The following is a 108,699-nucleotide window of genomic DNA, read 5'->3' as shown; positions in this document are numbered from 1 at the left end:
AGGCGGGTCTGCAGCTCCTCGTTGGCCTTGGCGAGCTCGACGCGGGCCTCCTGGAGCCGGCGGGGCACGTGGACCGCCCAGCTGGTGTCCCGGAAGAAGCGCTTGATCTCACCGACGATGTAGGGGACGGCGAAGGAGGTGAACTCGACCTCGCGCGTGAGCTCGAACCGGTCGATGGCCTTGATCAGGCCGATCGTGCCGACCTGGACGATGTCCTCCATGGAGTCGCCGCGGCTGCGGAAGCGCGACGCCGCGTAGCGGACCAGGGAGAGGTTCATCTCGATCAGCGTGTTGCGGACGTACTGGTAGTCGCGGGTGCCCTCTTCGAGGACGGCGAGCCGGTCGAAGAACTGGCGCGAGAGGTCACGGGCGTCCTTCGGCTTGACCTGCGAGGGGTCCTCGATGAAGGGAAGGTCCGCCTCGACCGCCTCGCCCGCCGTGCCCATTGCCTGCACCGCCGTCACGGCTGCCATGCCGTCCACCCCAATCGTCGAAGTACTGATGACAGGGCTCGCTTGCCCAGGTTCAGGAGAATCAATCCACCCGATTTGACGGAACATGCATATCAGAGGGACCGGTGCGTTCACCCCCCCGGCCCGTCTGCCGGTCCTGGCACGCCCTGACGGCCCGTACGGGCCCGGCGCCGGGCAGGGGGTCGTCCGGCCGTCAAAGCGGCCGAGTACGCTGGCCTCTCCAGGTGAGGCGGTGGACATGGCGTTCGGTGGTGACGGCTCGGGTACGGCACCCGACTCGCGGCAGCTCGGCGCGGCGATCCTCCATTCGTACGCACTCGTGGAGCGCCCGGGCATACGGATGGTCGGCGAGATCAGTCCGCCCACCCGTCCCGTCTGGCGGAAAGCGCTGGGGCAGCTCGCGAGTCAGTCCGACCACGTCTGCTTCCTGGAGCTGTCGGCGATCACGTTCGTCGACGTCGCCGGTGCCGCCGAGCTGGCGCGCACCGCACAAAGCCTGCAGGGGAAGCGGCGTCTGGTGCTGGAACAACCACCGCCCGAGCTCGAGCGGATATTGCAGATGTTCTGGCCAGACCTTCTGAAGATTGAGGTGGCGGCGTGATGAGTACGGCCACCCGACCCGAGCCCTTCGTCCACCCGGCGCTCTTCTACCGCGGCGACCAGGAGTACGTGGAGGGGACAGTACCGTTCCTGCTGGACGGCCTGAAGGCCGAGGAGCCCGTCGCGGTGGCGGCCCCGGCCCGGCAGCTGGACCTGATCCGGACCGGGCTCGGACCGAGCGCCGCCGACGTGCACTTCGTCGACATGACGAAGGCCGGACGCAATCCCGGCCGCATCATCCCGTCCGTCCTGCGCGCGTTCGCCGACGCCCGCAGCGGCGGTCACGTCCGCATCATCGGAGAGCCGATCTGGGCCGGCCGGACCGCGGTGGAGTACCCGGCCTGCGTCCAGCACGAGGCGCTGATCAACATGGCGTTCCGCGGCCGGGACGTGACGATCCTGTGTCCCTACGACGCCGACGCACTGCCCGCGGACGTGATCGACGACGCCCGCGCCACGCACCCCGTGGTCATCGACAAGGGCGAGGAGCAGATCAGCAGCGACTACGCGGTCGAGAGCGTGCTCGCCCGCTTCAACGAAGCACTCGACCACCCGCCGGGAGCGGCGACGGCCCGCTTCGACGCGGAGGCCCTGCCGGTCACCCGTGACTTCGCGCTCGCCGCGGCGCGGGAGCGCGGGATGAGCGAGCTGCGGCTCCAGGATCTGGCGCTCGTGGTGGCCGAGCTGACGACCAACAGTGTCGTGCACGGAGGCGGTGCGGGCACTGTGCGGGTCTGGGCCGAGGGCGAGCAGATCGTGTGCGAGGTGCAGGACGAGGGGCAGCTCACCGACCTGCTGGCCGGCCGGCGCCCGGCCCCTCCGCAGCAGCTCGGCGGCCGCGGCCTGCTGCTCGTCCACTACCTGTCCGACCTAGTCCGGGTGCACACCGGCTCGGTCGGGACGACGGTACGCAGCTACCTCTCCCGCGGCTGACCCCGGCACCGCCCGGCTCGGCGGCCCCGCTCGCGTCGGCTGACGACCCGAGCGGACGGCGCCGGGACCCACGACCACGAAAAAGGCCCGGACCCATGCGGGTCCGGGCCTTCCAGCTGGCGTGGCTGCTAACGCGAGCCGCTCTGCTGCTCGGCGTCGTGCGCCGCCTGGCGCTCCGTCTTCGAGTCGGCTGTCGAAAGCGTTCCGCCGGAGCTCTCGAGGTGGGCTCGCACGAACCACTGGAACTGTTCCAGTGCGCGCAGGTGCTCGATGAGAAGGTCCTCCGTGACCGGATCGGTCTTGGCGACCTCGGCCAGCGTGGAGCGGTGGCCCTCGATGATGCCGGTGTAGACGAGGTCGAGGGCGCCGAGGTGGGCGATGGCGTCGGCGCGGCCGACGTCGTAGTCGTCCCAGGTGCGCTCGGCGACCAGGGCGCCCGGGGTCCCGTGCGGCACTCCGCCGAGGGCGGAGATGCGCTCAGCCGTGTCGTCGGCCATTTCACGTACGCGGTCCACCTGCGGGTCGAGCATTTCGTGGACGGCGATGAAATGCGGGCCGACGACATTCCAGTGGACGTGCTTCAACGTGAGGGAAAGGTCGTTCAGGGCGTGCAGCCGCATACGCAGCTGGTCGATGACCTTTCCGCCGTCCTGTGTGCTGAGTCCGGGGACCGTGTACTTCGGGGTCGAGGACGTCGACATCATTTCTCTCCCTTCGTGGACAGGTTGACGGTGCGGTGCGCCGTGTCTTCTACCAGCGGTACCAGCGGTACCAGCGTCCGCGCCGACCGCCGGACGTCCCGAAAAGGATCAGGGCGAGCAGCGGAACCAGAAGAAGCGGAACCATTGTTATCAACCTTCAGACCTCACGTGCCCCGGTTCTTGCGGGCTACACGTAGATGAGGCAGGGGCGGAAGTGAAAGGCGCCTCGCATTCACATTCCCGGCGGTGCCTGCGCGAACGCGGATGAGCGCGGGCTCAGGGGCGCGCGTATTCCTTGCGGACGGCCGCCGCCAGTTCCGTCATCGCTTCCTCGACGCCCGCGCGGTCGGCCCTGTCGAGGAGGGCGAGCGCGGCGGCCGCCGTCTTTCTGACCGACTCCGGGACCTCGTCCACCGCGGCCATCCGGTACGCGAGCGTGCGGCGCGCGGCACGCTCCTCAGGGGTGACGCCCCACGGACCCGAACGCGGGAACACCGCGGCTTCGTAGGCGGCGACCTGGACGAGGACGCCGTGCGCGAGGCCCTCGGCGTAACCGCGGGCACCGGCCTGCCGTTGCGCCGCGCGGAAGCTCGCCATGACCCGCCGTCGGACGAGGAAGGAACCGGCCGCGCCGGCCGCGGCCGAGCCGAGTCCCGCGGCGAGGCCGGCACCCGGACCGCCGAGAAGGGCGCCGATGAGACCGCCCGCGGCCGTCAGGAGGCAGGTCAGCCCGCCGGTGAGAAGGACGAGCGCGCGGGCGGGCGTGAGCGGTGCCATGGCGAGCAGTGTGCCAGGGACCTGCGAGGGCCCGGCCGCCGGGTGGCGGCCGGGCCCTCGGCCAGGCGAGTGGGGGGCAAGGTGCTCGGGGGAGGGCGGGACCGGCGCAACGGCGTGACCAGCGGCGAGGGCGGGTCGCGCCGGTGGCCGTACGCGCGAGCGGGTGGCCGAGGTGCTCGGCGCACCGGCGTGATCAGCGCAGGGCCGGGCTGGGCCGGGTGTCGACGCGTGTGCCCCTCACGTGCGTGCGGGTGGCCGAGGCGCTCGGGGGAGGGCCGCACCGGCGCACCGGCGCGATCCGCGGGAGGGCATGGCCGGGATCGGCGCACCCGCGCCATCGGCGGCGGGCCGGCCCCCGCGTCGACGCCGGTGGTTTCGCCGATGGCCGGTCGGCGCGGGCGGACGAGGCTGCGTTCTCGACCCGTCCGACACCGTCCGTTGGAGGCAACGCATGCACAGTCCCGACCGGTTACACCGACGGTGGGCCACCGTCACGACCCTGGGAGCGGTGCTCGTCGCCACGCTCCTCGGCCCGTCGCCCGCCCAGGCGGCATCCACGGCCGCACCCGCGCGCGCCGAGGCCGCGAACCCCGTCCTCACCGTCCCGCCCGCCGGCAGCCACGGCTTCCCGTTCCTCGCCGCGGCGGAGGACCTCGGCTCGTACGGCTACACCGAGAGCGAGTACTTCACCTCGGGCACCGCCACGTCGTACACCAAGTCCGGGACATGGGGCTCGGACGGCCGGTGGAGCGTACGCGAGGCCGGCCGTGCCGCGTACAAGAGCCGGCTCCTCGTGCGCCGTCCCGTCGACGCGGCGAAGTTCAACGGCACCGTGGTCGTGGAATGGCTCAACGTCAGCGGTCAGATCGAGCTCTCACCGGACTACTGGTTCGCGCGGGAGGAACTGCTGCGCAAGGGCTACGCCTGGGTGGGCGTCTCGGCCCAGGCGGTCGGCGTCAACGGCGGTTCCGGCGCGATCCACGGACTCAAGGGCTGGGACCCCGACCGCTACGGCACTCTGGTCCACCCCGGCGACGCGTTCGCCTACGACATCTTCTCCCAGGCGGGGCAGGCGCTGCGCACCCCGGACGGCCCCGATCCGCTCGGCGGGCTCAAGATCAGGACGCTGCTCGCGGACGGCGAGTCGCAGTCGGCCGGCTTCATGACGACGTACGCCAACGCGGTCCAGCCGGTCGCCGGTGTCTACGACGGGCTCATGGTGCACAGCAACAGCGCCATCGCCGCGCCGATCAGCGGCGACCGGGGCGACATATTGCAGATGCCGTACCCGTCCCGCATCCGGACCGACCTGGCGGTCCCGACGTTCGTCGTGCTCACGGAGACCGATGTGCCGGGTGCCTCGGCGGCACGGCAGCCGGACACGGACCGAGTCGTGCACTGGGAGGTGGCCGGCACCGCCCACGGTGACCAGTGGGCCTACGACGTCGGGCAGCCGACGGTGATCAGGTCGGCGGGTTCCGCCGCGCCGTCGCCCGGCTGCGCCGCCGGGTCGGCCCCGTTCAACGACGGCCCCGGCCACTACGCGATGAACGCGGCGCTGCGGGGGCTGGCCGACTGGGCGCGGGGCGGTCCCCGGCCGGCGAGTGGAGCGCAGCTGAACACCGACCTGCGGGACCCGGCGACCGGACTCGCCGTCGGCGGCGTCAGGCTGCCCGACGTGACGGTGCCGACCCGCACGCTCACCGGCATGCGGGACACCAGCGGGAGCGGTCTCTTCTGCGGTCTGTACGGTGCGCGGGACCCGTGGAACGGTGACGCCGACCCGTGGGACCGGCACGACGGGGGCGACCCGTCCGACCCGTCCTTCCCGCCCCGCGCGGAACCGGTGCTCAGCCGGCTCTATCCGACGCACGAGGGGTACGTGAGCAGGGTGCGGGCGGTCGCGCAGACGTCCGTACGGGCCGGGCACCTGCTGCCGGAGGACGCGACCGCGATCGTCTCCGCCGCGCAGGACTCTCCCGTCGGGCGCTGACCCCACCCGGGCAGGCGACCCGAGGACGGTCCGGAGCGGGCCGTTCTCGGGTCGGCCGACGTAGCCACCCCGCCGCCGGCTCGTGGCCGGGTTCGTGGCACTCGCCCGGTCCGGACCGCAGTCGCCGTCATCCGCGTGTACGCGGTCGGGCGGCCCCCCGCGTGACCGGGCCGGGGCGCCGGGCGGACAATGCAGGCATGAGCCGACCTGTGAGCGATGTCAGTGGTCCCGCCCGGCTGGCCGGACCGGAGGAGGGCATCAGCCACGAGGAACTGGCCCTCGCCGCCCGGAACCACGGGCTGCCGCTGGAGGCGCTGCGCTACGACGTCACTCCGCCCGGCCTGCACTACGTGCTGACCCACTACGACATCCCGTACGCGGAGGAGGGCACGTGGGAGCTGGCGGTCGGCGGCCTGGTCCGCCGCCCGCTCCGGCTCACGACGGCGGACCTGCGGTCGTTTCCCGCGGTCACCCAGCGGGTCACCATGGAGTGCGCGGGCAACGGCCGGGCCCTGCTGACCCCGCGGCCCGTGAGCCAGCCGTGGCTGGTCGAGGCGGCGGGCACCGCGGAGTGGACCGGCGTGCCGCTGCGGCTCCTGCTCGCCGAGGCGGGTGTCGACCCGGCCGGGGTGGACGTGGTCTTCACCGGCGCCGACCACGGGATCGAGCGCGGAGTCGAGCAGGACTACCAGCGTGGTCTGCCCCTGGACGTGGCGACCGGACGCGACCCGGAGGTCCTCGTCGCGTACGAGATGAACGGCGCCGCGCTGCCGCCCCAGCACGGGTATCCGGTGCGGCTGGTGGTGCCGGGCTGGTACGGCATGGCGCATGTGAAATGGCTGCGGGACATCACGGTCGCCGACACCCCCTTCACGGGGTTCCAGCAGTCGGTGGCCTACCGGCTCAGGCAGGAGGCGCACGACGAGGGGGAGCCGGTCACCCGTATCGCCCCCCGCGCCCTGCTCGTGCCGCCCGGGTTCCCGGACTTCATGTCGCGGTCGCGGGTGGTCCGGCCCGGAGTCGTGGTGCTGGAGGGACGCGCCTGGTCCGGTCGCGCTCCGGTGACCTCCGTGGAGGTGAGCCCCGACGAGGGCCGCTCCTGGTACGCGGCCGACCTGGACCCGGACACCGGTCACCGCTGGGCCTGGCGCCGTTGGCGCTTCGAGTGGACCGCCGTTCCGGGCAGCCATGTGCTCAGCGCCCGCGCCACGGACGCCGAGGGCCGCACGCAGCCCCTGCGGCAGCCGTGGAACCGCGGCGGGTTCGCGAACAACATCGTCCAGCGGGTGCCCGTCCTCTGCGTCGCGGGCACCGGCTGACGACGATCGACACGCTCTGCTGATGGGACGTCAGGCAGCGCGCATGTCCGGGGCCGAACCGGTGGGCTGCTCGGCGGTAACGGCCTGACCGTCTGGGCCGGTTCGGCCTGATCGCGGCTGTTTCCGGTTCACCGGGGTGGACCTTCCCCCTCGCCCTCACCTGGCACTCCGCCGGGGTTGACTCTGCTGGCTATGGGCATTAGCTTCTAGCTAGTCGCATTAGCTTGGAGCTGTGCGCTCAACGAGCAGGGGATGTCATGGCTGAGTTCGTCACCGTCCGGGGCGGCACCATTGCCTACGAGGCAGCCGGGGAAGGCCCGCTGGTCGTCCTGGCCCACGGCATGGGGGACAGCCGCGCTGCGTACCGGTTCGTCGTGCCGCGTCTGGTGGCGGCGGGGTATCGAGTGGCCGCGGTCGACCTGCGGGGCTGTGGCGAGTCGAGCGCGCAATGGCCTTCCTACTCGCGCACCGACATCGCGGGCGATCTGCTCGCGGTGATCCGCCACATCGACGGCGGCCCGGCCGTCCTCGTCGGCCACTCGATCTCCGGCGGCGCCGCCACCATCGCGGCCGCCCAGGATTCCGGCCTGGTCAGGGGAATCATCGAACTGGGCCCCTTCACGCGCGCGCAGTCGATCAAACTCGGCGACTTCCGCTCGAAGAGCTACCGCAAGGGTGCCTTCCGGCTGCTCGGCTCCAGTCTGTTCGGCAGCGTGGGACTGTGGTCCCGCTATCTCGACCACGCCTACCCGGGCAACAAGCCGGCCGACTGGACCGACCGGCTGGCCCGCATCGAGGCGATGCTGAGAGAGCCCGGCCGGATGCGGGCGATGCAGAAGATGGGGCAGTCGGCGCCGACCGACGCCGGCGCCCAGTTGGGCAACGTACGGTGCCCTGCCCTGATCGTGCAGGGCTCCCTCGACCCCGACTGGGTGGATCCGCGCGCCGAGGGCGAGGCGATCGTGGCCGCGATGCCGGCCGGTGTCGGAGAGCTCGCGGTGATCGAGGGAGCCGGCCACTACCCGCACGACCAGTACCCGGAGGAGACGGTGTCCCTGATGCTGGCCTTCCTGGGTGCACACGCCCGTGCCTAGGGCGGGCCTCGATACGAGCGCCGTCGTCGCGGCGGGAGCGGCGCTGGCCGACGAGGTCGGTCTGGCGGGCCTGACCATGGGTCTGCTGGCCGACAGGCTCGGCGTACGGCCACCGTCCCTGTACAAGCACGTCGGCTCCCTGCACGAACTGCGGCACGGCATCTCCGTCCAGGCCAAGCGTGAATTCGCCCATCAGCTGGCCCGGGAGTCCGTCGGCCGTTCCGGCCCGGACGCGGTCCGGGCGTTCGCCGACAGTTACCGCCGCTGGGCCCTGGAGCACCCCGGCCGTTACGCCGCCACCGTCCCCGCTCCGGCGGCCGATGACGAGGAGGACCGTCGCGTCAGCGAAGCGGCGTTGCGGGTTCTGCTCGACGTCCTCGCCGGTTTCGGCCTGCCCGACGCGCGCGTGGTCGACTCCGCCCGGGCCATGCGCTCAGCACTTCACGGGTTCGTCACCCTTGAGGGCACCGGCGGCTTCGAGATGCCCCGAGACGTCACGCGGAGTTTCCACTTCCTCATCGACACCCTGATCGCCGGCTTCCAGGCGGACTCTTCCCATCGCGCCTCCGAAGGATGACATGGCCGCCACCGATCCCTCCCTGTCCACCCCGCAGCCACCTGTGAACGGGAGGACTCCGGCCGAGCCGCTGTCCGAGGCGCCCTGTGCCGATCGAAGTCCGGAGGCCGCTGTAAGCACCGTGAGGACCAGGACGCAGCGGCCGGGGCACGACTACGCCCGAGGAGGCATGCGCTTCGCCGGCGAGGTGACCGCCTGGGTGTGCACCCCCTGGGCCCTGTGGCCGCACTCCGTCCCGCTGGCGATCGGCGCCGTCCTGCTGCTGATCGGGCCGCCTGCCGTGTTCAGCACCCCGGGCGACCGGCCCGGCGGAGACGCGCCCGTTGCGGTACCGGGCATCGTCACCGTCTTGCTGGTCGTGCTCCACCTGGTGGCGGCGGCAACGTCCGCGTGGGTGCTGTGGGGGACGTGGATCGCCGCGACGGTGACTGTCCTGTGCCTCGTGGTGCCGTTCACCGAACTACCGCGCTGGCGAGCCCTGTTGAGTGCTACCCGCGATCAGGCCGACCGCCCGCCGGTGACTGCGGAGACCTCAGCTGTCCATCTCGGCCGTACGCGGCCCTAGGAACCTTCGGGTCCTCCCGCTACCCTCCGCCGCATGATTCCCACGGTGGTATGGGGCACCGGCAATGTCGGCCGGGCGGCCATCCGCGCCGTCGAGGCGCACCCGGCGCTGGAACTCGCGGCAGTCCTCGTGCACGACCCGGCCAAGGCCGGGCGCGACGCGGGCGAGCTGGCCGGCCTTGGCCGGCGTCTGGGGGTGGCGGCCACCGACGACATCGCCGCCGTGCTGGCCGCCGGCCCGCGGGCGGTGGTGTACGCGGCCTCCGGTGACCTCCGGCCGGACGGCGCCCTCGCCGACGTCAGCCGGGCGATCAGGGCCGGGGCAGTGGTCGTCACCCCCTCGCTGTATCCGCTCTACGACAAGCGCGGTGCGCCGCCCGAGTTCCGGGACCCGGTGCTGGCCGCCGTCGCCGACGGCGGCGGATCACTGTTCGCCTCGGGCGTCGATCCCGGGTGGGGCAACGACGTCCTGCCCCTGCTGGTCAGCGGACTCGGTACGGTCGTCGACGCCGTCCGCTGCCAGGAGATCTTCGACTACTCCACGTACGAGCAGGAGGAGTCCGTCCGGTATCTCGTGGGGATGGGCCAGCCGATGGACTACGAACCGCTGATGCTCGCTCCCTCCGTACCCACCATGGTGTGGGGCGGCCAGATCCGGCTGATGGCCAGAGCGCTCGGCGCCGAACTGGACGACATCCAGGAGACGTTGGACCGCCGCGCCCTCGACAGCACGGTCGTCACCCGCACGATGGGCGCCTTCGAGGCCGGCACGCAGGGCGCGGTGCGGTTCGAGGTGCGGGGCATCGTCGGCGGCGAGCCGCGCCTCGTCATCGAGCACGTCACCCGTATCCACGCGTCGTGCGCTCCCGACTGGCCGTCGCCGCCCGACGGTGGAGACGGCGCACACCGCGTGATCATCGAGGGCCGCCCCCGGATCGAGGTCACCGTCGAGGCCACCGACGAGGACGAGAACCGCTCCGCGGGCGGGAACGCCACCGCGGTGGGTCGTCTCGTCGGCGCCGTCGACTGGCTCGCGCACGCGGATCCAGGGCTCTACGACGCGCTCGACGTCCCGCTGCGTCCCGCGGTCGGCCGACTCGGAAGGACATGACCATGCGGATCGACATCCCCGGCGGCCAGGAACCGATCGGATACGTGTGGGGCGAGATGGTCCCCGGGATCGGCACGGCCGCCGCGAACTTCTCCCTGTCGGTGTACGAGCACACGACGCTGGGACTGAGGGAGTTCGAGGCGGCGCGACTGCGCGTCGCGCAGATCAACGGATGCCTGTTCTGCCAGGACTGGCGCACGGAACGCGAGGGCCGGAAGGTCGAGGAGGGGTTCGCCGACGCGGTCACCCGGTGGCGTACCACCGACGCCTTCGACGACCGCACCCGGCTGGCCGCGGAGTACGCCGAACGGTACGCCCTGGATCACCACGGTCTCGACGACGAGTTCTGGACCCGGATGACCGCGCACTACAGCCAGCGCGAGATCGTGGAGCTGAGCATGAGCATCGGCTCCTGGCTGGCGTTCGGCCGGCTCAACCATGTGCTGGGCCTCGACTCCGTGTGCGTGCTGCCCGCCCCCTGAGCCGGACCGGGCGAGGTCCCGCCGCTGCACGCCGCTACAGATCGGTGGCGATGATCTTCTCGATGTTCCGTTCGGCGAGAGCCGTGATGGTGACGAACGGATTGACGCTGGTGTTGCCGGGGATCAGCGCGCCGTCGATGACGTAGAGGCCCGGATGCCCGTGCAGGCGGCCGTAGTTGTCGGTGGCCCGGTTGAGCACCGCGCCGCCGAGCGGGTGGTACGTGAGGTGGTCGCCCCAGATCTTGTAGGTGCCGAAGAGGTCGGTCCGGTAGATCGTGCCCTCCTTGGCGTTGATCTTGTCGAAGATGGTCCTGGCCATGTCGATGGACGGCTGCTTCCAGGCGGTCTGCCAGTTCAGCTCGACCCGGCCCGATGCGGCGTTCCACGAGAATTGGGCCCGGTTGGGGTTCCTGGTGATCGACAGATAGAACGAGGCGTAGGTCTCGATCCCGGTGGGCAGCGGCGCGACCTCGGCGAACGCCCCGCCTGCGGCCCAGTTGTCGATGCCGGCGCAGGGGATGCTCGACTGGAGGCTGCCGGTGGGGTCCCACATGTGGTTGGCGCGGCCGCACATGACGTTGCCGTTGTCGCCCCACCCCTTGCCGATCTCGTCGTCGAGGCGGGGCAGCGCGCCGGTGGCCTTCAGCCTGACCAGCAGCTTGCTGGTGCCCACGCTGCCGGCCGCGAAGAACACCCGGTCCGCGGTCACCGTCTTGGTGGCCGTGGTGCCGCCGCCGGTGTCGAGCTGGTCGATGACGACCGTGTAGCCGCCGCCGGCCGCGGGGGAGACCGAAGTGACCTTGTGCAGAGCAGAGATGTGGACTTTTCCGGTCGCGCTGGCTCGCGCGAGGTACGTCTTCTGCAGTGACTTCTTGCCGTAGTTGTTGCCGTAGAGGATCTCGCCGGCCAGCGCCGACCTGGGGACGGTGCCGGCCGCTTCCTGCTGCATGTACGCCCAGTCGTACACGTCCGGCACGAAGACGAACGGGAAGCCGGAACGCTGGGCGTGCTTGCGGCCGACCCGTGCGTACCGGTAGCACTCGGCGGTCTCGAACCAGGCCGGGTCCACGGTCGCGACCCCGAGGCCCGCGTTCGCGCGGGGGTAGTAGGTGCCGTACATCTCGTCGGCGTCGACCGACGGGAGGACGGCGCCGAAGTTCTCACGCCGGGGTGTCACCGCCATGCCTCCGTTTACCAGCGAGCCGCCGCCCACGCCGCGGCCCTGGTAGACGGTGATGCCGCCCAACTCCTCGGCATCCAGGATCCCGGTGTAACGGGGGACTTCCCTGTCGATCGGGAAGCCCAGGAAGTTGCTGAGGGGCTGCTTGGTCCTGGTGCGCAGCCAGTAGGAGCGGTGGTCGGGACTGGTGGTGTTGGCGAAGATCCTGCCGTCCGGGCCGGGGGTGTCCCAGGCCATGCCCATCTCGATCATGTGGACGTCGACGCCTGCCTGGGCGAGTCGCAGGGCGGCGACGGAGCCGCCGTACCCGGTGCCGATCACCAGCGCGGGGACATGGGCTCCCGGTGTGATGGGACCGGCCGCGACGGCGGCGGGTGCCGGGATCGCAGCGGCGGGGCCCGTCAGCGCCACGGCACCAAAAACAGAACCTGTTCCAGCGATGAATCTACGACGCGAGACACCCCTCATGTCGTTGCCCTGCAAGGAATTCTGGTTCATTTGAGGTTCCTCACTCTCTGATGAGTGAGAACAGGTTCTACTGTTAGTTGCGTATTAAGTCACTAGATACCTTCAGGTAACTTGCGCCCGGTGCCGATGGCGGCCACGCGTGGCCGGGATGCGGCGTGCCGTCCGGACTTCGATGCTGGAAGGGCGGGGACCCCGATCGGCGGAGGACGGCCATGGCGAAGGACAAGAAGCTTTCCGAGGGCGACGAGGTCTCGTGGCGCAGCCACGGGCAGACCGTGCCCGGAAAGGTCACGAAGAAGATCACCCGGCGTACCGGGGCGGCCGGACGCACCGTCGACGCCTCACCGGAGGACCCTCAGTACGAGGTGGAGAGCGACAAGTCCGGGCGGTCGGCCGTGCACAAGCCCGAGTCCCTGCGCAAGAAGGGCAAGCGCGGATGAGTGGACAGGGGGACGGCGACCGCGAGGAGACACTTGACGCGTTCGGCGAGGTCGTGAACATGACGCCCGGCGAGCTGGAGGAGTGGCTGGAGACCGACGAGTCCCGGAGCGTCGGGCAGAAGGACGGCGGCGAGAGCGTCGGGCATGCCTCGGGGCGCCGCATCGTCCGGCTGCTGCGGGCGCGGAAGGCCGATCTGACCGCGGACGACCTCGCTCACATGCGCAAGGTGGTCGGCTATGTCCACCGGCACCGCGCGCAGCGGCCGCAGGGGGACGTCACGGACACGCCGTGGCGGCACTCCCTCATGAACTGGGGCCACGATCCCGAGAAGTGAGCGAGGGCCGGTCCGACACGGGCCAGAGGTACGGCAGGTCGTCGGGGACTCCGGGGAAACGGGCGGCGTAGAACTCCGGGGCCTTGCGCACCAGGGCCGACTGGTGACTGCGGTGGAACGCGGGATCGCCCAGCCAGGGCGGCAGTTCCCCGTCGCCGGCGAGTTCGTCCTGCGAGCGCACGGGGAGGCCGGGACGGTGCGCGGACAGGTCGCCGACCAGTGAGGCGGCGCACGTGTCGCCACGGCCGAGGGACGTCCACACCCCGCAGACCTCCAGGCCGTAGCGCACCAGTGCCTCCTCGTAGCCGTGCCACATGCGCACCGCGGGATGGTGGCGCCAGCCGTAGCCGGGCACGGTCAGGCCGCGCAGCACCTGGAGCGCCTCGACGCGCTGCTTGCCCAGACGGCGCAGGTCCAAGGCCGCGGCGGACTCGGTGAAGTCGGGGTAGGGGAGAAAGGTCTGCACGTTTCATCCGTACCGTGCGCGTGCCGTGTCCAGACGGCCGATTCGGGTGGACGCGGGCCGCCGGCGGCAGACGATACCGCCTGCCGTCAGGTCGTCACCTGGGTGCGGGCGGCCGCCAGGATCTCGTCGGAGAGCGGGTCGCCCTTGACGGCGCGCGCGAGCATCAGCGCGCCGACCAGGGTGCTGAGTCTCGCCAGGCCGTCGTCCTCCGCGGTCGCGAGCCACGCGGCGAAGCGGCGCACCCCTTCCGTGTAGGTCTCGTGCGCGGTGCCCTCGTGCGGGCTGCGGGACATGTCCGCGGCGAGCGCGACCGTCGGGCAGCCGCCGGCCGGATCGTCGCGGTGCTCGGGGGAGAGGTAGTAGTCGATCAGGTCGCCGCGGGCGGCCGCGGGGTCGCCGCCGTGGGCTCCCAGGGCGTCGCCCAGCCGCTCCTCCAGGGTGGTGAAGGCGTGCGCGGTGGCCTCGTCGACCAGGGCCTCCTTGGAGGCGAACTGCTTGTAGAAGCCTCCGTGCGTCAGGCCGGCCGCCTTCATCAGGTCGGCGACGCTGACTCCGTCGGTGCCCTGCTCGCGGAAGAGGCGCGAGGCGCTGGCGACGACGCGCTGCCGGTTCTCGCGTGCCTGGTCCTTCGATACGCGGCCCATGAGCCACCTCCCACGAATGGATGCCGAGTGACATCTATCCTACGGCCTCCCCTTCCCTTTTTAGATTATGGAGGTAATCTAAATGCGAGGTGCGGCCGACCCGGTCGTGCCGGTACCCCTGAAGGGACTGCACCATGGACCTGACCAACGCCGTCGCGGTCGTCACCGGAGCCAACCGAGGCCTCGGTCGCCATCTCGCCGAACAACTGCTCGCGCGCGGCGCCAAGGTCTACGCCGCCGCCCGCCGACCCGAGACCGTCGATCTGCCCGGCGCGATCCCGCTGCGCCTCGACATCACCGACGCCGAGTCGGTCCGGGAGGCCGCCCGCACGGCGTCCGACGCGACCCTCCTGGTGAACAATGCCGGCATCTCCACCGAGACACCGCTCGTCTCCGGCGACTGGGAGTCCGTACGGCTCGAGATGGAGACCCACTACTTCGGGACCCTGCGGGTCACCCGCGCCTTCGCCCCCGTCGTCGAGGCCAACGGCGGCGGCGCGATCCTCAACGTCCTCTCGGTCCTGTCCTGGCTGCACCCCGCCGGTCTCGGCGCCTACAGCGCGGGCAAGGCGGCGGCCTGGTCCCTGACGGACTCGGTACGCGAGGAGCTCGCCCCGCGCGGCATCCAGGTCACCGCGCTGCACGTCGGCTACATGGACACGGACATGGCCGCCCACGTCGACCCGGCGCAGAAGTCCGACCCCGCGACCGTCGCCGCCCAGGCCCTGGACGGCATGGAGAAGGGCGCCCCGGAGGTGCTGGCGGACGAGCTGAGCCGCCAGGTCAAGCAGGGGCTGGGGGTGCTGACCGGCTGACCTCGCGATCCGGGGGCTCAGCCGGCGGGCATCCGCCGGGCGAGTTCGGCGGCCCGTGCGGTGGCGTGGGTGGTGACGTCCTGATCGAGGCCGATCACGCGGAAGGTCCTGCCGACGCGATCGGGCACCACCGTCAGGGTCATGCCGAAGACGCCGGCCAGCTCGATGAGGGGCCGACGGGTTTGTTCCGCGTCTGGACCCTCAGTCGGCTCACTGCTGCTCTTCACGGGGCTGTCGGGGCACGTTGATCGCCAGCACGGCGGTGTCGTCGTCCACGCCCGGGCCGAACGTGCCGAGCAGGTCGCGAATCGCTGCGACGGCGTTCGTGGCCGTGGTCGGGGCCAGTGCGTGCGCGAACTCCAGGAGGGCCTCGTCGCCGTAGCGGTCGCCCGCGGCGGCGGTGTGCGCCTCGGTGAGACCGTCGGTGTACAGCAACAGGGTGTCTCCCGGGTCCAGCCGCAGCGAGGTGGTGCTGATGTGCGCGTCGGGCAGCACACCGATCAGCTGCCCCCCGGGTGTGGGCAGGTAGTCCGTACTGCCGTCGGCGCGCATCAGCAGGGCCGGCGGATGCCCGCCGCTCGCCAGAGTGATGCGGAAGCCGCCCACGTCGCCGTCCGGGGTCAGCAACCCGAGGATGACCGTGCAGAAGCGCGGGTCGGGTCCCTGGTACTCGTGGTTGAGGACGGTGTTCAGGTTGCCGAGCACCGCGACCGGATCAGGGTCGTAGACCGCCGCGGCACGCAGCGTGTAGCGGGCCAGCGAGGTCACGGCCGCGGCGGCGGCGCCCTTTCCGCAGACGTCGCCGAGGAACAGCCCCCAGGTGCCGGAGCCGAGCGGGAACAGGTCGTAGAAGTCGCCGCCGACCTCGTCCGTGGACGCGATGTGGTAGTACGCGGCCACGTCGAGGCCGGGCACGTCCGCCAGAGTGGGCGGCAGCAGCGTCCGCTGCAGGGTGTCGTTCAGGCGTTTGAGGCGTTCCCGCTCCCGCTCGGACTCCTGACGGGCACGCAGCAGTTCGGTCTCGTAGGCGCGGCGGTCACGGGCGTCGAAGAGGGTGGTGCGGATCAGCACCGGATGCCCGTCGCCGCCCGTCTTCACCGTCGACGTCACCAGCACCGGCAGCCGGCTGCCGTCCGCTGCCTTCAGCTCCAGTGCGATGCCGCTGACCTCGCCCTGCATCCGCAGCAGGGGGGCGTAGTGGGTCTCGTGGTACAGACGGCCGCCCATGGTGAGCAGGTCGGAGAACCGCTTGCGTCCCACCAGCTCGTCCCGGTCGTACCCCAGCCAGTTCAGCAGGGTGCCGTTGACCTTGGCGATCTGGCCGTCCAGCAAGGTGGAGACGTAGCCGCACGGCGCGTTCTCGTACAGGTCCTCGGCGCTGTCCTCGAGAAGCGCGGAGAACAGCGCCGCCTCGTCCGGTGGGCCGCCCCGGTCCGCGTCCCGGCGGTCCTCCCCACACATCATCGAAGCGCGCCGACGGGGGCACCGGTGACGGTCCCGTGCGGGGTGCCTGTGCGGGGGCGGCGGGGCGTCACGGCGGGCCCGGGCGGGCGGAGCGCGGGGGCCGGACCTCCCCGGTGGACGGACGGACCGGGGACGAGCCTGAGGGCCGCGGCGGCCGGGCGCTCGCTGATCGCCCGCCCCGGTTCTCCGCTGCGTACGTCCATGCGCCCCATCCTCGCAGACGCCCGACCGGTTCACCTGCCTCGTGCTCCCTCCGAGGGCACCCCGCACCACGGCACCGAGCACCTGAGGCCGGGGTTGCCCCTCCGCCGGCCGACGCCCCGCCCGAAACAGTGCCGCTGACCGGGCGATCCACCCGACGTCGCCCCCCGGCTCCCGCTCGACCGCCCTTCCCGGCGACATCTCTGCACTGAAGCCCCTGATGGGGGTAGACGCACGAGACGGGGTCTTGAGCACATGCGAAAGGATGACCATGAGCGGATCGTCGATGAAGGCTGTGGGCTGGGCTCGTTCCATGCCCCTCTCCCGCGGTGTCAACGAGGCGCGGCAGTGGGCCCGCGAGCACTTGGACGCGCTCGGATGGACCAAGACCGCGCCCGAGACCACGGACGCGGTCCTGCTGACGGTCTCGGAGCTGGTGACCAACGCGCATGTGCACGCGCACAGCAGCGCGCAGTTGCTGCTCACCTGGGACACCGACTGCCTGCACGTGAGCGTGCACGACTCCTCGCCCAAGCTGCCCGAACCCCGCCCGGCGGACACGGAGGCCCTCGGCGGGCGGGGCATGTTCCTGGTCGACGCGCTGGCCGACACCTGGCAGGCCCGGCGCTGCCCCAACGGAAAGACGGTGACGGCCTGTTTCCGCCTCCCCGAGGAAACCGAGACCGTCGAGAAGACATGACGCCGGTACGGGTCCACCCCGTCGGCCGACCTGCCGCCCCCTCCGGTAGGCGTACCGCGAGGGGGCGGACCGGGGCGGGGGGCCGGTGCGCCGGAGGGTTCGCCCGGCACGGACGGCACACCAGTCGGTCCCTGCCCCGACCGGCCCCCCGCCGGGTCAGTGCGACAGGGCGAAGGAGACGAGGAAGCCCCCGACCGTGATCAGGCCGATGGCGAGGTGAGCTTCGTCGAACGCCTCGGGAATCATCGTGTCGGCGATCATCGCGAGGATGGCTCCGGCGGCCACGGCCGTCACCCCCGCGACGACGGAGGTGGAGAGCTGGCCGACGACGCTGTACCCGAGGACCGCCGCGATCGTGCTCGCGGCGGCGATCGCCGACCACACCCCGAAGACGTAGGCCTTTCCGCGCCCCGCCTTCTTCATCCCGGCGGAACTGGAGAGCCCCTCGGGCACGTTGCTGATGAACACAGCGGCAACCGTGACCATGCTCACCGCGCCGCCGTCCAGCAGACTGACACCGATCACCGCGGACTCCGGCACACCGTCCAGCAGGGCGCCCAGCGCCAGCGCCGTTCCGGATCCGGCCTGGTCCGCCTCGGTGGGCTGCGCCTTCTGCGCGGCGTTGCCCGAGCGCTTGCGGTGCCGGGCGCCGCGCCGGGCGAGCCACATGTTCCCGCCCGTGTAGGCGAGCGCGCCGCCCAGAGCCCCGATCGCGGCAGGCGCGAGGCCCGCCTGGTCGTAGGCCTCGCCCATCAGCTCGTAGGCCACCGCCGAGAGCAGAACTCCGGAGCCGAAGGCCATCACCGAGGCGATCACCTTCGGCGGTACCCGCAGCCCGTATCCCAGCGCGGCGCCCAGAAGGAGCGCCGACCCGGCCACCAGACCCCACAAACCCGCCTGCATCACATCTGTCACGCCGCACCGCCTACCCTGGCCGAACCCCGTTCATTGCTGGGACGTACCCGGCCGTTCGAGGATGGCGTACCGCAGCGGAATCCGGTCCTCGACGAGGCCGTTCCGGGGGCTCTGGTATTCCGGCGCACCGCGGGAGCGTTCATTTGGTGGCCGACGGCCGGACCGACGCCTGTGCGGCCGGCCCCCGCGGTCCGGGTGGGGGCCGGCTGCCGGGGAGCTCAGGCCGTGTGGAGCGTGAGGCCGTAGCGGTTCAGGATCTCGTTGACCGGCTGGTACCAGGTCTCGCCGCCACTGCCGCAGTTGCCCCAGCCGCCCGAGGTGACGCCCTGCGCCTGGTCGCCGCTGATGAAGGACCCGCCCGAGTCCCCGGGTTCGGCGCAGACGCTCGTCTTCGTCATCTGGCGCACGGCACCCTGGCTGTAGTTGACCGTCTCGTTCTTGGCGAGGACGGTGCCGCAGTGCCAGTGCGACGTCGATCCCGACCGGCAGATGGAGGCGCCGACGGGAGCCTCGCCCGACCCGCGGACGAGCTGGTCGGAGACGGTTCCCCAGCCCAGCACGACGGGCACGGTCCACCAGCCGCTGCCGACGTTCACCCAGGCGTAGTCGTTCTCGGGGAAGGAGGAGCCCTGGAAGTTTCCGATGTAGCTGCGGTCCCAGCCGCTGACTCCGGCGCCGGCCTGGCCGCAGTGTCCGGCCGTGACGAAGCCCCCGTGCACGGAGAAGCCTATGGAGCAGCGGACGTTGCCCGTGTAGTACGGATCGCCGCCCACCGTCCCCGCCGCGAAGGTGCGAGGCGCCTGCCGCGTTTCGCGAACGGTCACGGGACCCGCCTTGCGGGCCTTGTTCAGGAATGACCGGACATCGTTGTCATTCTTCTCTGCCGTGACCACACCGACGACGACGGAGTTGCTGCGGGGGTCGACGTGCCAGCTGCTGACCCCGGCCGGGGCGTGGAGCGCGTCGAGGCGGGTCAGGGTGGCGTCCAGCTGCCGCAGGCTGTGCTCGACGAGGGTCACCCCGGCGCCGGTGGCCCGTACGGCGTCCCGGCGCGCGTCGTCCGTGACGGCGACCGTGAGTCTGCCGGTCTTCGCCTCGAACCAGGAGCCCCCGTACGAGGTGCCTGCGGCGCGGCGGGCGGCGCGGTCCACGCTCCGCGCCGTCGTCTCGGCCTCGAGCCGCTCGGTGGCCTCGGTCCTGGACAGGCCGAGGTCCCGCTGCATGGCGGTGATCAGGGATGCCGAGGCCGGGGCCTCGGTGCCGGAGGCGGCGGGCGTGCCGGCCGCCGACGCCTGGGTGGTGAGCCCGGCCGCCAGGGTGCTCAGCAGCAGGGCCGCGGACAGGCAGGAGCGCAGAACTGTCGTGCGTCTCAAGGGAGTTGCCTTTCGTCGTTCCGGACGTGGGGGAGTGGAGCGAAGGCGGTGAGAGCGCTCTCAGATCGTGCGCCCACGAGCGTAGCGGTGGATCATGGACAGGTCCATGCCAATACGGGGACTTCATTCACTGCCGTGCCCAAGTCGGGCTGAGCTCGTTTCGCGCAGGCGCGGACAGGCGCGGACAGGCGCGGACAGGCGCGGACAGGCGCGGACAGGCGCGCACGGGTGGCAGCGGCTGGCGGCGGGTGGCGGGGAGGTGGCCGCGCACGCGCAAACGCGGCGGCCGAGCGGGGATGTCCCGCTCGGCCGCTCGGTTGTTGCAGGGGGCTACGGCAGCAGTTTGTCCATGGCGGCCGGACCGTCCTCCGCCAGCCTGCGCTCGGCCCAGGCCAGGTTCTTCGGATTGACATCACGGCCGGCGGCGAGCACCAGGTCCTCGGCGGACACCTCGCCGCCGGCACCGGTGTGCAGGAGGGCGTCCGGGGTGGTCGCGTCGTCGGACGGGGAAGGCGAACCGGGCTGCGTCTTTGACATGGTGTTCTCCCTGGTCGACCTGATCTGTCCCACGGGTACCCCTGGCCTGCGGGAGTGCACTCCTGGCCTCCGGGGTCACCTGGTGCCGGCTTCCGGAGACGTGAAGCCGTGGACGTTTCTCGTATTGTTCACTTTCCCGGCATTCCCTGCACTCCGGACTCCCGGGGGCGGCAGCGGACACGCCCCCCGGGGGTGATGCCGGAGCCGGTCCAGGGCTCGCCGGGACCCCGTTCGGCCGTACAGCAATGTCGGTTGCCGGTTCCCGAGGTGATGGTGAAGAGACCGCAACCGTACGACTGATGGGAGCTTGTAATGCGTATCCGCCTGATGACCGCGGCCGCCCTCGCCACCGTGTCCGTCCTGGCCACCGCCGGGGCAGCCGCCGCGGACTCCGATGCCACCGGGGTCGCGGTCGGCAGCCCGGGTGTCCTGTCGGGCAACGTCATCCAGGTGCCGGTGCACGTCCCGGTCAACCTGTGCGGCAACTCGATCAACGTGGGCGGCCTGCTGAACCCGGCGTTCGGCAACACCTGCAAGAACGGCTGACCTCGGGTGACGCGGGCTCAGCGGTGATCATCGCGCGGCCCGTCGATCCAGCGGTTCCGAAGGCCCGGAGCGTCGCGTCGCTCCGGGCCTCCCGCTGCTCCCGGGTCAGGCCCGATGTGCGCTCAGCGCGGCGAGAGCCCGGTCGGCGTGCACGCTCATCCGCAGTTCGCTGCGGACCACTTCGAGGACCGTGCGGTCCTTCGCGATCACGAAGGTGATCCGCTTGGTGGGGGCCATGGAGAAACCGCGCTTGACGCCGAACCGCTCCCGGACGGTGCCGTCGACGTCGGACAGCAGCGGGAACCCGAGGGTGTGGCGCCCGGCGAATTCCCGCTGGCGGTCGACGGGGTCGCCGCTTATGCCCACCGGTCGCGCTCCGGCCGCGGCGAACTCGGCGGACAGATCACGGAAGTGGCACGCCTCGGAGGTGCAGCCGGGGGTGAGGGCGGCCGGGTAGAAGAACAGCACCACCGGGCCGTCGGCGAGCAGTTCGGACAGGTGCCGGGGCGTGCCGGTCTCGTCAGGCAGGGCGAAGTCCTCGACCTGGTCCCCCACGTCCACGCGACTCGTCATGACAGACCTTTCTGGTTCCTGGCGACACCGCGTGCCCACAGCACGAGCGGCACCTGGAGCGGAAGCCGGGCGTAGGCGGCGGTCCTGAGGGGGGCGGGGCGGTGCCGCCAGTCGAGCGCCATCCGGACGTTGGCGGGGAAGACGCCGACGAAGAACGCGGCGGTGGCCAGTGCGGCGGCACGGCGCGTACGGGGCAGGGCCACGCCCGCCGCCAGGGCCAGCTCGACGGCACCGCTCGCGTACGTCCAGGTCCGGGGCGTGCCCGGAAGCGAGCGTGGGATGGTGTCGTCGAACTTGCTCGGGGCGGCGAAGTGGATGACGCCCGCCGAGGCCAGCAGACCGGCGAGCAGCAGGGGTGAGCGTTCCGACCTGGGCACGGTTTCTCCTCTGAGGGGCCTGCCGCGCGATATTACTGGACGGTAGGGAGTCGTGGGCGGGTCGGGGCGCACCCTTTCGTGGGAGCGGTATGCGGGACCCCCGGCGGCGAACCGGTCGAGTGAGGCCGTGACGGGAGGAGCCCTGAGGGTCGACCCGAAGACTTTTTGATCCGAGCGGACGCCCACCCGGGCGGGGGCTACTCGAACCGTGAGGGGTCGCCGGCTCCGCGCCGTACGATCTCGGCCTCGCCACCGGAGAAGTCGATGACGGTCGTCGGCTCGGTCCCGCAGTCCCCGGAGTCGACCACCGCGTCCACGACGTGGTCGAGACGCTCCTTGATCTCCCAGCCCTGGGTCAGCGGTTCGTCCTCGTCGGGCAGCAGCAGCGTGCTGGACAGCAGCGGCTCACCGAGTTCGGCGAGCAGGGCCTGCGCGACGGCATGATCGGGGATGCGGACGCCCACGGTGTGCTTCTTCGGGTGGAGCAGCTTGCGCGGCACCTCCTTCGTCGCGGGGAGGATGAAGGTGTAGCGGCCGGGCGTGGACGCCTTGATGGCGCGGAAGACGTCATTGTCGACGCGTACGAACTGGCCGAGCTGCGCGAAGTTCTCGCACACGAGCGTGAAGTGGTGACGGTCGTCGAGGCGACGGATCGTACGGATCCGGTCGATGCCGTCCCGGCTGCCCAGTTGGCAGCCCAGCGCGAAACAGGAGTCGGTCGGATAGACCACGAGCGCGCCCGAGCGGATGCTGTCCGCCACCTGGTTGATGGTGCGCTGCTGAGGGTTGTCGGGGTGCACATCGAAGTACTTCGCCATCCGTCGAGCTTATGCTCTCGGCTGCCGGGACCGACGCAGGCCCGGGCCGATTCTCCCGCCGACGGCCCGTCCCGTCGTCCCGGCCGGGACCTGTTCCACCCGTCGGCACCGTCCAGTGTCCCGAGCGGCCACAGCCGTGCCGTCCGCGTCCCTCAGTCCCTGAGCCGGTCGATCTGTCTGATCTTGTTGGTCGCATCAAGGGCGGCCACCTTGTAGGACTCGGCGAGGGTCGGGTAGTTGAAGACGGCGTCGACCAGATAGTCGACCGTGCCGCCGCACCCCATGACGGACTGGCCGATGTGGATCAGCTCGGTGGCGCCGGTGCCGAAACAGTGCACGCCGAGCAGTGTGCGGTCGTCGGGGGAGACCAGCAGTTTCAGCATGCCGTGCGAGTCACCGATGATCTGGCCGCGGGCGAGTTCGCGGTAGCGCGAGACGCCGACCTCGAACGGCACGCAATCCCGGGTGAGTTGGTCTTCGGTCCCGCCGATGAAGCTGATCTCGGGGATGGTGTAGATGCCGATCGGCTGAAGGTCGTGCATCCGGTTCACCGGCTCACCGCAGGCGTGGTATGCGGCGGTACGGCCCTGCTCCATGGAGGTCGCGGCCAGCGCCGGGAAACCGATGACGTCGCCGACGGCGTAGATGTGCGGCACCTCGGTGCGGTAGTGCTCGTCGACCGTGATCCTGCCGCGCCGGTCGGCGGACAACCCGGCCTTGTCCAGGTCGAGTTCGTCGGTGAGGCCCTGGCGCCCGGCGGAGTACATGACGGCGTCCGCGGGGATCTTCTTTCCGCTCTCCAGGACGGTGAGAGTGCCTCGGGGATGTCGCTCGACCGCGGCGACGGTCTCCCCGAAGCGGAAGGTGACGGCCAGGTCGCGCAGGTGGTACTTGAGTGATTCGACGACCTCGACATCGCAGAAGTCGAGCATTCCGGGCCGCTTCTCGACCACCGTGACCTTGCTGCCGAGCGCGGCGAACATGGAGGCGTACTCCATGCCGATCACGCCGGCGCCGACGATGACCATGGAGCGCGGCACACGTTCCAGGTGGAGGACGTTGTCCGAATCCATGATCGTCCGCTCGTCGAACTCGACGCTGGCGGGTCGGGCGGGGCGCGTGCCGGTCGCGATGACGATGTGCTCGGCGCTCAACAGCCTCTCGTGACCGTTCACTTCGCGCAGGGCGACGGTGTGGTCGTCCACGAAGCGGCCGGTGCCGCCGAACAGGGAGACGTGGTTGCGGGACAGCTGGCTGCGGATGACGTCGACCTCGCGGCCGACCACGTGCTGGGTGCGTGCGGTCAGGTCGGAGACGGTGATGTCCTCCTTGAGCCGGTAGCTCTGGCCGTAGAGATCACGTTGGGTGAGGCCGGTGAGGTAGAGCACCGCTTCACGCAGTGTCTTCGAGGGGATCGTCCCGGTGTGGATGGAGACCCCGCCGACCATGTCGGGGCGGTCGATGACGGCGACTCGGCGGCCGAGTTTGGCTGCGGCGATGGCAGCTTTCTGGCCGCCGGGGCCGGATCCGATGACAAGCATGTCGAAGTCGGGCACCCTCCGGAGTCTGACAGGCCGACGGCCCGTCCCGGAAGAGCGGAGCCCCGACCGTCGTCGCCACGTGGGGTCTTCCCCGCGGCCGGAGAGCCGTCCGTACCGGCGGCACCCCTGGCGCGCGGGATGCCCTCGGCGGGCCCGGCCTGGAAAGGGGGTCCGTCCCGTCCCGGACGGGAGGGGGCCGCTCCGCCCGGACCGGCGCGCGGGATGCCCTCGGCCGGCCCGGCCTGGAAGGGGGGTCCGTCCCGTCCGGACCGGATGCGTCTGGCCCGGACGGGAGGGGCCTGGCCTGGACGGGAGGGGGCTGGCTCGAAAGGCGGCGGTTCGGCCCGGCCCGGTCCCGCCTGGGTGGGCCTGGCTCGGACCGGACCGGGGGGTCCGCCCCGAACTGGACCGGGTGGGTCTGGCCGGACCGAGGGGTCCGGCTCGGGCTGGATGGGCCTGGCTCGGACCGGATTGGCCTGGTCCGGACCGGGTGAGCCTGGCCCCGGACCGGACCGAGGGGTCCGCCCCGAACTGGACCGGGTGGGTCTGGCCGGACCGAGGGGTCCGGCCCGGACCGGATGGGCCTGGCCCCGCCCGGCCCCGGCCGGGTCCGTCCCGGCTCGGACCGGGAGCGTCCGCCTTGGCCTGGACCGGAAGGGTCCGTCTCGCCCTGGACCGCAAGGGCCCATCCCGCCCCGCACCGGAGGGCCCGGCCGTCCGCAGTCCGGATGGGACTGGCACGTCCGGCCGGCGAGCGGCGTCGCCTCGGCGGAGTGGTCTTCTCGCCCCGGCTGCCTGCCGGCGGAAGCGCTGCCCTCCCGCGGTGGGATCCGCACGCCGTACTCCCCGGCGCCCCGCCGCGTCCACACCCGCGGGTGCCGTCTCGGGCGGCGCCGCAGGCGGGAGCCGGAACGGCCGGAGGAACGCTTCCTCCGGCCGCGGAGCTCTCCGCGGGGAGGTCGGCGGCGGCTTGATCGGCCTGTGACAGGTGGTGTAGCCCACATCTCTGACGTGGGACTCTCCCGGCTGCCCGTGATCGATCACGTTGGCGTAGGGTCCTCCCGTGGTCGGCCCCGGCTCGGCGGTCGTCCTCGTCATGCAGCCGATCCTCAGGAGTCCAGTCCCGTGCCCGCTCTTCCCACCGCACCGGCGCCGATCTACGACCGCCTCGTCGACGAGCAGGGCGACGTCCTCGCGAGCGTCCGACAGGCTGCGCACGAAACCGAACGCACCGCCGAGAACGTGCTGGACTTCGGCGTCGTCGAGTCGACCGGGCAGCTGCCCGGGGCCTGAACTCGCGGCGACGGCGCCCGTGCGTGATCCCGTACGCAGGCGGCCGCCACCCGGACCGCTGCACGACCTGACCGCACCCCCGCACCCCCGCGCGCATTGTCAGCTGAGCGCCGCGCTGCTCACCGCCCCCTGAGGCTTATTGTTGGCGGCTTCGCCGACCCCCTCCGGGACGTCCTCCCCGAGGTCCTGCCCGGCGACCGGCTTCCCCTCGCCCGCAGCACGGCCCAGCTGAACACCCACACCGGCGTGATACACCAGCCGGACGTACCCCCCGCGGGCGGCGGCCGTGTATCACGGAGGGCGCCCGCCGATCGGCATCCGTGTGTACGGGGGCACGATCAGATGAAACCCGCGACCCCCGCACGGCGTCGCCACCCCTGACGCCACCCGACCCCACCCCACGCCACACCACGTGCCGGCCGCCGTGCTAAGTCCCCCATGGCGATCCGAACCGCCTCGGCGGGTGTGGACACCTCCGTCAACAGCGCCGTCCCGGACGAGGAGGCTGCCTCCGCCGGGGGACCCCAGCCGGCGAGCACGGCAACGGGTTTGCCCGCGCGGAGAGCGAGCGCGACCTCGCTGAGGGTGCCCCAACTGCCCCCTACCGCGATGAGGGCGTCGCAGGCGTTGACGAGGACGCCGTTGCGGAGTTCGCCGAGGCCGGTGGCCACGGCGACACTCAGGTGCCGGTTCCCGGCGCTGCGGTCGAAACCGGGAAGCAGGCCGACGACCGTCCCGCCCGCGGCCCCGGCGCCCTCGGCGCAGGCCTCCATGACGCCGCCCAGCCCTCCGCAGAGCACCACCGCACCCCGCCGTCCCAGCAGCGAGCCGACTTCCCGCGCCAGCTCCGTCTCCCGTACGCCGGCCTCGCCCGGTCCGGCGACAGCGACGTAGGGGGGCGGGTGTTTGGTCTCGATCTCCGGCACGAGGACCTCCGGGCGGAAGGGATGGCAGGCCGGTACGGGCTCCAAAGGTCGGCGCGAGGCGCGCTGCGCCTGGACGAGGGGGACATACCCGGTCCGAACCCGTCGAAATATTCCTTGACAAGAATATGCGTTGCGGAGAATGCTCGGGCCATGGAAGCAATCCTCACCGCACTGGCCGATCCCGCGCGCTGGCGGCTCGTGTGCCTGCTCGCCGAGCGGCCCCGGTCGGTCGGTGTCCTGGCGCAGCTGGCCGAGGCGCGCCAGCCGCAGACGACCAAACATCTGCAGACTCTGGAGCGCGCAGGCATCGTCACCTCCCAGCGCACCGGACAGCGCCGCATCTACGCGCTCAGGGCCGCACCCCTGCGTGACCTGGCGGCGGTGCTCGGCCGGCTTGCCGACACCGTTGAGGTGGACGGTGGCCCGCGCGCGACCTACGACAGATACGGGATCGGACTCCGTACGGAGCGGCTCGCCGCGGACGCGCCGGGGTGGGCCGACGGCCGCTCGTTCGGATTTCAACGGTCACTGGCCGGGGGCCCCGAGCAGGTCTGGCGCCATCTGACGGAGGCCTCCCTGCTCGCCCGGTGGTGGACGCCCGACGGCCTCCGCGTCTCCGAGCTCCTCTTCGAGGCACGAGAGGGCGGCCGGATCGTCCACGAGTACCGCGACGCCGAGGACGCGGACGGATCCGACGCGGTCGCAGGGCGTGCGGCGGGAGTCGTCGAAGAGGTGCGCCCCGGAGAGCGCCTTGCCTACCGGCTCTCCCCGCTGCTGCCCGACGGCGGTCCGGCCTTCACCGCCCTCGTCGACTTCGGCCTGCGGCCCACCGGGGCCGGCACGGATCTCGACGTGCAGTGGCGGATCACCGACAGCACCGTCGACTCGGCCGACTTCATCGCCGGGATCGAGATCGGCTTCGGCCAGAGCCTCGACAAGCTCGCGGCGGCCCTCGCCGCGGACGCGCCTGACACCGACGACACTCCCGTTGATGCAAGGAGCACGACATGACGGAGCAGACCGGCGGCCGCCGGGTCGTCACCAACATGAGCCTCTCCCTCGACGGCCACTACGCCCGGCGCGATCCGCGGGACATGGGCTGGATGATGCCGTACGCGCACACCGACGTCGCCCGTGACCACCTGGCAGCCCTCCACGCGTCGGCGACGACGGCCCTGCTCGGACGGGTCAACGCCGAAGGGTTCCTCGGTTTCTGGCCCACTGTCATCGGTACGGAAGGTGTCGACCCTCGGGACGAGGCCTTCGCGAAGTGGCTCGTCGGCACCGACAAGGTGGTCCTCTCCTCCACTCTCGACGGTGTGCCCTGGGAGCGGACGGCGATCGTCGACAAGCCGGCCTCCGACGCGGTCGCGGACCTCCGGTCGACCGAGGGCGGCGACATACTCGTGCTCTCCAGCGCGAGTGTCGTCAAGGCGCTCCTGGCGGCCGACGAGGTCGACAGGCTGGCGCTCACGGTCCTTCCGGTCTTTCTCGGCGACGGACCGCGCCTCTTCGACGACGGTCTGCCCGCCGCGCAGTGGGACCTGGTCAGCCAGACAGCGGGGGAGCACGGCACGTTGGCCCTCGTCTACGACCGGGTGCGCTGAGGCGTACGACCGGGTGCGCTGAGGTGGCCCGGTCGACGTGACCTGGGTGGCGAGCCGTCGCGGGGGAGGGACCCCGACCCGCGTCGGAGTCCCTCCCGCATGCCGGGACGAACCGGTGTGGCTGATTCCGCCCATGGTGGTGCGGTACGGCGGGAGGGGTCGTGGGAGCCGGGAGCCGGGAGCCGGGAGCCGGGAGCAGGGGCAGGAGCAGGCGCTGTAGCAGTCGCAGTTGCAGTCGCAGTTGCAGTCGCAGTTGCAGTCGCAGGGCCGGTGTGCGCCCCGGTTGCCGGGCGAATCCTGGGATGGGCGCGTTCTGCGGTGTTCTGCTGCCAAGGAGGGGACTGACGGGTCCGTGTGGGGTGACGGTCGCGGACAACTGCTTTCTCGAATCGGTGACGCGTGCGCATCACCGAGAGCGCAGGTGTGCAGACCGTCAAGGAGGACGGCGGGGGTTGCCGGCACACTCGCTGGTCCGTGCGAAGGGAGTCTGTGCGGAGGGGCAGCCGAGCGGAGGGGGGACCCGGAGTCGGTGCACTGGTCACCGGCCGGTCGCTCGCCCGTTGGGAATTGGTCCGGTCACGTCCGGCACTGTGGGTGTGCCGGTGCCGGTGCCGGTGTCGGACGAAGAAGAAGCCGGGCCCGGCTACGGCGTGGTGAGCGTGATGACGTCGGTGGTGAAGACGGCGCGGTCGTTCTGCCGGCCGGTGACGCGCACGGCCGGCGCCTCCACGGGGCCGGGCTGAAGCGTGGTCTCGATCAGGAGCGGAGCGCGGAGTTCGGCGTAGTTGTGGAACTCCGTGACGAGAGTCGTGGTGAGGGGGTTGGCGGGGACGTGGTGGGCGTGGGTGGCCTGGCGTGCGGCCTCTACCAGGACCATGCCCGGGTAGTGGTCGCCCCCGTGGTCGAACAGGACCGGGTGGCAGGGGTCGGGGTTGAGGAGCCAGCGGTGGGCGTCGCCGGTGGGGGAGAGGACGACGTCGAAGGGGTGGAGCTTGCCCACCACGCCGGGCAGGGCGAGCACGTCGGGGTGGGGCCGTCCGAAGGGGTCTGCCGCGGGCGGGAGCGGGTCGCCGCTGATGCCGGCGGCGCGGAGCCGGCGGTAAGTGGCGGGAGTGAGGCAGGTGAACCTCCCGCCGCCCGCGGCGTAGGGACGGCCGTCGTCGCCCGTGATCGTGATCTGCATGCGGAACTCCGCCAGACGTATCCCCTTGCGGACCACGTCGGTGCAGGTCGCGTGCAGGGTGAGATCGGTCGGAAGCGAACCGATGGACATCTGTTCCGGGTGCGTGGTGACGGTGAGGTCATGTAGGAGGAAATGGTGCCCGAGGGGGACGCCGAGTTCGGCGTGGGCGAGGTAGAGACCGGTCTGACGAATGGTTTCTGCCGCTTGCAGGGCGTCGTGGTGGGCGCCGTCGGGAGTCGTGAAGAACGTATGGGCCCGGGGCCACTGCCCGGTGAGGGCGTAGTTCGCGTCGTCGCGTCTGCGGCAGCCGGTGAGGAAGACCTCGGCGTGGCTCGCCCGGTGGACGTACTCGCGGGGGACGGTGGTGGTGAGGCCACCGGCTGCGACGAGCCCCGCCGACGTGGCGTGCGGCGTGAGAGGCCCGGTCGACATGGCCGGTATCAGCGGTACTTCCGGTGTGGAACGCCCGTTGGGCGCGGTGGAGTCGTGTGCCGGGTGAAGGGTCAGAAGGGTCATCGCGTGCCGCCTCTTTCCGCGTCTGCGCAGGAGTGGATGGGACGGTGCAAGAAGTTCAGAATCGATAAGATACGGACCCACCGGTTTTGTTTTCAAGGCATTTTGATGATCGGTTCTGGCGGGAACCGGACGGTGCTCCGCCGGTTAAAGCGGCGCAACCCCTTCCGCTACGCGCGGGTGTGGCCGCACCGGGCGACCGGCCGACGAGGGTGAGCAGTCGCGAGGTCTAGGCCTTGCAAAAACCACCCGTGCGGTTTTATTCTGAGGGTGAGGGCGGCATGATCTTCGGCTCGCGACCGCTCGACCGCCGACCAGGTGAGCCAGGAGACGCCGTCCTTCGGTGTGCAGGTGCCATGGGAGACCGGGGGCGGGGAATCCGGTCGGGCATGGAGCCAACGACCATGCACACGTGGCGTGTTACCGCCCTGTTCGCACTCGCTCCCCTCGTCGTCGCGTGCGGCGGGGGAGACGAGGGGCACGGTGCCTCACCGGTGAGTGACGCGCGCCCCGCCCTGACCCGCGGTGCGCATCTGGTGATCACCACGGAGAACGGCGTACGCCTGCGGCCCGCCGACGGCGACACGGTCGGCGTCGACCGCCGCGTCCGCGGCCACTGGTCCCACCGGGACGACACCTGGGTGCTGGACCTGTCGTGCCCGGCCGACGACGACCGCCACCGGGAGTGCCCCCGCATGCCGGAGATCGACGTCCCGGCGCACACCCCGGTCAACGTCACCGCCCGCAACGCCGGCATCGACGTGGCCGGCATCTCCGCGGGCCTCGATCTGACGACGGTCAACGGCGATGTGAGCGTGAGCCGTTCCGGCGCACGGGGCGCCGAGGTACGGCTGGCGACCCGCAACGGCTCGGTGCGTGCGCAGACCCTGCGCGCCGGACGGCTGCACGCCGACACGGTGAACGGTGACGTGGTGATCGACTGCGGCACGTCCCCGTCGAGCGCCACCGCCGTCACCACGAACGGCTCGGTCCGTGTCACGCTGCCGCACGACGCCCCCGCCTACCGGGTCTCGGCGACCACGGACAACGGCCGTCCCTCGGTCAAGGTCCCGACCGACGGTGCCGCGCACGGCCGCAGCCTCAAGCTCTCCACGGTCAACGGCGACGTCACGGCCGCCCGCGCGTAGGGAGACCGTCGAGGCATCTCCGCCGCGCCCCGTCGAGGCGGGCCCCCTGCGCAGGCCCGCCCCGGCGGCCGGCCTACGCAGGCCCGCCCCGGCGGGCCGGGGTTCTCCCGGGTCCGCGGATGCCCCGAGTGCCGTTCAGCTGACCGCGCCGTTGTCGACGGCCATGGCCCAGGGCTCGGGCCCCGTACCGTCGCTCCACGCCTGGAGTGCCTCTCCGTCGAGGCACAGGATCCCGCACTGCGCGGCGTACTCGACCGCGGGCGCCGTGAAGTCGCTGGTGGCCACCACCGCGGCCACATCGGCGCCGTGCACGGTGTAGCAGGTGCCGCCGAAGCGTTGCATGTCCTGGGAGCCGACCCTGTTGGTGTCGCAGTAACGCTTGCACTGGATGATGACGCGTCGCCCGTCCGGCGCGGTGGCCACCACGTCTGCGCCCAAGTCGCCCGCGCCGCCCACGACTTCGACGTCCGAGCAGCCGTCGCGCTCGCACAGGGCGGCGACCGCCTGCTCGAACTCGTCGGCGTCCAGGGCGTCGTAGTCGACACCTTCTTGTCCGGTGCCGGGAAGAAGCCCGGTCACGGCGGTGACCTCGGTGCCGAGGGGGAGAGCCGGTTCGGGAACGGGCAGGTCGTCGACCGGTGCCGGGGCTCCGGCCGGCATCGGCGGGCCCAGCGGCGCGGTCTCCAGGGTGTGCAGGGCGGCCGCGGTGCCTTCGTCCAGTGCGACGGCGGCCCGGCGCGCGGCCCGCCTCGCGGAGAAACGGCGACGGCCGCTGCGGAAGGCCACCGCGACCGGCAGGCCGACCAGGCAGAGCACGACGGCCAGCACCGGGCGCCGCTCGAGGACACCGACGGCCACCTTGGCGGTGAACCCCAGGACGGCGATGGCGACGGCCAGCAGGCCGAAGGACAACGCCGTGGACCGCAGATCAAACTTGCGGCGACCGCTCATCGGCGGTATTCGGCGCACGGGTGTGGCCATGGGCGCGTTCCCCTCTCCCGGACAGTACGAAGATCACTTCTGTCGTCTGCCCAAGATCAACGAGTTCAGCGCGACAGGTCACATCGCTTCTGTCGAGGCCTGCTTGACGAGAGGTCAGATGCAGACGCGGCCTGTTGGGGTGAAGGGCGAAAGGGGGGCGAGTGAGGCCGGTGCCGCTCGCTGACGGCCGAGAAGGAGAGGCGGGTCCGCCTGGCTCGCCGCCGCTTCGAAGTCCCCGGACGCGGCCTGACCCTCGCTCGGCGGCCCCGGACCGGGGCCGCCGAGCGAGGGTCAGCCGCTCAGCCCGCCGTCTCGGGGTGCTGACCGGGGCCGTCGCTGTGCGGGGACAGCGGAGTGGGGGACAGGTCGGTGGGTTCCTCGCCGCGCTCCAGAAGCGTGTCGGCGGCACCGATGATCAGAGGGTCGGCCGTCCCTATCGCCTCCGCGTCCTTCGCCGCGTAGTCGCAGCGCAGCAGGAGATGGCGGATCGCCTCCAGCCTGCCCCGGCGCTTGTCGTTGGTCTTCACCACCGTCCACGGCGCATACGGTGTGTCCGTCGCCCGGAACATGGCGACCTTGGCCTCGGTGTAGGCGTCCCACAGGTCCAGCGAGGCCAGATCGGTGGGGGACAGTTTCCACTGCCGTACCGGGTCGACCTGCCGGATGGCGAAACGCGTGCGCTGCTCGCCGCGGGAGACCGAGAACCAGAACTTGATCAGCACGATTCCGTCGTCGGTGAGCAGCTTCTCGAAGACCGGGGCCTGGGCGTAGAAGTGCCGGTACTCGGCAGGGGTGCAGAAGCCCATGACCCGCTCGACGCCCGCCCGGTTGTACCAGGACCGGTCGAAGAAGACGATCTCTCCGGGACCCGGCAGGTGCGGGACGTACCGCTGGAAGTACCACTGCCCGGCTTCCCTCTCGGTGGGCTTGTCCAGCGCCACCACACGGGCCCCGCGGGGGTTGAGCCGCTCCGTGAACCGCTTGATGGTGCCGCCCTTGCCCGCCGCGTCCCGCCCCTCGCACACCACCACCACGCGCTGTCCGGTCTCCCGGACCCACTTCTGCAGCTTGAGCAGCTCGATCTGCAGAATGCGCTTCTGCCGTTCGTAGGACCTGCGTCCCAGCTTCGAGTCGTACGGGTAGTTCTCACGCCAGGTGTCGAGGGGCTTGCCGTCACCGTCGAGCAGTACGGGCTGCTCGGGGCGCTCCTCGTCCACACGGAGACCGGCGAGAAGTTCCGCTCCGGCGGGCGTGTCCGCCCGCTTCGCGGCTTCCGAATGCGGCCTCACCGGATCAACCACGGACTGGGTACCTTCCTGCTCGCGACATCGGCTGCTGCACCCGCCGAAGCCCGGTGCGAGGACCGGACCGCGGCGGAACAAGGACCTCTACCAGTTCAGAATGGCATGCGGCTGCGCGCCCGGCGTCCCGTGGACCCGCTGTGGCCGACCGCCTTGGAGCTGCTCCGGAACGGCTTGCTCAGCCAGCGGCCGAGTCGGCCCGGAGCCTTGCCCGCGGCCTGGGAACCGGCTCCGAGGGTGCGCTGCGTGCCGCGCTCGGGATGCCGTGAGAGCCGAGGCACCAGAAAGGCGAGAACGAGCAGAACGACGCACACGGCGACGATGGCGAGGACGACCATGACACACCTCGGGTCTTGAATCGGACGGGGTGACCGCCTGCCCCGCACTCCTCCGGCGCGTCGCCGGGGACGGCGGAGTGAGCGCACGACGGCTGCCCCTCTGGGGTCTTCCGCGTGCCCGCTGCCAGGCCCCTCATGCGTGGTCCGGCGGAGTCGGCGTCCGGCCCGGTGGCCCGGTGGCCCGGTGACTCAGTGGGTCACGTGAACCACGTGGTGCCCGGGTGCCGCCCGGCCGGGACCGGCGGATGCCCTGGCCTAAGCTGACCGTGGACCCGTCGGGCAGCCGCCGGTGGGACGGGCGGGCGCGACGTGACGATCCGGCCGACTCCCGGGGTGGTGCCCGATTCCGCGGGTACCCGGCCGCCTGCCGGACCCTTTTCACCAGCCGAAGGGACATGATGAGCCAGAACCGCAACCTCGACGGCGTGCCGGAGGGCAGGGCGATGACGCCGGCGGAGTTCAAGGTCGTGCGCGAGTTCCTCGGCCTCACCGAGGAATGGCTGGCCGAGCACGTGGGGGTCTCGCCCGCCACGGTCGAGGAGTGGGAGCAGGGCTTGGAGCACGTGCCCGGTGCTGTCCGGGCAGCCCTCGGGGACCTTGACCGCCTGACCGGGGAGTTCGTCGGCAAGGCGGTGGCGGGCCTCGCCGACCTCCCCGAACCCGGCATCGTCACGTACCGGAACGATCTCGAATACCGGGCCGCGCACCCGGAGTCCGAGTATCCGGCGAGCTGGCACCGGGCGGTCGTCGCGCGGGTCGCCCAGAAGGTCCCGGGACTGTCCATCGCGTACGCGACCGACGTGGTGTCGGACGACGTGAAGGTCTCCGCCCAGTAGCGGCGTCCCCTCGTACCGGCGGACGCGAGCCGCCCGCCCGCACTGCGGGCGGGCGGCTTCGTGGTGTCCGGCGAGCAGACGGGGCAGGGCGCACCGGCGGAGGCCCGCTCGGGCCACGTACCGGAGCGGGCCGACCTGGCGGAACCGGACGCCGCACCGCACCGAGGCGGGAGAGAATGGGGACCGGACCCCGCACCGCACCGTGGCGGGAGAGAATCACGGCATGAAGACGACCGCACGGGCGCTCAACCGTGCCACGCTCGCCCGGCAACTGCTCCTGCGGCGCGAACCGTTGGACGTCCTGGACGCGGTGCGACGTGTGGTGGCTCTGCAGGCCCAGCAGCCCGCCTCTCCGTACGTGGCGCTCTGGAACCGGCTGAGCGACTTCGACCCGGCCGCCCTCGACACGGCCCTGGCCGGTCTGCGCACGGTCAAGTCGACGCTGATGCGGCTCACCCTGCACGTGGTCCACGTCGACGACTACGTGGCCTTCCGCGAAGCCATGGAGCCGACGCTGCGCGGATCCAGACTCGGGGACGCCCGCTTCACCGGCGCCGGGCTCACCGCCGACGACGCCGGCCCACTCGTCGAGGACCTGCTGAAGTACGCCGACCGGCCGCGTACGGCAGCCGAGTTGGGGAGCCGGCTCACGGAGCGACGGGGGGCACCGGTGGAGCCGGGGGCGCAGCGGATGCTGCGGCAGTACGCGCCGCTGTGGCACGCGCCCACCGGCGGGCCCTGGTCGTTCGGCACCAGACCGTCGTACGTCGCGGCGGGCAGCCGCCCGGTGCCGGCGGACCCCGCCGCTGCGGCCGAGGGCCTGTGCGTCCTGATCCGCCGCTACCTGGAGGGCTTCGGACCGGCGTCCGTGGCCGACATGGCGCAGTTCGCGCTGGTCCAGCGCTCCCGGGTCAGGGCGGCGGTGGAGTCCCTCGCCGACGAACTCGAGGTACTGCAGGGCCCGGACGGCACGGCCGTGTTCGACCTCCCCGGCGCGCCCCGGCCCGCCGAGGACACCGCCGCCCCGCCCCGGCTGATGGCGATGTGGGACAGCGTTCTGCTGGCCTACGCCGACCGCAGCCGCGTGGTCCCGCCCGCCTACCGCAAGCACGTGACGCGTGTGAACGGCGACGTCCTGCCCACGCTGCTGGTCGACGGTCACGTCGCCGGTGTCTGGCGCACCGTCGACGGCGGCATCGAGGCCACCGCCTTCCACCGCCTCCCGGGAGACGTCTGGGAAGCTCTGGCCGCGGAAGCCGAGGCGCTCACCGCCTTCCTCGCCTCCCGGGAGCCCGCGGTCTACAGACGCTACGACCACTGGTGGGTCAAGGGGCTGCCCGCCGCGGAGACGAGGATCCTCCCAACTGCCGTGTGAGTGCGATGAGATGCTGTGCCAGACTACGGTGATCGAAAACACTGGATCCTTCGCGCGCCGGAGCCCGCCATGACGACCGACACACCTCACCCCCCGCGGATAGACACCAGCAGGGCGCATCCCGCGCGGGTCTACGACTGGCTCCTCGGCGGCAAGGACAACTACCCCGTCGACGAGGCCGTCGGCGAGAAGCTTCCGCCCCAGGCGCGGGACGCGGCGCGGCAGAACCGTCAGTTCATGCACCGGGCCGCGGCCTGGCTCGCCGGGGAGGGCATCGACCAGTTCCTCGACATCGGCACGGGCATCCCCACCGAGCCCAACCTGCACCAGATCGTGCAGCGGATGGTGCCGGCCGCGAAGGTCGTCTACACCGACAACGACCCGATCGTGCTGCGGCACGCGGAGGCGCTGCTGATCAGCCACCGTGAGGGCGCCACGGACTACATCCAGGCAGACGTGCGGGAACCCGCGGCGATCCTCCAACGGGCGCGGGCCGTCCTGGACTTCGACCGTCCCGTCGCCCTGTCCCTCATCGCCCTGATGCACTTCGTCCCCGACGAACAGGACGCCCACGGCATCGTCCGCAATCTGGTCACCACCCTGCCGTCCGGCAGCTACCTCGTGCTGTCGCACGCCGCCTCCGACCGCCATCCCGAGCTGGCGGCACAGGTCACCGCCGAGTACGCGAGGGCCGGCATCCAGCTCGGCTTCCGCACCCGCCCGGAGGTGGCCCGCTTCTTCGACGGCACGGAGCTCGTCGAACCGGGCCTGGTCACGGCCCCGGAGTGGTTCCGCACGACTCCGGCGCCCGAGCCCGAGGGCAGCGGCATCTACGCGGGAGTGGCCCGCATCCCCTGACGGACCCGTCCCGCGACCGACGCACTCTCCCCGCAAGGCCGCCGCCATGACCCAACGCCCCTGTCACGTAAGCCACTTGCCGGGCTTGCGGCACCAGGCGCGGGGTACACGGGAAGCCTCGATGCGATGGAGGGGAGCAGGAACATGACGTCACGGGGGACGGACCAGACGTCCGGGCTCGGCGACCTCGAACCCGGTACCCGGCAGAGGGCGCAACTCCGCACACGTATCACCGACATCGCCTGGACGGCCCTGTGCGTCGTCCTGCTGCTCTGGGCGACCTGGAGCGCCGTCGACGCGGCGCGGGGCGTCACCGCCTGGGTCCACTGCGCGGTGGCATGGGTCCTGCTGGCCGTGGCGCTGGGGCTGCGCCTCGCCGCGGCCCGCCGCAAAACGTGGCTCTGAGGCCTGTCCGGAGGGGACGCATCGTGGAGAAGTCCAACACCTTTCTGGCAGAGCACCTCTGGCTGCAGGTCGTCCTGTCGATCCTCGCCGCCGGTGGACTGATCATGCTGGTCAGTCCCGGCGAGTCACCGGTCGCGGTACTGGGGCGCCTCGCCGTCACCTCGGTCGGCGCGGTGATCGTGCTGAGCGTCGTACGGCGCAGGGAGAAGCGTGCCGCGGGCGGTTCGGCGACCGGGCTCGTGTCCCTGGACCAGAAGCTGCGCCGCGGCGAGGTACCGGCGGACCCGGCGGAGCGACAGGCCATGCGGGAGCTCGTCACGCAGCGACTGCACCGCACCCGTCACCGTGTCGCCGCCACCGTCTTCCTGGTTCTGATGTCCGCCTTCCTCCTGGTCGCGACGGCCATGACGGCGGGTCCGCGACAGACGATCGGTTTCTCCCTGGTCGCCGTGGGGAGCCTGAGCTGGATGATCTACGCGGGGAACCGGCAGAACCGGCGGCTGCGGCACATGCGTGACGTCCTGGACGCCTCGCCCGCCGCGGCGGACGCGGGAGCCGGGTCACCGGACCGCCGCTGAGCGGGCGAAAGGCCGTGGCTCGGAGCCGGCCGTGCGGTGGTGAAGTCCGGGGGCCAGCGCGGAAATTCCCGGCGCGGCACCCGACGGGAAGGGGACCATGTGTCCATGCCCTATTCCGGACCTCCCTCGCCGAGCGTGCGGGTGCCCGCGCCGATCACCGCCCTGTCCCGGGGCCGCCCGATCCTGCCGGTGTGGCAGAACGAGCTGGGCGGCCTGACCTTCCGGATCGGCGACGGGCCGGACGGCCTGTTCGCCAAATGGGCCCCGTCGCACTCCGGGCTCGACCTGGCGGCGGAGGCCGTACGGCTGCGCTGGGCCGGTGACTTCACGCCGGTGCCGCGGGTGCGGGAGCAGGGGGCCGACGCCGAGGGGTCCTGGCTCGTCACCCACGGGCTGCCCGGTGACAGTGCCGTGAGTGAACGGTGGAGGGCGGATCCCGGCAGGGCGGTCCGGGCCATGGGCGCGGGCCTGCGGGCCCTGCACGAGCGGCTGCCGGTCGCGGAGTGCCCCTTCAGCTGGTCCGTCGACCGGCGTCTGGCACGTGCTCGGGCGGTGGGCGTCCGGGTGCCCGCGGACCTGCCCGGACCTCCGCCGGTCGACCGCCTCGTGGTCTGCCACGGCGACCCCTGCGCACCGAACACGCTGCTGCACGACGACGGTTCCTGGGCCGCGCACGTCGACATGGGCGCGCTCGGCGTCGCGGACCGGTGGGCGGACCTGGCCGTGGCGACGTGGAACACCCGGCACAACTACGGCCCGGGCTGGGAGGACGACCTCCTCGACGCCTACGGCATCGCCCCGGACCCGCAGCGCACCGCCTTCTACCGACGGTTGTGGAGCGTGACCTGAGGGCCGGCGGCGTACCGGGCCGCCGCCCGTCGTGCGCGTCGAGCCGGCGCCGGGACTGTCAGGCCGGGACGTGCCGACTCCCGTGACGCCTGCTGATGTTCCGTTCGAGAAGCTCCGTGGACGCCTTGACGCTCGCACCGCCGGGCGGGGGCTCCGGGAGCCGTCCGTCCGCGTCCCTGAGACGCGTGAGGGCGTCGTCGATGGCGTCGTGCGCGGCGAACAGGCAGGGCGTGCTGTAGATCGCCACGTCGACTCCCAGCTCCGTCAGCTCGGACAGGGACAGCCGGGGCGACCTGCCGCCGCCGATCTGGTTGAACAGCAGCGGCACCCCGCCGGTCACCTCGCGGATCCGGCGGACGGACTCGACGGTACGCACGCCGTCGACGAGTACGACGTCCGCACCGCTCTTCGCCAGAGCCACCGCGCGGCGCTCGATCTCCGCGTCCTCCGTGGCGTCGGTGCGCGCCACCACCACCATCTCCGTACGGCTGTCGAGCACCATGTGGAGCTTCTCCAGGTATTCCTCCAGCGGCAGGATCTGTTTGCCGTCGGCGTGCCCGCAGCGGCGGGGCCGCTTCTGGTCCTCGAGGATCACCCCCGACGCCCCGGCACGTTCGAGACGCTGGACGACGTGGCAGGCCACCTCGGGGTCGGCGTAGCCGTCGTCGATGTCCACCAGCAGATGGTGCCGGGGGAACGCGAGGCGCAGCCGTTCCGTGAACGCCACGATGTCGGGCCAGGCGATGAACCCGATGTCGGGCAGCCCGTAGTGGGAGGCCGCGAAGCCGAAGCCCGAGACGAACAGACCGTCGTAGTGGCGCGCCGCGAGGGAAGCCGAGTACATGTCGTAGATCCCGATCAGCGGTGTCGTCTCCGCGCCGGCGATGGCCTCACGCAGTCCGAGCCCGTAGCTCATTGACCCTCCGGGGGCAGGCGGCGGCGCACCGCCGCGATGGTGAAGTGCGCGGTGATCTTCGCAGTGCCGCGCATACCGGTGCGAATCGGTGTCACTCGGCCGGACGCGGCACTTTCGGACACCCGCTCGGATCCCGTGGCCGGTTTCCTCATCGGCCCCCGGCGCCCCACCCGCGTGGCGCCGTCCCAGGTGAATTCATCCCATCGGGTTGTTAGGACGGCCACGGCGCCGATCGGGGCATGGGCGGTTGCACGCTGGGGAGAAATCGACCGTCGCAAGGCACGTTCCTCCCTCACGACAAGGAGTCGGCCTGTGTCCGATGTCGTCTTCACGGCCGACTTCAATTCGCGCCGTCAGTGGGTCGCCGGGCGTTCATGGGCCTATCCGGGGGGAGGCCCCGTCAACCGGTCGGACGACAAACTCGACTACCTGGTGTCCGACCCCGCCTACTCCCGCGGCGGGATCTTCCGTGCCACCCGGCGGCGGGACGGTTTGTGGAGCACGGGTCTGCTGACCACCGAGGGGAGCGAGGAAGGCTTCGTCGTCCGCGCGGGGGACGTCCTGGAGACGCGGGTGCGCCTGCCGAGGGAGATGGGTGCCTGGCCCGCCGTCTGGACCTGGCGGGACGGGGACCAGGAGATCGACGTGTTCGAGTACCACCCCGACCACCCGGACCTGCTGGAACTGTCCAACCACGTCCGCGGCGGCCATCTCTACCACCAGAACGAAGCCGTCCGCCCCGGCGGGCCCCTCGAACTGCGCGTCGAGTTCGGTGCCCGCTCCGTGGTCTGGTGGGTGAACGGCGTACGCACCTTCGCCGACGAACGCGGTGTGGGGGAGCACTGGTTCGCCCACCTGATCGTCAACCTGTCCGTGTGCGGCGGGCGTTACCACCCGCCCCCGGACCCGGGCGTCACGGAGATGTCGTACGCCGTGGAGCACCTGACCGTGCGCCGTCCGCCGCTCGCCGACGCACCGGGGAACTGCCCTTGACCCCGCGCGGACGTGGCGGAGGACTGAACGGGCGGGGGCGCACCGCCCGGCGCGGCCCGTGGGCCGGCGTCGCGGACGGTGCGCCCCCCCGCCTCTGCTCAGGGCGCCCAGGGCGCCTCGACGGCCCAGGTGGTGTCCTCGGCGAACGAGGCGGGGTTGTCCCAGGCGTGGGTGCCGCCCGGCGTGGCGAGCCACAACTCGGCGTTGTAGTGCCGCAGATACTGTTCGGGGAAGTTCGACGCGGACAGTCGTACGGCGCCGCCCGCGCCCCGTACGGCGCAGAAGGTCGCGTCCGCCCTGAACACGTCGCCGCTGCCCGCCTCCTTGTAGACGCGGAAGTCGCGGTGGCGCAGGTACTGGCCGGGATAGTTGCGTGACTCGAAGGAGTAGCACGCGCTGTCGGCGAGGCCCGGCACGATCTTCCAGGTGGCGTCGCTCTTGAGCATAGCGCTGCCGGTGGCGTCGACGACGTCGGTGTACGCGGCGCCGTCCCGGTGCCGCAGATAGCGGTTCGTGTAGCCGGGTGTGGTGACCCGCAGGGACTTGTACTGGTTCGCCGGCAGGGCGACGGGGGTCACCGGCGTGCGGGAGGTGTCGATGAGCGCGCGGTTGGCGGCCCGGACGCGGGCCGTGTCCACCTTGACGACCTGCCGGTCATAGGTGAGCAGGCCGTTCGCCTCGTTCTCCACGTCGGTGATCTCCGTGTAGACGGAGGCGGAGAGCCCGGCCGGCATCCGCACCTCGCGCAGGGCGTCGAGGAGCCCGATCAGGCGGTTGTCGAGGTGGGCGGGGTCCGGCTGGTCCTCGTAGCTGAAGCCGCCGCCCGGATACCACTCGTGCCCCGGCACCTTGTGGCCCAGGCCTCCGTATTCGCCGAGGACGGCGGCGCGGGTGGCGCCGGGCACGGTGGTGCCGGGGCCGACGTAGACATGGTGGTCGAGGACGTCGCCGTTACCGCCGTCGACCGCGCCGCAGCAGTTGACGCCACTCATGTTGTCCACCAGCCGCGAGGGGTCGTACGCCTTGACGTGGTCGGCGATGCGAGCCTGGTCGTACTGCCCCCAGCCCTCGTTCTGGTCGACCCACATCACCACGGAGGGTGAGCTGCGGTGCTGGTCGATGATGCGGTCGTACTCGGTCTCCCACTGCGTCCGGGCGGCGCCGTCCGGCGTGCGGGTGTCCATCGAGGGCATGTCCTGCCACACCAGCAACCCCAGCTTGTCCGCCCAGTAGAACCAGCGCTGGGGTTCGACCTTGATGTGCTTGCGCACCATGTTGAAGCCGAGGTCCTTGTGCTTCTGCAGGTCGTACCGGAGGGCGTCGTCGGTGGGCGCGGTGTAGATGCCGTCCGGCCAGTACCCCTGGTCGAGGGTGCCGGTCTGGAAGACGAACGTGCCGTTGAGGACGGGGCGCGGGACGCCGCCGGCCTTCGCGATGCCGATCGAGCGCATGCCGGTGTAGCTGCCCACGGAGTCGACCGTCGTCGTACCGGCGACCAGGTCCGCCTTCACGTCGTAGAGGAACGGGTCATCGGGCGTCCACAGGTGCGGGCCGGGTACCGGCACCGAGAACGTGCTGCCGACCGGGCCCGTCGCGCTGCCCACCGCGGTCGAGCCGGAGGACACGGTCACCCTGGCGCTCTGCCCCGAGACGCCGGCGCCTCTTACGGTGACCCGGAGCGTGTTGTTCGAGAGGTCGGGCACCAGGTCGAGCCGCGTGATGTGGGCCGCGGCCGTGGGCTCCAGCCACACCGTCTGCCAGATGCCGGAGGCGGCGGTGTAGAAGATCCCGCCGCCGGGGTGGGGGGCCACGTCGTTGATGCGCTGCTTGCCGACCGCCTGGCCGCCCGTCTGGGTGGGGTCCCAGACGGACACGACGACGGTGTTGGTGCCGCCGTTGAGGCGGTCGGTGATGTCGTACGAGAAGGAGTCGTAGCCCCCGCTGTGCGTGGCCCCGGCCTGCGTGCCGTTGACCCAGACCGTCGTACGCCAGTCGCTGGCGCCGAAGTTGAGCTGGACGCGGCGGCCGTTCCAGCCGGCCGGGACGGTGAAGGTGCGCTTGTACCAGAGCTTGTCGTTCTGGGTGATCTTGCGCTGGATGCCGGACAGGGCGGACTCCGCGACGAAGGGTACCCGGATCCGGTCCGGGAACGTCGAGGGCTGCCCGGCGTCCGCCGAGGTGACGGCGAAGTCCCAGATCCCGTTGAGGTTGGCCCAGTCGGGGCGGGTGAGCTGGGGGCGCGGGTACTCCGGCAGCGGCTTGTCGACGGGGACCTGGTTCGTCCACGGGGTGGTCATGGGAGACGGTTTGGGGGTCCACGCGGCGGGAGCGGCCTGGGCGGCGCCGGTGGCAGTCAGGGCGGCCGCACACACCAGCGTGAGGGTGGCGAGCACGGAGGCGATCCGCCTCGCTCGCCGTCTGAGCCACACGGTCGCGGGGCGTGGAGGAGCGGAGCTGCGCATCGTGACTCCTTGAGGTCGGAAAGGGGCGCAAGGACGTGCACGGACGTCGAGCGGCCGGGGTGGCGATTCGCCGCTCCGGCCTGTACAACGTTGGAAAGGGCGGCAGTTGGCATGACAGCACGGCCTCGACTGGTTGTACAGGTGCATGACAACGGATTCACCGACTCCCGCGGTGCGGGGGAACCGGGATGCCCTCGCGTGCGGCAGTGGTGCGGTCCCACCGCGCAAGCTCCTGACGCTAGTGTGCGGCTGCGGGAGCAGTGCGGGTGGGACGTGAGCCGACTCAGGTCCTCACGCGTACCGGATCTCCAGGGACCGACGAGGAAGACGAAGGATCGATGACGCTGAATGTGGGGCAACGGGTGCGGCTGGCGGCGGACCTCCGGTTGGCCGGGTCCGTGACCCCCGCGGGGGAGACCGAGGAGGAGCCAGTCGCCTTCGCCGGCTCACTGGCCTTGGCGGCGGGCGTCGAGGGGACCGTCGAGCACGTGGAGGAGCATCACCGGCAGCAGAGCCACGAGGTCAGTGAGTACCTGCGCCTGAAGTCGCTCCTCGACACCTTCGGCCACCAGATGCCATCGGCGAGCCGGAGCCGGCTGGAGGAGCAGGTGGGTGCCTTGGAAGAGCAGTGGGTCGCCCACCAGCGACAGATGCTCAGCGTCACGGTCCGTGTCCGGCTCGACAACGGGTTCGTCCTGGACGACGTTCCGGAGGAGGCGTTCGCCTCCGCCTGATCGGCCGCCCCTGTCGTGCTGTGGCGTGCCCGGCGGACCGCGGACGGGTGAGGTCAGGCGTGCTGTCCGTGCGGGTGCAGGTCGAGTGAGATGTGCGGGGCCAGCGCGTGCAGGAAGTCCGGGGCATCGAAGACCTCGCCGGCGGAGACGACGCCGACGGCCCTGGTGCGACCGGTCAGAACGCGTTCGAGGGCCTCGGCGACGAGGGGCGCGGTGACGGCGTAGATGTCCCGGCCGCCGGCGGTGGCCCGGCGCTCGGCCGAGCCGCGGCGCACGACCACGTCGACGAGGAAGGTCTGGTCGGAACGCCCGCTCTCGTCGGCGGCGGTGGGAGCCGGAGTGTGGGGGGCGGCCACGTCGCGGGCCGCCTCGGCGCTCATGTAGGTGGTCACGTCGGGGATGGACAGGTGCTGGGCGACGGTGACGGCGTCCGCCATGGTGAACTCCCCGATCACCTGCCGCGGTCCCACGGGTTCCGGGAAGGTCCACTTCAGGTTGGGCGCGGCGTCGGTGCGGCGCTCCCACTGTCCGCCGACGTAGCGCAGACGGTGGTCGCCGCGCCGCTCGCGGGAGACCGCGCCCGAGAGCCGGGTGCCGGCGGTGGGGTGCCAACTGCTGAGCGCGTAGGCGATGTGGGCCTCGTCGGCATGGGTCCAGTCGCCCATGGCCGCCGTGGCCAGCAGGTCACCGAGCCCGCCGAAGAAGGCCATGGCCGGGACGACCACCGCTCCCGCCTCCCGGGCCCGTTCGCGGTAGTGGGCGAAGGTGTCCAGGTTGGCTTCGAGCTCGGCGGCCACGTCCAGGTAGGGAATGCCCGCGCGAAGCGAGGCCTCGATGACGGGGCCGGTGGTCGACGCGAAGGGGCCGGCGCAGTTGACGACCGCAGCCGTGCCCGCCAGCGCTCGGTCCAGCGAAACCGGGTCATCGGCCGAGGCCACCCGGGCCTCAAGCCGGTACGCGCGGGCCAGTTCCCCCAGGGCCTGCGCGTTGCGGCCGGACAGCACCGGGACGAACCCACGCGCGGCCAGCTCCGCGACCACGAACCGCCCGGTGTGACCGTACGCACCGAACACCGCCACCGGCTGACCTGACCCCATGAGACTCTCCCCGTGTCCGCGAGACGCGCGCCGCGCTGCGAACCGCTGCGCCCTGACCTACACATCCTGTCGTCACGGCAGCCCCCGCACGACTGTCGGAAACGACATGACGCGTACAGTTTCGGACATGCCTGCTGTCGCGCTGGCCGTCACCGACGGCATGCTCCACTACGAACTGTCCGTGGCGCTCGAGATCTTCGGAAGCGACCTGACCCACGTCGTGGACCCCTGGTACGACTTCTCCGTCTGCGGAGACGGTCCGGTCCACGTCGGCCGCTTCCGCGTCGAACCCGACCACGGACTCGACCACCTCAGGCGCGCGGACACGGTGATAGTCCCGGGCTGGGCCGACACCGACCGGGACCCGCCCGCCGAGCTGGTCGAGGCAGTACGCGGCGCCCACGAGGCCGGCGCCCGCGTGGCCTCACTGTGCACGGGCGCCTTCGTCCTGGGCGCGGCAGGACTGCTGGACGGCAGGCGTGCCACCACGCACTGGGCCCACACCGGGGAGCTGGCCCGCCGCCACCCCGCGGCCACCGTCGATCCGGACGTCCTCTACGTCGACAACGGCGACGTTCTGACCTCCGCGGGCAAGGCCGCCGCCATGGACCTGTGTCTGCACCTGGTCCGCCTCGACCACGGCGCGGCCGTCGCCAACAAGATCGCCCGGCGGCTGGTCATTCCACCCCACCGCGACGGCGGCCAGGCCCAGTTCATCACCACCCCCCTCCCCGCCCCGGGCAACCACCCACTGGGAGAGCTCTTCCCCTGGGCGCTGGAGCGTCTGGACCGACCGCTCACCGTGGAGGACCTGGCGCGCCAGGCACGCATGAGCTCACGCCATCTGGGCCGCTACTTCAAAAGCCTCACCGGCACCACACCACTGCAATGGCTTCACACCCAGCGCATCCGCCACGCCCAGGAACTGCTGGAGACCACCAACGCCACGGTGGACACCATCGCGGCGGCCACCGGCATGGGCACCGCCACCACCCTGCGCCGTCACTTCCACCGCAGTGTCGGCGTCCCGCCCGACACCTACCGCCGTACCTTCCGTTCCTGAGTGCGGAGTCGGCGACAACGATGTGCGGCGCATGCCCTACTGGGCGGCGCACGCGCCGTCTTCCGGGCGGTCGGACTTGTCCTGCCGGTAGGCCCCGCACGCCAGCGCCACCTTGGGCCCCTGGGCCGACTGACGCAGCAGGACGAGGGTCTTGTTCCGCGGAGGCATGTTGCTGCCCTGACCGTAGGAGACATAGCCGGTGGCACCGTCGAAGGTGATGCCGCTCCGCAGTGCGGTGAGCATGGCGTTGGGGTCCAGGTCGCCCTGGCCGGAGACCGCCATGTCAGCGGCGCGGGACAGGACGTGGAAGGCGTCGTACGACACGGCGGAGTGGCCGTCGTCGCGCCAGGGGTCGTCCTTGGCGGCTCCGGGCACGAAGCGGTCGTACACGTCCACGAACTGCTTGGTCTTGTTGTCGGCGGCGCCGTCGCCGGTTGGCATCCGGTGCGCCGAGTAGTACAGGCGCAGCCAGGTCTTGTCGTTGAACTCGCCGGTGAGCGCGACGTTCGTCAGTTCGTTGCCGCCGAGCATGGTGATGTCGCGGTCGGTGCATGTCCCCTGCGTGTCAAGGGCGTTGACGAAGGCGACGAAGTCGCGGGCGCGCGCGGACCAGTAGACGATCGTGGGGTCGGAACCGCGCAGGGCGTCACACACGGTCTCGGCGAGGTCGTGGGCGCTCTTCATCTTCGGAGTGCCCGCGGGCGCGCCGGAGAAGTCGCTGGTCTGCGAGAAGTTGATGAGCTGGCTGGTGCCGCGGAAGTCACTGCGGAACTTGTCCGCGAGGCTCTTGCTGTACAGGTCCGCGGGACTCTGGATGACGACGGCCCGTTCGGCCGGCTCGCACCCGCCCGAAGAGCGGGCGATGACCGGGGAGTTGGAGGCGAAGTTCGCCGCGATGTGGGCTTCGGTGCTGTTGAGCGGTGTGAACGGCCAGTAGTTGGCACTGACCAGCATCTCGTCCGCGGTGGCGGTGGTCCCGATCACGGGGAGGCCCGCCTGCTCCAGGATCTTGAGGGCCTCGCGCGTGGCCTCCTTGCTCTGGGCGAAGCCGAGCACGCCGATCACCTTCTCGTAGGTCGGGCCGCCGGTGCCCTGGCTGCCACCGGTGATCTGGTCGACGAGCTTCCGTGCCGCCTGTTCGGCGTGGGCGAAACCCTCACCGCTCGGTCGTACGTCGACCCGAAGCGGCACCCGGGAGTCGTCGGAGATCGCGTCGTCGTTGAGCTTGCGCTGCCACATGGCGATGCCGCGCAGCTCCGGAATGGTGCCGTCGAACAGTGTGTCCGTTCTCGATGTCGGACCGTTCGACGTGAACGCGACGACCGTGCGAACCGTCCTGCCCTGCGCCGCGAAAGCCTCGGCCCGCCGGTTCTGGGTGCGGATCTCCGCCAGCGTCTGGTCGTACCACTGCTTGGGGTGCAGTGGGACGGGCCGGCGGTACCTGCTTCCCGCGACGGGCATGTCGCCGGCCACGCACCTGCTGTTCTCCGGCGTGTCCGGGATGGACGCCTGAACCGCGCCGATTCCGGCCAGCGCGAGGGCGAGTGCGATGCCGCCGGCCGCACCCGCGGTCATCAGGCGGCCGCTCACGCGGTAGGTGGCCGGTGACGTCGGGCGGATGAACAGCCCCTCGCGGGTGAACGGCTCCTCCTTGAGCCGTACCAGGACCACTTCGGAGCCGGACTGATGCAGCAGGCGCCCCGCCGGGGTGAGACCGGACACGGGCGGACTGCCGAGGTCCGTCAGCAGTTGCTGCGAGGGCTTTCCGATCGCGATGACCAGCGGCCCCGGGGACTGTGCGGTGCTCCTGCGCTCACGGTGGAACGCCCGTAGGAAGCGCTCCACGGCCACTGCGCTCGGTCTGTCCTGCCGGGGCAGCTGCACCAGCAACACCGGACGCGCGGTGCGCCGGCGTTGCAGAGGGCGCCATCTGCCGATCGCGGGCGCCTTCAGGTCCTCCAGCAGTGCTCGCGTCAGGAGCGCTTCGAGAGCGGCCAATGACTCCTGGTGCCGGGGATGGTCGAGTGGCAGCACGAGCCGCGCCATCTGCCGGTCGGCCACTTCGTCCATGACCGCGAAGAGCGTCTCGGCGTCGCCGGTCATGCCCAGCATCCCGCCGAGCCATCGCTGACGGGCGGGGCGGAACAGGCGCGGCTTGCGTACCATCCGCCGGGTCCTGCGTCGCTCCCACCACCAGCGGGGGAGAGTCCGGGTGACGCCGTGCCACAGGGAGCCGAGCAGCCAGCCGCGCAGCCCGCCGACCGGTGGCGATTCACCGCCACCGAGTGCCCAGAGGGCGGCCTGCACGCGTCCTTCGCGCCGCTGCTGGCGATTGAGGCGCAGCTGCTCATGCGCATGATCGCGCAGCGCGGCCGCTCCCGGAGCCTGCCGTTCCTCCGCGTGCGCGCGGATGTAGGCGACCGAATCCCACAGGGGCCAGAAACCCGGCAGCCGGTCGGGCGTCATGTGCCTGGGCATCCCCCGGCCGAGTCCGCGGGCCGCGGTGCCGGACAGCAGCGCGGAGGCGTCGTCGGCCGTCGGGAGTGCGTACGGGACGAGTTTCGCGTCCTGCTGACCGCGTAGCGCCCGCTCGAGCGCCTCGACGAGCCGCCGGACCCGGCGGTCGTACTCGGCGTCGTCCCCGGCGACGTCCAGGATCAACAGCGGCGGTGTGTGGGCGAGCATGTCCCGGTCGGCGGGTGAGACCGCCTGACGGAACTCGCGGACGAAATCGTCGGCACCCTCGTCGTCCGGAAATCCGCTCGACTCATGATGAGGCCCGGCCATGGAAGATCCCCCTCAAATCCCCCTGGGCAGCCCATTTCACCGGCCTGCCGTGACTGTACTGAGGTGGAGAGGTTACTCGCGGTGCTCGCTCTTCCAAGCCCCTTCACCGGAAGTGCTCTCGTCGCTCGAGCCGGCTGGGCGTGGTGAACCCGTGTCGATAGGCTCCTTCGTCATGCCGATAAGCCTCCGCAGGTCAGCCCCGCCCGCCGCGTTCGCCGCTCTGCTGCTGACGGCCGTGACGGGTTGTTCGTCCGGCTCCGACGACGAGGCGTCCGGGCTGCTGGCGGCTCTGGGGGAACTCTCCGAGGACGCCGGCTCGGCCGAGGTGCTCTACCTGGACCGCGCGCTTGTCAGAGAGCACGGCGACGCCAAGACGTACGACGCCATCACCCAGCCGCGCATCAGGATGATGAGCACATACGATCCCCAGCCCTGGGACAAGCAGTTGAAACCGTCCCGGATCGACAGCTTGGTCGAAAGCTCCAACGCCGGACGTCTGAAAGGTTCGTTCGACGCGGCTGCCCTCATCAAGTCCCTGAAGTCGGACGGTTACAAGCAGCGGGAGAAGGACGGCCGGCAGTTCTGGCAGCGGTCCGGCACGAAGCAACCGTTGTTCCAGGTCTCGGACGACGAGGTCTCCTACTCCACGGGTGGCGCCGACGCCCTGGCTGACGTCGACCCCGAGGAAGGCGCCTCCCTGGCCGACAAGGAGGACTATCAGCGCGTCGTCGAATGCCTCGGCGACGTCTATCGCGCCGACGTCATGCCGCTGACGGCAGGAAAACGAGTGCGACTCTCCGCACTCGGGCAACGGGTCTCCGCCGAAGGCCGGAACACCGAGGTGATGTGCGTCGTGGCCAAGGACAGGACGACCGCCGATCGCACCGCCGGCGAGCTGCGATCCACCGTCCGCGACGGCGCACCGAAATTCGACGGCGCGAAAGTGACGATCGTGAAGGGCGACACCACGGTGGTGCGGGTGACGGTCCCGGATTCCGGGACTCAGCGACCGGGCCGGCTGCTCACCCACCACCTGCAGCTGTGGATGGCCCTCCACGACGTCTGACCGCGGCGTCCCTCGGCTGAAACCGTCGGACGCCGGTACGTGGCCCTTCTCGCCCAACCCGGCACGGCCGCCCTCTCCGCCCAGCGGTCGGTCGAAGCCAAGGACCGACCGCGGGCCGGCTCTTGGGGGATCACCAGGTCGTCAGGACGTGCCGTCGAAGGTGACGTCCTCGGCCACGACGGTCCCGGCCGTCCGCCCTGGCGCCTTCTGGTAGGTCCAGTACAGGTTCGTGTGCGCGATGACCTGGTCGGGCGGCGGCGCACCCCACGCCGTCTTGTCGCCCGTCGTGTGCGCGTCGCCGACCAAGGTCGCGTCGTACCCCCTGGCGAAGGCGCCGTGAAGCGTCGAGCGGATGCACGCGTCCGTCTCCGCGCCGACGACGACGAGCCGTCCGACACCGAGGCCGACGAGCACGTCCTCCAAAGCCGTGTCCTCGAAGGAGTCGCCGTAGCTCTTCTCGACGAGCGGTTCGGCGTCCGCCGGGGTGAGTTCCGGGACGATCCGCCATGCGTCGCTCTGCTTTGTGAGGGCCTCGTCGGAGTGCTGGACCCAGACGACCGGCGTCCCTTGCTTCCGCGCGCGCTCGACGAGGCCGGCGATGTTCGCGACGACCGCGTCGCGCCGGTAGGCCCCTTCCACGACGCCCTGCTGCACGTCAACGACGAGGAGCGCGGTGTTCGGCCGGTTCTCCAAGATGGTCATGATCATCCTCTGCTGACGCCGGGCTGGTACTCACCCACGGTAGGTCCAACCACCGACGGGGCGGCGTTCATGCGCTGCCCACGCTCTCGCCGAGCGCTTCCCGGGCCGCCGGTACGGCTTTCGCACGGTCCTGGGGGACCAGGCCGATGCGGGTTCGGCGGTCGAGGAGGTCCGCCTCGTCCAGGGCGCCCTCGTGGCGTACCGCCCAGGCCAGTTCGGCGTGTGTGACGGGGTGGCCCTCCAGGACGGAGGCGCCGAGCCGCGGGTCCTCGGTGCTCAGGGCGTGTACGGCCGCCGCCTCGGTACCGTAACGCCGGACGAGACGGGGTGGAGCCTGGACGGCGGCGAGGACGTGCGGCGGCGCGGCACCGACGAGGGGGAGCGAGGCGGTGGGGGAGGGGCCTGCGCCGAGCCCGTGTGTGGCGACGGCGGCGTCGACGGCGTCCTGGGCCATCCGCCGGTAGGTGGTGAGCTTGCCGCCGACCACGGTGATCACACCGTCGGTCGAGGTGTGCACGGCGTGCCTGCGGGAGATGTCGGCGGTCTTGGCGCCCGACCCGCCGGCCGGAGCGGTGTCCAGGAGAGGGCGCAGCCCGGCGAATGCCCCCACCACGTCGTCGCGGTGGACGGGGACGTCCAGTGCGGAGTTGAGCACGTCGAGGAGGAAGCCGATGTCGGTGTCGGGGACGTCGGGCACGTCGGGGATGTCGCCGTCCACGGGCTCGTCGGTGAGCCCGACGTAGACGCGGCCGTCGCCCTGCGGCAGGACGAGTACGAACCGGTTGGTCTCGCCGGGTACCGGAATGTGCAGGCCCGCGGGTACCGCGCCCAGGTGTTCGGCGCGCAGGACCATGTGAGTGCCGCGCGAGGGCCGGATGCGGATGCCGTCGACGAGGCCGCCGGCCCACACGCCGGAGGCGTTGATCACGGCGCGGGCCCGGATCTCGCCCTCCTCGCCGGTGAGTTCGTCGCGCACGCGGGCGCCGCGACCGGTGAGTTGCAGGGCTCGTACCCGCGTCAGGACACGGGCGCCGCCCGCGGCGGCCGTACGGGCGATCGCGGTGACCAGTCGGGCGTCGTCGGTGAGCCGACCGTCGAAGGACAGCAGGCCGCCGCGCAGACCCGTGGAGCGCAGGGCCGGGACCAGTGTGCGGGTCTCCACGGCGGACAGGCGGCGCGGCGCCGGGAGGGTGGCGCGGGAGGTGCGCGCCGCCAGGCGCAGGAGGTCACCGGCGCGGAAGCCGGCCTGCACCAGGGCGGCCTGACTTCGCGACACCAGGGGAGTGAGGGGGAGGACGAAGGGCTGGGCGTGCACCAGATGGGGGGCGGTTCGCTGCATGAGGACCCCGCGCTCGACGGCGCTCTCGTGAGCGACGTCGAGCTGGGCGGAGGCCAGGTAGCGCAGGCCGCCGTGGATGAGCTTGGAGCTCCAGCGCGAGGTGCCGAAGGCCAGGTCGTGCGCGTCGATCGCGGCGACGGTCAGGCCGCGTGCGGCGGCGTCCAGAGCCACGCCGGCACCGGTGGCGCCGAGGCCGACGACCAGGAGGTCGACGGGTGCTCCGCCCACGGTCCGGGCCAGCTCGTCGGCGCGCCGCGCGGCGGTCAGGGACGAGCCGGGCGTCGGTGCCGGGTCGGACGCGCTCCTGCTGGTGCTCATGGCGTCAGGATCCTCTCCAGGATGGTCCGCAGTTCCGTGAGGAACGCGTCGCTGCTCAGGTCGGGGTCGTCCTCGTCGGTCATGGTGCGCAGGGAGAGCGTGAAGGACTGCACGAGCAGCAGCAGGGACCGGGCCTGCCGGTCGGCGTGGCCGGCGCGCACCGAGCCGTCCGCGTGGCCTTCGCGCAAGGTGCCGAGGATCAGTTCCAGGAGGGCTTCCTGGCTGGCTCCGCGCCGGTCGAGCACGTAGGGCAGGAGCAGTTCTGGATCCACGTCGATGATCTTGCGGAACAGCGGGTGTTCGCGGAAGGCCCGTACGCCCGCCACCAGACCGTCGACGATCAGCGTGCGGGGGCAGGCGCCCGCCCGTCGCTCGGGCATCGCGCGGGTGGCCGCCTCGACCCACTCGCGGGTCATCAGGTCTCCCACCAGGGTCCGCACGTCCGGCCAGCGCCGGTAGAGCGTCATCCGGGAGACGCCGGCCCGTCGGGCCACGTCGGTGAGGGTCGTGCGGCGTACTCCGACGGCCAGTACGCAGTCGCGGACGGCGTCCAGGACGGGGTCTCCGGCGGAGGTGCCGTCCGGACCGTTGTGACGAATAGGCGTCATGTGTCACAGTGTAACGCGCCACGGGGTCGTGGGACAGCACCTCGTCCACGCCACGGCCTCATGCCGCTCACTGCGGCACCCCCCTGCATCCGATCGGTGAGGAACAACCCCATGGACATGCTGTGGAGCGGGTGGGGAGACCCCGCCAAGGCCACTGAGCTGCCCGACTCGGTGATCGGGCTCCTGCGCGACCTGCTCGGGGTCAAGCCCGCCCGCAGCGCACCGGTCGCCCTCGACGCCATCCCGGTGCCCGCCTCACCGCTCGACGCGGCGGCCCTGGACGCCCTGTCCGGCGCGGTCGGCGGCCCGGCACACGTCCGTACGGACGCCGAGACCCGCATCCGGCACACCCGCGGCAAGTCCACCCCCGACCTGCTGCACATCAGGGCCGGCGACGTCGCCGACGTCCCCGCCGCGGTGGTCCTGCCCGCGAGCCACGACGAGGTCCTCGCGGCCCTGCACGCCTGCGCCGCGCACAATCTGGCCCTCGTCCCCTTCGGGGGCGGCACCTCCGTCGTCGGCGGTCTGACCCCCGAGCGGTCCCGCCCCTTCGTCGCCCTCGACCTGCGGCGCATGGACCGCCTGCTCGCCCTCGACCCCGTCTCCCGCACCGCCACCCTGGAGCCCGGTCTGCGCGCCCCGCAGGCGGAGGCCCTGCTGGCCGAACACGGCTTCACCCTGGGGCACTTCCCCCAGTCCTACGAATGGGCCACCATCGGCGGGTTCGCCGCGGCCCGCTCCAGCGGCCAGGCGTCCGCCGGCTACGGCCGCTTCGACGAGATGGTCCTCGGCCTCACCCTCGCCACCCCACGGGGAACCCTCGACGTCGGCCGCGCCCCCCGTTCGGCAGCCGGCCCCGACCTGCGGCAACTCGTCCTCGGGTCCGAGGGCGCGTTCGGCGTCATCACCTCCGTCACCGTCCGCGTCCGCCCCCGGCCCGCCGCCCGCCGTTACGAGGGCTGGCGCTTCGCCTCCTTCGAGGAAGGCGCCGCGGCCCTGCGGCGCCTGGCCCAGGACGGACCCCGCCCCACGGTGCTGCGCCTGTCCGACGAGACCGAGACCTTCATCGGCCTCGCCCAGCCCGATGCCATCGGCGCCCGGGAAGCCGGATGCGTCGCCATCGTCGGCTACGAGGGAACCGAGGAGGACACCGAGCTGCGCGGCCGGCAGGGCGAGGCGGTCCTGCGCGAGTGCCGCGGCACCTACCTCGGCGAGGAACCGGGCCGGCGCTGGGCGCAGGGCCGCTACTCGGCGCCCTACCTGCGTGACGCGCTGCTGGACGCGGGAGCCTTCGCGGAGACCCTGGAGACCGCGGCGTTCTGGTCCCGCATCCCCGAGCTCTACACCTCCGTCAAAGAGACGCTCACCACCTCCCTCACCGAGGCCGGCACCCCGCCGCTGGTCATGTGCCACATCTCCCACGTCTACGAGAACGGCGCCTCGCTGTACTTCACCGTCGTCTCGGCCCAGGGGGAGGACCCAGTGGCGCACTGGTCACCGGCCAAGCGCGCCGCCAACGAGGCGATCGGCGCGGCAGGCGGCACCATCAGCCACCACCACGGTGTGGGCACCGACCACCGCGACTGGTACGTCCGGGAGGCCGGCGAACTCGGCATCGCCGCACTGCAGGCGGTCAAGCAGCGGCTCGACCCGGCCGGGCTGCTCAACCCCGGCGTCCTCCTGCCGCTCAACTGACCCGCCCCACCGGTCCACCCGCCCGACCCACCCCGCGTCCCGGAGGCCCACCGATGCGACAGTTCACCGCCATCGTCAACCCCAGCGCGGGCGGCGCCACTTCAGCCGCCGCGCTGCTGCGGGTGGCCAGGCTGCTCCGGGAGGCAGGGGCCGAGCTGGAAACCGAGTACAGCCGCAGCCTGGCCCACGCCCAGGACCTCGCCCGAGCGGCGGGCGCGCGCCGGCGCGTCGTCCTGGCCGTGGGCGGCGACGGCATCGCGGGCGGCATCGGCGGAGCCCTCAGCGGCACCGACGTGCTGTTCGGCCTCGTCCCCGCGGGCCGCGGCAACGACTTCGCGAGGGCCCTCAAACTCCCCTCCGAACCGGCGGAGTTGGCCCGTATTCTGCTGCACGCGCCACCGCGCGCGGTGGACACCGTCGAGGTGGAGTCGGCCGTCCACCCCCGCACGACCGTCCTCGGCAGCGTGTACGCGGGAGTCGACGCGCTCGCCAACCGCCACGCCAACGAGGCGAAGCTGCTGCGCGGTGCCGCCTCCTACTACGCCGGCGGACTGCGCGCCGTGGCCACCTGGCGGGCGGCCACCTACCGCGTCACCGTCGACGGCGAGGAGCACACCCACCGCGGCTACACCGTCGTTGCCGCCAACTCCCCGTACTACGGCTCCGGTCGCATGATCGCCCCCGGTGCGCGCGTGGACGACGGGCTGCTCGACGTGGTGCTGATCCGGGAAGCGCCGCGTCGGCTGTTCTTCGCCCTGATGAACGAGCTCGCCTCGGGCGCCCACGTCCGACGGCCGCAAGTGCGCGTCCTCCAGGGCCGGGAGATCCGCATCGAGGCGGACCGCGAGGTGCCCTACGGCGCCGACGGCGAGGTCGACGCCGTCCTCCCCGTCACCGCGCGGGTACTGCCCGGCGCCTTGAAGGTGCTGTACTGAACCGCCCGTCCTCGTCCTGTTCCGCCTCGTTCCGTTGCGTTCCGTTCGCGAGCGGTGGCCGTTCTCGGCCAGCTCGCTGCCCGGCGTATGTGCGGCTGGTCGAGGCGCGGTGAGGACGATGGCATAGAACTCGCGGCGCGGGGCACTTGGGGGATGTTTGACGTGCCCGGTGGTGAGCCGTGGCGCCAGAGGCTGGATGCAGCCCGTTCCTCGCGGTGCGACGCGCCGCCCCGCGGGAGGGGTTTCGAAAAAGAAGGAGCACCGTGATCATTCCGGCGGAGAAGGAACTGCGCGCTGTACTGGCCCGGTTCGCTCAGGCACGTATCGAACACGACGTGCGCCCCACCGGCCGCACCAGCCGGGACCTGGAGGACTCCATGTACACGCTGTGCGTGATGACCGGAGCCCGCACTGCCGAGCAGGCGCTGCGCTCGGCCGACGCGCTGCTGGATCAGTACAGGGCGAGCCGTATGGGGATCTCCCAACAGGATGAGACGCTGGCCGCGTAGGACGACGCTCCTCTGCCACGGCGCCATGTGTGGAAGCTGCCCTCCATGTATCAAGTGACGTCGAACGGGCTGTTGCTCTAGCGTGCCGCCTATGACCACCCCGGACGCCGGCATTGACGACAAGGGCGGCGTGGCGATTCGCTGCCAGGACAACTTGTCTGTCGTGGTGCGATTCGCCGATCGGTTCAGCTACGACGAAGACTCTGTGCACTTCGCCGTCGAAGTGCAGGCACCGGGCTTGGCCGCCCGAGTCGATGAGGTCGTCGTCTGGATCTGGGACAGTGATCTGGTCGCGTTCCTGGAGGAACTGGCCGCTGGCTACCGGGGATGGGACGGCGAGCGGGGCTGGCAGACCGACGACCGCGACTTCGCGGTGTCAGCCGTCTTCCGGTCCGGCGGCCACGTCGGACTGACCTGGACCCTGCGGCCATGGCCGGAGGCCGCCGGCGGCTGGAGCGCCTCGGTGACCACCTGGCTGGAGGCCGGTGAACAGATGGGTTCCCTGGCGGCCGATGTCCGGCACTTCCTCGCCTGGGAGGCGCGGTGACAGCCGGCAGACGAATCACCTCGGCACGGTACGGACCGCTCAGCCGGCCGTAATCGTCCGCGCCGGCCGAGGCGGATCAGGCTGCCCGATGGCACGGAAACGCAGTAGTCCCCTCAGAAGTCCTGGCGGGCCGTCGGCGTGTCCGGTGCTGCCGGTGTGTACCGGGATGCGTGACTGCGCCGCAGGGACGGATGGACGTTGGCCAGGGACAGATCGCCCTCGTAGTGGTCGGCGAGCCGCGGATCCATGACCCTGCGCCACAGGGGTGTCAGCCAGGCCAGGACGATCATCGTCGCGTACCCGGAGGGCAGCTGTGGCGCATCGTCGAAGTGGCGCAGGGTCTGGTAGCGGCGCAGTGGGTTCGCGTGATGGTCGGAGTGCCGCTGGAGTTGGAACAGGAGAAGGTTGCTGATGGTGTTGTCGCTGTTCCAGCTGTGCCGCGGGGAGACGCGCTCGTAGCGGCCATCGGGCCTCTGCTGGCGGAGCAGGCCATAGTGTTCGAGGTAGTTGACGGTCTCCAGAAGACAGAAACCCAGTACTGCCTGCAGGAGCAGGAAGGGAACAACCCTGAGGCCGAATACCGCACTCAAGGTGCCGAACAGGACCCCGGTCATGGACCAGGCGGTCAGGACGTCGTTGTGCCTGCTCCATACGGCTCGGCCGCGCCGCTGCAGCCTTCGCTGCTCCAGGTGCCAGGCCGACCGCAGACTGCCGAGTACGGTACGGGGCAGAAAGCGCCAGAAGCTCTCACCCAGGCGTGAACTGGCCGGATCCTCGGGGGTGGCCACGCGGATGTGGTGACCGTGATTGTGCTCGACGTAGAAGTGGCCATAACCGGTCTGCGCGAGCGCCATGCGGCTGAGGCGGCGCTCCAACTGCTCCCGCTTGTGTCCCAGTTCGTGGGCGGTGTTGATGGCTACGCCGGCCACGACTCCGGTGGTGGCGGTCAGTCCCAGGTCTTGTGCGAGGGAGAGGGTGCCGCCGGCCCACTTGCCGCAGGCCCATACAAGGGCGCCGAACTGCAGAGGCAGGTAGAGGTAGGTGCACCAGCGGTAGTAGCGGTCCGCTTCCAGGGCCTTCATCACCTCGTCCGGCGGGTTCGACTCGTTCGAGCCCAGCAGATGATCGGCGACCGGTATGAGGACGAAGGCGAAGAACGGTCCCCACCACCACAGAAGGCCGCTGCCGGTCAGATCGACCAGTCCCTGCGCTTGGAAGGGGAGGGTCGGGACGGCGAGCGCCAAAGGCCAGAAGTGGCGCTTGCGGTCGCGCCATGGGAGCCGCGTACGCGAGTCGCGGTGGGACATGAAGCCTCCTTGGGCAGCGGGCGGCACGCTCCCGCGGTTTCGCCGGCTTGCGGTCTGAACCACCTTGGGAGAATGCCGAGCGTGCCAGCTCGGTATTCGACTGACAAACTCTGCGCCGTGTAAAATTTCTGATGGTCAGTCAGTGGTCCGTGAAGGAGAACCTTGTGACCGAGGCGCTCGATGCCCTGCCACCCGATCCGCCACGGATCGCCTGGCGCAAGCAGATGCGGGAGAGGGTCTTGCGGGAAGCGTGGTTGCTTTCCACGCAGGCGGGGTGGGACCGGGTGCGGGTGGCGGACCTGGCGCAGCGGGCGGAGGTGTCCCGGCCGTCCATCTACGCGGAGTTCGGTGACCGCGCCGGTATCGGACGGGCGCTCGTGCAACGCGAGACCGAGCGTTTCCTGCTCGGAGTCGGCGCCGTCCTGGACGGTCACCGCGGGGATGTGAAGGCCGCCCTGGAAGCCGGGGTGGGTCACGCTCTGGCCGAGGCGAAGAGCAACCCGTTCGTCGCTGCCGTGGTGTCGGCGGCGCAAGGCGGTACGGAGGCTCTGCTGCCCTACTTGAGCAGCCGACCCGAGCCGGTGTTCTCCGAGGCACGGAAGCTGGTCGGGGCCTGGCTCGATGCGGCAGCGCCCCACATCGCAGGGGACCGCAGGGAGGAAGCCGCTGATCTGGTGGTTCGGTTGACGATCAGCCACCTGTTGTTGCCGACGCCGGACGGAGACTCCATCCCGAAACGAGTGGCACGGGCCGCGCACGCCGTTCTCGAGATGCCCGTCGAACCGTGACCGGCCGCCGGGATGCAAGGACCGGGCGGACAACGTGCCGTCTCCAGCTGACTCACAGCCCGCCTGCGGTTGCCCGGTTGCCTCCCCCGGGGGATGCGCCGATGGCAGCCAGGGATGCGGTGATCCGGTAGCGGCGCCCTGAGCCGCGTCACGGGAGCGGGCGTGGTAACGGCGGGGGAGTTCGTTGATGACTGAGGCCGGCACGCTTCGACGCGGACCACGAACTTGTTGCCATGGGTGGGGGCGACCCGACGGCGCTTGAGGCCGTTCACTGCGCACCCGACGGGGCGCCGTCGCCCCTGAACGTCCTTGGAGGGGCGGCCGCCCGCCGGTTTCCGGACCTGACCGGGAACGCAGGGGTGGGCGCGGCGATCGCACGCGCCCGAGCTCACGGTCACCGTGACACGGGCCTTACTGATCGTTTCAGAATGAGTTGGGCTTCGGATCTTGTGGCCGACAATCTTGATCGGCAAAGTGTCCGGGTGCGTGCTGATCTTGTCTCTGACGACCTGTGGGAGCGGGTGGCTCCGCTGCTGCCGCCCGCTCCCGAACGGCGCCGCCGGCATCCCGGACGGCTGCGTGTTCCTGACCGCGTGGCGCTCGCCGGCGTCCTGTTCGTACTGCGGACCGGTGTCGCGTGGCGCGATGTCCCGGCCGAGGCGGTGGGCTGTTCCGGGGTGACGGCCTGGCGCCGGTTGCGGGACTGGACCGAGGCCGGCGTCTGGCCTCGCCTGCATGCCGCCCTGTTGACCGAGCTTCGTCGCGCCGGCCTGCTGGACCTGGACGACTGCTCCGTGGACGGCTCGCATGTCCGGGCCCTGAAAGGGGGGATCACGTCGGCCCCTCGCCCGTCGACCGGGCCCGTCCCGGCTCCAAGCATCACCTGATCGTCGACCGCCACGGGACCCCGCTTGCCGTGACGCTCACCGGCGGCAACCGGCACGACGTCACCCAGCTCCTGCCTCTGCTGGACGCCGTCCCGCCGATCCGGGGCCTGCGGGGGCGTCCCCGCCGCAAGCCCCGTCGTCTGTATGCCGACCGGGGCTACGACTTCGACAAGTACCGCCGCCTGCTGTGGAAGCGCGGCATCAAACCCCTGATCGCCCGGCGCGGCGTCGCTCACGGCTCCGGCCTGGGCAAGGTGCGCTGGGTGGTCGAGCGTGCCTTCGCCTGGCTGCACCAGTTCAAGCGGCTCCGTACCCGCTACGAACGACGCGCCGATCTCCACCAGGGCCTGCTCGAACTCGCATGCAGCCTTATATGTCTGCGTCGGCTCCGGCGGGCGGTCGATCGCGCCTGGCGGAGACGGGCCTCGGCCCCGTTGATACACACGACGCAGTCCTTGAAGAGGTGCTGTTGGTTGGCAGCCGGCAGCAGCCTGCTGGGCGGTCCGCGGGAGGGCCCTGGGGTGGTGGGTCAGTCCGCGGTGCCGTTTCGGCGGGCGTAGGCGCGGGCGGCGCGGGCGCGGTCGCCGCAGCGTGTGGAGCACCAGTGGCGCCGGCCGTGGGTGCGCAGGAGGAACCGGTCGCAGGGGGCTGATCCGCAGGCGGCAAGGATGTCGGCGTCGGGGCCGGTGAGCAGGTCGGCGGCGTCGGCGGCGAGGGTCGCCAGTGCGTGGTTGACGGCCTGGTCGGTGGGGTGCGCCTGGACGCGGCGCAGCCCTTGGGCTCCGTCCCAGGCGAGGAGGGGGGCGGTGGGCACGGCCGTGAGGGCCTCGTTCACCGCTCGCAGGGATTCCTCGGGCGGGGTGGTGGTGTCGACGCGGGCGGCGAACAGGGCGCGGATGTGGGTGCGCAGGGTGCGCATCCGCTGGGCGCAGAACTCGTACAGCTGCACGTCCGGGGTGGTGAGGTCGTGGGCGGCGAGCCAGTGCATGGCGGATTCCGGGGCGGCGAGCAGGTCGTAGCTCTGGCCGGCGGGCAGGGTGGCGGCGGTGTCGGCGAAGGCCAGGGAGCGGTACCGGTCGGCACCCGGTGCCGAGGGCAGAGCGGTCGCTGCCGCGTCGGTGGCCAGGGTCTCATCCATGCCCCTCATGGTAGCGCTTGCGTTTTCCCGTGAGACCTGCCTACCGTTGAGCTCACGGAAAACATTCCAAGTTTGCGTGAGAAATGAGGAGACGTGATGTCCCAGCACAACGCCAGCCAGTTCCCGGTCCGCACCTTCGGCGGCCCGACCGCCCTGTTCGAGTACGGCGGCCTGCGCTTCCTGACCGACCCGACCTTCGACGGCCCCGGCGACTACGCCACGCCCGGTGGCCCGACCCTGACCAAGACCGCCCCCTCCACCACCACACCCGCCGACCTCGGCCCCATCGACGTGGTCCTGCTCTCCCATGACGAGCACGCCGACAACCTCGACACCTCCGGCCGCGCCCTGCTCGCCGACGTCCCCCTCACCCTCACCACCCCCGGCGGCGGCAAGCGCCTCGGGGCGAAGGCCAAAGGCCTGGCCGACTGGGAGTCGACCGAGCTGGAGCGCCCGGGCGGCGGCACCATCACCGTGACCGGGGTCCCTGCCATCCACGGCCCCGGAGCGCGCGAGGAGATCGAGCCCTTCGCCGGCCAGGTCGTCGGCTTCGTCCTGACGGGCGAGGGCCTGCCGACGGTCTACGTCAGCGGCGACAACGCCTCGCTCGACGCCGTCAGGGAGATCGCCGACCGCTTCGCCCCGATCGACACCGCCCTCCTGTTCGCCGGAGCACCCCGCTTCCCCATGCTCTTCGACGGCCGACCGGTCGTCCTCGACAGCGCCCAGGCCACCGAGGCCACCCGGATTCTCGACGCCCGCCGCGTCGTCCCCGTCCACCACGACAGCTGGGCCCACTTCACCGAAGGCCGCGACGAGCTGGAGGCAGCCTTCGCCGCCGCGGGCCTGACCGACCGCCTGGACCAGGACTGGGCACAGCGCGCCTGACCCCGGACCGCCACTCAGGAACCGAGACCTCGTGCCAGGGACGGGGCTCCCCACACGCCGAGCCCCGCCCCTGGGAGCAACCCCTCGCGGCGTCCTCTGCGCCGTGCCAGAACGACAGAGAAGGACCCGATCACATGTCCACCGCAACCAACGCCGGCCTCGTGCACCGCTTCTACCAGGCCCTTCAGCAGGGCGACTACGACACGCTCACCGGCATGTTCCACCCGGACCTCGTCTTCTACCCCCAGATCGACAGCCCCCGGCCCGGCGCCGCAGGATTCGTCGACGCGGAGAAGAAGCACGTCGACGCCTTCTCCGACATCCGCCTGACGGTCCTCGACACCGTCGCCGAAGCCGACAAGGTCGGCGCCTACGTCGTGGTCGAAGGAGACCAGAGCGGCGACTACTACGGCATCCCCCCACGCGGAGCGCACGTACGTTTCTCCATGTTCAACCTGTTCACCTTCAAGGACGGGAAGATCATCGAGAAGCGGGCCCACTACAACCTGGCCGACATCATGGACCAGCTCACGGCCGGCTCCGCCGCCTGACGACACGGGCCTCGACAGGGACACACCCTGCACCTCTCCACCGCCGCCCACCAACAGCGCGCGCCTAGAGCGAAACGCTCCGACCGCCCACACCGAGAACCGCGGCATCACCTTCTGGCTGATGCCGCATCGCCCGGCGGGCTGCGCAGGCCGGGCACCGCCCTGGCCGTGACGAGCACCAGGGCAATCACTCAGCGCTACATACCGATCACCGCGACTATGCGAGAACAGGGCCGGGTCCGCGTCATCACGGCGCGCAACTCTCCGGCCAAGCGTCTCATTCTGAAACGATCAGTTAGTCAGGCCGAGGCGGGGGTGCGGGTCAGCGCGGTGCGCAGCGCGAAAAGGCCGAGCAAGCCACCCGACGTGAACCGCTGGGCAGCCATCGCGCGAGGCCGGGCGGCCAGAAAGCCCGACACCCGTGCTGCGCCCAACATGATCACGGCGTTCACCGAGATCCCCACGATGATCTGCACTCCACCGAGCTGGAGCAACTGCCCCCAGGCCGGGCCCGCCTGGGGGTCCAGGAACTGGGGGAGCAGGGCGGCGTACATGAGAGCGATCTTGGGGTTGAGCAGGTTGGTGAGCAACCCCATCGAGAACAGGCGGGCGTCCGAGACCCGAGGCAGGTCCTGTGCCGGGGCAAACGGAGAGCGGCCTCCGGGCTTGAGCATGCCCCAGGCGAGGTAGGCCAGGTAGGCGGCCCCGGCCAGCTTGACTACCAGGAACGCCACCGGCACGGCAGCGAACAACGCAGAAAGACCCGCAGCCGCAGCGACCAAGTAGCAGACGAACCCCACGGCGGTTCCGCTGAGGCTGACCAAACCCGCCCTGCGGCCTTGGGTGATGGCGCGGGAGGCGAGGTGAACCATGTTCGGTCCCGGAGTGAGGGCCATGCCGAATTCGATCAGAGCCACTCCTCCGACTGCGGTCAGAGTGATCACCGGTCAACCTCCTGGTCGTTCGCCGGGCGCCTGAAACGAACTGGGTTGCCCGCGGACAACAACCTACTACGCCGCGTCAGCAGCGCCTGTCCTGCCGTCTGCGGAGTACTGCCCCCTGCGCCCGCTGCGGGCTCCGGCGGCAGTCGAGGAGGGGCGAAGCCCGGTGATGGGTCGTCACCGGCGCAGGGACGCTGACAGCTCCGCGTCGAGCAACGCTCAGATCCCCACGATGCCAGGTTGTCCACTTGGTGCAGGAGTTCGAGACGCTCCAGCCGGCCAATGCGGCAACGTCCCCGTCATCGCTGTGTCCGGACGCGCAGAGCCTGGACGGACCAATCGAAGACTGGAGCCAGACTCTCCGGGGGCGGCCAGCCGTTGACCACTGCGAGCAGCTGGAGGTACCGCTCCCTGCGGGGGTCACTCACGCTCTCCAGCCGAGTCGCCAGCCGGCGGCGAAACTCAACGTCGTCGGGGCGGCCGAGGAAGTGCGCGCAGTGCGCCGTGAACGCCGCGACGATCGGATCGGCCTGGGGCGAGGCCGGGTCGATGCCGGCGGCCAGGGCCGGGCCGACCTGGTCACGGACGACTGCGGCGATGTCGCGTCGCGGGCCCGTCATGTCTCTTCGGGTTTGCTCGGCTGCCAAGTCCTCGGCCATCCGCCGCATGACGGCGCGGAAACCCGGGTCCAGGGACATTTCGGCCAACTCCACCCACGCCTGCACCTGCTCTGCCTCCGAGTTGTCGGGTAAATCGGGGGTCATCGAGCGCATGACCCCCGCGAATGCGGGGGCGGCGTGAAAACCGCCGAAGACGGCGTCGAGGAAATCGCCGATCAGACGTCTGCGTTCGTCCTCGGAAAGCTTAGCCAGCCGGTGCATGAGTTCCGTCTCCTCAGGTGTGGACCCGCGCTCGGCCACCGTCATCAGCACCGCGCGCCGCATGCGCAGGACGCCGATCTGCGCTGCCAGTGCTTCGGCGTGCGCCGCGGCGACCTCGGGAAGCGAGAGCTCGCGGTCCACGACCTTGCGGATCGTGGGAAGGTCCAGTCCCAGCTCACGCAGGGTCCGCACGAGGTCCAGGCGTGCGACGGCGTCGATGCTGTAGAGGCGGTAGCCGGCCGGGCTGCGGTCCGTCGGCGCCACGATTCCGCGATCGGAGTAGAACCGAATGGTCTTGACCGTGAGACCGGTCCGTCGAGCGAGTTCACCGATCGAGTAGAGCGTGTCGCCGTCCATGCCCCCACCTTTGTGTCTCCCCCTACTGGAGACTCAAGTCCCTTCGCCTGCCGGCAGGCAACCACTCCACATCCACAAGTCTTGACAATTCCTCCCCCGCGTCTCGCCTGGCTCGAGGCGGGAGACGACTCAGGAGACTGCGCAAGGTTTTTGTTGGGCGGCGTGGCACCTGACGTCTGCGCGGCCACGTTGCCGGACTCATGGCGTGGTTCCGGCCAGGCCGCCCACTGTGTAGGTGTCGTAGATGTCGAGGAGGTCCTCATCGGCATCGAGCAGGAGACCTGGGGACATGCGGCACACCAGCGCCGACAGCCGAGTCAGTGCGCCCATCCCCGGCCCTGCATCTCGCCCCGTCAGCGGACTGGCGTGAGGCCAGTCGTCCTTGAGCTGCGCGAAGCAGTCGCGGCGTGAGCGTTCCTCCGACACCTGCGTGCGGTCGTCCTGGACGTGCCAGAGCCCTTCGATGGGAATGCGTCGGCAGGCGCGCACCAGACACCGACGCGCCTGCGGATGCAACTCCGCCCAGGACTTCGGCAGGACCAGTCCGCCGACCGCGTCCCACGCCAGTACCTCCGCCTCCTCGAGCCGGTCGGCCGCCAGGCTGACCGCCGTGAGGGAGTAGGGATGTTCCTCCTGCCACACGTGCGTGTAGACCATCTCTGACGTGGTCACCCGATATACGCCTTTCGCTGTCCCAAGAGGTGGTTGTCGTCGTGGTCGTGCGCTCCCCGCAGATTCGCGAACGGCCTGTCCATCCGGTCAGGCCGCCCGCGCTTGCCGGAGCACGCCTTTACCGTGCACGATCTGCTCGGCACGTACTCGCTCAACTGCGCCGGCCGGCTCCCGCGTCCCGTCTCGCGACAGGTGCGCCCTTTCCGCACCCCGATCAAAGTGGCCAGCTGCGTACCCGGGCGGGCGGGGAGGGCCGCGGCCTGGCCTCACCGAACTCATGAGGGACGGCGGTGCGGCTGCCGGCGCCGGCAAACGGGCAGGGAGTGCTTACAACTTCGCCCGCTCCATACGAGTCCAACCGCACGTATCGCAGGTTCACGACGCTTGGAGAACGCAGGATGCAGGCAGGGAAACGGGTAGCAGTCACCGGTGCGCTCGCGGCGACGCTGCTGGCGGCGGCGCCGGCAGCAGTCGCCGGCGACCGGGACGCGTCGGTCGGCGTGACCCGGGAGAAGGGGCACGCTGTGGCGTGCCAGGCCGAGCAGGACGGCATACAGGTGTCGCTGGAGCTCTACGAGAACTCCGCCTTCGGCACCCACATCGGCTTGTCCCTCGAAGCCGACGGGCAGGAGTACGGGGGAGGCGGGCCGGTCGAGCACGGCCTGTTCGACCAGGGGGTCATATCGGGCCAGGTGGCATACAACCGGCTGGAAGAAACCGCGGGGGAGGAGCAGGTCGCCCGCATCCAGGGCTCGTACGAGGTGTCCGGTCCGCGCGTGCGGGTCCGGGAGGTGTACCAGGAACCCTGGGGCGAGGTGGTGAGCAAGGGCTGGCGGACTCCGCTGGCTGCCGAAGTGTCCCTGAACGTGCTGGGGCGGCAGGTGCAGCTCACGTGCGGTGAGGCGTTCGCCTTCGACTTGCGGGTCAAGCGCATAGGTTCGGCGGCGCGCGTCGATGGGCGGGCAGGGTAGGAGGGACAGCGAGCGGGTGCCTGCGTCTGTCGCGGGCCCCGCACTCCCGCGCCCGCGGTGAAGACCGCTCAACGGTGCCCCGCCGCTGTGTGCCCCGGCGTCTTCGGCGGCCCGCAGGACCTGTTGGCTTTCGCCGGCCAGGTGATGAGCAGGGCGGTTTCCGCGGTCACCCACCCGGGCGTGCGCATGAGGGCTGTCCCTGAGAGGCCGCACGTGACAGAAGGCGTGTGCGGGACAAGTCCTGGCCGCTCCGGGTCCACGGCCGTAGTTTCTCCGGGTTTCGCGTGGCCCAGATTCGGGTGACGCGCCGGTCGGTGATGTCGAACGCGGCTACGGTCATCACGATGCCGGACTGTTGGGCGACCAGGCCTGGTGCGCCGTTGACGGTGCGCTGCAGGAGTTGGAGTCCGGGGGCTCTGTCGGCGATGGCGATCATGTACTCGGCGATACGCGCGCCGCCCTCGACCGGGCGCAGGACGGTGCCGACCATGCCGCCGCCGTCGGCGGTCATCACGGCGGCGGGGTCGAGAAGACCGACCAGGGTCCCGATGTCCTTGTTCTCCCAAGCCTCTTTGACGTGTCTGACGACGTCGGCCCGGTCTGTGGCCGGCACCGGTGCGCCCGTGGGGTGCACTCGCCGGCGGGCGGAGGCCGCCAGCTGTTTGCAGGCTGCGGGGGTGCGGCCGAGGATGTCGCCGATCTCGGCGAACGGGTAGCGGAAGACGTCGTGCAGGACGAACGCGACCCGTTCGGCGGGCGTCATCGTTTCCAGGACGACGAGGAGGGCCATGGCGATCGTCTCGTCCAGGACGATCTGGTCGGCGGGGTCCTCGGGGCCGGTGGGAGCGCTGCCTGTGGGGGTCCATTCGGTGCGGTCGGGCAGCGGTTCGGGCAGCCACGCGCCGACGTAGCGTTCGCGGCGGGAGCGTGCCGAGCCGAGCAGGTCCAGGCAGATGCGGCCGGTCACCGTCGTCAGCCAGGCGCCGGGGGAGCGGATCTCCTGCTGCCGGCTCGGGGGCAGCGTGTACCAGCGGGTGTAGGCGTCTTGCACGGCGTCCTCGGCCTCGGTCAGCGAGCCGAGCAACCGGTAGGCCACATTGATCAGTTGGCGTCGCTCGCCGGCTATGGCGTCCGTACCGTCCCCGGCAGTCTCCATGTCTGTGGCCCCGCCTTACCTTTCGCCGCCCTGTGTCGTCGGGCTGGTGAGACCTTAATCGATCTGCTGCCCGAGGGCGGAAACGGGGACTGTGACATGGCCACTGAGGTGACGGCGACGAGGGTGCAGGTGCGGCGAGGCCTCTCGTTCCTGCGGATCGCGATCGCTCTGCAGACTTTGACCATCTTCCTCCAGGCGGTCTCGGCCGGGCTCCTGCTGACCTCGTCGGTGGGTGAGACGCTGCACGGTGTCGGCGCCCGCGTGATGTACGGGGCGTCGATGCTGTACGTGCTGGCCGCGGTGCTGGCATGGAAGCCGGGCGGCGGCCCGGCCCGGCCCATCGGGCACGCGTCGGTTTTCCTCGTGCTCGCCTCGGTGCAGGTCGTGCTCGGCATCGCACACGTCCCCTCGGTCCATCTTCCTCTGGGTGTGCTGATGTTCGGCTTGAGCATGCTGGCGCTGGGTGCGGCACTCAGGCCGGCAACCGGGGCTCGTGGGCGGTAGGGACTGCCGTTTGGATCAGGCCGGCCGTGAAGAACGGTCGGCCCGGCCGACCCGAGCGGGGTCTGGTGCGTGCAGCTGCAAGGGGGAAGGGGGAGTCGTCCGGCCGGGGCGAATCGAGTTCCACGGGGACGTCGAGACGCCACAGGCGCGGACCGCTCTTCGTGGCGTTCCGTGCGGCCCGTCCACGCCAGATGCCCGCGTCCCGGACGAGCCGGTTCAGCGAGCCCTTGGCCGGCTTCGCCTCAGATCAGACCGTTCTCGCGGGCGTAGAGCGCGGCCTGGGTCCGGTCGCGCAGGCCCAGCCGGCTCAGCATGCGTGATATGTGGTTCTTCACGGTGCCCTCGCTCAAGTAGAGCCGGGTGGCGATCTCCTTGTTCGTGGCGCCCGCGGAGATGAGCCGGAGCACCTCCGTCTCCCGGGGCGTCAGCACGTCCGGGGTGGGGACGCCGGCAGCCAGCGCCGCGACGACCCCCTGATCGAACTGAGCGACGCCCGCATGCGCCAGACGGACCGCCTGGGCGAGTTGCACCGCGGGCAGGTTCTTCAGCAGATAGCCGACCGCTCCCGCCTTCAGCGCCTGACCCACGTACTCGTCGTCCTTGAAGGTCGTCAGCATCACGACCCGGCACCCGGGCAGCCGCCGGCGAAGCAGCGCCGCGGCAGCCACCCCGTCCATGCCCGGCATCCGGATGTCCATCAGCACCACATCGGGGCAGCACCGCACGGCTTCCTCCACGGCCTCGGCGCCGTCCCGCGCGCTGCCCACCACCTCGATACCCGGCTGGATGCCGAGCAAAGCCGCGATGCCCTCGCGGACAAGATCCTGGTCGTCGACCACGAGGACACGTACGTCCGGCGCCCCCGGCAAGGGCTCGCTCACCACGGGGCCTTCACCCTGAGGGTGGTGCCCGCGTCCGAACTCTCCAGAACCACGGTCCCGCCGGCCGACCCGACCCGCTCCCGCAGCCCGGTCAGGCCGAAGCCTTCCCGCGCGCCGTCCAGTCCCCTTCCGTTGTCCGTGACGCACAGGCGCGCGCCCTGGCCGTCGTAGTGGACCGTCACGCCGATCTCTGTTGCGCCCGAATGCCGGCAAGCGTTGGTGAGCCCTTCCTGGGCCGCCCGGTACAGCACCAGCAGCGGCCTTCGCTCGGTGCCCGACACCTCCAGGGAGATCCGGCGACCGCCACCACCCAGGTGGTGGACGAGATCGGCCAGCGCCTGTGAGAGACCGACCGGTTGGGACTCCGCCCGCGCACCGAGGGTGTGCACGGAGACCCGGACCTCCTCAAGGGCCCTGTTCGCGGACCAGCGGGCATGCGACACGGCCTGCGCGGAGGACGCCGGATCGAGCGCGGCGAACGCCTCTGCCTTCTCCAACTGGATGCCGATCGCCGTCAGATGGTGTCCGAGGCTGTCATGGATCTCGCGGGCCAGCCGATTGCGCTCGCGGGCCGCCGACAACTGCGCCACCTGCGCGAGTGTGCTCTCCAGCCGCTCACGGGCCTGCTGCTCCCGCGCGGCCACCGCCGCCGTCACCAGCGCCAGTACGATTCCCAGGGCGAACATCACGAGGTCGCCGATGTACTCGGCGCGTACCTCCCAGCCCGGGACCCACAGCGTGAACGCGCCCGCCAGCAGGACCACACAGCCGGCGCCCAGCGCCACCCCGGCGGCCGGCCCGAACGCGAAGAACCCCAGGAACGGGATCAGCACGAACAACACCCGCGAGAGCCCGGAGGTGTCGGCAACCGCCACCGCGCACAGCAGAGCGGCCCTGAGGACGAACACAGCGCCCACCGGGCACCGCCACACTCGCCCGTCGAGGATCGCCAGCGCGCAGAGCAGCGCCGCGAAAGCGGCCGTGCGCCCGCCGAGGGCAGAACTGACCGCGGCGTAGTAAAGCCCCCCTGCGAGCACCACTCCGTACAGGAGGGCGGAAATCCAGGGCACGGGACGCGGCATCGGTCCTCCTCGGCAGTTCCATGCACACGTGGGGTCTCGGCAGCGTACGCGGGCGCGGCGGCGCATCCGCACCAGGTGTGGAAGACGCTGCGAAGTGTGGCCGAAGGTCATGTGCCTTCCGGAGGAGCGCCTCCCTGCCTTCTCGTACTTCTCCGGGGTGACCTGCGCTTCCTAGATTTCTCGGCGTCACCACTCAGAGACGAGGACTTATGCACCTGCGCACCGTGGCCGTCGTGTCCCTGCTGACGGCACCGTTCCTTGCTGTTCCGGCGGCCGCCGCCCGGACCGGCCCCGCCGACCTACGGGTCCCCGGCGCCGAGTACACCGTCACCGCCAACCTCCCCGATCTGACCACCACGGGTACACGCCCCACCGGGCACACCGATCCGGCCGACTGGGCAGGCCTGGAAGCCCCGGGGACCAAGACCCCGTCCGGGGTCCCCGGCGTCCAGATCGACGGCTATTTCCCCGACACCTCGACCACCAACACCAACCACGGATGGAATCACGACAGCCAGTTCGTGATCCGGCTGCCCGACGACTGGAACGGAGGGCTCGTCGTCGCGGGGCCGCCGGGACTGCGCGAGCAGTACGCCAATGACCGCATCATCAGCGATCAGGTCCTGGCGAAGGGCTATGCCTACGCGGCCACCGACAAGGGGAACACCGGCCCCGAGATCTACCAGGACGGTGAACGTCCCGGGGACGCCATCCGGGAATGGCACCGCAGAGTCACCCAGCTCACGGTCGCTGCCAAGAAGGTCGCGGATCAGCACTACGGCCGAGCGCCGCGTCGCACGTACGCGGCCGGACTCTCCGCAGGTGGATATCTCGTCCGCTGGCAGCTCGAACACCGACCCGACCTCTACACCGGCGGACTCGACTGGAACGCCCTCACCTTCACCGCTGACGGGGGCCTGCTCGCCACGCTCCCCCCGGCTCTGCGCGCCTACCCGCGCTTCAAGGAAGGCGACCGCTCCGCCCACGCCGCCATGCTCGCCGCAGGCTATCCCGAGGGTTCCGAGCGCCAGTGGGACTGGCACCACAAAAATCAGTGGGATCTCCTCCAGCGGGTGATCCGCGAGGAACTCGACCCGGGCTACGACGGGCCCGTCCAGGCGGGCGCCCCCCTCTGCCCTGAAGGCACCGGAGCCGGCTGCGACACCGATTACGACTTCGCCTCCCGGCCCCGCGCGGTGCACGAGGCGGTGAAACGGATCGCGCTCACCGGCGACATCCGGCGTCCGCTCATCAGCATCCAGGGCGACCTCGACGCTCTCACCCCGCCGGCCGCCTTCGGTGACGTCTACCACCGCATGGTCGCCGACGCGGGGCGTGCCCGCCTGCACCGCTACATCACCGTCCCCGGCGGCGCGCACACCGATGGCCTCGTCCCCCTCGACCGGGACCGCCTGCGTCCGATGCTCGGCGACTTCACCGCGGCTCTGAGCGAACTCGAAGCGTCGACGCGCCGCTCCTGACCACCAAGCCGCTTTGGTGGAACGGGTGGAACCCGGTGACCTGGGGATCAGACACCGGGGCTCGCAGGGCGCGCGCGTCAGCCCGCCGCCACCGCCGGTAGCGACTGCGAAGATCAAGGCATGGTGACCGCGATCCCGGCCCTCGGCCAGGTCCAGAAGGTCCTGGACCGCGCGCCGGTCGCGATCACGATTATCCCGCGCACCCACTGTCGCGACGGAGCCACCGAACGTACACTGCCAGATCGCAGACATGCGGGCGTAGTTGACCGGGGGGAGCCGCCATGTCAGGTGATCAGTACGGGACGACGCACGGATTCGTGGTCCCTCCGATGCCGTCCGCCCCACCGCCCGCTCCCGCGGATCCCCTGCGGGCCGTGGCGGTGGCGCTGCTCAACTGCAGCGGCCTGGGGCTCGGTTACGTGCTCGTGCGCCGCCGGCTCCTCGCGGCGGTGTGCTGCGCCGCGACCGGCATCCTGCTGTTCGTCGCACTGCCGGCCGACCCGGACGGCGTCTCCGGCACCGCTCTGACCACCTACGTGGTGTTCCTCGTGCTCGCGGCAGTCCACGGCGGGATCGTGGGGCTGCGCACCCGGCTTGCGTGGCCGCCCCGGGCTCCCCTCGCGATCGGGCTCGGCCTGCTGCTTCTCGCCGTCCCGGCCGGCGGTGTCGTGCTGTACGACGGTGCGCGTGACGAAGCCACCGAGCAGATGCTCCTCGACCGGCTGGAGCGGGCCGACCGCCTCGTCCGGGCCGCCGAGGGCAAACCGTTCACCGGGGCCGAGTCCGACTTCCGTGACGCGTGGCGCGTCTACAGCGACCTGCTGGACGACCACCCCGGCTCCCGGGCCGCGGATCGCGTACCGGACAGCATGAGGACCTACTACACGACGGTCGGCGCCGCCTACGAGGACAAGAAGTACTGCGACGCCATCCCGTCCCTCACCTACCTGCGCACGGTGTCCCGGTCCACGGACAAGGAGGTTCTCGGGTCACTGGCCACCTGGCCCGACGACCGCCTGGCCACCTCCCTGTACGAGTGCGGATCGGACGGCCTGGCCGAGGGCGACGCCGCCTGGCCGACCCGCTTCGGTGAACTTTTCACCGCCTTCCCGGAGTCGGAGCAGGCGGCGAAGGTCGAACCGGCCGTCGGTTCCGCGGTCGACAGGGCGGTCAAGGACGTACGCGGCGACGAACCCTGCGCCGCCGTCGAGCGGTTGAAGGCGCTCAGCTCCCAGGTCGCGGGTCTGAAGGGGGAGGAGGCCGGCGCCGGCCAGGCACTCGCCGAGGATGTCGGCCGGGCCGACAGAAGCGCCGACTCGGGTGCGTACGACTGCGGAGTGGACCAGTACAAGGACGGTGACTTCGCGGAAGCGGTCACCACCATGAACGACTTCGCCGACGAAAACGAGGGGCACAAGAACCGGGCGCGCGCCCGGAAGATCGCCATAGCCGCGGAGATCGCGCAGACGATTCCCGCGGCGGGCAAGCGCCTGCCGACGACGGCTTCAGGCGGGAGCATCTCCGTCACGCTCAAGAACGACAGCCCGGACGAGATCACCGTCCTGTTCACCGGACCGGTGACGGGCAGCGTCACGCTCAAGGGCTGCGGCAGCTGCACCGCCTACGCCACGTCGAGCACGCTCGCACGGGGATTCAAGCCCTGCAGCGACAGCGGCAAGAAGTACCCGCAACGCACGATCAGCCTGCCCGTCGGCACGACGTACTTCCTGCACAAGCCGAAGTCCGGCATCTCCGGTACGACCCCCGCCTCGGACACGGCCAAGCTGTCGTCCGGCTACGTCTACACCGAGTGCGCCTACACGACGAAGGGCTTCGGTCTGGGCAGCTGAGCGTCGGCGCGGCCGGCGCGCCTGCTCACGTCCTGGGCGCGGGCACCTCGGCGGCCGGATCGCCGGCGGGCGCGTCCGTGTCCGCGGGCGGTGTGCCGGGCGCTTCGGAAGCGGCGCCTGGCAGGCGGAGCGACGCGGCGGTGTCCCTGAGCCGTTCGAAGGTCTTGGTCAGCCCGCGGAACGGGGAACCCTCGGGCCTGCGGGGCCTTCCGACGGCGGGCACGCCCCCGGGCGCGTCCTGGACGGCGGCCAGTGCCTCATGGGCGAGTTCCGCGGCTTCCCGGTACAGGTCGCGGGACTTGGTCATGGCGTCCAGCGCTTCGGCGTACGTGGCCACGAGGGCACGGGCGTGGGCCAGTTCCTCCTCGACCGTCATCAGGTGCCACTGTTCGCGCAGCTCGGACACCGCGGCCGAGGCGTCGGCGAGCAGGGGTCTGGGCAGCGCGGCGAAGCGTGTCACCTTGTCGATGAGCTCGGAGGGCCGCGACCCGTCCAGGAAGACGCTCCGCACGGTGAAGTCGTCGTCCTCGTAGCCGGGCCTCGGCGGTGTCCCGGGCAGCACGACGGCGCCGCCGCGCGGAACCCGTACGCCCAGGTCGTAGAGCGCCCAGTTGACGATCTGGTACTGGTCGGGCGCCGCGCGGTGCTCCACGACCCGGTGCCGCAGGCTGGGCGGCAGCAGCCGTGCCAGCGGCCGGTGACCGCGCTCGTCGGTGGTCATCGCCTCGTGGACGACGACGTGGATGCTCCAGGTGTGGCGCGCGGCGGTGGTGAGCAGGCGCCGCAGCGCCTTGTCCTCGGCCGGCAGCGGATTGATGTCCCGGAACCGCGGTCCGGGGACGACGTCGTGGTCCCAGGGCACATCGGTGTCCTCGGGCCAGAACATGGTGGCGGGTGACGGCATGTGCAGGTCCCAGGGCTGCTCCGCCTCGGCCACGAGGGACCAGGTGTACTCGTCGTCGCTGCCGTCGACGGCGTCGACCGTCAGCCGGGCGCGCACGGTGACGGCGTCGAGGACCTGCCAGCGCGCCTCGAAGACGCGGCGGTCCGCGCCGTCACCGGTGGCGTCGAGTTCCAGGTGGTCCTGGATCACCTGGTTGCTCTTCTGCTCGCGCAGACGCCGTCGGACGACCTCGTCCGCGCCGGGGCCGACGTAACGCCCGCGTGCCAGCCACACGGTGTCGGGGACCGAGGCGCGGACGGTGGAGGACTTAGCCATGAATCACTCTGCAGGTGGGGGACGGCGGGCGTCTCCCAGTATGGGCCGTGCCGGCCGCGGAGCCGGGGGAGGGGTGCGTGGTCCTTCGCTCGCGTCGTGAGCGAGTTCGTCCGCCGGCCGGTGCGCGCCTGCCGGGCAGGGGCGGTGCCGCGCCCGCGTACCGGCACGGAATCGCCGTGACGTGGCCCGGCGAGCCGGCCGTCCGTGACCCCGGCGGGGATCACGAGGGCCCGGCTCGCCGTACCGCGCGGTGCGGTTCCTACGCGCCGCTGGCGTCGAGCATCCCGTCCCGCTCGACGATCTTCACGCGCTCGCGGCCCTGGGGTTCGCCGAGCGCCTTTTCCGCGGCGTCCAGCCGGTACCAGCCGTCCCAGGTGGTGTAGCGGACGTTGCGCTCGGCGAGGAACGCCTCGACCGCTTCCGGTGCCGGGGAGACGGGCGTGAGCAGGCGGTCGTTCGCGTGGTCGTCGAGCAGGCTGGCGACGGTCTCGTTCGCGTCGCCCTTGGTGTGCCCGATGAGTCCGATGGGCCCCCGGCGGATCCATCCGGTGACGTAGGTGGACCGGAGGTGCTCGCCGGTGGCCTCGATGACCCGGCCCGCCCGGTCGGGGACGGTGCCGGTGCCGAGGTCCCAGGGGAGCTTGGGCAACTGGTCGGAGAGGTAGCCGACGGCGCGGTAGACGGCGGTGACGTCCCAGTCCTTGTGGACTCCGGTGCCCTTGACGTTGCCGGTGCCGTCGAGCTCGGTGCGCTCGGTGCGCAGCCCGGTGACGCGGCCGTCCTCGCCGAGGATCTCGGTGGGCGACTCGAAGAAGTGCAGGAACAGCTTGTGCGGCCGGTCGCCGACGTCGCGGATCGCCCAGTTCTCCAGGGTCTTGGCGACCATGTCGGCCTGCTTGTTGCCGCGCCGGGTGGCGATCGAGCCGTCGTCGTAGTCGATGTCCTCGGGGTCGACGATGACCTCGATGGTGGGGGAGTGGTCCAGTTCCCGCAGCTCCATGGGGCTGAACTTGGCCTGTGCCGGGCCGCGGCGTCCGAAGACGTGGATCTCGCGGGCCGGGTTGGCCTTCAGACCGTCGTAGACGTTCGGCGGGATCTCGGTCGGGAGGAGTTCGTCCGCCGTCTTGGCCAGGATGCGGGCGACGTCGAGTGCGACGTTCCCGACGCCGAGGACGGCGACCTTCTCCGCGTTCAGGGGCCAGCTGCGGGGGACGTCCGGGTGGCCGTCGTACCAGGAGACGAAGTCCGCCGCGCCGTACGAGCCGTCGAGGTCGATTCCCGGGATGTCGAGCGCCCGGTCCGCCGTCGCGCCCGTGGAGAAGACGACGGCGTCGTAGAAGGCGCGCAGGTCGTCGAGGTCGATGTCCCGCGGATAGTCGACATTGCCGAAGAGACGTATCTGCGGCTTGTCGAGCACCTGGTGCAGGGCGGTGATGATGCCCTTGATCCGGGGGTGGTCGGGCGCGACGCCGTAGCGGATCAGGCCGAAGGGGGCCGGCATCCGCTCGAAGAGGTCGATGGAAACCCCGGGGTCGCCGGCCGCTTCCGATTTCAGCAACGCATCGGCGGCGTAGATACCGGCGGGACCGGCTCCGACGATGGCTACCCGCAGAGGGCGCGGCATGATCAGGTTCCCTTCGAGCGACGACAGGCTGGCTCGTCGGGAAGCCTAAACTGAGGCAATCCTAACTTGGTACGCGGGTCCGGTTGATGACGTCATAAGGCCGCCTTATGAGTGCGGCTCCGGAGCCCGGTCCGTCTCCAGTTCCCGCTTCAGATTGCGCAGTGTCCGGTCGATGTTGCCGACCTGGAAGGCGGCGAAGGTCTTTCCGCCGGTCACGGCGAAGTCGAAGGCGTTGGCCAGGAGGGTCGGCCAGGAGCGCCGGTCGTCCGTCCAGGACTCGGTCACCCTCGTGGCGTCCCCCTGCTCGGTGAACCGGTACTCCCAGGTGGCGATCGGCGCGCGCAGCCGGGGGCGCTTGAGGCCGATAGCGTGGACGCGGAAGGCGAACCGGCGGCCGGGCTCGGCCGCGATCACGGTGCATCGGGTCGTCCACCGGAACGGGCCGCGCTTGTTGTGACCCTCGAAGACCAGGCCGACCTGCGCCGGTTCGTCCGGCCGCGGCACGGTCGCGCCGAGGTTCTCGGGGCTCCACCGCCCCATCCGGGCCGGGCGGGCGATCTCCGCGTACACCGACGACGGTGACGCCTTCACGAGGATGCTGCGCGTCACGGTGAGTGTGCGTGGCATGCGGGAGTCCTCTCCTCGTCGCTCAACCTACTCGCCAGTAGGGGCAGTGTCATGGGTCGCGCGGGTTCCTGCCGCCTGTACGTGGTTGACGCAAGGAATAGTTACCGTGCCGTAACTTACTGACCAGTTACCCCCGGTAAGGGGTCGGTGCTAGCTTCCGCTCACCTGCATCGGAGCAGAGCGAGGAGTAACCGTGAGCCGCATGAGCACCCGGTCGCGTCCCATCGTCGGCGAAGCCGGCGACCAGCCGGCCCCGCACCGGACGGCCGCGATCGTCCGCGGGCAAAGACCCCACCGCACACGGCTGTTGGCCGTCATGGTGGCCGCGACGGCCTGTCTGGGCGTACCCGCCCTGCCGGCCTCCGCCGCCACCGGGACGGAGTCCGTCGTCTCCCGCGGGGTGACCATCCCCGCCTTCTACGACCCGCCGGCCCAGCTGCCCGCCGCCAACGGCACCCTCATCCGCCAGGAACCCCTTCCCCTGGGGCTGAGCCTCCCCGGTCTGGACGGCCGCCCGTTGCCCGGCACGGCGACCAGGCTGATGTACAAGTCCACCGACTCGAACGGGCAGCCCGTCGCCGTGACCGGCGCCTACATCGAACCGTCGGCCGCCTGGAAGGGCGGCGGACCCCGCCCGCTGGTGGCGCTCGCCTCGGGCACCATGGGGCAGGGCGACCAGTGCGCGCCCTCGATGGCACTGCAGTATCCGCTGACCCTGCGGGGCGAGACCGTCTCGATCGCCTACGAGGACCTGGCGATCTACAAGCTCCTGTCCACCGGGGCGGCGGTGGTCGTCACCGACTACGTCGGCCTCGGCGCGACCGACCGACTCCACACCTACGTCAACCGCCTCGACCAGGGCCACGCACTCCTGGACGCGGCCCGCGCGGCCCACACCGTGCCCGGCGCCTCGATCACGCCCGACTCACGCGTCGGCCTGTACGGCTACAGCCAGGGCGGCGGGGCGAGTGCCGCGGCCGCCGAACTGCAGTCCCTCTACGCCCCCGACGTGAAGATCGCCGGCACCTACGCCGGCGCCCCGCCCGCCGACCTGACCGCGACCATGAAGGGCATTGACGGCAGCGCCCTGGCCGGCGCGCTCGGCTGGTCCATCAACGGCTTCGCCCAGTCGGACCCCGACCTGCGGGCCGTCGTCGAAGCCAACATCAACGCCACCGGCAGAGCCGCACTCAAGGACCTGTCGACCATGTGCGTCGGCGACGCGATCTTCGGCTACGGCTTCGCCAGGAGCACCAAGTGGACCACCGGCGGCACGTCCATCGCCGACGTCATCGCGGCCGAGCCCAAGGCGCAGGCCGCGCTCGACAAGCAGCGCATCGGCACCCTCCGGCCCACCGGTCCGGTGCGGGTGGCGACCGGCACCCAGGACGACATCGTCCCGCACGCGCAGGCACGCCAACTGGCCGTGGACTGGTGCCGCAAGGGCGGCAACGTCACCTACGATGCCGTCGACCTGCCGAACCTCGGTGACAAGCTGATCACCAACCACCTGGTTCCCCTCATCACCGACCAGGGCGACGCGGTGTCGTGGCTGACCGACCGCCTCGCCGGCAAGCCGGTCACGTCCAACTGCTGGTCGATGCCTCTCCAGCACTGACCGCCCCGGCACACCCGCCGCGCCCGCCGCGCCCGCCGCGCGGTGGGCGCGGCCGTTTCACTCCGCGGGGCAGTAGCGTGCGGGTCACCGTCGGGGGACAGAAGGGAGGCGGCGGTACGGCCGGCACGGAGAGGGCCGTCGGCGGGTAACCGGGGGCCGGGTCCGCACCGATGGAGAAGGCGTCAATGCACCAGCGCGACCGGCGTGCCCTGCCCGAACGGGCGGCCCCCGAAGGCCGCCGTCAGGACCGCACCGAGCGCGAACACGTCCGCCGCTCCGTCCACGGCGCGCCCCTCGGCCTGCTCCGGCGCGAGGAACCCGGGAGTGCCCATGCCGGTGCACCGAGCCGGCGCACGGCCGGCCCGTCCATCGGCCCGTACGCGGTGAGATGCTCTGCGAGCGTCGGGCCGGGGATGCAGGCGGTGGTCGGCCACGGCAGTGCTGCGTCGGGATACGGTGGGGCGGCCGAACCGATCGTCCCTCCCGGCCGACCGTGCGGCTCAACGGGACCGTCGGGTCACGCGGCGGCGTGGAAGAGCGCCGCCGCCTCACCGCGCGAACCGACACCCAGCTTCGTCAGGATGTTGGCGACGTGGAACTTCACCGTCGACTCGCTGATGTGCAGCTCCTGCGCGATCACCCGGTTGCGGTGCCCGAGTGCCAGCCTCCTCAGCACTTCCAGCTCCCGCTCGCCCAGCGAGGTCAGCGGATGCGCCACCGGGTCCTGCGGCACGCGCAGCGGGATGGTCGCCGTGACCGTCGTACCCCAGCCCGGCACGGCGTCGACGTCCAGGCGGCCGTCCAGCACGTCGAGGCGGTCCACGACCCGGCCGGGTCCGAGGGCGCAGTGCGACAGGGTGCCGGGCCCGTCGTCACGTACGGTCGCGCGCAGTTCGTCCTCGGTGACCTGCCATCCGACGTGAACCCGCTGCACCGCGTCCTGCTCCAGCACCTTCATGAGCACCGCACGCACGACCGCCCTCGCGGTGTGGGCCACGTCGGCCGCCAGTGGCTTCGTGGCCTGCGGCGGGCCCAGTTCCAGGCGGACCGGGCCGTAGCGCACGAGCGGCCGCAGGGAGTCGGCGAGCCGCGCGAACGCCTGGTCGGCGGGCTCCTCGGCCATCTCCCGGTCCCGTTCGGCCCGCGCCCTCAGCTCGACCATGCCCGTGACGGCCAGCTCGGTGGCGGCGGCGCGGGCGGCCGCGTCGTCGAGCGTGCGGCTGCGCAGCACCGCCAGCAGCCCGGTGAGCGCCGCGGCGTGCGCCTCGCCCAGTTCGGCGATCACCTGCCCGCGTGTCCCGGCAGCGGTACGGGAGCGGGCCAGCGCGCCCGGCACTGCCTCCGCCGCCAGCCGGTCGAAGTGGCTGGTCACCACGTCCCACAGCGCCTGGACGACCGCGAGGACGTCCGTGTCGAGCACGGTGTCGTCCTCCCGCACCAGCAGCAGGACCGCGCCCCGCGGCGTCGCGTCGCTGCGCACCGCGAGCACCGGATGCTCCGCGCCTGCGAGCGGGAGCACGCCCTGCCAGGGACGGCCTGCGACACCGGTGTCGAGCAGTGGCAGCAGGTCGGCGACGGTGAGCCGGGCCACGACGGTCTCGTCGCCGTGGGTTTTGAACGGCGAGTGCGCGCAGTGGGTGGACAGCTCGGCGGCCGCGCGGTGCGGGACCGCCTCGGCGAGAACCGAGGACAGCCGCGGCAGGATCTCGCCTAGGGGCCGGCGGATCACGTCGTAGGCGGCGGTCAGGGCGGGCACGGAGCCGGTCAGTTCCATGCGCTCCAGCGTAGTGAGCCGCCCGGCGGTACCCCCTGTCCTTTCGGACAGGTGCGACTGTCCCGAAGACGGGCCCCTGCCGTCCGCCCCGCCGCCGAGGCTTGAGCCGGCGACGGGGCCGTCGAGGCGTGGGCCAGCCGGCCACGGTTCCGCCGTATGACGGCGTCAGCACATGACGGCTCCAGCACACGACGGCCCCGGCGCACGACGGTCTCACCAAGCGACTACGGGAGTGACAGATGAAGGCGATCAGCTATGACGAGTTCGGCGGCCCGGACGTTCTGAAGTACGGCGAGGTGGACCGGCCGGTGCCGGGCCCGGGTGAGGTGCTGGTCCGTGTGGTGACGGTCGGCGTCAACCCACTGGATCACAAGCGCCGTCAGGGATGGGTGGAGCAGTTCTACCCGACGACCTTCCCGGCCGTGCCGGGCCTCGAGTTCGCCGGTGTCGTGGCGGAACTCGGCGAGGGCGTCACCGAGTTCGCGGCCGGCGACGAGGTGTTCGGATGGACGAAGACGGGCGCGTACGCCGAGTACGCCCTCGCCGGTGACATCGTCCACAAGCCGGCCGGACTCTCCTTCGAGGCGGCGGCCGCCCTGCCCGTGGCCGGCGAGACCGCGCGGCGCGTCCTTGGGCAACTCGGCCTGAAGTCGGGCGAGACGCTGCTGCTGCACGGCGCGGCGGGCGCGGTCGGACAGGTCGCCGTCCAGCTGGCGGTGACGCTCGGTGCGACCGTGATCGGTACGGCGTCCCCGGCCAACCACGCCTTCCTGCGGGGGCTGGGCGCGGTCCCCGTCGCCTACGGGGAGGGCCTCGCCGACCGGGTGAGGTCGGCCGTTCCGTCCGGTGTCGACGCGGTCTTCGACGCCGCCGGACACGACACGCTGCCCGTCTCGATCGAACTGCGGGGCGGTACGACGGACCGGATCGTCACGATCGCGGCGACGGACGCGGCCGACTACGGCGTCCCGTTCTCCGGCGGCGGCACTCCGGCGGAGGTGGTGCGCGGGTGGCTCACGGAGCACGGCCGCCTCGCCGTCGAGGGCAGGCTGACCGTCCCGGTCGCGGAGACGTTCCCGCTGGCCGACGCGGCGAAGGCGCAGGAGCTGAGCGAGACGGGACACGTGCGCGGCAAGCTGGTCCTCCAGGTGTGACAGGCCCGGTACGGCCGTCCCGGGCAACCCGGTTCGGTGGAGCGGCCGTTCACGGCCGGCGTGCGCGGAGGGTGGGGGCGGGGGCTGGGCGTGGGCGTGGGCGTGGGCGTGGGCGTGGGCGTGGGCGTGGGCGTGGGCGTGGGCGTGGGGTATCATCGATCTTGAGCGCGCCGCCGAACCACCGGCACCGCGCCTCGCGTTGGTGGTCCAAGGAAAGACGCCCCGCTTCCTGCGGGGAGATGCAGGTGCAAGGCCTGCCCGGCGCTCCACACAGCCCCACCCCGGCCGCCCGGGGTGGGGTTTTCCCGTTGTGCCCCGGCATCCTCGGACCCGGCCCCCGATGTTCGGGACGACGGGGCGGCCTGACCGGAGCGCCGCACGGCGATGTCAGTGGGGTCCGGCATGATCCGGGTGACACGTCGTCGGGCCGGGCAGGGAGCCACCAGGATGTCGATCAGCAATCAGCAGGTGCTTGACCACGCGTTCCTGCGGACGCTGTACGAGGACGACTACTACCCCGACCACGTGCTGGACCGGGGCACGGCGATCCTTTTGAGACTGTGCGGACGCATCGAGGAGGAACGCCCGGCGGACCTCGCCGCGCTGTACGCGCTGACCGAGGTGGCCACGGAGGAGTTCAACGCCCTGGAGGCCGACTTCGACGCGGCCGGCAGCGAGATCGAGACCGTGGCCCGTGAGGAGATAGCCGAGGAGTTCGCCTTCATCGCCGACACGTACGGGTTCGCCGACGCGGACGCGGAGGAACTGATCGCGGCCCGTGAGTGGTGAGGCGGCCCGGTCCTGAACGCCCGGCTCGGGCAGGGCCGTTCGATTACAGGTCGACGAGGGTGCCCCATCCCTCAGCGCGGGCGACGGCATGCGCGACATGTGCCGCCGCGACGTCCAGAGCGGCGTGACCGGTGGACTTGAAGACGGTCAGTTCGGTCCCGCTGCGCCGGCCGGGGTGGTCTCCGGACAGTACGGAACCGAGCAGCGTGACCGCCCGTCCGGGAGGCAGGCCCTGCAACTCGTGGGCTCCCGCCGGGACTCCGGCCGTGGCGGCACCCGGCCACTCCGCGAAGAGAGTGGCGTCGTGCACGGTGGCCGCGTCCAGTTCCGGGCCGTGCGAGCCGCCCACCGAGCTGATGTGGGTGCCGGGAGCGAGCCAGGCCCGCTCGATCACCGGTTGGACGGCCCCGGTGCAGCAGAAGACCGTGCCGGCCTCGCGGACCGCCGCCTCGATGCTCCGCGCGGTCCGTGCGGCCGGGTGCAGAGCCGCGGCGCGTCCGGCGCGCTCGGGGTCACGGCCCGCGACGACGACGGGGGTCGCCGGATCGAGTGCGGCGAGCAGCTCGATCTGGGCCCGGGCCTGGGCGCCGGTCCCGATGACGGCGACGGTCCCGGCGCGGGGAACCGCCAGGCCGCGGGCGCTGTGGGTGGCCGACGCGGCGGTCCTGACGGCGGTGAGGGACTCGGCGTCCATCAGGGCCAGCGGGCTGCCGTCCACGGCGTCGAACAGCGCGACGACCCCCCGGTGTGTGCTGCGTCCGGGCCGGGCCGGGTCGGCGAACACGGAGACGAGCTTGGCCGCGAGTCCCAGTCCTGGCACGTGTCCGGGCATCGCGCCCAGCAGCCCGCCCGGGGCGCGGGCGGCGATCCGCGGCGGTGCGGAGGCCTCGTCGGCGCTGACGGCGATGAGTGCCGTCGCCACGGCGTCCATGACCCGGCGGGGATCGAGGGCGGCGCGTGTCAGCGCGCGGTCGAGGACGAGGACTCCGCTCATGCCGAACCGTCCGCGGGGACGCCGGGACCGGCCAGGAGGCGCTGCACGTCGTCGGCGGCCGCACGGAGTTGTCCGCGCAGCCCGGTGAGGCGCGCCTCGTCGAACTCGGTGGCCAGGCCGACGACGGTCAGGGCGCAGGCGGGTGCTCCCGGGGTGGGGACGACGGCGCGGCTGAGGGAGGCGACGGGCTGTTCGTTGCGGCCGTGCTCGACGGCGAATCCGCTCCGTTCGGTGCGCTCGATGTCGGCCAGCAGCCCGTCGGGCCCGGTCAGGGGATGTCCCGCCGCTTCGGCGAGGCGGAGGTAGGGGGCGCGGGCGGCGGAAGGGAGCGCCGCGACCAGCGCGAGGGGGCCGGCGAACCGGTGGACGGGCAGGGCCTCGCCCATGAGACGCGTGATCATGGCGAGCCGTTCGGGGCGTACGACGTCGATCACCCGCGCCCGGTCGGCCTCCAGCACCTGCAGGTTGACCATCATCCCCGTGCTGTCGGACAGGGCTGCCAGGACGGGGCGGGCGAGAGCCGTCAGGGAGTTTCGCGCCGCGGAGGACGACAGGCCGAGCACCGCGGTGCCGGGCAGGTAGCGGTCACCGGCACGCAGTACCCAGCCCCGGCGGACGAGATCGAGCAGGACGCGGTAGGCGGTCGCGCGGTGCAGGCCCACCTCGTCGGCCAGTTCGGTGAGGCGAAGGGGGTGGGGTGAGCGGGCCACGGCCTCGACCAGGTCGAGTGCCTTGTCCACGGCCGAGCTGCGTGCTTCGGGCAATTCCGACCACTCCTTGTGGTGTCGAGAGCGGCGGGCGTACGGTGCATCTGTTTCCAGTGACGATACAGCTGTTACGTCCAGCGTAACAAGCCCTCTTGAGGTGAAGATGATCCACGCGGCACCACCCGAGCCGAACCCACACGCGTCTCCGCCGGACGGTGCGGTCACGGTGTACCGCGGAGCCACGCTTTTCGACGGGAGCGGGGGACCGCCGCGGCCGTCGACGACGATCGTCACCGACGGCGCGTGGATCCGGGCGGTCGGCGACGACGCCGAGATCACCAGTGAACTGCCCGCCGACGCCGAGGTGTTCGACCTCGACGGATGCTTCGTCATCCCCGGCCTGATCGACTCCCACCAGCACATCGCGACGCCTCCCGACCGGCCCGCGGCCGAGGCGGTGCTCCGCCGGCTCGTCTACAGCGGCGTCACCGCGATCCGTGACATGGCGGACGATCTGCGGCAGGTGGGCGACCTCGCCAGAGCCACCCTCGTCGGCGAGATCCCCGGCCCCGACATCCGCTACGCCGCGCTGATGGCGGGCCCCGGGTTCTTCGACGACCCGCGTACCCACCAGGTGTCCCAGGGGGAGACCCCGGGAGCGGTGCCGTGGATGCAGGCCGTCACCGACGACACCGACCTGCGCCTGGCCGTGGCCGTGGCGCGGGGCACCCACGCCGCCGCGATCAAGGTCTACGCCGATCTGGACGCCGCGGCCGTCACGGCGATCACCGCGGAAGCACACCGTCAGGGCATCCCCGTATGGGCCCACGCCACCGTGTTTCCCGCCTCGCCCCGGCAGGTGGTCACGGCGGGCGTGGACAGCGTCTCGCACGTGACCCTCCTCGCCTTCGAGGGCACCGACAAGCCGTTGACGAGCTACCGAACCAAACCCCCCGTCGACTACGAGAGGTTCGCCGACGGCGACGACCCGCTCCTCGCGGACCTGTTCGCCCTGATGCGCCGGCGGGGAACCGTCCTCGACGCGACCGCCGGCATGTGGCGGAGTGACGCCCTGGCCGGCGACGGACCGGAGGCCGCCGCGCGTGCCCGCGCCAACAGCGAACTCGCGGCCCGCCTCACGGCCCAGGCGCACCGGGCCGGAGTGGACATCTCCACGGGCACCGACTACGAGACCGACGCCGAGGACCCGTTCCCCGCCCTGTACGAGGAACTGGCGTTCCTGGTGGACCACTGCGGCATGTCCCCGGCGCAGGTACTGCGCTCGGCCACCCTGATCGGCGCCCGCAGCGCCGGCGCCGAGGCCGTCATGGGCAGCGTCGAACCGGGCAAACTCGCCAACTTCGCCGTCCTGCGGGACGATCCGCTGCGCAGCATCGACCATCTCCGCAGTGTCACCCTGACCGTCAAGCGCGGCCGCCGCTTCGCCCGCAGCGAGTTCGACCGCCCAGGATCCGCGGCCGGACAGCCCCGCCGTGACGAGGCCGAGGAGGGCCGATGACACCCACCCCCATGATCATCAACGCGCTGGGGCAACTCGACAACCCCAACGCTCCGCGGTCGGTTGAGGCAGCCGCGCAGCTGAACGCCTCCAGCGAACAACTCACCATCGACGCCCGTGCGCTGGCCGACGCACACGCCTCGGGCCTCACCGCCGTCAACGTGACCCTCGGCTACACCATGGGCGACCTGCCCCCGTACGAGCACACCCTGCACGAGATCGCCGTATGGGACGCGATCGTCCGCGACAACGCGGCGGACCTCCTCAAGGTCCGTACCGTCGCCGACATCCACCGCGCCCGGCGCGAGGGCAGGATCGGGGTCGTCTACGGCTTCCAGAACGCCGTCGCCGTCGGGGACGACCTCGACCGCGTGGCCACCTTCGCCGGGCTGGGCGTGCGGGTCGTCCAACTCACCTACAACCAGGCCAACCACCTCGGCGACGGGTCCATGGCGCTGGCCAACCGGGGCCTGAGCGACTTCGGCCGCCAAGTGGTCGAGGCGCTCAACGACCAGCACCTCATGGTCGACCTCTCCCACAGCGGGGAACGGACCTGCCTGGAGGCCGCGACGATGTCCCGCGCTCCGGTGTCGGTCAACCACACCGGCTGCCGGGCGCTGGCCGACCTGCCCCGCAACAAGACCGACGAGGAACTGCGCCTGGTCGCCTCCCGCGGCGGGTTCGTGGGCATCTACTTCATGCCCTTCCTCCACGTCTCCGGGCACGCCGGCGCGGCGGACGTGGTCGAGCACATCGATCACGCGGTGAATGTGTGCGGGGAGGACCACGTCGGCATCGGCACCGACGGCACCATCACGTCCGTCGACGATCTCGACGCCTACCGCGCGCACCTCGCGGAGCACGTGGCCCTGCGTCGGCAGGCCGGCGTCGGAGCGGCGGGGGAGCGCGCCGACACGCTCCCGTTCGTCCTCGACCTGCGCGGAGTGGACCAGTTCCGGGAACTGATCCGCCTCCTGGAGAAGCGCGGTTACCGCTCCGAGCGCATCGAGAAGATCCTCGGGCGGAACTTCCTGGACTACGCCGGACGGGTCTGGGCACCGCGGCCCGCCTGACGCTCCACCACCCGGTGATGTGCCGCGACCTGCCCCCGGCCGCCTCACCGGGCTCGCCGGGCAGGAATTTCCGGAACGACGGCAACCTCCCCGCGTGCGGCGGCGACTGACAGCCGAACCCCTCACACAGATCGGGACGGAAGTCGGTATGACCCCTCAGCAGAACAGGACCGCACCCGCACGCCACGGACGCCGTAGAAAGGGCGTCGTCGTGGGCCTGCCCGTCGCGCTGGCCGCCGCGGCCGGCCTCGCCTACGGCGGTGCGTTCGGGGTGTTCGGCGACGACGCGGGTGCCACGGCGTCGGCGGCACCCGCCCCGGCGGGAGCCACGCAGGCGGCCGACGGGTTCGCCTCCGTCGACGCCCTGGGCCAGAAAGGCACCTACGGCGGACGGGAGGGCAGAACGGTCACCGTAAAGACGCTCGCGGACCTGGAGAAGTACGCTACCGCCGCCGAGCCGTACGTCATCGTCGTCGCGGGCGCGATCACGATGGAACCCAAGGGCAAGGAGATCAAGGTCGCGTCGGACAAGACGATCGTGGGGGCGGGGACGTCCGGGCACATCGTCGGCGGCGGGTTCTTCCTCGGCCAGGGCGTGCACAACGTCATCATCCGCAACCTGACCATCCGGGACGCCTACATGGGCACCTGGAACGACAAGGAGCACGACTTCGACGCCATCCAGCTGGACGGCGCCCACCACGTCTGGATCGATCACAACGACCTGCGGCACATGGCCGACGGGCTCATCGACAGCCGCAAGGACACCACCTATCTCACGGTCTCCTGGAACAGGCTGAGCAACGAGAACAAGGCCTTCGGCATCGGCTGGACCGACAACGTCACGGCCGACATCACGATCCACCACAACTGGATCCGCGAAACCGAACAGCGCAACCCGTCCACCGACAACGTCGCCCACGCGCACCTGTACAACAACTACCTCCAGGACGACCCCGGCACGGACATCACGTCCTCGTACGGCAACTACGCGCGCGGCAGGACGAAGATGGTCCTGGAGAACAGCTACTTCGAGGGACTGCGCAACCCGGTCACCAAGGACGGGACGGCCTCGCTCGTGCAGCGCGGGAACGTCTTCAAGAGCACCACCGGCCGCAACGAGAGCGGGGGCACGGCCTTCGACCCCAAGAAGTACTACGCGTACACGCTCGATCCCGCCGCCGACGTCCCCGCGATCCTGCGCCGGGGCACCGGCCCTCAGGCATCCGTCGGCACCACCACGAAGGCAGCCGCCGCCACGACGCTGACCGTGGCCAGGGACGGCAGCGGACAGTACCGGACCGTGCAGGCCGCCGTGGACGCCGTACCCGCGAACAACCCCTCACAGGTCATCGTCGCGGTCGCGCCGGGCACGTACCGCGAGACCGTCAGGGTGCCGTCGAACAAGCCGCACGTCACGATCCGGGGCACCGGCAAGCACGCCGCGGACACGGTGATCGTCGAGGGGCACTCGGCCGGCACGCCGAAGCCGGGCGGCGGAACGTACGGCACCTCCGGGAGCGCCACACTCACCGCGGACGCGCCGGACTTCGAGGTGCGCAACCTCACCGTCTCCAACGACTTCGACGAGGCAGCCCACCGCGGCGAGGAAGGCCATCAGGCCGTCGCGCTGCGCACCTCGGGCGACAGGACGTTCCTGAACCACGTCATCGTCACCGGCGACCAGGACACCCTGGAACTGGAGAGCCCCTCGAAGGACCGGCCGGCCCGGGTCTACGTCGACAACTCGTACGTCGTCGGCAACGTCGACTTCGTCTTCGGCCGGGCGACCGCCGTCTTCAACCGCACCACCTTCACGCTGAAGAAGCGCGCGGACGGCACCTCGGCCGGCTTCGTCACCGCACCGTCGACCCCGGCGGGCTTCAAGGGCTTCCTCATCACGAACTCCAAGGTGAACGGCGACGTCGCGGCCCGCAGCTTCTACCTGGGCCGGAACTGGCACGCGGGCGGCGACGCGACCCTCCGCCCCCAGACGGTCGTGCGCGACAGCGTGCTCAGTGACGCGGTGAGGACCACACCGTGGACCGACATGGGCGGGTTCTCCTGGAAGAAGGACCGCTTCGCCGAGTACCGGAACAGCGGCGCGGGATCCGGCGCGGCGAGCGCCGACCGGCCGCAGCTGTCCGACGCGGCGGCCGCCGGTCACGAGATCGCGGACTGGCTCGGCGACTGGACTCCGCCGGCCTCGTGACACCCGCGCAGGTCAGGCCAGCGATACTGCCTGACATGCGTATCGACTATTCCCCCGAGTCCATGGACAAGGGAGCGTTCTACAAACTGCTCACCGCGGTGGTCGTGCCGCGCCCGATCGCGTGGGTGTCGACGCTCACGGGCGACGGCAGGACCGCCAACCTGGCACCGCACTCGTTCTTCACCGTCGCCTGCACCGACCCGCCGATCGTGCAGTTCACCTCCGTCGGGCGCAAGGACTCCCTGCGCAACGTGGAGGAGACCGGGGAATTCGTCGTGAACTTCGCACCCGAAGGGCTTCTCGAGCAGATCAACGCGACGGCGACCGACTTCCCCAGTGAGGAGGGGGAGTTCGACGCGGTGGGCATCGAGCGGGAACCCTCGCTCCGGGTGAGGCCGCCGCGGGTGGCCGCCTCGCCGGTGGCGCTGGAGTGCCGGCTGCACGCGACCCTGTGCCTGGGGAACTCGACGGTCGTGCTGGGGCGCGTCGTCCACGCCGCGGTCCGCGCGGACACCGTCGTGGACGGGCATCCGCGGATCGACCTCCTGCGGCCGCTGTCCCGGCTCGGGAAGAACGAGTGGGGCACCCTCGGCGAGATCAGGGACCTCGCGCGGATCCGGTACAGCGACTGGCCGCAGGACTGAGGCCGGGGCGGGCCACCAGCCGGGTGGCCCGCCCCGGCCTGACGCCACGGCACCCTGGGGCCGGGTCGCCGGCTCGTCCCGGGCGACACGGCTGCCGGGCCCACGGCGTACGGCCGCGGACGCTCGCCGGAGGGTGCGGACGTCACGGCTCGCTCGCGGCAACGCGCTCGATGGCGACGAGAGCGGCGTCGTCCCCCAGGGTTCGGCCCGCGTACGTCAGGAGGTCGTCGCACAGGTAGCGGAGAAGATCCTCCGGTCCTTGCCCGGACCACGCGGCGAGCCGGTCGGCCAGCGGATAGAAGTCGCCCTTGCCGTCGCGGGCTTCGGTGACCCCGTCCGTGTAGAGCAGGATGATGTCCCCGTCGGCCACGGTGAACTCCTGGACGGAAAAGGGGTTCTCCACGTGTCCGGTCAGCCCCAGCGGCGGCGCCGGCCGGCGCACCCCCAGCTCGTGGACGTCGCCCCGGGCCCACAGCAGTGGCGGCGGGTGACCGCAGTTGATCACGGAGACGTTCGTGGCGTGGTCGGGGATGTCCAGGACGACCGCTGTGGTGAAGGCCTCCAGCTCCTCCATGTCGTCTTCCCAGTCGCCCGGCGTGTCGAGGTCCGAGGAGACAGCGTCCTCGAGGAAGGCCACCAGAGCGGGGAGCTCGGGCTGGCGGTGCGCCGCGGCCCGGAAGGCGCCCAGGAGGCGGGCGGCATCCCCGATCGCCTCCAGGCCCTTGCCGCGGACGTCGCCGATGAGGACGCGGGTGCCGTGCGTGGTCCGCGCCGTGGCATACAGGTCACCGCCGATCTGCGCCTCGGCTTCCGCGGCCAGGTAGACGGACGCGAGACGGAGTGGACCGATCCGGCGCGGAAGAGGCCGAAGTACGACCTCCTGAGCCGCCTGCGCCACCCAGCGAAGCTGGATCAACTGCTTCTCGTGACGCTCGCGCACATGCGCGAGGAACGTCACGAGCACGGAGATCAGGGCCAGGGCGACGATCTGAAGGGTGTGGTTGAGGTCCGTGAGGCTGGTCCGTATGACGCCCACCGTGCCCTGAGCAAGGACCGCGAGTGCACCGACCAGGGCCGTCATCCGCGGGCCGGCGAACGACGCCGTGATCGCGGGTGCCGCGACCAGGAAAGGACCGAGGTGAACGTCGGGAGGGGCGAGGATGTCCACGACCGTGACGATCGCGATCAGGGCGAGAGGCAGAGCAAGCCGACTGCCCGACGCGTTCCACGACCGGCTGACATGCCCTGATTCCCGATGAAGGTCCACACGACCTGCTTACACCCCTGGTGCCGCGTCGTGGCAGGCCGACCTGGTGCGTCACGCCACTTCTACCCACCCGGCGGCCGGGCGGGGCCTCCGCGCGGCAGGCCCCGCCGGCGAGCCGCGGCCGGGGCGCCCGGGGAGGCGCCGCGACGCCGTTCCACCGGCGAGCGAAGACGCGCGCACAAGTGGACTGCGTCGAAGGGGAAGGAGCCGCTGCCGGACGGCTACGGTCGGCGGGTGAGCAACATGCAGGAGACCGCCGAGGGAGCGGGACCGTTCACCACCCGGCTGACCTGGATCCTCGAGGACGGTGGCACCGCCGTCTGGGAATCGCGTCCGGCACGCAAGCGTGGCCTGCTCACCGTGCGGACCCCGGGCGGGCCGGAACAGCGTTCCCGGAGAGCGGACAACGAATCGATCGCCCGGCTGCGCCGCCTGAATCACCTGGCCGCGGGGGCCTTCGCGGTCGGTGGGGCCCTCTTCGCCGCCGGAGCGGGGGTGGCCCAGTTCGGCTCGGGCGGCGCGACGGGCGTCTGGATCTACTTCGCCGGCGGTCTGTTCTTCAACACGGGGGGCTACGCGTCACTGCTCCAGGCGATCAACGCTCCCCGCCGGGACAGCGCGGCCGGGGCACCGGCCGCACGGAGCCGGCGATGGTGGAGCTACGAACCCGGCCGCATCGACTGGCTGAGCACCTTCCTGCTGTTCACGGGCACGCTGGTGTTCGGCATCAACCTGCTGAGCTCTCTGCTGCAAGGGCTCTCGACGCAGCAGACGAACAGGCTGATCTGGGCCCCCGACATGGTCGGATGCATCCTCTTCCTGATCTCGGGGCACCTCGCGCTGGTCGAGGTGTGCCATGGCCGGCCAGGGGTGCGACGCGCCGACCTCGGCTGGTGGATCGTCGCGGTCAACCAGCTCGGCTCCGTGCTCTTCCTCGTCTCGGCACTGGCCGCCTTCACCCGGCCCGTGACGGGAAGCGTCCTGAACGCCGACCTCGCGAACTGGGGCACTCTCGCGGGAGCGCTCTGTTTTCTCGTCGGAGGGGTGCTCCAGTGGTTCGAGCACCCCTGACCCACCACCGGCCGGACAGCTGAGAGCCGCACTTCAGGCCGTGATGGGAATGACGGCGAGGGGTTCGGTGGTGGGCTGCCGGGAGCCGCCGGCGGGTTCGACGGTGATACCGACGGCCACAGCGCCGGCCAGGGGGCCCCGCAGGACGTGCGAAGCCCGCTTCGCCCCGCTCGGCAGGAGACCGGCGGGGCGCAGGTCGTCCGCCGTGGTGGCGAACCAGAGCTCGTAGACCTTGTCTGCGGCGAGGGCTGGAAGGTCTTGAGCGGCGAAGAGGGCGCGGGCCTCGGAGCGGGACACGATGACGGCTGCCGTGCCTCCTCCGGTCAGCGTTCCGGTGTGCAGGGTGGCGTCGGGCGCGGTCACGACATCGGTGAGGGCCCGCTCGGCGATGTGCGCCCGGGTGGCCTGAGTGCGTGCGTCGTCCGCCTGGGAGTGCTGCCAGGCGGCGGCCCCGCCGAGAAGGGCGGCTGCGGCGATGCTCGCGGTCAGCGCGAAGCGCATGGCACGCTGCCTGACTGCCGACGGACGCCGAGGCCGGTCCAGAGGGATCCGGCTGACGGCTTCAAGAGTGCGGGCGCGCACGTGCGGCGGCACGGAGGCGGTCTCCGCGCCCGCGAGAAGGGTGACGACCTCAAGCAACTCGGCGACTTCCGCGCGGCAGTCCGCACAGCCGGCGAGATGGTTCTCGAAGGCGGCTTCCTCGGCCGCCGGCAACGCGTGCAGGACGTAGGCACCGACGGCGAGATGCGCGTCTTCCTCGGACGTCATTCGTCGGCCTCCAGACAAGCTCGCAGGTGCTGCAGGCCCGCGCGCATGCGGGACTTCACCGTGCCCTCGGGCGTCGACAGCGCGTGGGCCACCTCGACGTAGGTCAGGCCCTGGTAGAAGGCGAGGACCAGGGGGACCCGTCGCAGACGGGTCAGTGCGGCCAGGCAGCGGTAGATGCGCCGCTGCTCGTCATGGTCCTGCACGGCCTCGGCGACCTGGTCGAAGGCCCTCTCGGAGAGCAGCTGCCCGGCGCGCCGCTCGCGTTCCGAGCTCGCCTGGGCGGCCCGTACCCGGTCCACGGCGCGGCGATGTGCGAGGGTGAGCACCCAGGCTTTGGCCGTTCCCCGCCGGGGGTCGTAGCGGTCCGCGGTGCGCCAGACCTCGATCATGACGTCCTGGGTGACCTCCTCCGCCTGGGCGGCATCGCGCAGAACGCGGCAGACCAGTCCCATGACGGTCCCGCTGAAGGCGTCGTAGACCCCCGTGAACGCTTCCTTGTCGCCTTCGGCTACACGGGGCAGCAGCTCCTCCGCCGGCGTGCTGGGCTCGGATCGGCGCGGCAAGCTCCGCTCCCCTCGTACGTCGGGCTGCGATCCGCGGTGTGCCCGCGGCGCCCTGTGTGCCGTATTCGACTGTGGCACCGGCCGCAGCACCGCGCAGTGCGGCATGGGCGTGCGGGTGACGTCGCCTCGGACCGAGAACCGGATCACGCGTATCGGTGTGGTCTAACCCGTCTCCAGCCGGAGCAGGACATGGACCGTCTTGCCTCCGAGAGCGGGGACGACCCGGACCTGTTCACCGAGCCGGCAGACGAGATCCATGCCGAAGCCGCCATGATCGCCCGCTCCTGCCCGTGAGCCGAGATCGGGAAGCTCTTCGCTGTGGTCCGCGACGGCGATGTCCAGCTGCTGCCCCTGGACCGTGAGGATCAGCAGGCACGAGTCACCGGTATGTCGGACCGCGTTGGTCACCAGCTCGGAGACGATCAGCACGGCGTCCGCGATGCGATCCGGACGGTCGGCGGTCTTCAGCCATCGTTCGGTGATGTGGCGAGCCACAGCCGGTGCGCGCCGGCCGCGGGGCAGAGCAACCGCGTGCTGTGTGACAGGCGGTGAAACGATCGTGGACATGACCGCCCCCTTTGAGGGCCTTAAATACCGATGATTCCTCTGTGCAGGTGATTCGTAGCCGCCGACCGGACGGATGGCGGGAAGGCGGGAAGCCTCGCCCCCCGCGGTGGCGGCGGAAGTGCGGGCAGGATGCGCCGACCGGGTCGGGGTCGCCCGCCGACCGCGCCGGTTCACCGGACGGTCTCTTCACGCTCTTTTCCCGTTGTGTCATCCGGTGCGGTCCCGGCTCCGAATCCCCCATGTCCGACACAACAGGAGAGCGGAGCAGCCGGTGTCACGCAGCTGCCACACCGCACCGCGGCCGTGGCCGACAGGACCGGCATCCGTTCGTTGTGTTCGCCAAATGCTCTGGCAAGGAGATTCGTGCGATGACAGCATCCATGCGAGTCCGGCGGCTGGTGGTGGGAACCGCAGCCACGGGGCTGCTGGCCGGAGGTGCCGCTCTCGGCATGTCCACGACGGCCAATGCGGCTCCCGCGCCTTCCTCCGTCACCACCGTGGTGTCCGGTGACCATCACGACCACCACGACAAGTGCGAGTGGAAGAAGGGGCACTGGGAGAAGAAGTGGGTCAAGGGCCACTGGGAGAAGAAGCAGGTCGACCACAAGTCCTGGCACAAGGGTTACAAGGACCGTCACGGCACCTGGCACCAGGGCTTCTGGGAGCACCACCACACCTACAAGTGGGTCTATGTCGCCGGTCACTGGGACCACCAGTGGATCAAGGGTCACTGGGACTGCAAGCACCACTGACACCGACATGAGGTAATGGCCAGGGCTGCCACAAGCCCTGGCCATTTCCTTTGCGTGTCCCGGCCCCGGCCTTCATGCTCACCGCGGACGGGGAGCCGATGTCCCCACCGGGGGCCGGTCTCCCCCGGGCATGGTAACGGCTGTTACCATGCGGGTATGGCGAAGACACAGCTGGGCGCGCGCGTGAATGAAGAGGTCGCGGAACTCGCGAAGCAGCGCGCCGCCGACCTGGGACTGAGTATCGGGGACTATCTGGCCAGGCTGGTGCAGGACGATGCCAGCGGCCTGCGCGCCCGGGCGGTGGACGCGGCCGCCCGCTTCCTGGCCGACCACCAGGCGGTCTTCGACACGGCCGAACAGGCCCGGCAGACGTCTCGGGGAGCGCACGCAGCCTGATGGACCTGCACATCGACGTTCCCTGGATCCTGCAGGTCGCGGAGGCCGCCGGGGCAGACGATCCGGCTCCCGACGACTACGGCGTCCCCGTGTCGGCAGTCGCACGCCACCGGGCCGAACTCTTCGAGCAGTCCGTCTATGAGGGCCCTTACGCCAAGGCCGCCGCCCTGGTGCACACGCTGGGCCGGTGCCGCTGGCTGGAGCGCTCCAACCTGGCCGTCGCCGCCGCCTCCGGGGTGATGTACCTGGAGGCGGCCGGGGTTTCCGTCAAGCCCGTCCGAGAGGATGCCGTCGCTCTCAAGGACCTGCTTCTCGATCCCGCCTGCACGGCCGGCAAGATCGCCGCGTTGCTGCGGAGCTGGCCGACCGTCACCTGACGCCCTCCGCACTCCGTTCCGCCCATGGCCGCGCCGCAGGACGGCGACGGCCGAAGCCGGGCCGGAACCCGCGCGGTGTTTTTTTCGTCCTGCCCGGGCGGGTAGGACCGACAGCGCAACCAGTATCTAGTGAAGTGGTCTGGATTGATACACATACGGCGTCAACCACAAGCGGGCCTGTGGGCCGCGGCGGCGGTCGCGGTGCTCGGATTCCTCGTCGCGCTCGAATGCGCCGTACGCCACTACGGCCTGCCGGGTCCGATCACCACGCAGGCGCGAGAGGTGCTGTTCCCGCCCAAATCCGGCGGACTGCTGTACGCCGGTATGGCGTTGATGATGGTGGTTCTCACCTGGCGGCAGCGATTCATCGCGCTGGGCGCGGCGGTCGGCGTCGACGTCGTCTTCTGGGCGGTCCGCTGGGTGGCCGACATCGAAGTGACCGACGGCCACCCCTTCGGCAACGGCGCGCTGTGGGTGACCCTGGGCTGCGCGGTCGTCGCCGTCACCCGCCGCACGGGCCCGGAGCGCGTCCTGCTGCTGAAGGGCGTAGGACTGGCCCTGCTCCTCATAGCGGGCCGCAAGACGGGCGACGCCTGGCTCTTCCTCACCTCCCAGACCCGGCCCATGGTGCTCGACCAGTACGTGGCGGTCACCGACCACGCACTGGGCAACCCGTCCTGGCTCGCCGGGCGGATCGTCACCGCCTCCGGCCCCATCGGCTTCAACACTCTCGACTTCGTCTACGGCCAGCTCCCGGTGGCCGCGGTCGTCGTCGCGCTGTACCAACTGCGCAACGTGACCGCCGAGCGCCGCTTCCCGCGCCACCACCTCGTGCGCACCTTCCTCACCATCGGCCTCATCGGACCGGCCTTCTACATGATCTTCCCGGTGGTCGGGCCGGTCTTCGCCTATGGCACCGGCGCCGCGCACTGGGAAGGAGTCAGCCTGTGGGCACCGCACATGCCCCCCAGCGCGCCCTGGGCCGTGGCCGACCTGTGGCCGCGGACAGTGCCTGCGATCAGTGCCCCGCACCTCATGCCGTTCGACGGGATCACCCCGCGGAACTGCATGCCGAGCCTGCACACCGCGTGGGCCACCGCGATCTTCATCCACTCCCGCAAGGGCCCGCGCGCCCTGCGCTACGCCGGCGCGTTCTGGCTGATCGCCACCCTCGCCGCGACGCTCGGCTTCGGCTACCACTACGGCGCCGACCTCATCGCCGGCGTGGTGTTCACGCTCACGGTCGAAGGGGCGCTGCGCGCCTACGACCACGGCTGGGACCGGTCGGGGATCCGACTGGTCGCCCACGGCTCGACGGTGTGCGTCGCACTCCTGGTGTCCTACCGCTGCCTGCCTCTGGAGATGGCCGCACACCCGTGGCTGGCCGGCCCCCTGCTCCTCCTCGCCATGGTCTCGGTCATCTACGACTACATACGGACGACCGCGTCCTGGGAGCCGAAGACCGTGCCCGTCCGGCAGCCGGCCCCGCAACCCGAACTGACCTGACGGCGACGCCCCCGTGCCGTGGGGTTTGTTAGGTTGGCGGTGAACCGCGCACGGACCGGCGGCCGACCGCACAAGGAGCCGACCCGCATGATGGCGCGCGCCAGACTGGTACAGGAACTTCGCCGCGACGGTACCGGCCGCTCGGGCAAGGAGGCGGCGCTCCTCGTCGAGGACTACGCGCGCCAACTGGCCACGCAGCTCCGGGAGGCGGGGCATCGCGAGGCGGCCGACCTCATCGACCCCACCGCCGGACGGTGCACCTGCGGCGCACCGGACGGTCCCGACGAGGACAGCCGGGAGACCCGCAGGTACTGGGAGCACTCCCGGTCGTGCTCGTTGGGGAGCTGACCCGGGCCCCACCCGCGGCGATCCGGCCGGGGCAGGGACTGAGGCCCTCGCGCCGGACGCTCAGTGCTCCGGTGCGGCGTGCCGTCTCACCAGCTCGTACGAGCGCAGGCGGTCGGCCAGGGCGTAGACCGGCGTCACCAGCATCAGTTCGTCCGCGTCGGTCGCCGCCGCCAGCTCGGTCAGGCGTCGCACCACCGTGTCCGCTGTGCCGTGCGCCTGATGGGCCCGGAAACGCGCCAGCGCCTGGCATTCCCCGGGCGCGAACGGGTGCGCGGACGCCTCCTCGGGCGAGGGGAAGGGAACGTCGCTGCGTCCCTGGAGGAGTCCGGCCTTGACGACGTCCATGGGTCCGGCGAGCCGCTCCGCTTCCTCCTGCGTCTCGGCGCACACCACCTCCACGCACAGCAGCACGCGGGGGCGCTCGGACCAGCGGGACGGGGCGAAACCGGCTCGGTAACGGGCGAGTGCGGCACGGGTGTTGTCCGCCCGGATGTGGTGGGCGAAAGCCATCGGCAGACCGAGCTCCGCGGCCAGGGCGGCACCGGCGGTGCTGGAGGACAGGAGCCACGGCTCCGGGAGCGGGCCGAGGGCGACCTCGTCCACCAGGAGCCGCAGCGTCTCCGCCACGTCGTCCCGGTACTCGTCGTCCGTCACAGGTCCCGCACCTCGGCGCAGGGCCCGTGCGGTGGCCTCGTCGAAGGTGCCGGGCCCGCGGCCTATGCCCAGGTCGATCCGGTCGGGGTGCAGCGCGGCCAGTGTGCCGAACTGCTCCGCCAGCATGACCGGGGCGTGGTTGGGGGCCAGCACGCCTCCGGAGCCCAGCCGGATGGACGCCGTGGACGCGGCCGAATGAGCGGTGAGGACCACGGGCGGAAACGCGCCGATGGCGGGGGAGTGGTGGTGCTCGGCGTACCACAGGCGCCGGTAGCCGAGGGCGTCGAGGCGGCGGGCGAACTCGGTGGTGTCACGTAACGTGTCCGCGGCCCGAGTGCCGGTCTGGACCATGGCGACTTCCAGCGCGGAGAGAGGCAGAGGGATCATGCGGTCAGCATAGGGAGCGCGGGATGCTCCCCCGGGTCCGGGCCGTCGCTGTCCCGGACCCGTCGGCCGACCCGCGCCGGCGCGGCCCCGCGGGGGCGGGCGATTGTGCCCCTGGGCGTCAGGTCACCGTCCCCGCCTCCTCGGGTGACGGGTCGTAGGCGCCGGTCGCCGCCGTCTGCCGAAGACGTCGGACGGCGACGAGCACGTCACGGTGGGAGGTGTAGAGCGCGTTGACACCGAACCGGAGAAGATCGGGTGCGCGCATGTCGGCGACGACGTCCTGGGCGGCCAGCGACTGGATCAGGCCGTAGGCATGGGGATGGCGCAGGGACACCTGGCTGGCGCGGCGGTCCGGGTCGGCCGGGGTGACCGGCTCGAAGCCGAGACCGGTCAGCATGTCCTCTGCGCACCGGAGGAAGAAGCCGGTCAGGGAGAGACTCTTGGCGCGGACCTGCGCCATGTCGATCCCGTCGAAGGCTTTCAGCGCGGCTTCCAGGCCCAGCAGGGACAGGATCGGCGGAGTTCCGATACGGGCCCGGGCGATCCCCGGCGCGGGGGTGTAGTCCGGCCGCAGGCCGAAGGGATCCGCGTGCCCGGTCCAGCCGTCGAGCGGTGTCCGCCAGTCGTCGTGATGGCGGCGGGCGGCGTACAGGAACGCCGGGGCGCCCGGGCCCCCCGACAGGAACTTGTAGCCGCAGCCGACCGCGAAGTCGGCCCCGAGGGCGTCCAGGTGCACCGGCAGCGCCCCGGCCGCGTGGCACAGGTCCCACAGGGAGAGCGCGCCGGCCCGGTGCGTGGCCCGGGTCAGCGCCCCCATGTCGTACAGCTCGCCGGTCCGGTAGTCGACGGGGGAGTAGCTGACCACGCACACGTCGTCGCCCTCGGCGGCCAGGTACCGCTCCAGTTCACCCGGCGGCACCTGGCGTACGCGCAGGCCGTGCAGTCGTGCCACCGAGCCCGCCAGATAGCGGTCGGTGGGGAAGTGCCCCGGGTCCGTGACCAGCGTCCGTCGGTCGGGGCGCAGGCCTGCGGCGGCACTGAGCGCGGTGAAGAGCTGCACGCTGGTGGAGTCGCCCGCCACCGTCTGCCCCGGCGCGGCGCCTACCAGACGCCCGACGGCGTCACCGACCCGCAGCGGCGCCTGCCACCAGTCGTGGGAGTTCCACGAGCGGATCAGGCCGGTGCCCCACTGCTGGTGCACGACGTCGGCGAGCGCCGGTGGCACCGCCGCCGGCAGCGGGCCGAGCGAGTTGCCGTCCAGATAGACGAGCCCCTCGGGGATGAGGAAACGCTCCCGGACCGGGGCAAGGACGTCGTCGGCGTCGAGGGCCGCGGCCTGTTCGTCCAGCGTGTGGGCGGCGGTCGTCACGGCCGCCCTCCGTCCTGGGCGGGTGCGGCGTCCGGCCGGACCGCGCCCCACTCACCGGTCAGACGCCACAGTGTGTCCGCGACCGCCCGTGCGGCGGGCGCGTCCGGCTCGATGAGCGTGTAGTGCCCCGTCCCCGGCAGGACGACGGTCTCCAGGTCGCGGTGGACGGCCGCGTAGTCGGCGAACTGCGAGAGCGGCACCTCCTCGTCGACCTCGCCGTGCAGCAGGACTGTCCGCACCCCGGTGGAGCCCGTCCCCTTGAGCAGGCCGAGCGGATCCACCAACGGCAGCCGCTCCTCGAACGTACCCTCGCCGCCCAGGAGTTGCAGCGCCGCATCGTCGCTCAGGCCGTCACGGCGGGTCGCGGCCAGGTCGGTGAGCGGCGCGAGCGCCAGCACGGCGTCCGGCAGCCGGTTCGTGTACCAGGGGGAGTCCTGCGGCAGCAGCCCGCGGGCCGCGCACCACAGGGCGAGATGGCCGCCCGAGCAGTGACCGGCCAGGACGTAGCGCCTGCCCTCGGGCAGGGTGTCCACGATCCGCGCGATGTCGTCGAAGGTCTCCGGATAGCCGCCCGCGCCACCCGACCTGCGGAACCCAGGCAGCAGGACGGAGAACCCCTGCCGGGCCAGGTACGCGGCGAACGGGGTCAGATGCATGCGGTCGTAGCGCCAGTAACCGCCGTGCAGCAGGATCACCAGCGGGGCAGCCGGATCCGCGGCAGGCCACGCGTCGTAGACCTGGTGAGGGTGTTCGCCGTACGACCCGTGCCGCGGCGCCAGGACGGGCTTCAGGCTCAGCACCCGCCTCTCCTCCTGCGCGGCGAACGCGGAGATGACCCTAGATGTCACCGCGCACCGCCCAGAGTTCCGGAAAGACCGTGCGAGCGGCACGCTGCTCCAGCCAGGCCAGTCCCGAGGATCCGGCGCTGCCCGACTTGGTGCCCATCGCCCGCCGCACCACCATGACGTGGTCGAACCGCCAGCGCGCGACCAGCTCGGCGAGATCGGTGAGCAACTCGCCCAGCGCGAGCAGCGGATCGTGCTGCGGACCGGCGTACACCCGCCGCCACACCTCCACGACGCCGGGATCCATCACGTACGGCTCGGTGACGTCCCGCTCTCGGACGTGCTGCGGCACCGGCAGGCCGCGGCGGTGCAGGAACATCAGGACCTCGTCGTAGAGCGACGTCTCACGGTGGGCGTCCCGCAGCGCCTCGTGGACCTTCGGATCGCCCCGGTGCGCGCGCACGAGCGCGGCGGACTTCTCGCCGAGCAGGATCTCCAGGTGCCGGTACATCGCGGACTGGAAACCGGACGCCTTGCCGAACGCGGCGCGGAAGCCGTTGAACTGAGCGGGTGTCAGGGCGGCGATGGGCTGCCAGGAGGCGACGAGGGCACGCAGTGCGCGGCGACTGCGCACCAGCGCGTCCACGGCCGCGTCCAGATCGTCCTTGACGAAGGACTCCCGGGCCGTGCGCCACTCGTGCACGATCAGGGTGAACCACAGCTCCATCACCTGGGTGGTGACGAGGAAGCCCATCTCGTCGGCCGCCTCGGTGAGCGGTTGCTGGAGCGAGTTGAGGACCGAGGCGTGGACGTAGTCGTCGTAGGGACTCGTGCCCCGGAAGGGCTGGGTGAGCGGATCGTCCGTGGACAGATCCGCGAGTACGGACGTGCCGTCTTCCATCAGGACTCCTAGAAGGCCGCGGGCGGCGGGGAGGCGGACGGTGTGGGGGCGTGCCGTGCGCGGTCCGGTGCCGGGCCGGCTCGACGGCCGGTCAGAGCTGGACTCCGCCGCTGGCGTCGATCCAGTGGCCGGTCACCCAGCGGGCGTCGTCGCTCGCGACGAAGGACACGACGTCGGCGATGTCGGCGGGGGCACCGAGCCGGTCGAACACGGACGCGGCCGAATAGGCCTGCCGGATCTGCGGGTTCTTGAGCGTGGGATTGATCTCCGTCTCGGTGAACCCGGGCGCGACCGTGTTCACTGTGATGCCGCGCGGCCCCAACTCCTTGGCGAGCGACAGGGCGAGCGTGTCCAGGGCACCCTTGGTCATCGTGTAGGCGACGATCGCCGGGAACGCGACCCGGGTGGCCACCGACGAGATGTTGATGATCCGTCCGCCGTCCCGCAGTCGCCGCAGGCCGCGCTGGATCACGAAGAACGGCGCCCGCGTGTTGACGGCGAACACCCTGTCGTAGTCGTCCTCGGTGACGTTCTCGATGGTGCGCGGAAGGGTGATGCCGGCGTTGTTGACGAGGATGTCCAGGGCGGGTTCGGCTCCCCGGGCCGCCATTTCACGGTCGAAGGCCGCCCAGAGGGCGTCGGCGTCGCCGGGAACGCCGAGCTCGGCGTGCACGCGGAACGCGCGCCCACCCTCGGCCTCGATCTCCTTGACCGTCTGCTCGGCCGCCTCGTGGTGGTGGCCGTAGTGCACCGCGACCAGGGCGCCCTCCCGCGCCAGCCGCAGGCTGATGCCTTTGCCGATGCCGCGGCTGCCGCCGGTCACCAGGGCGGTTCTGCCTTCGTGCCGCAGGGTGGTGGGCAAGATGCTCTCCTTCGGTGGAACGTGGAACGTGGGACGGGGAACGAGGGAACGGGAAGGGGCGAGGGAACGGGAAGGGACGGGGGATCGAGGACGGGACGGCGGTCAGGCGTCGAAGTCCAGCGTGAGGTCGTCGGTCCGGGGGCGGGCGCGACAGGCGAGCGTGTAGCCCGCCGCCAGGTCGCGGGCGTCCAGGGCGTGCTGGGACCCCAGCGTCACGGCTCCCCGCGTCACCTTCGCCCGGCAGCTGCCGCACACACCGTCGCGGCAGGCGTACGGCGCCTCGGGGCGCTGACGGAGCACGGCGTCGAGGATCACCTCGTCCTGCGGCAGCACGGTGACGACGCTGGTACGGCCGCCGAGCACCGCCGTCACCCGGCCCCGGGGGACGGCCGAGGCGGCAGGGGCCGGCTCGGCCGGCGCCCCAGCGGCGGAGAACAGCTCCGAGCGCACCCGGTCCGGGGGCGCACCCCACGCGGCGAGCGTCGTGCCCACGGTCCGGAGCAGCCCGTACGGCCCGCACAGGGCGAATGTCGTGGGGGAGCCGGGGCGTACGTCCAGCAGTTCGAGCAGACGCAGCAGTTTCGGCGCGTCGATGCGCCCGGTGAACAGCTCGCTCTCGCGGCGTTCGCGCGAGAGGACGTACAGCACGGTGAGGCGGTCGACGAACGCGTCCTTGAGGACGGCGAGTTCGTCCGACAGGAGAGCGTCGCCCGCGGTGCGCACCGCATGGATCAGCGAGACGCGGCAGCCGGGGTCCTCACGCAGAGCCGTGGCGGCCATGGGTGCGAGGGGCGTGATGCCGCTGCCGCCCGCGATCAGGACGTGGTGCCCGCCGGTGCTGTCGGGCAGGCCGAACCGGCCGCCCGGCGGGGAGAGTTCGAGCCGGTCGCCCTCCTTCAGCGCCGACAGCGCGTAGGCGCCGAAACCGTCCGGCGTGTTGCGCTGGACGACCAGACGGAGGGCGTCCGGCGCGTCGGGCGGCGGGCAGATCGAGTAACTGCGCCGCAGTTCAGCGCCGTCGCGCCGGTGCCGTACGACGACGTGCTGACCCGGCCGGTGGGCGAAGGTGGTGACCAGGGCTTCGGGGACGTCCAGTGTGACGGCCACCGCGTTGTCCGTCAGGTGGTCGAGCCCGGTGACGGGGAGCCGGAACCAGCCGGTGCGGCGGTCCCCGGTCCCGTGGGTGTCGAGCGGTCCGCTGTGCTGTGCGACGGGAACTGCGTTCATGGGTCGTCTCACATCGCCGTCAGGTGGGGAAAGGTCTCCCGGCAGGCCGTGCACCGCAGCATGGACTGGCAGCGTGCGGGCCCGAAGGGGCTGTGCGGCCGGGTGGCGGGTGAGCCGCAGTGCGGGCAGGGCACGCCGAGTCCGAGGCGCACCGGCTGGGGCGCGTTCCGGGGAGCGGGCGGGGCGATGCCGTGGGCGGCCAGCTTGGCGCGGCCCGACGGCGTGATGCGGTCCGTGCTCCAGGCCGGTGCCAGCACGTGGCGCACGCGGCCGTCGGCGTGGCCGCAGTCCCGGAGGACCTCCTCGACGGCGGAGGCGATGGCGGGCAGCGCCGGGCACCCCAGGAACGTCGGGACGAGCTCCACCTCCAGGCTTCCGTCCGCTGCCGCGGCGACGGAGTGGATCACCCCCAGTTCGCCCAGGCTGATCATCGGCAGCTCGGGGTCCGGGAGCGCCTCCACGCGCGCCCGCACCTCCGCGACGTCCCGGCGCGCGGAGGCGGCCGGGCGTTCCCGGTCGGCACCGGGGCCCGGCGCCGACGGGAACGCGGCCGGGAGGACCGGGCCGGTGGCGGGCGAGCTGGTGAGTGGAAGGGCCGGGCCGGTGGCCGGGGCGTGGTCCGGGCCGGTCACCAGGTGCCTCCCGGGAACTGCCGGTGCACCGACTGCATTTCGGCGATGAGCGGAGCGAAGTCCTCGGTGTGCAGGCCCTCGCGTCCGCCCCGCGCGGCCCAGGCGGGTGCGGGCACGGCGAGCCCGGCCCGGGTCACGACGGCGGCGACACTCTCCTGCCAGGCCGTCCGCAGCCGACCGGGAGAGGGGACCGTCCCGGCCTCGACCAGCCGGCGCACCGCGTCGTCCTCGTCGAACAACTCGGCCGTATAGGGCCACACGCGGTCCAGGCCGGCCTGCATGCGGCGGGCGCTCTCCGCAGTGCCGAGCCCCAGCCGCACCGTCCAGTTGTCGGCGTGCAGGCGGTGGTAGCCCGTTTCCTTCGCGGCCCGCACCGCGAAGGCGGCCAGCTCCCGGTCGGCGGAGCCGGCCAGCGCCTCGTAGAGCAGTACGGCGTAGTGCGTGTACGTGAGCTGGCGGGCCACGGTCGCGGCGAAGTCCCCGCCCGGCAGCTCCAGGAGGAGGGCGTTGCGGAACTCCCGCTCCGTGCGCCCGAAGGCGAGGTCGTCCTCGGAGCGTTCGCTGCCGTCCAGCCGTCCGCTCCACGCCAGCAGGGTGCGGGCGTGGCCGACGAGGTCGAGGGCGATGTTGGACAGCGCCAGGTCCTCCTCGATCGTCGGTGCCCGCGTGATCCACTGGCACAGCCGCTGCCCGAGGATCAGGGCGTCGTCGCCGAGACACAGGGTGAACCGGGCGAGATCCCCGGCCTCGATGCCCGCGCGCGAGGGCGTCTGGGCGGTGGCGTCGTACATCTCAGTCATCGTGTTCGCCTCCCTCCGTCGGCGATGCGTACTGCTCGGGGTAGCGGTAGGGCTTGTGGTGGGCGTTGCTGAAGTACGGGTCGTGCTCGTCGGGGGACACGGCGTGCACCGCGTCCGAGCGGACGACCCACAGGGACAGCGGATCGCCCCGCCGCGTGTAGAGATCCCTGGCGTGGGCCAGTGCCATGTCCGGGTCGCTCGCGCGGACGGACCCCACGTGCTGGTGGGACAGCCCGCGGCGCGGACGCAGGAAGACCTCCCAGGACGCCGGTGCCTGCGTATGCGCGGCGCTCATGCGGCCGGCTCCCTCGTACGGCCGGCACCCTGGTCGTCCGGGTCCCCCGCGTCCGGTGCGTCGAGGGGTTCGCGGGCCGCGTACGCGGCGGCGGCCTCCCGGACCCAGGCACCGTCCTCGTGCGCGGCGACCCGGTGCGCCAGCCGCCGGCGGGCACAGTGCGAGTCGTCGGCGAGGGCGCCGCGGTAGACCTCCCAGTCGATGGGACCGAAGTCGTAGTGTCCGCGCTCGTCGTTCCACCGGATGTTCGCGTCGGGCAGGGTCAAGCCGAGGCGCTCGGCCTGCGGCACGCAGTGGTCGACGAACCGCTGACGCAGCTCGTCGTTGGTGTGCCGTTTGATGCCCCAGGCGATGGCCCGGCGTGACACGGCCGCACCCAGTGCCGCCGTGCGCGCGTCGGCGCCTCCGGCGACCGTGTCGGGCGGCCCGAACATGAGCGCCACGGCCGGCAGCCACCAGCGGTTCACGGCGTCCTGGGCCATCTCGCGCTGCGCGGGCGTGCCCTCGCACAGCGACCGCAGCAGGTCGTACCCCTGCCGGACGTGGAAGGCCTCCTCCTGGCAGACCCGGCGCATCGCACGCGCGTAGGGCCCGTACGACGTGTGGCACAGCGGCGCCTGGTTGATCACCGCGGCGCCGTCCGTGAGCCAGGCGATGGCTCCCGTGTCGGCCCAGGTCAGCGCCGCGTGGTTGAAGGTGGCCGCGTAGCGCTGCTGTCCCCGGTGCAGGGCGTCCAGCAGGTCGGCGCGGTCCACCCCGAGGGTCTCGGCGGCCGAGTAGAGGTACATGCCGTGGCCGGCCTCGTCCTGGACCTTCGCGATCAGCACCGACTTGCGGTGCAGGGAGGGCGCCCGGGTGAGCCAGGAGCCCTCGGGCTGCATGCCGATGATCTCGGAGTGGGCGTGCTGGGCGATCTGACGGATCAGCATGCGCCGGTAGCCGTCGGGCATCCAGTCCCGCGGCTCCACCGTCCCGCCCGCGCTCAGCAGTGCCTCGAAGCGGGCGGTGAGTTCCGCCTCCGAGGCGGGGGCGGCCGGGTCGGCCGTGTTCGGCGCCGCGCTCATGCCGGCCCCTCCCCGGTTCGCCCGGCGCGGGTCACGGTGGTGCCGGGCCGGACCGTGCTGCCGCTCCGTCCGCGGACGCCGATCCTTTCGGCGACGCCGCTCCGGTTCACGGGTCCGTTCGCGCCGGCGGTCCGGTCCACGGGTCCGTTCGCGCCGGCGGTCCGGTCCACGGGTCCGTTCGCGCCGGCGGTCCGGTCCACGGGTCCGTTCGCGCCGGCGGTCCGGACCGCGGTGGCGCTCCGGCCCGCGGTCGTCCTGCCGCCCACCGTCCCGACCCGTACGCACTGCCTGGGCACCGGCATCACCACTCCCTCGACTGTCATCGCCCGCCGGCCGTCGTGCCACGCGGGCCGGGGGCGCAACCCTCACCGAGAAGAGAGGACGCCGGGCAGCCGTGCTATCCCCGACCGTCCCGCCCGGGCGCGTGACGAACGTCACCCGGGGGCCGGGGGAGTGCGTGACGGCTCGCGCGCCTCTTCTTCTTGCGACACACGGGCTCGGCCGCGACGACGGCCGGCCGCGGCACCGCGAAAGGGGACACCATGAGCACCATCAGGACGTTGCTGGTCGAACTCACCGGTACGGCCGAGTACGCCGACGCCATCGGCGACGACGTCGACCTCGCCGGCAGCGGCATCGACTCGGGTGACCTGGTGCGCCTGGTCCTGCTCGTCGAACAGCGGACGGGCGTGGAGATCACCGCGGAGGACATGGAGAAGCTGCATACGATCGCCGACTACGAGCGCTTCGTCGCCGAGCACACCGTCGCCGGAACCCCCGGCGGTGCCTGATGTGGCTGACCCAGCTGGTGGAACGCAACCGCCAGTGCTTCCCCGACCGCACCGCGCTCGTCGACGAGCGGCGCAGCGTCACGTGGGCGCAGTTCGACGACCGTACGGCCGAACTCGCCCGCGGCCTGGCGGAGCTCGGGATCGAGGCCGGTGACCGCGTCGCCGTCCTCTCCCAGGACCGGATCGAGGTACTGGAGAGCTATTTCGCGCTCGCCCGGCTCGGCGCGCTGTTCGTGCCGCTCAACCACAGCCTGGCCGTACCCGAGGTGGCCGGCATCATCGAACGGGTCGGCGCCGTCGCGGTGCTCGGGGAATCCGAACTGCTGGACCGGCACACCTCCCTGCCGGCGACCGTGCGGATCCGGATGGCGTTCGACAAGCCCGTGTTCGAAGCGCTCGGCACGGTGGCCGATCACCGCGACCTGCCCGGCGTTTCCGACACCGCACCGATCGCCGTCCTGCACACCTCGGCCACCACGGGACAGGCCAAGGGCGTCACCGTCGACGAGGCGTCTTTCCGCGCGATCGCGCTCGGCTGGCTGGTGCAGGCCCGCCCCACCGACGACATCGTGATGGTCAACTGCTGCCCGCTGTACCACGGCAGCATGGTGGTGTCGCTCACCTACCTGGCCGCGGGTGCCACCGTGGTGCTGATGGCGGGCTTCACGCCGCAGGGTGCCCTCGCGGCCGTCGAACGGCACCGGGCCACCCACGTGTGGCTGGTCCCGCAGATGCTGCGGTTCATGCTCCAGGCGAAGGCCTCGCACCGTACCGACCTGTCCTCCCTCCGCGAGATCCTCTACGGCGCCGCCCCGATGCCCCTCGACGTGTACGCCGACGCCGTCGGCCGCCTCGGCTGCGGCTTCCGCCAGGTGTACGGCATGACGGAGGTGGGCGGCCCCTTCGTCACCCTCGGCCCCGACGAACACCCCGAGCCCGGCGACGTGAGCGCACGCATCCCGTGCGGGCGGGTCATCCCCGGCATGTCCGCGCGCGCGGTGGACGAGCGGGGACGGGAGGTGCCGCGCGGGGAGATGGGCGAGATCATCGTCCGCGGGCCGGGCGTCATGCAGGGCTACTGGAACGACCCCGAGGCCACCCGCGAAGTGACCCTCGACGGCTGGATCCGCACGGGCGACCTCGGCTACATGGACGAGGGCGGACGCATCCACCTCGTCGACCGGAGCAAGGACGTGATCATCCGGGCCGGCCAGAACGTGTACCCCTCGGAGATCGAACGCGTGCTCATGACCCATCCCGCCGTCCGGGACGCGGCGGTCGTGGGCGTCGCCGACGAGGACTACGGAGAGATGCCGCTCGCGTACGTCGTCGCCGCGGAGGGCACGGCCGCGTCCGACCTGCTGCGGCACGTCGCGGAGAACCTCGCGCCCTACAAGAGGCCCCGGAGGATCGAGTTCATCGAACAGGTGCCGCGCAATCCCGCCGGGAAGATCATCAAAAAACTGCTGCGGACCTGACGCCGTGGACACCCGGCCGCGGGCCCGGACCGGCGTTTCCCTTCCGCCGTCCGTGAGGGCCGAGTTGACGCGTCTGCGGGCACCGCTCGCCGCCGCGGGCCTCGGCCTGGGGGTCGCTCTGGAGTCGGAGGCGGCGGCGCGTCCCGCCGGGCCCGCCGAGGCCGCGATAGCCGCGCGGATGATCCCGAGTCGCAGACGCGAGTTTATGGCCGGACGGCTCGCCGCCCGGCGGGCGCTGCGTTCGGTGGGGCTCGACTGCGGTGACATCCCCCGGGCCGGCCGACTGCCCGTGTTCCCGCCGGGGCTGGCGGCGTCGATCACCCACAGTGAGGGCGTCGCGGTGTCGGTGGCGCTCGGCCCGGGGCGGTCCGGTGCGCCGGGCTGCGACCTGGAACTGCGTGAACTCCCGTCGGCCGCTTCGCGGTTCGTGCTGCGCGAGGACGAGGAGGACTGGCTGCACGCCGTCAACCCGGCCCTCTTGCCCGCCCGGTTGCTGACGCTCTTCTCCGCCAAGGAGGCGGCCTGGAAAGCCCTTCGCGGCCTCCCGCCGCACGGGGCCGCGGACACGGGCGCGGACCTCCTACCCGGAACCCTGCGGGACCTGCGAGCCGTACCCACCCGGGCCGGCTTCAGGATCGAGGCCCGCGGCGGCTCGGGCACCGGCGTCGACGTCCGGGTCCGCAAGGTCGCGACGGGTGTGTTCAGCTGGGTGTGTCCGTAGCGTTCGGCACCGCAATTCCCGAGGTGAGAGGCCGGCGACTTCGCGTCGTCGGCCTCTCACCGTCCGTGAACAGGTCCTAGGCGGGCGCGTTCACCAGTACCGCCATGTTCCCTGCGGGGTGCTGGTTGTCGTGGATGAGCTGGTGGGCCAGGCCGATCTCCTCGAAGCCGAACGTCCGCGACAGGCACGGGTCGATGATGCCCTGGTCGATCAGCCGGGTGATCTCCCGCCCTTCGCGGGCGTCGGCGACGTGCGAACCCTGGAGGCGCTTCTGCCGCATCCACAGGAAACGGAGGTCCACGTCGCCGTTGTACCCGGTGGTGCCGCCGCAGATGACGACCATGCCCGCGTTGTCGCACAGGTAGACCGAGGTCGGGATGGTGTCGGCCCCGGAGTGCTCCAGCACGATCCGGGGTGCCCGGCGCTCCCCGAGCACCTCCCAGAAGCGTCGCCCGAAGGCCCGGGCCCCGGCCAGCCAGCGCGCCATGGCGGCCTCGTCCGACGCGTCCGGCAGCCGCCCCCAGTGGTCGAACTCCCGCCGGTCGATGTATCCCTCGGCGCCCAGCTTCACGCAGAACTCGCCGCGTTCCCGGCTGGAGACCACCGCGACCGGGATGCCGCCCACGTGCCGTACGAGCTGGATGGCGATGCTGCCGAGTCCGCCCGCGCCGCCCCAGACCAGCACGGGGTCGCCGGGCCTGACGGTGTGCGGCGGCCAGCCGAACAGCTGGCGGTAGGCGGTGGCGGCGGTCGCCATGTAGCAGGACGCCGCCGCCCACGACAGCCTGGCCGGCTTGGGGTGGCACATGTAGTCGTCGACCACCGCGAACTGGGCGAAGGAACCGTAGTT

At 71.5% G+C, this 108,699-nt stretch carries 112 protein-coding genes and 1 pseudogene (2 of these 113 only partly in view); 56 read left to right on the top strand and 57 right to left on the bottom strand.

Annotation, left to right across the window (positions count from 1 at the left end):
* Positions 1-473, bottom strand: partial view of an RNA polymerase sigma factor SigF gene (locus tag ACFYP4_RS09815; RefSeq protein ID WP_358853278.1) — the 5' portion only. 397 nt of this gene lie to the left of the window's left edge; the window shows 473 of its 870 coding nt (coding positions 1-473); the start codon lies at positions 471-473; its stop codon lies off the left edge, out of view.
* A gap of 238 nt (positions 474-711) precedes the next feature.
* Between ACFYP4_RS09815 and ACFYP4_RS09810 the strand changes: the two genes are divergently transcribed.
* Both ACFYP4_RS09810 and ACFYP4_RS09805 read left to right on the top strand, forming a co-directional pair.
* Positions 712-1,074, top strand: coding sequence for an STAS domain-containing protein (locus ACFYP4_RS09810; RefSeq protein ID WP_358853302.1), 363 nt, complete (start codon positions 712-714; stop codon positions 1,072-1,074).
* On the top strand, positions 1,074-2,006 hold the full coding sequence (locus tag ACFYP4_RS09805; RefSeq protein ID WP_358853277.1) for an anti-sigma factor RsbA family regulatory protein: 933 nt from the start codon (positions 1,074-1,076) through the stop codon (positions 2,004-2,006). Before ACFYP4_RS09810 ends, ACFYP4_RS09805 begins: the two co-directional genes overlap by 1 nt.
* Positions 2,007-2,134: 128 nt before the next feature.
* Here ACFYP4_RS09805 and ACFYP4_RS09800 read toward each other — a convergent pair whose 3' ends face one another.
* Together ACFYP4_RS09800 and ACFYP4_RS09795 are read right to left on the bottom strand one after the other, a co-directional pair.
* On the bottom strand, positions 2,135-2,707 hold the full coding sequence (locus ACFYP4_RS09800; RefSeq protein ID WP_358853276.1) for a DNA starvation/stationary phase protection protein: 573 nt from the start codon (positions 2,705-2,707) through the stop codon (positions 2,135-2,137).
* A gap of 276 nt (positions 2,708-2,983) precedes the next feature.
* Entirely contained in the window at positions 2,984-3,484 is a 501-nt protein-coding gene (locus ACFYP4_RS09795; RefSeq protein ID WP_358853275.1) for a hypothetical protein, read from the bottom strand.
* Between the two features lie 508 nt (positions 3,485-3,992).
* Between ACFYP4_RS09795 and ACFYP4_RS09790 the strand changes: the two genes are divergently transcribed.
* From ACFYP4_RS09790 to ACFYP4_RS09760, 7 genes are all read left to right on the top strand, one after another.
* Complete coding sequence (locus tag ACFYP4_RS09790; protein ID WP_388784404.1) at positions 3,993-5,477, top strand: alpha/beta hydrolase domain-containing protein; 1,485 nt, start codon at positions 3,993-3,995, stop codon at positions 5,475-5,477.
* Positions 5,478-5,674: 197 nt separating this feature from the next.
* On the top strand, positions 5,675-6,796 hold the full coding sequence (locus tag ACFYP4_RS09785) for a sulfite oxidase (protein WP_388784402.1): 1,122 nt from the start codon (positions 5,675-5,677) through the stop codon (positions 6,794-6,796).
* Positions 6,797-7,053: 257 nt separating this feature from the next.
* On the top strand, positions 7,054-7,890 hold the full coding sequence (locus ACFYP4_RS09780) for an alpha/beta fold hydrolase (RefSeq protein ID WP_388784400.1): 837 nt from the start codon (positions 7,054-7,056) through the stop codon (positions 7,888-7,890).
* A complete protein-coding gene (locus ACFYP4_RS09775; RefSeq protein ID WP_358853271.1) occupies positions 7,883-8,467 on the top strand; it encodes a WHG domain-containing protein in 585 nt (194 codons plus the stop codon). Before ACFYP4_RS09780 ends, ACFYP4_RS09775 begins: the two co-directional genes overlap by 8 nt.
* Before the next feature lie 169 nt (positions 8,468-8,636).
* The gene (locus ACFYP4_RS09770) at positions 8,637-9,032 is read left to right on the top strand and encodes a hypothetical protein (protein ID WP_388784397.1); all 396 of its coding nucleotides are present in this window, start codon (positions 8,637-8,639) and stop codon (positions 9,030-9,032) included.
* A 33-nt stretch (positions 9,033-9,065) separates the two neighbouring features.
* Positions 9,066-10,142 (top strand): dihydrodipicolinate reductase, encoded by a 1,077-nt coding sequence (locus tag ACFYP4_RS09765; protein WP_388784394.1) that lies wholly within the window; start codon positions 9,066-9,068, stop codon positions 10,140-10,142.
* Between the two features lie 2 nt (positions 10,143-10,144).
* On the top strand, positions 10,145-10,624 hold the full coding sequence (locus tag ACFYP4_RS09760; RefSeq protein WP_388784391.1) for a carboxymuconolactone decarboxylase family protein: 480 nt from the start codon (positions 10,145-10,147) through the stop codon (positions 10,622-10,624).
* Between the two features lie 34 nt (positions 10,625-10,658).
* Here ACFYP4_RS09760 and ACFYP4_RS09755 read toward each other — a convergent pair whose 3' ends face one another.
* Positions 10,659-12,302 carry a GMC oxidoreductase gene (locus tag ACFYP4_RS09755; protein ID WP_388784388.1) on the bottom strand — a complete coding sequence of 548 codons (1,644 nt, stop codon included), beginning with the start codon at positions 12,300-12,302 and terminating at the stop codon, positions 10,659-10,661.
* 182 nt (positions 12,303-12,484) lie between these two features.
* Here ACFYP4_RS09755 and ACFYP4_RS09750 point away from each other — a divergent pair, with 182 nt between their 5' ends.
* On the top strand, positions 12,485-12,712 hold the full coding sequence (locus ACFYP4_RS09750; protein WP_358853266.1) for a DUF2945 domain-containing protein: 228 nt from the start codon (positions 12,485-12,487) through the stop codon (positions 12,710-12,712).
* Positions 12,709-13,047, top strand: a complete 339-nt coding sequence (locus tag ACFYP4_RS09745) for a DUF3140 domain-containing protein (protein ID WP_358853265.1) — start codon at positions 12,709-12,711, stop codon at positions 13,045-13,047. The genes ACFYP4_RS09750 and ACFYP4_RS09745 overlap by 4 nt, the downstream gene beginning before the upstream one ends.
* On the opposite strand, the gene ACFYP4_RS09740 is transcribed toward ACFYP4_RS09745, so the two are convergent.
* The gene (locus tag ACFYP4_RS09740; protein WP_388784385.1) at positions 13,016-13,513 is read right to left on the bottom strand and encodes an MSMEG_6728 family protein; all 498 of its coding nucleotides are present in this window, start codon (positions 13,511-13,513) and stop codon (positions 13,016-13,018) included. The genes ACFYP4_RS09745 and ACFYP4_RS09740 overlap by 32 nt on opposite strands.
* Positions 13,514-13,599: 86 nt before the next feature.
* Entirely contained in the window at positions 13,600-14,157 is a 558-nt protein-coding gene (locus ACFYP4_RS09735; RefSeq protein WP_358853263.1) for a TetR/AcrR family transcriptional regulator, read from the bottom strand.
* Between the two features lie 134 nt (positions 14,158-14,291).
* Here ACFYP4_RS09735 and ACFYP4_RS09730 point away from each other — a divergent pair, with 134 nt between their 5' ends.
* On the top strand, positions 14,292-14,972 hold the full coding sequence (locus tag ACFYP4_RS09730) for an SDR family oxidoreductase (protein WP_388784382.1): 681 nt from the start codon (positions 14,292-14,294) through the stop codon (positions 14,970-14,972).
* Between the two features lie 17 nt (positions 14,973-14,989).
* Here ACFYP4_RS09730 and ACFYP4_RS09725 read toward each other — a convergent pair whose 3' ends face one another.
* Positions 14,990-15,199 carry a hypothetical protein gene (locus ACFYP4_RS09725; protein WP_388784379.1) on the bottom strand — a complete coding sequence of 70 codons (210 nt, stop codon included), beginning with the start codon at positions 15,197-15,199 and terminating at the stop codon, positions 14,990-14,992.
* Positions 15,183-16,436 (bottom strand): SpoIIE family protein phosphatase, encoded by a 1,254-nt coding sequence (locus ACFYP4_RS09720; protein ID WP_388784376.1) that lies wholly within the window; start codon positions 16,434-16,436, stop codon positions 15,183-15,185. The genes ACFYP4_RS09725 and ACFYP4_RS09720 overlap by 17 nt, the downstream gene beginning before the upstream one ends.
* A 472-nt stretch (positions 16,437-16,908) precedes the next feature.
* Here ACFYP4_RS09720 and ACFYP4_RS09715 point away from each other — a divergent pair, with 472 nt between their 5' ends.
* Positions 16,909-17,337 carry an ATP-binding protein gene (locus ACFYP4_RS09715; RefSeq protein ID WP_358853259.1) on the top strand — a complete coding sequence of 143 codons (429 nt, stop codon included), beginning with the start codon at positions 16,909-16,911 and terminating at the stop codon, positions 17,335-17,337.
* Between the two features lie 156 nt (positions 17,338-17,493).
* Here ACFYP4_RS09715 and ACFYP4_RS09710 read toward each other — a convergent pair whose 3' ends face one another.
* The 3 genes from ACFYP4_RS09710 to ACFYP4_RS09700 all read right to left on the bottom strand — a co-directional run bounded on the left by ACFYP4_RS09710 (position 17,494) and on the right by ACFYP4_RS09700 (position 20,162).
* Positions 17,494-18,252 carry a ZIP family zinc transporter gene (locus tag ACFYP4_RS09710; protein ID WP_358853258.1) on the bottom strand — a complete coding sequence of 253 codons (759 nt, stop codon included), beginning with the start codon at positions 18,250-18,252 and terminating at the stop codon, positions 17,494-17,496.
* A gap of 218 nt (positions 18,253-18,470) precedes the next feature.
* Positions 18,471-19,625 carry a S1 family peptidase gene (locus tag ACFYP4_RS09705; RefSeq protein WP_358853257.1) on the bottom strand — a complete coding sequence of 385 codons (1,155 nt, stop codon included), beginning with the start codon at positions 19,623-19,625 and terminating at the stop codon, positions 18,471-18,473.
* A 330-nt stretch (positions 19,626-19,955) separates the two neighbouring features.
* The gene (locus tag ACFYP4_RS09700) at positions 19,956-20,162 is read right to left on the bottom strand and encodes a hypothetical protein (RefSeq protein WP_358853256.1); all 207 of its coding nucleotides are present in this window, start codon (positions 20,160-20,162) and stop codon (positions 19,956-19,958) included.
* A 312-nt stretch (positions 20,163-20,474) separates the two neighbouring features.
* On the opposite strand from ACFYP4_RS09700, the gene ACFYP4_RS09695 reads away from it, so the two are divergent.
* A complete protein-coding gene (locus ACFYP4_RS09695) occupies positions 20,475-20,708 on the top strand; it encodes a chaplin (RefSeq protein WP_388784371.1) in 234 nt (77 codons plus the stop codon).
* Positions 20,709-20,813: 105 nt separating this feature from the next.
* Here the strand turns inward: ACFYP4_RS09695 and ACFYP4_RS09690 are convergent, their stop codons facing one another.
* The 4 genes from ACFYP4_RS09690 to sthA form a co-directional block, all read right to left on the bottom strand.
* The gene (locus tag ACFYP4_RS09690) at positions 20,814-21,281 is read right to left on the bottom strand and encodes a peroxiredoxin (RefSeq protein WP_358853255.1); all 468 of its coding nucleotides are present in this window, start codon (positions 21,279-21,281) and stop codon (positions 20,814-20,816) included.
* The gene (locus ACFYP4_RS09685) at positions 21,278-21,658 is read right to left on the bottom strand and encodes a DoxX family protein (protein WP_358853254.1); all 381 of its coding nucleotides are present in this window, start codon (positions 21,656-21,658) and stop codon (positions 21,278-21,280) included. Before ACFYP4_RS09685 ends, ACFYP4_RS09690 begins: the two co-directional genes overlap by 4 nt.
* Before the next feature lie 197 nt (positions 21,659-21,855).
* Entirely contained in the window at positions 21,856-22,476 is a 621-nt protein-coding gene (locus ACFYP4_RS09680) for an L-threonylcarbamoyladenylate synthase (RefSeq protein ID WP_358853253.1), read from the bottom strand.
* 152 nt (positions 22,477-22,628) lie between these two features.
* Positions 22,629-24,032, bottom strand: coding sequence for a Si-specific NAD(P)(+) transhydrogenase (gene sthA, locus ACFYP4_RS09675; protein ID WP_388784366.1), 1,404 nt, complete (start codon positions 24,030-24,032; stop codon positions 22,629-22,631).
* 1,110 nt (positions 24,033-25,142) lie between these two features.
* On the opposite strand from sthA, the gene ACFYP4_RS09670 reads away from it, so the two are divergent.
* Positions 25,143-25,310, top strand: a complete 168-nt coding sequence (locus tag ACFYP4_RS09670; RefSeq protein ID WP_358853251.1) for a hypothetical protein — start codon at positions 25,143-25,145, stop codon at positions 25,308-25,310.
* 338 nt (positions 25,311-25,648) lie between these two features.
* Here ACFYP4_RS09670 and ACFYP4_RS09665 read toward each other — a convergent pair whose 3' ends face one another.
* On the bottom strand, positions 25,649-26,236 hold the full coding sequence (locus ACFYP4_RS09665) for a TIGR00725 family protein (RefSeq protein ID WP_388784363.1): 588 nt from the start codon (positions 26,234-26,236) through the stop codon (positions 25,649-25,651).
* A 150-nt stretch (positions 26,237-26,386) separates the two neighbouring features.
* Here ACFYP4_RS09665 and ACFYP4_RS09660 point away from each other — a divergent pair, with 150 nt between their 5' ends.
* Together ACFYP4_RS09660 and ACFYP4_RS09655 are read left to right on the top strand one after the other, a co-directional pair.
* Positions 26,387-27,247: a metalloregulator ArsR/SmtB family transcription factor gene (locus ACFYP4_RS09660; RefSeq protein WP_388784359.1), complete on the top strand. Its 861-nt coding sequence runs from the start codon at positions 26,387-26,389 to the stop codon at positions 27,245-27,247.
* A complete protein-coding gene (locus ACFYP4_RS09655; RefSeq protein WP_388784356.1) occupies positions 27,244-27,843 on the top strand; it encodes a dihydrofolate reductase family protein in 600 nt (199 codons plus the stop codon). The genes ACFYP4_RS09660 and ACFYP4_RS09655 overlap by 4 nt, the downstream gene beginning before the upstream one ends.
* Positions 27,844-28,486: 643 nt before the next feature.
* On the opposite strand, the gene ACFYP4_RS09650 is transcribed toward ACFYP4_RS09655, so the two are convergent.
* The gene (locus ACFYP4_RS09650; protein WP_388784353.1) at positions 28,487-29,542 is read right to left on the bottom strand and encodes a ScbA/BarX family gamma-butyrolactone biosynthesis protein; all 1,056 of its coding nucleotides are present in this window, start codon (positions 29,540-29,542) and stop codon (positions 28,487-28,489) included.
* 401 nt (positions 29,543-29,943) lie between these two features.
* On the opposite strand from ACFYP4_RS09650, the gene ACFYP4_RS09645 reads away from it, so the two are divergent.
* On the top strand, positions 29,944-30,687 hold the full coding sequence (locus ACFYP4_RS09645; RefSeq protein WP_388784350.1) for a DUF4097 domain-containing protein: 744 nt from the start codon (positions 29,944-29,946) through the stop codon (positions 30,685-30,687).
* Positions 30,688-30,822: 135 nt separating this feature from the next.
* Here the strand turns inward: ACFYP4_RS09645 and ACFYP4_RS09640 are convergent, their stop codons facing one another.
* The 3 genes from ACFYP4_RS09640 to ACFYP4_RS09630 all read right to left on the bottom strand — a co-directional run bounded on the left by ACFYP4_RS09640 (position 30,823) and on the right by ACFYP4_RS09630 (position 33,307).
* Positions 30,823-31,668: a restriction endonuclease gene (locus ACFYP4_RS09640; RefSeq protein WP_388784347.1), complete on the bottom strand. Its 846-nt coding sequence runs from the start codon at positions 31,666-31,668 to the stop codon at positions 30,823-30,825.
* Positions 31,669-31,967: 299 nt separating this feature from the next.
* On the bottom strand, positions 31,968-32,957 hold the full coding sequence (gene ppk2 / locus ACFYP4_RS09635; RefSeq protein WP_358853300.1) for a polyphosphate kinase 2: 990 nt from the start codon (positions 32,955-32,957) through the stop codon (positions 31,968-31,970).
* A 107-nt stretch (positions 32,958-33,064) separates the two neighbouring features.
* Positions 33,065-33,307: a DUF6411 family protein gene (locus ACFYP4_RS09630; RefSeq protein WP_358853244.1), complete on the bottom strand. Its 243-nt coding sequence runs from the start codon at positions 33,305-33,307 to the stop codon at positions 33,065-33,067.
* A 395-nt stretch (positions 33,308-33,702) separates the two neighbouring features.
* On the opposite strand from ACFYP4_RS09630, the gene ACFYP4_RS09625 reads away from it, so the two are divergent.
* The 6 genes from ACFYP4_RS09625 to ACFYP4_RS09600 all read left to right on the top strand — a co-directional run bounded on the left by ACFYP4_RS09625 (position 33,703) and on the right by ACFYP4_RS09600 (position 38,208).
* Positions 33,703-34,143, top strand: a complete 441-nt coding sequence (locus tag ACFYP4_RS09625) for a helix-turn-helix domain-containing protein (RefSeq protein ID WP_388784344.1) — start codon at positions 33,703-33,705, stop codon at positions 34,141-34,143.
* Between the two features lie 223 nt (positions 34,144-34,366).
* On the top strand, positions 34,367-35,518 hold the full coding sequence (locus ACFYP4_RS09620; RefSeq protein ID WP_358851852.1) for a winged helix DNA-binding domain-containing protein: 1,152 nt from the start codon (positions 34,367-34,369) through the stop codon (positions 35,516-35,518).
* Between the two features lie 69 nt (positions 35,519-35,587).
* Positions 35,588-36,376 (top strand): SAM-dependent methyltransferase, encoded by a 789-nt coding sequence (locus tag ACFYP4_RS09615; RefSeq protein WP_388784341.1) that lies wholly within the window; start codon positions 35,588-35,590, stop codon positions 36,374-36,376.
* Between the two features lie 144 nt (positions 36,377-36,520).
* A complete protein-coding gene (locus tag ACFYP4_RS09610; protein ID WP_358851850.1) occupies positions 36,521-36,781 on the top strand; it encodes a hypothetical protein in 261 nt (86 codons plus the stop codon).
* 23 nt (positions 36,782-36,804) lie between these two features.
* Positions 36,805-37,359, top strand: coding sequence for a hypothetical protein (locus tag ACFYP4_RS09605; protein ID WP_358851849.1), 555 nt, complete (start codon positions 36,805-36,807; stop codon positions 37,357-37,359).
* Positions 37,360-37,464: 105 nt separating this feature from the next.
* A complete protein-coding gene (locus tag ACFYP4_RS09600; RefSeq protein WP_388784337.1) occupies positions 37,465-38,208 on the top strand; it encodes a phosphotransferase in 744 nt (247 codons plus the stop codon).
* Between the two features lie 58 nt (positions 38,209-38,266).
* Here the strand turns inward: ACFYP4_RS09600 and ACFYP4_RS09595 are convergent, their stop codons facing one another.
* Entirely contained in the window at positions 38,267-39,124 is an 858-nt protein-coding gene (locus ACFYP4_RS09595; RefSeq protein ID WP_388784335.1) for an oxaloacetate decarboxylase, read from the bottom strand.
* Between the two features lie 312 nt (positions 39,125-39,436).
* On the opposite strand from ACFYP4_RS09595, the gene ACFYP4_RS09590 reads away from it, so the two are divergent.
* The gene (locus ACFYP4_RS09590; protein ID WP_388784332.1) at positions 39,437-40,117 is read left to right on the top strand and encodes a beta-glucanase; all 681 of its coding nucleotides are present in this window, start codon (positions 39,437-39,439) and stop codon (positions 40,115-40,117) included.
* 98 nt (positions 40,118-40,215) lie between these two features.
* Here ACFYP4_RS09590 and ACFYP4_RS09585 read toward each other — a convergent pair whose 3' ends face one another.
* A complete protein-coding gene (locus ACFYP4_RS09585) occupies positions 40,216-42,579 on the bottom strand; it encodes an AbfB domain-containing protein (RefSeq protein WP_388784330.1) in 2,364 nt (787 codons plus the stop codon).
* 338 nt (positions 42,580-42,917) lie between these two features.
* Here ACFYP4_RS09585 and ACFYP4_RS09580 point away from each other — a divergent pair, with 338 nt between their 5' ends.
* Positions 42,918-43,313, top strand: a complete 396-nt coding sequence (locus ACFYP4_RS09580) for a hypothetical protein (protein WP_358851844.1) — start codon at positions 42,918-42,920, stop codon at positions 43,311-43,313.
* Between the two features lie 53 nt (positions 43,314-43,366).
* On the opposite strand, the gene ACFYP4_RS09575 is transcribed toward ACFYP4_RS09580, so the two are convergent.
* On the bottom strand, positions 43,367-44,410 hold the full coding sequence (locus ACFYP4_RS09575) for a saccharopine dehydrogenase family protein (protein ID WP_388784328.1): 1,044 nt from the start codon (positions 44,408-44,410) through the stop codon (positions 43,367-43,369).
* 127 nt (positions 44,411-44,537) lie between these two features.
* Here ACFYP4_RS09575 and ACFYP4_RS09570 point away from each other — a divergent pair, with 127 nt between their 5' ends.
* A complete protein-coding gene (locus ACFYP4_RS09570; RefSeq protein WP_388784326.1) occupies positions 44,538-45,473 on the top strand; it encodes a helix-turn-helix domain-containing protein in 936 nt (311 codons plus the stop codon).
* 36 nt (positions 45,474-45,509) lie between these two features.
* Here ACFYP4_RS09570 and ACFYP4_RS09565 read toward each other — a convergent pair whose 3' ends face one another.
* Positions 45,510-48,260 (bottom strand): ABC transporter substrate-binding protein, encoded by a 2,751-nt coding sequence (locus ACFYP4_RS09565; protein WP_388784324.1) that lies wholly within the window; start codon positions 48,258-48,260, stop codon positions 45,510-45,512.
* Between the two features lie 172 nt (positions 48,261-48,432).
* On the opposite strand from ACFYP4_RS09565, the gene ACFYP4_RS09560 reads away from it, so the two are divergent.
* Positions 48,433-49,326: a hypothetical protein gene (locus ACFYP4_RS09560; protein WP_388784321.1), complete on the top strand. Its 894-nt coding sequence runs from the start codon at positions 48,433-48,435 to the stop codon at positions 49,324-49,326.
* A gap of 141 nt (positions 49,327-49,467) precedes the next feature.
* Here the strand turns inward: ACFYP4_RS09560 and ACFYP4_RS09555 are convergent, their stop codons facing one another.
* From ACFYP4_RS09555 to ACFYP4_RS09545, 3 genes are all read right to left on the bottom strand, one after another.
* Positions 49,468-50,028 carry a cysteine hydrolase family protein gene (locus ACFYP4_RS09555; protein ID WP_358851839.1) on the bottom strand — a complete coding sequence of 187 codons (561 nt, stop codon included), beginning with the start codon at positions 50,026-50,028 and terminating at the stop codon, positions 49,468-49,470.
* A gap of 67 nt (positions 50,029-50,095) precedes the next feature.
* Positions 50,096-51,685: an FAD-dependent oxidoreductase gene (locus tag ACFYP4_RS09550; protein ID WP_388784317.1), complete on the bottom strand. Its 1,590-nt coding sequence runs from the start codon at positions 51,683-51,685 to the stop codon at positions 50,096-50,098.
* A complete protein-coding gene (locus ACFYP4_RS09545) occupies positions 51,682-52,293 on the bottom strand; it encodes a TetR/AcrR family transcriptional regulator (protein WP_388784314.1) in 612 nt (203 codons plus the stop codon). Before ACFYP4_RS09545 ends, ACFYP4_RS09550 begins: the two co-directional genes overlap by 4 nt.
* A gap of 111 nt (positions 52,294-52,404) precedes the next feature.
* Between ACFYP4_RS09545 and ACFYP4_RS09540 the strand changes: the two genes are divergently transcribed.
* From ACFYP4_RS09540 to ACFYP4_RS09525, 4 genes are all read left to right on the top strand, one after another.
* Positions 52,405-53,988, top strand: a complete 1,584-nt coding sequence (locus tag ACFYP4_RS09540) for an FAD-binding oxidoreductase (RefSeq protein WP_388784311.1) — start codon at positions 52,405-52,407, stop codon at positions 53,986-53,988.
* A 53-nt stretch (positions 53,989-54,041) separates the two neighbouring features.
* Positions 54,042-54,923, top strand: a complete 882-nt coding sequence (locus ACFYP4_RS09535; RefSeq protein ID WP_388784308.1) for a YegS/Rv2252/BmrU family lipid kinase — start codon at positions 54,042-54,044, stop codon at positions 54,921-54,923.
* A 263-nt stretch (positions 54,924-55,186) separates the two neighbouring features.
* Positions 55,187-55,432, top strand: a complete 246-nt coding sequence (locus tag ACFYP4_RS09530) for a DUF5133 domain-containing protein (protein ID WP_388784305.1) — start codon at positions 55,187-55,189, stop codon at positions 55,430-55,432.
* Between the two features lie 91 nt (positions 55,433-55,523).
* Positions 55,524-55,979: a DUF6228 family protein gene (locus tag ACFYP4_RS09525; protein WP_388784302.1), complete on the top strand. Its 456-nt coding sequence runs from the start codon at positions 55,524-55,526 to the stop codon at positions 55,977-55,979.
* A gap of 113 nt (positions 55,980-56,092) precedes the next feature.
* Here ACFYP4_RS09525 and ACFYP4_RS09520 read toward each other — a convergent pair whose 3' ends face one another.
* The gene (locus ACFYP4_RS09520) at positions 56,093-57,286 is read right to left on the bottom strand and encodes an alkane 1-monooxygenase (protein WP_388784299.1); all 1,194 of its coding nucleotides are present in this window, start codon (positions 57,284-57,286) and stop codon (positions 56,093-56,095) included.
* 164 nt (positions 57,287-57,450) lie between these two features.
* Here ACFYP4_RS09520 and ACFYP4_RS09515 point away from each other — a divergent pair, with 164 nt between their 5' ends.
* Together ACFYP4_RS09515 and ACFYP4_RS09510 are read left to right on the top strand one after the other, a co-directional pair.
* Positions 57,451-58,074: a TetR family transcriptional regulator gene (locus ACFYP4_RS09515; RefSeq protein WP_358851831.1), complete on the top strand. Its 624-nt coding sequence runs from the start codon at positions 57,451-57,453 to the stop codon at positions 58,072-58,074.
* 482 nt (positions 58,075-58,556) lie between these two features.
* Positions 58,557-59,356, top strand: a pseudogene (locus ACFYP4_RS09510) (IS5 family transposase); the annotation flags it as partial.
* Between the two features lie 134 nt (positions 59,357-59,490).
* Here ACFYP4_RS09510 and ACFYP4_RS09505 read toward each other — a convergent pair.
* Positions 59,491-60,099: an ABATE domain-containing protein gene (locus ACFYP4_RS09505; RefSeq protein WP_388784296.1), complete on the bottom strand. Its 609-nt coding sequence runs from the start codon at positions 60,097-60,099 to the stop codon at positions 59,491-59,493.
* A 96-nt stretch (positions 60,100-60,195) separates the two neighbouring features.
* Here ACFYP4_RS09505 and ACFYP4_RS09500 point away from each other — a divergent pair, with 96 nt between their 5' ends.
* Positions 60,196-60,987, top strand: coding sequence for an MBL fold metallo-hydrolase (locus tag ACFYP4_RS09500; RefSeq protein ID WP_388784293.1), 792 nt, complete (start codon positions 60,196-60,198; stop codon positions 60,985-60,987).
* 134 nt (positions 60,988-61,121) lie between these two features.
* Positions 61,122-61,538, top strand: a complete 417-nt coding sequence (locus ACFYP4_RS09495) for an ester cyclase (protein ID WP_388784290.1) — start codon at positions 61,122-61,124, stop codon at positions 61,536-61,538.
* A gap of 299 nt (positions 61,539-61,837) precedes the next feature.
* Here the strand turns inward: ACFYP4_RS09495 and ACFYP4_RS09490 are convergent, their stop codons facing one another.
* The 3 genes from ACFYP4_RS09490 to ACFYP4_RS09480 form a co-directional block, all read right to left on the bottom strand.
* Entirely contained in the window at positions 61,838-62,482 is a 645-nt protein-coding gene (locus tag ACFYP4_RS09490; protein WP_358851830.1) for a LysE family translocator, read from the bottom strand.
* A 296-nt stretch (positions 62,483-62,778) separates the two neighbouring features.
* Complete coding sequence (locus ACFYP4_RS09485; RefSeq protein ID WP_388784287.1) at positions 62,779-63,717, bottom strand: MerR family transcriptional regulator; 939 nt, start codon at positions 63,715-63,717, stop codon at positions 62,779-62,781.
* Positions 63,718-63,915: 198 nt separating this feature from the next.
* Positions 63,916-64,389, bottom strand: coding sequence for a hypothetical protein (locus ACFYP4_RS09480; protein ID WP_388784284.1), 474 nt, complete (start codon positions 64,387-64,389; stop codon positions 63,916-63,918).
* Positions 64,390-64,787: 398 nt separating this feature from the next.
* Here ACFYP4_RS09480 and ACFYP4_RS09475 point away from each other — a divergent pair, with 398 nt between their 5' ends.
* The gene (locus ACFYP4_RS09475) at positions 64,788-65,360 is read left to right on the top strand and encodes a hypothetical protein (protein WP_358851827.1); all 573 of its coding nucleotides are present in this window, start codon (positions 64,788-64,790) and stop codon (positions 65,358-65,360) included.
* A 166-nt stretch (positions 65,361-65,526) separates the two neighbouring features.
* On the opposite strand, the gene sigJ is transcribed toward ACFYP4_RS09475, so the two are convergent.
* The gene (gene sigJ, locus ACFYP4_RS09470; protein ID WP_388784281.1) at positions 65,527-66,516 is read right to left on the bottom strand and encodes an RNA polymerase sigma factor SigJ; all 990 of its coding nucleotides are present in this window, start codon (positions 66,514-66,516) and stop codon (positions 65,527-65,529) included.
* Between the two features lie 96 nt (positions 66,517-66,612).
* On the opposite strand from sigJ, the gene ACFYP4_RS09465 reads away from it, so the two are divergent.
* The gene (locus tag ACFYP4_RS09465; protein ID WP_358851825.1) at positions 66,613-67,020 is read left to right on the top strand and encodes a hypothetical protein; all 408 of its coding nucleotides are present in this window, start codon (positions 66,613-66,615) and stop codon (positions 67,018-67,020) included.
* 242 nt (positions 67,021-67,262) lie between these two features.
* Here the strand turns inward: ACFYP4_RS09465 and ACFYP4_RS09460 are convergent, their stop codons facing one another.
* Positions 67,263-67,901, bottom strand: a complete 639-nt coding sequence (locus ACFYP4_RS09460; protein ID WP_388784277.1) for a response regulator — start codon at positions 67,899-67,901, stop codon at positions 67,263-67,265.
* Positions 67,898-68,983, bottom strand: a complete 1,086-nt coding sequence (locus ACFYP4_RS09455) for a sensor histidine kinase (RefSeq protein ID WP_388784274.1) — start codon at positions 68,981-68,983, stop codon at positions 67,898-67,900. Before ACFYP4_RS09455 ends, ACFYP4_RS09460 begins: the two co-directional genes overlap by 4 nt.
* A gap of 209 nt (positions 68,984-69,192) precedes the next feature.
* On the opposite strand from ACFYP4_RS09455, the gene ACFYP4_RS09450 reads away from it, so the two are divergent.
* Both ACFYP4_RS09450 and ACFYP4_RS09445 read left to right on the top strand, forming a co-directional pair.
* Positions 69,193-70,464 carry a tannase/feruloyl esterase family alpha/beta hydrolase gene (locus tag ACFYP4_RS09450; protein ID WP_388784271.1) on the top strand — a complete coding sequence of 424 codons (1,272 nt, stop codon included), beginning with the start codon at positions 69,193-69,195 and terminating at the stop codon, positions 70,462-70,464.
* Between the two features lie 281 nt (positions 70,465-70,745).
* The gene (locus ACFYP4_RS09445) at positions 70,746-72,314 is read left to right on the top strand and encodes a hypothetical protein (RefSeq protein WP_388784268.1); all 1,569 of its coding nucleotides are present in this window, start codon (positions 70,746-70,748) and stop codon (positions 72,312-72,314) included.
* 25 nt (positions 72,315-72,339) lie between these two features.
* Here the strand turns inward: ACFYP4_RS09445 and ACFYP4_RS09440 are convergent, their stop codons facing one another.
* The 3 genes from ACFYP4_RS09440 to ACFYP4_RS09430 form a co-directional block, all read right to left on the bottom strand.
* Positions 72,340-73,533, bottom strand: a complete 1,194-nt coding sequence (locus ACFYP4_RS09440; protein ID WP_388784265.1) for a hypothetical protein — start codon at positions 73,531-73,533, stop codon at positions 72,340-72,342.
* Positions 73,534-73,792: 259 nt separating this feature from the next.
* On the bottom strand, positions 73,793-75,157 hold the full coding sequence (locus ACFYP4_RS09435) for an FAD-dependent oxidoreductase (protein WP_358851819.1): 1,365 nt from the start codon (positions 75,155-75,157) through the stop codon (positions 73,793-73,795).
* A 105-nt stretch (positions 75,158-75,262) separates the two neighbouring features.
* On the bottom strand, positions 75,263-75,784 hold the full coding sequence (locus ACFYP4_RS09430; protein WP_388784262.1) for an SRPBCC family protein: 522 nt from the start codon (positions 75,782-75,784) through the stop codon (positions 75,263-75,265).
* Between the two features lie 316 nt (positions 75,785-76,100).
* On the opposite strand from ACFYP4_RS09430, the gene ACFYP4_RS09425 reads away from it, so the two are divergent.
* Positions 76,101-77,402 carry a lipase family protein gene (locus tag ACFYP4_RS09425; protein ID WP_358851857.1) on the top strand — a complete coding sequence of 434 codons (1,302 nt, stop codon included), beginning with the start codon at positions 76,101-76,103 and terminating at the stop codon, positions 77,400-77,402.
* Positions 77,403-77,584: 182 nt separating this feature from the next.
* Here ACFYP4_RS09425 and ACFYP4_RS09420 read toward each other — a convergent pair whose 3' ends face one another.
* Together ACFYP4_RS09420 and ACFYP4_RS09415 are read right to left on the bottom strand one after the other, a co-directional pair.
* On the bottom strand, positions 77,585-77,734 hold the full coding sequence (locus ACFYP4_RS09420; RefSeq protein WP_358851817.1) for a hypothetical protein: 150 nt from the start codon (positions 77,732-77,734) through the stop codon (positions 77,585-77,587).
* A gap of 185 nt (positions 77,735-77,919) precedes the next feature.
* Positions 77,920-79,176: a LuxR C-terminal-related transcriptional regulator gene (locus ACFYP4_RS09415; protein WP_388784258.1), complete on the bottom strand. Its 1,257-nt coding sequence runs from the start codon at positions 79,174-79,176 to the stop codon at positions 77,920-77,922.
* Positions 79,177-79,415: 239 nt separating this feature from the next.
* On the opposite strand from ACFYP4_RS09415, the gene ACFYP4_RS09410 reads away from it, so the two are divergent.
* Positions 79,416-80,330 (top strand): NADP-dependent oxidoreductase, encoded by a 915-nt coding sequence (locus tag ACFYP4_RS09410; RefSeq protein ID WP_358851815.1) that lies wholly within the window; start codon positions 79,416-79,418, stop codon positions 80,328-80,330.
* 447 nt (positions 80,331-80,777) lie between these two features.
* Positions 80,778-81,119 (top strand): DUF5713 family protein, encoded by a 342-nt coding sequence (locus tag ACFYP4_RS09405; RefSeq protein WP_358851814.1) that lies wholly within the window; start codon positions 80,778-80,780, stop codon positions 81,117-81,119.
* Positions 81,120-81,162: 43 nt separating this feature from the next.
* Here ACFYP4_RS09405 and ACFYP4_RS09400 read toward each other — a convergent pair whose 3' ends face one another.
* Positions 81,163-82,113 (bottom strand): ornithine cyclodeaminase family protein, encoded by a 951-nt coding sequence (locus ACFYP4_RS09400; RefSeq protein WP_358851813.1) that lies wholly within the window; start codon positions 82,111-82,113, stop codon positions 81,163-81,165.
* Complete coding sequence (locus ACFYP4_RS09395) at positions 82,110-82,877, bottom strand: IclR family transcriptional regulator (protein WP_358851812.1); 768 nt, start codon at positions 82,875-82,877, stop codon at positions 82,110-82,112. Before ACFYP4_RS09395 ends, ACFYP4_RS09400 begins: the two co-directional genes overlap by 4 nt.
* Before the next feature lie 169 nt (positions 82,878-83,046).
* On the opposite strand from ACFYP4_RS09395, the gene ACFYP4_RS09390 reads away from it, so the two are divergent.
* From ACFYP4_RS09390 to ACFYP4_RS09375, 4 genes are all read left to right on the top strand, one after another.
* Positions 83,047-84,339, top strand: coding sequence for an amidohydrolase family protein (locus ACFYP4_RS09390; RefSeq protein ID WP_388784252.1), 1,293 nt, complete (start codon positions 83,047-83,049; stop codon positions 84,337-84,339).
* Positions 84,336-85,412 carry a dipeptidase gene (locus tag ACFYP4_RS09385; protein WP_388784249.1) on the top strand — a complete coding sequence of 359 codons (1,077 nt, stop codon included), beginning with the start codon at positions 84,336-84,338 and terminating at the stop codon, positions 85,410-85,412. Before ACFYP4_RS09390 ends, ACFYP4_RS09385 begins: the two co-directional genes overlap by 4 nt.
* A gap of 148 nt (positions 85,413-85,560) precedes the next feature.
* Complete coding sequence (locus ACFYP4_RS09380; protein ID WP_388784246.1) at positions 85,561-87,624, top strand: pectinesterase family protein; 2,064 nt, start codon at positions 85,561-85,563, stop codon at positions 87,622-87,624.
* A 35-nt stretch (positions 87,625-87,659) separates the two neighbouring features.
* Positions 87,660-88,268 carry a flavin reductase family protein gene (locus tag ACFYP4_RS09375; protein ID WP_358851808.1) on the top strand — a complete coding sequence of 203 codons (609 nt, stop codon included), beginning with the start codon at positions 87,660-87,662 and terminating at the stop codon, positions 88,266-88,268.
* 142 nt (positions 88,269-88,410) lie between these two features.
* On the opposite strand, the gene ACFYP4_RS09370 is transcribed toward ACFYP4_RS09375, so the two are convergent.
* The gene (locus ACFYP4_RS09370; protein WP_388784243.1) at positions 88,411-89,436 is read right to left on the bottom strand and encodes a PP2C family protein-serine/threonine phosphatase; all 1,026 of its coding nucleotides are present in this window, start codon (positions 89,434-89,436) and stop codon (positions 88,411-88,413) included.
* Positions 89,437-89,778: 342 nt separating this feature from the next.
* Here ACFYP4_RS09370 and ACFYP4_RS09365 point away from each other — a divergent pair, with 342 nt between their 5' ends.
* Positions 89,779-90,606 (top strand): hypothetical protein, encoded by an 828-nt coding sequence (locus tag ACFYP4_RS09365; protein WP_388785043.1) that lies wholly within the window; start codon positions 89,779-89,781, stop codon positions 90,604-90,606.
* Between the two features lie 33 nt (positions 90,607-90,639).
* Here the strand turns inward: ACFYP4_RS09365 and ACFYP4_RS09360 are convergent, their stop codons facing one another.
* The 3 genes from ACFYP4_RS09360 to ACFYP4_RS09350 all read right to left on the bottom strand — a co-directional run bounded on the left by ACFYP4_RS09360 (position 90,640) and on the right by ACFYP4_RS09350 (position 92,432).
* Positions 90,640-91,374, bottom strand: coding sequence for an anti-sigma factor domain-containing protein (locus ACFYP4_RS09360; RefSeq protein WP_388784239.1), 735 nt, complete (start codon positions 91,372-91,374; stop codon positions 90,640-90,642).
* Complete coding sequence (gene sigK, locus ACFYP4_RS09355) at positions 91,371-91,937, bottom strand: ECF RNA polymerase sigma factor SigK (protein ID WP_358851804.1); 567 nt, start codon at positions 91,935-91,937, stop codon at positions 91,371-91,373. Before sigK ends, ACFYP4_RS09360 begins: the two co-directional genes overlap by 4 nt.
* Positions 91,938-92,099: 162 nt before the next feature.
* Complete coding sequence (locus tag ACFYP4_RS09350) at positions 92,100-92,432, bottom strand: ATP-binding protein (protein ID WP_358851803.1); 333 nt, start codon at positions 92,430-92,432, stop codon at positions 92,100-92,102.
* Between the two features lie 440 nt (positions 92,433-92,872).
* Between ACFYP4_RS09350 and ACFYP4_RS09345 the strand changes: the two genes are divergently transcribed.
* The 5 genes from ACFYP4_RS09345 to ACFYP4_RS09325 all read left to right on the top strand — a co-directional run bounded on the left by ACFYP4_RS09345 (position 92,873) and on the right by ACFYP4_RS09325 (position 95,883).
* Positions 92,873-93,256: a hypothetical protein gene (locus tag ACFYP4_RS09345; protein ID WP_358851802.1), complete on the top strand. Its 384-nt coding sequence runs from the start codon at positions 92,873-92,875 to the stop codon at positions 93,254-93,256.
* A gap of 156 nt (positions 93,257-93,412) precedes the next feature.
* A complete protein-coding gene (locus ACFYP4_RS09340) occupies positions 93,413-93,652 on the top strand; it encodes a hypothetical protein (RefSeq protein ID WP_358851801.1) in 240 nt (79 codons plus the stop codon).
* Positions 93,652-94,029: a fic family toxin-antitoxin system, toxin component gene (locus ACFYP4_RS09335; protein WP_388784233.1), complete on the top strand. Its 378-nt coding sequence runs from the start codon at positions 93,652-93,654 to the stop codon at positions 94,027-94,029. The genes ACFYP4_RS09340 and ACFYP4_RS09335 overlap by 1 nt, the downstream gene beginning before the upstream one ends.
* A 153-nt stretch (positions 94,030-94,182) precedes the next feature.
* The gene (locus ACFYP4_RS09330; protein WP_358851856.1) at positions 94,183-95,535 is read left to right on the top strand and encodes a phosphatase PAP2 family protein; all 1,353 of its coding nucleotides are present in this window, start codon (positions 94,183-94,185) and stop codon (positions 95,533-95,535) included.
* Between the two features lie 87 nt (positions 95,536-95,622).
* Complete coding sequence (locus ACFYP4_RS09325) at positions 95,623-95,883, top strand: hypothetical protein (RefSeq protein WP_358851799.1); 261 nt, start codon at positions 95,623-95,625, stop codon at positions 95,881-95,883.
* Between the two features lie 60 nt (positions 95,884-95,943).
* Here ACFYP4_RS09325 and ACFYP4_RS09320 read toward each other — a convergent pair whose 3' ends face one another.
* The 10 genes from ACFYP4_RS09320 to paaA all read right to left on the bottom strand — a co-directional run bounded on the left by ACFYP4_RS09320 (position 95,944) and on the right by paaA (position 104,859).
* Entirely contained in the window at positions 95,944-96,924 is a 981-nt protein-coding gene (locus ACFYP4_RS09320) for an LLM class flavin-dependent oxidoreductase (protein ID WP_388784229.1), read from the bottom strand.
* 118 nt (positions 96,925-97,042) lie between these two features.
* The gene (gene kynU, locus ACFYP4_RS09315; RefSeq protein WP_358851797.1) at positions 97,043-98,293 is read right to left on the bottom strand and encodes a kynureninase; all 1,251 of its coding nucleotides are present in this window, start codon (positions 98,291-98,293) and stop codon (positions 97,043-97,045) included.
* A complete protein-coding gene (locus tag ACFYP4_RS09310) occupies positions 98,290-99,141 on the bottom strand; it encodes an alpha/beta hydrolase (RefSeq protein ID WP_358851796.1) in 852 nt (283 codons plus the stop codon). Before ACFYP4_RS09310 ends, kynU begins: the two co-directional genes overlap by 4 nt.
* Entirely contained in the window at positions 99,131-99,979 is an 849-nt protein-coding gene (locus tag ACFYP4_RS09305) for a tryptophan 2,3-dioxygenase family protein (RefSeq protein WP_358851795.1), read from the bottom strand. Before ACFYP4_RS09305 ends, ACFYP4_RS09310 begins: the two co-directional genes overlap by 11 nt.
* A gap of 91 nt (positions 99,980-100,070) precedes the next feature.
* Positions 100,071-100,841 (bottom strand): SDR family oxidoreductase, encoded by a 771-nt coding sequence (locus ACFYP4_RS09300; RefSeq protein WP_358851794.1) that lies wholly within the window; start codon positions 100,839-100,841, stop codon positions 100,071-100,073.
* A gap of 102 nt (positions 100,842-100,943) precedes the next feature.
* Positions 100,944-102,068 carry a 2Fe-2S iron-sulfur cluster-binding protein gene (locus tag ACFYP4_RS09295; RefSeq protein ID WP_358851793.1) on the bottom strand — a complete coding sequence of 375 codons (1,125 nt, stop codon included), beginning with the start codon at positions 102,066-102,068 and terminating at the stop codon, positions 100,944-100,946.
* An 8-nt stretch (positions 102,069-102,076) separates the two neighbouring features.
* A complete protein-coding gene (gene paaD, locus ACFYP4_RS09290; protein ID WP_358851855.1) occupies positions 102,077-102,541 on the bottom strand; it encodes a 1,2-phenylacetyl-CoA epoxidase subunit PaaD in 465 nt (154 codons plus the stop codon).
* A 155-nt stretch (positions 102,542-102,696) separates the two neighbouring features.
* Positions 102,697-103,491 (bottom strand): 1,2-phenylacetyl-CoA epoxidase subunit PaaC, encoded by a 795-nt coding sequence (paaC, locus tag ACFYP4_RS09285; RefSeq protein ID WP_358851854.1) that lies wholly within the window; start codon positions 103,489-103,491, stop codon positions 102,697-102,699.
* Between the two features lies 1 nt (position 103,492).
* Positions 103,493-103,795, bottom strand: coding sequence for a 1,2-phenylacetyl-CoA epoxidase subunit PaaB (gene paaB, locus ACFYP4_RS09280; RefSeq protein ID WP_358851792.1), 303 nt, complete (start codon positions 103,793-103,795; stop codon positions 103,493-103,495).
* Entirely contained in the window at positions 103,792-104,859 is a 1,068-nt protein-coding gene (gene paaA / locus ACFYP4_RS09275) for a 1,2-phenylacetyl-CoA epoxidase subunit PaaA (protein WP_358851791.1), read from the bottom strand. Before paaA ends, paaB begins: the two co-directional genes overlap by 4 nt.
* A 542-nt stretch (positions 104,860-105,401) precedes the next feature.
* Here paaA and ACFYP4_RS09270 point away from each other — a divergent pair.
* The 3 genes from ACFYP4_RS09270 to ACFYP4_RS09260 are packed head-to-tail and all read left to right on the top strand — an operon-like array spanning position 105,402 to position 107,849.
* On the top strand, positions 105,402-105,650 hold the full coding sequence (locus ACFYP4_RS09270; RefSeq protein ID WP_358851790.1) for an acyl carrier protein: 249 nt from the start codon (positions 105,402-105,404) through the stop codon (positions 105,648-105,650).
* Positions 105,650-107,128 carry a class I adenylate-forming enzyme family protein gene (locus tag ACFYP4_RS09265; RefSeq protein WP_388784220.1) on the top strand — a complete coding sequence of 493 codons (1,479 nt, stop codon included), beginning with the start codon at positions 105,650-105,652 and terminating at the stop codon, positions 107,126-107,128. Before ACFYP4_RS09270 ends, ACFYP4_RS09265 begins: the two co-directional genes overlap by 1 nt.
* Before the next feature lie 52 nt (positions 107,129-107,180).
* Positions 107,181-107,849, top strand: a complete 669-nt coding sequence (locus ACFYP4_RS09260; protein WP_358851788.1) for a 4'-phosphopantetheinyl transferase superfamily protein — start codon at positions 107,181-107,183, stop codon at positions 107,847-107,849.
* Positions 107,850-107,925: 76 nt separating this feature from the next.
* Here the strand turns inward: ACFYP4_RS09260 and ccrA are convergent, their stop codons facing one another.
* Positions 107,926-108,699: the 3' portion of a crotonyl-CoA carboxylase/reductase gene (ccrA, locus tag ACFYP4_RS09255; RefSeq protein ID WP_358851787.1), read on the bottom strand. Its footprint extends 456 nt past the window's final position; only the last 774 of its 1,230 coding nucleotides appear in the window; its start codon lies off the right edge, out of view; its stop codon occupies positions 107,926-107,928.

Origin of the sequence: Streptomyces sp. NPDC005551, from assembly GCF_042871785.1 — a bacterium.
GTDB lineage: Bacteria > Actinomycetota > Actinomycetes > Streptomycetales > Streptomycetaceae > Streptomyces.
The sequence above is the reverse complement of the archived record's forward strand: the minus strand, read 5'-3'. Positions and strand labels throughout refer to the sequence as shown.

What these genes read in the sequence shown, in the direction of transcription:
- ACFYP4_RS09810 (WP_358853302.1), top strand. Translation starts at nt 712, where the DNA reads ATGGCGTTCGGTGGTGACGGCTCGGGTACGGCACCCGACTCGCGGCAG.
- ACFYP4_RS09805 (WP_358853277.1), top strand. Translation starts at nt 1,074, where the DNA reads ATGAGTACGGCCACCCGACCCGAGCCCTTCGTCCACCCGGCGCTCTTC.
- ACFYP4_RS09800 (WP_358853276.1), bottom strand. Translation starts at nt 2,707, where the DNA reads ATGTCGACGTCCTCGACCCCGAAGTACACGGTCCCCGGACTCAGCACA.
- ACFYP4_RS09795 (WP_358853275.1), bottom strand. Translation starts at nt 3,484, where the DNA reads ATGGCACCGCTCACGCCCGCCCGCGCGCTCGTCCTTCTCACCGGCGGG.
- ACFYP4_RS09785 (WP_388784402.1), top strand. Translation starts at nt 5,675, where the DNA reads ATGAGCCGACCTGTGAGCGATGTCAGTGGTCCCGCCCGGCTGGCCGGA.
- ACFYP4_RS09780 (WP_388784400.1), top strand. Translation starts at nt 7,054, where the DNA reads ATGGCTGAGTTCGTCACCGTCCGGGGCGGCACCATTGCCTACGAGGCA.
- ACFYP4_RS09770 (WP_388784397.1), top strand. Translation starts at nt 8,637, where the DNA reads ATGCGCTTCGCCGGCGAGGTGACCGCCTGGGTGTGCACCCCCTGGGCC.
- ACFYP4_RS09765 (WP_388784394.1), top strand. Translation starts at nt 9,066, where the DNA reads ATGATTCCCACGGTGGTATGGGGCACCGGCAATGTCGGCCGGGCGGCC.
- ACFYP4_RS09760 (WP_388784391.1), top strand. Translation starts at nt 10,145, where the DNA reads ATGCGGATCGACATCCCCGGCGGCCAGGAACCGATCGGATACGTGTGG.
- ACFYP4_RS09755 (WP_388784388.1), bottom strand. Translation starts at nt 12,302, where the DNA reads ATGAACCAGAATTCCTTGCAGGGCAACGACATGAGGGGTGTCTCGCGT.
- ACFYP4_RS09750 (WP_358853266.1), top strand. Translation starts at nt 12,485, where the DNA reads ATGGCGAAGGACAAGAAGCTTTCCGAGGGCGACGAGGTCTCGTGGCGC.
- ACFYP4_RS09745 (WP_358853265.1), top strand. Translation starts at nt 12,709, where the DNA reads ATGAGTGGACAGGGGGACGGCGACCGCGAGGAGACACTTGACGCGTTC.
- ACFYP4_RS09735 (WP_358853263.1), bottom strand. Translation starts at nt 14,157, where the DNA reads ATGGGCCGCGTATCGAAGGACCAGGCACGCGAGAACCGGCAGCGCGTC.
- ACFYP4_RS09730 (WP_388784382.1), top strand. Translation starts at nt 14,292, where the DNA reads ATGGACCTGACCAACGCCGTCGCGGTCGTCACCGGAGCCAACCGAGGC.
- ACFYP4_RS09720 (WP_388784376.1), bottom strand. Translation starts at nt 16,436, where the DNA reads ATGATGTGTGGGGAGGACCGCCGGGACGCGGACCGGGGCGGCCCACCG.
- ACFYP4_RS09715 (WP_358853259.1), top strand. Translation starts at nt 16,909, where the DNA reads ATGAGCGGATCGTCGATGAAGGCTGTGGGCTGGGCTCGTTCCATGCCC.
- ACFYP4_RS09700 (WP_358853256.1), bottom strand. Translation starts at nt 20,162, where the DNA reads ATGTCAAAGACGCAGCCCGGTTCGCCTTCCCCGTCCGACGACGCGACC.
- ACFYP4_RS09695 (WP_388784371.1), top strand. Translation starts at nt 20,475, where the DNA reads ATGCGTATCCGCCTGATGACCGCGGCCGCCCTCGCCACCGTGTCCGTC.
- ACFYP4_RS09690 (WP_358853255.1), bottom strand. Translation starts at nt 21,281, where the DNA reads ATGACGAGTCGCGTGGACGTGGGGGACCAGGTCGAGGACTTCGCCCTG.
- ACFYP4_RS09680 (WP_358853253.1), bottom strand. Translation starts at nt 22,476, where the DNA reads ATGGCGAAGTACTTCGATGTGCACCCCGACAACCCTCAGCAGCGCACC.
- ACFYP4_RS09660 (WP_388784359.1), top strand. Translation starts at nt 26,387, where the DNA reads ATGGAAGCAATCCTCACCGCACTGGCCGATCCCGCGCGCTGGCGGCTC.
- ACFYP4_RS09655 (WP_388784356.1), top strand. Translation starts at nt 27,244, where the DNA reads ATGACGGAGCAGACCGGCGGCCGCCGGGTCGTCACCAACATGAGCCTC.
- ACFYP4_RS09650 (WP_388784353.1), bottom strand. Translation starts at nt 29,542, where the DNA reads ATGACCCTTCTGACCCTTCACCCGGCACACGACTCCACCGCGCCCAAC.
- ACFYP4_RS09645 (WP_388784350.1), top strand. Translation starts at nt 29,944, where the DNA reads ATGCACACGTGGCGTGTTACCGCCCTGTTCGCACTCGCTCCCCTCGTC.
- ACFYP4_RS09640 (WP_388784347.1), bottom strand. Translation starts at nt 31,668, where the DNA reads ATGGCCACACCCGTGCGCCGAATACCGCCGATGAGCGGTCGCCGCAAG.
- ACFYP4_RS09630 (WP_358853244.1), bottom strand. Translation starts at nt 33,307, where the DNA reads ATGGTCGTCCTCGCCATCGTCGCCGTGTGCGTCGTTCTGCTCGTTCTC.
- ACFYP4_RS09625 (WP_388784344.1), top strand. Translation starts at nt 33,703, where the DNA reads ATGATGAGCCAGAACCGCAACCTCGACGGCGTGCCGGAGGGCAGGGCG.
- ACFYP4_RS09620 (WP_358851852.1), top strand. Translation starts at nt 34,367, where the DNA reads ATGAAGACGACCGCACGGGCGCTCAACCGTGCCACGCTCGCCCGGCAA.
- ACFYP4_RS09615 (WP_388784341.1), top strand. Translation starts at nt 35,588, where the DNA reads ATGACGACCGACACACCTCACCCCCCGCGGATAGACACCAGCAGGGCG.
- ACFYP4_RS09610 (WP_358851850.1), top strand. Translation starts at nt 36,521, where the DNA reads ATGACGTCACGGGGGACGGACCAGACGTCCGGGCTCGGCGACCTCGAA.
- ACFYP4_RS09600 (WP_388784337.1), top strand. Translation starts at nt 37,465, where the DNA reads ATGCCCTATTCCGGACCTCCCTCGCCGAGCGTGCGGGTGCCCGCGCCG.
- ACFYP4_RS09595 (WP_388784335.1), bottom strand. Translation starts at nt 39,124, where the DNA reads ATGAGCTACGGGCTCGGACTGCGTGAGGCCATCGCCGGCGCGGAGACG.
- ACFYP4_RS09585 (WP_388784330.1), bottom strand. Translation starts at nt 42,579, where the DNA reads ATGCGCAGCTCCGCTCCTCCACGCCCCGCGACCGTGTGGCTCAGACGG.
- ACFYP4_RS09580 (WP_358851844.1), top strand. Translation starts at nt 42,918, where the DNA reads ATGACGCTGAATGTGGGGCAACGGGTGCGGCTGGCGGCGGACCTCCGG.
- ACFYP4_RS09575 (WP_388784328.1), bottom strand. Translation starts at nt 44,410, where the DNA reads ATGGGGTCAGGTCAGCCGGTGGCGGTGTTCGGTGCGTACGGTCACACC.
- ACFYP4_RS09570 (WP_388784326.1), top strand. Translation starts at nt 44,538, where the DNA reads ATGCCTGCTGTCGCGCTGGCCGTCACCGACGGCATGCTCCACTACGAA.
- ACFYP4_RS09565 (WP_388784324.1), bottom strand. Translation starts at nt 48,260, where the DNA reads ATGGCCGGGCCTCATCATGAGTCGAGCGGATTTCCGGACGACGAGGGT.
- ACFYP4_RS09560 (WP_388784321.1), top strand. Translation starts at nt 48,433, where the DNA reads ATGCCGATAAGCCTCCGCAGGTCAGCCCCGCCCGCCGCGTTCGCCGCT.
- ACFYP4_RS09555 (WP_358851839.1), bottom strand. Translation starts at nt 50,028, where the DNA reads ATGACCATCTTGGAGAACCGGCCGAACACCGCGCTCCTCGTCGTTGAC.
- ACFYP4_RS09550 (WP_388784317.1), bottom strand. Translation starts at nt 51,685, where the DNA reads ATGAGCACCAGCAGGAGCGCGTCCGACCCGGCACCGACGCCCGGCTCG.
- ACFYP4_RS09545 (WP_388784314.1), bottom strand. Translation starts at nt 52,293, where the DNA reads ATGACGCCTATTCGTCACAACGGTCCGGACGGCACCTCCGCCGGAGAC.
- ACFYP4_RS09540 (WP_388784311.1), top strand. Translation starts at nt 52,405, where the DNA reads ATGGACATGCTGTGGAGCGGGTGGGGAGACCCCGCCAAGGCCACTGAG.
- ACFYP4_RS09535 (WP_388784308.1), top strand. Translation starts at nt 54,042, where the DNA reads ATGCGACAGTTCACCGCCATCGTCAACCCCAGCGCGGGCGGCGCCACT.
- ACFYP4_RS09525 (WP_388784302.1), top strand. Translation starts at nt 55,524, where the DNA reads ATGACCACCCCGGACGCCGGCATTGACGACAAGGGCGGCGTGGCGATT.
- ACFYP4_RS09520 (WP_388784299.1), bottom strand. Translation starts at nt 57,286, where the DNA reads ATGTCCCACCGCGACTCGCGTACGCGGCTCCCATGGCGCGACCGCAAG.
- ACFYP4_RS09505 (WP_388784296.1), bottom strand. Translation starts at nt 60,099, where the DNA reads ATGGATGAGACCCTGGCCACCGACGCGGCAGCGACCGCTCTGCCCTCG.
- ACFYP4_RS09500 (WP_388784293.1), top strand. Translation starts at nt 60,196, where the DNA reads ATGTCCCAGCACAACGCCAGCCAGTTCCCGGTCCGCACCTTCGGCGGC.
- ACFYP4_RS09495 (WP_388784290.1), top strand. Translation starts at nt 61,122, where the DNA reads ATGTCCACCGCAACCAACGCCGGCCTCGTGCACCGCTTCTACCAGGCC.
- ACFYP4_RS09485 (WP_388784287.1), bottom strand. Translation starts at nt 63,717, where the DNA reads ATGGACGGCGACACGCTCTACTCGATCGGTGAACTCGCTCGACGGACC.
- ACFYP4_RS09475 (WP_358851827.1), top strand. Translation starts at nt 64,788, where the DNA reads ATGCAGGCAGGGAAACGGGTAGCAGTCACCGGTGCGCTCGCGGCGACG.
- sigJ (WP_388784281.1), bottom strand. Translation starts at nt 66,516, where the DNA reads ATGGAGACTGCCGGGGACGGTACGGACGCCATAGCCGGCGAGCGACGC.
- ACFYP4_RS09465 (WP_358851825.1), top strand. Translation starts at nt 66,613, where the DNA reads ATGGCCACTGAGGTGACGGCGACGAGGGTGCAGGTGCGGCGAGGCCTC.
- ACFYP4_RS09455 (WP_388784274.1), bottom strand. Translation starts at nt 68,983, where the DNA reads ATGCCGCGTCCCGTGCCCTGGATTTCCGCCCTCCTGTACGGAGTGGTG.
- ACFYP4_RS09450 (WP_388784271.1), top strand. Translation starts at nt 69,193, where the DNA reads ATGCACCTGCGCACCGTGGCCGTCGTGTCCCTGCTGACGGCACCGTTC.
- ACFYP4_RS09445 (WP_388784268.1), top strand. Translation starts at nt 70,746, where the DNA reads ATGTCAGGTGATCAGTACGGGACGACGCACGGATTCGTGGTCCCTCCG.
- ACFYP4_RS09440 (WP_388784265.1), bottom strand. Translation starts at nt 73,533, where the DNA reads ATGGCTAAGTCCTCCACCGTCCGCGCCTCGGTCCCCGACACCGTGTGG.
- ACFYP4_RS09435 (WP_358851819.1), bottom strand. Translation starts at nt 75,157, where the DNA reads ATGCCGCGCCCTCTGCGGGTAGCCATCGTCGGAGCCGGTCCCGCCGGT.
- ACFYP4_RS09430 (WP_388784262.1), bottom strand. Translation starts at nt 75,784, where the DNA reads ATGCCACGCACACTCACCGTGACGCGCAGCATCCTCGTGAAGGCGTCA.
- ACFYP4_RS09425 (WP_358851857.1), top strand. Translation starts at nt 76,101, where the DNA reads ATGGTGGCCGCGACGGCCTGTCTGGGCGTACCCGCCCTGCCGGCCTCC.
- ACFYP4_RS09420 (WP_358851817.1), bottom strand. Translation starts at nt 77,734, where the DNA reads ATGGGCACTCCCGGGTTCCTCGCGCCGGAGCAGGCCGAGGGGCGCGCC.
- ACFYP4_RS09415 (WP_388784258.1), bottom strand. Translation starts at nt 79,176, where the DNA reads ATGGAACTGACCGGCTCCGTGCCCGCCCTGACCGCCGCCTACGACGTG.
- ACFYP4_RS09410 (WP_358851815.1), top strand. Translation starts at nt 79,416, where the DNA reads ATGAAGGCGATCAGCTATGACGAGTTCGGCGGCCCGGACGTTCTGAAG.
- ACFYP4_RS09405 (WP_358851814.1), top strand. Translation starts at nt 80,778, where the DNA reads ATGTCGATCAGCAATCAGCAGGTGCTTGACCACGCGTTCCTGCGGACG.
- ACFYP4_RS09400 (WP_358851813.1), bottom strand. Translation starts at nt 82,113, where the DNA reads ATGAGCGGAGTCCTCGTCCTCGACCGCGCGCTGACACGCGCCGCCCTC.
- ACFYP4_RS09385 (WP_388784249.1), top strand. Translation starts at nt 84,336, where the DNA reads ATGACACCCACCCCCATGATCATCAACGCGCTGGGGCAACTCGACAAC.
- ACFYP4_RS09380 (WP_388784246.1), top strand. Translation starts at nt 85,561, where the DNA reads ATGACCCCTCAGCAGAACAGGACCGCACCCGCACGCCACGGACGCCGT.
- ACFYP4_RS09375 (WP_358851808.1), top strand. Translation starts at nt 87,660, where the DNA reads ATGCGTATCGACTATTCCCCCGAGTCCATGGACAAGGGAGCGTTCTAC.
- ACFYP4_RS09365 (WP_388785043.1), top strand. Translation starts at nt 89,779, where the DNA reads ATGCAGGAGACCGCCGAGGGAGCGGGACCGTTCACCACCCGGCTGACC.
- ACFYP4_RS09360 (WP_388784239.1), bottom strand. Translation starts at nt 91,374, where the DNA reads ATGACGTCCGAGGAAGACGCGCATCTCGCCGTCGGTGCCTACGTCCTG.
- ACFYP4_RS09345 (WP_358851802.1), top strand. Translation starts at nt 92,873, where the DNA reads ATGACAGCATCCATGCGAGTCCGGCGGCTGGTGGTGGGAACCGCAGCC.
- ACFYP4_RS09340 (WP_358851801.1), top strand. Translation starts at nt 93,413, where the DNA reads ATGGCGAAGACACAGCTGGGCGCGCGCGTGAATGAAGAGGTCGCGGAA.
- ACFYP4_RS09335 (WP_388784233.1), top strand. Translation starts at nt 93,652, where the DNA reads ATGGACCTGCACATCGACGTTCCCTGGATCCTGCAGGTCGCGGAGGCC.
- ACFYP4_RS09325 (WP_358851799.1), top strand. Translation starts at nt 95,623, where the DNA reads ATGATGGCGCGCGCCAGACTGGTACAGGAACTTCGCCGCGACGGTACC.
- ACFYP4_RS09320 (WP_388784229.1), bottom strand. Translation starts at nt 96,924, where the DNA reads ATGATCCCTCTGCCTCTCTCCGCGCTGGAAGTCGCCATGGTCCAGACC.
- ACFYP4_RS09305 (WP_358851795.1), bottom strand. Translation starts at nt 99,979, where the DNA reads ATGGAAGACGGCACGTCCGTACTCGCGGATCTGTCCACGGACGATCCG.
- ACFYP4_RS09295 (WP_358851793.1), bottom strand. Translation starts at nt 102,068, where the DNA reads ATGAACGCAGTTCCCGTCGCACAGCACAGCGGACCGCTCGACACCCAC.
- paaC (WP_358851854.1), bottom strand. Translation starts at nt 103,491, where the DNA reads ATGTACGACGCCACCGCCCAGACGCCCTCGCGCGCGGGCATCGAGGCC.
- paaB (WP_358851792.1), bottom strand. Translation starts at nt 103,795, where the DNA reads ATGAGCGCCGCGCATACGCAGGCACCGGCGTCCTGGGAGGTCTTCCTG.
- paaA (WP_358851791.1), bottom strand. Translation starts at nt 104,859, where the DNA reads ATGAGCGCGGCGCCGAACACGGCCGACCCGGCCGCCCCCGCCTCGGAG.
- ACFYP4_RS09270 (WP_358851790.1), top strand. Translation starts at nt 105,402, where the DNA reads ATGAGCACCATCAGGACGTTGCTGGTCGAACTCACCGGTACGGCCGAG.
- ACFYP4_RS09265 (WP_388784220.1), top strand. Translation starts at nt 105,650, where the DNA reads ATGTGGCTGACCCAGCTGGTGGAACGCAACCGCCAGTGCTTCCCCGAC.